The organism is Streptomyces sp. SID13031, assembly GCF_010548305.1.
In the GTDB taxonomy this organism is placed as follows: domain Bacteria; phylum Actinomycetota; class Actinomycetes; order Propionibacteriales; family Kribbellaceae; genus Kribbella.
Map to the genome: position 1 here is coordinate 860,814 of NZ_JAAGLV010000001.1, position 92,659 is coordinate 953,472.

The window sequence follows — 92,659 nt, forward strand, 5'->3', positions numbered from 1 at the left end:
CCGACAGCGTCTCCTCGAGCGGCACGTCGTCGGACCAGGTGTGGAGCTGCCAGAGGTCGATGTGATCGACGTTCAGCCGCCGTAGCGACCCCTCCAGATCGCGCAGCAACGCGCCGCGCGAGGTGTCCGTGATCCGCTCGCCGCGCCGGACGCTGAAGCCGGCCTTGGTCGCGATCACCAGGTCGTCGCGGTCGACCACGTCGCCGAGCAGCGACCCGATCAGCCGCTCGCTGTCGCCGTCGCCGTACGCCGCCGCGGTGTCGACCAGGGTGCCACCGGCGGCCACGAAAGCGGCCAACTGCTCCCGGGCCTCGTGCTCGTCGGTGTCGCGCCCCCAGGACATGGTGCCCAGGCCGAGCCTGCTCACCGTGAGGCCACTGTGACCGAGATAGCGCTGCTGCATGTGCCGAGCCTATTGCGGGTCACCGACAAGGGCTCGTTAGGCTCGCCTGTCATGCGACTCGGACTCAACATCGGCTTCGTCTTCGGTGGCGACGACCACCTCGATCATCTGAGGCTGGTGAAGGAGGCCGAGGCGCTCGGATTCTCGGTCACCTGGGCCGCGGAGGCGTACGGCTCGGACGCCGCCACGCTGCTCAGCTGGATCGCCGCCCAGACCTCGACCATCGACGTCGGGGCGGCGGTGTTCCAGATCCCGGCCCGGACCCCGGCGATGACGGCGATGACCGCGGCCACCCTCGACCGGCTGTCGAACGGCCGGTTCCGGCTAGGCCTCGGCGTTTCCGGGCCGCAGGTGTCGGAGGGCTGGCACGGCGTCCGGTTCGCCAAACCACTGACCCGCACCCGGGAGTACGTCGCGATCGTGAACTCGGCGATGCGCCGGGAGACGGTGGTGTTCGAGGGTGAACACTTCACCCTGCCGCTGCCCGACGGCCCCGGCAAACCGCTCAAGCTGTCCATCCGGCCGGTCCGCGACCACGTCCCGATCTACCTGGCCGCGGTCGGCCCGAAGAACCTCGAGCTGGCCGGCGAGATCGCCGACGGCTGGCTCGGCATCCTGAACGACCCCTCGTATCTGGGAGAGCAGTTGAACCACATCAAGGCGGGCCGCGCGGCCCGTCAGCCCGACCTGGGCCTTGACGGCTTCGACGTGGTGGCGTCGGTCCCGGTCGTGGTCGGGGACGACCTCGAGGCGGCCGCCGAGCCGATCCGCGGCTACACCGCCCTCTACATCGGCGGGATGGGCAGCCGGGAGAAGAACTTCTACAACGCCCTCGCGGTCCGGATGGGCTACGAGAAGGAGGCGAAGGACATCCAGGACCTGTACCTGGCCAAGAAGCACCGGGAGGCGATGGCCGCCGTCCCGCAGGGCTTCATCGACTCGATCTCGCTGCTCGGTGGCAAGGAGCGGATCGCCGAGAAGCTCACGGCGTACGCCGAAGCCGGTACGACGACGGTCGCGCTGACCCCGTTCGAGCCGACCGTCGAGCAGCGGATCGCCACGCTGCGCACGGTCGCCGAGGCCCTCGATCTCGCCGGGATCGGTGACTGAGCACCGATGACGATCTGGGACGCCATCATCCTCGGCATCGTCGAGGGTCTGACCGAATTCCTGCCCGTGTCCAGCACGGGCCACCTGACCATCGCCGCGAAGCTGCTCGGCCAGAAGATCGACGACCCGGCGGTCACCGCGTTCACCGCGGTGATCCAGTTCGGCGCGATCGCGGCCGTCGTGCTGTACATGTGGAAGGACATCAGCCGGTACGCCGTCGCCTGGTTCCGCGGGCTGCGCCACCCCGAGCACCGCGGTGAGTTCGACCACCGGATGGGCTGGTTCGTGATCGTCGGCTCGCTGCCGATCTGCATCATCGGGTTCCTGGCCAGGGACATCATCTCCGGCCCGCTGCGCAGCATGTGGTGGGTCGCGGGCTCGCTGATCGTCTGGTCGTTCTTCATGGTCGCGGCCGAGAAACTGGGCAGCAAAGCGCGGCCGCTGACCAGGATCACCCTGATCGACGCGATCGTGATGGGCCTGATCCAGTGCCTGGCGCTGGTTCCGGGCGTGTCCCGCTCCGGCGCGACCATCACGGCCGGCTTGTTCCGCGGCCTCGACCGGGTCGCCTCCACCCGGATGGCGTTCCTGCTCGGCATCCCGGCCCTCGTCGGCGCGGCCGTGTTCGAGCTGAAGGATGCGCTCAGCGGTCACATCGGCGTCGTACCGCTCCTGGTCGGCACGGTGGTCAGCTTCATCGTCGGCTACGCCTCGGTCGCCTGGCTGATCCGCTTCGTGGCCAAGCACTCGACCTCGATCTTCGCCTTCTACCGGGTCCTGCTCGGCGTCGTGATTCTGATCCTGCTGGCCACCAGCACGATCACCGCAACCTGAGCCCCGCACAACGCAGTACCCCGGCACAACGCAGTACCGGGCTCTCCTGGGGAGGAGAGCCCGGCGGCGGCGTCCTCGGCCGAGCCGGTACGGCGGAGCGCGTACCCCAGCAGGGCGCGGAAGTTGCCGTCGAAGATCTCACGGAACCGCAGCTCGTCGGGCGACACGGCACGGATCATCGGCCGGCTCGGCGTTGTCGTCATACCTGCCCCATGTCCGCCAGGATGGGGGTCGTTACAGGTCAACCACGATCAGAGCCAGCCCGCCTTGCGGAAGCCGCCGTACATGGCGGTGCAGGTGACGAGCATCAGGGCGAGGACGGCGAAGTAGCCGTAGTACCAGTGCAGTTCGGGCATGTTGTCGAAGTTCATCCCGTAGATGCCGGCGATCATCGTCGGGGCGACGGCGATCGCGACCCAGGCGGAGATCCGGCGCATGTCGTCGTTCTGCTGGACCGAGACGCGGGCCAGGTGCGCGTTCAGCGCCGAGCTGAGCAGGGTGTCGAGCGCCTCGGTCTGGTCGGCGACCCGGATCACGTGGTCGGCGACGTCGCGGAAGAATGGCGCCGCCTCGTGGCTGATCCCCGGTACGGCGCCGTGCGCGAACGCCTCGATCGGCTCCTTCAGCGGGCCGATCGCCCGGCGCATCTCCAGCACCTCGCGCTTCAGGGTGTAGATCCGGGCCGCGTCACTGGTGCGGCCGGACGAGAAGACCGAGGTCTCCACTTCGTCGACGTCCACCTCGACGGCCTCGGCGACCGTCTCGTAACCGTCCACGACAGAGTCGCAGATCGCCCAGAGGACCGCGGCCGGGCCGTGGCCGAGGACCGAGGCGCGCTGCTCGAGGTCCTGCCGGGCGGTGGTCAGTGGGACGCCCTCGCCGTGCCGGACGGTGACGACGTACCGCGGGCCGACGAAGATGCTGACCTGGCCGGTCTCGACGGCGTCCTCGGCGTCGACGTACCAGAGCGTGCGAAGGACCATCACGAACGCGTCGTCGTAGCGCTCGACCTTGGGGCGCTGGTGCGGTTCGAGCGCGTCCTCGACGGCGAGCGGGTGCAGGCCGAAGAGGCGCTGGACCCGGCCCAGCTCGGCCTCGGTCGGTTCGTACAGCCCGACCCAGCCGAACGCCTCGCCGTTGTCGTCGATCGCCTGCGCCACGGACTCCGGGTCCTTGGGCAGGTCGTGCCGCTCGCCCTCGGAATAGACCCCGCAATCCACGATCACGGTCACATCATGGCATCGGTGACTTGCCCGACCGGATAACGTGCGGTTTATGCCCACGGTGATTCTGGTCCGGCACGGACGCAGCAGTGCCAACACATCCGGCGTACTGGCCGGGCGGACGCCAGGGGTGAAGCTCGACGAGGCCGGCGTTCAGCAGGCCGCCGCGGTGGCCGAACGGCTCGCCGGCCTGCCGCTGGCCGCGATCATCACCTCGCCCCTGGACCGCTGCAAGCAGACCGCGGCGGCGATCGCGAAGCACCATCCAGCGTTGCGTCCGGCAACGGACCGGCGGCTGACCGAGTGCGGGTACGGCGACTGGACCGGGCAGAAGATCGCGACGCTGGCGAAGGACCCGCTCTGGGCGGTCGTCCAGCAGCACCCGTCGGGTGTCACGTTCCCGAGTGGCGAGTCGATGCGCGGGATGCAGCAGCGCGCGGTGGACGCGATCCGCGCCCACGACGCGGCGCTGGCCGTCTCGCACGGTGAGAACGCGGTCTGGGTGGCCGTGTCGCACGGTGACGTGATCAAGGCGATCGTGTCGGACGCGCTCGGCCAGCATCTGGACAGCTTCCAGCGGATCGTCGTCGACACCGCCTCGACCACGATCATCACCTACACCAGGACCCGGCCGTTCCTGGTCCGCCTGAACGACTCCGGCAGCGAGCTCACCTCGCTCGTCCCCAAGCCTCCGGAGAAGGCGAAGGGCCGCGCCAGGAAGTCCGCAGTGCAGTCCTCCGACGCCGTCGTCGGCGGACGGTAATAGGGTTTCGGTATGGCGCGCGTAGTGCATTCGTATGACGATCCGGACCGGTTCGTCGCCGGTACCGTCGGTGAACCCGGTGCCCGGACCTTTTTCCTGCAGGCCAGGGCGGGGATCCGGCTGACCTCGGTGGCCTGTGAGAAGGAACAGGTGATGGCGCTCGCGGAGCGGCTGGACGTGATGCTGGACGAGGTCGCGCGGCGGTTCGACCGGGAGCCGGCCGGGCCGGTCTCGGTCGACGACACCGACCCGCTGGAGCAGCCGATCGAGGAGGAGTTCCGGGCCGGCACGATGACGCTGGCCTGGGAGGCCGACGCCGAGAAGGTGGTGATCGAGGTCTTCGCGGTGGTGGCCGGCGAGCAGGTCGAGCTGGAGGAGACCGACCCGGTGGCGGCGGCGCTGGAGTCCGACGACGCCGAGGTGTTCGTCGTCCGGATCAGCGAGGAGCAGGCCCGCGCATTCGCGCGCCGGGCGGTCGCGCTGGTCTCGTCCGGCCGGCCGAGCTGCCCGTTCTGCGGCCGCCCGATCAATCCGGAGGGGCATATCTGCCCGCGCGCCAACGGCTACCGCAGGCACGTCCGCGAATGATCGACCCGGACCTGCTCGCGCGCGGCGAGCTGTCCCTGCTCGGCAGGCTGGTGGCTGCGTCCAACGGAACCTTCCAGGGCACCGTCAGCCTCGACGGCGAGTCGGCGACCGTCGTCTACAAGCCGGTCGAGGGCGAGCGCCCGCTGTGGGACTTCCCGGACGGCACGCTGGCCGAGCGTGAGTACGCGGCGTTCGTCGTGTCGGAGGCGCTCGGCTGGAGCGTCGTACCGCCGACGCTGCTCCGCGACGGGCCGCTCGGCATCGGCATGGTGCAGCTGTGGATCGACGAGGTCGAGCTGCCACCGGGCAAGACCGAGTTGGTCGACATCGTTCCGCAGGGCCGGGTGCCGAAGGGCTGGGTCGGCGTACTGGATGCGCTGGACGGCCGGCACAAGCCGGTGACACTGGTCCACGCGGACAATCTCCCGCTGCAGCGGATGGCCGTGTTCGATGCCGTGGTCAACAATGCCGACCGCAAGGGCGGGCACGTCCTCGACCCGGGCGACGGGCGGGTGTTCGGCGTCGACCACGGCGTCACCTTCAACGCCGACGACAAGCTCCGTACGGTCCTGTGGGGCTGGGCGGGCAAGCCGGTACCACCGGAGCTGCTCGAGGACGTGCGGAAGCTCGCCGACGGGCTGGCTGGTCAGCTCGGCGCGGAGCTGGCCGAGTTGATCACGGCCGTCGAGCTGACCACGACGCGTGAGCGCTGCGCGACGATGCTGAAGACGGGCAACTTCCCCCTGCCCAGCGACGACTGGCCCGCGATCCCCTGGCCGGCTTTCTAGCCCTCGACGGCCCTGCCCGGAGCCCGGGCCTGACCGGCTTGGCTAGACGGTTGCGGGTTGGCTCAGGTTGCTCGGGCTGACGCCGCGTTCGCGTTTGAAGGCGGCGCTGAAGCTGAAGGCGTCGGCGTACCCGATCCGGCGGGCGACGGCGCCGACCGAGGCACCCGGCTCGGCGAGCAGGTCGGCGGCCAGGGTCATCCGCAGGTCGGTGAGATAGCCGAGCGGGCTCTCGCCGGTGAGGTCGGTGAAGCGCCTGGCCAGCGTGGTCCGGGAGACGCTGGCGACCTCGGCGAGCGAGGCGAGCGTCCACGGGTCGGCGGGGGACCGGTGCATCGCCTGGAGCACCGGGCCGATCGTGGCGTCGCTGAGGGCGGCGTGCCAGCGGGGCGAGTTGAGGTCGAACCAGTCGCGCAGGGTGCAGACCATCAGCCAGTCCAGCAGCCGATCGAGGCTGACCTGCCGGCCGAGCTTGCCGGTCGCGAGGCTCGCCTCGATGTAGTCGCGCAGTGGGGTGCAGTCCTGGTCCTCGGCGACGACCATCACCGCGGGCAGCGCGTTGAGCAGGCGGCGGGGCATCTCTTGCCGGACGTAGTAGGCGCCGGCGAGCAGCACGGTACCGCCGGCTGACTCCGCCCCGATCGTCTCGGCCCCGATGGTGCCGTCGCAGCTGACGTCGATCGGCTCGGCGGCCGTACTGAGATCGGTGCTGAAGACGAAGGGGGCTGGACCACGGACGACCGCGGTCTCACCGGGCTTCACGGGTACGGCCTCACCGTCGACGGTGAGCCAGCCTTCGCCGCGCAGGGGTGCGCACAGGGTGAGGGCGGGCGCGTCGATGAAGCGCAGCGCCGAGCCCGCGGCCAGGGCCGGCGTACCGAGGACGGCGCCGTTCGCGCGGACGGCGTACAGGAGCTCGTCGAGGGGATCCATGTGCCCAAAGCTAGACGGTGGGACCAATGGACAGGTGGCCGGTGATCTCACACATGGTTTGCCGGCCTGCTGCGCGGTTGGGTTGTGGGTATGACGATTCTGGTGCTTGCAGCGACAGGGAAGACCGGCCGGCGGCTGGTCCAGCATTTACGGGCCGATGGCAACGAAGTACGGGCGGCCTCGCGGTCGGGGGAAGTACGGTTCGACTGGGACGAGCCGGCGACGTGGGCGGCGGTGCTGGCCGGAGTACGGGTGGTGTATCTCGTGGCGCCGGACGATCCGGCGCCGATCGAGGCGTTCGTGGAGCAGGCTGTGCGGGCCGGGGTGGAGCGGTTCGTCGTGCTGTCCGGGCGGAAGCTCGACCAGGCCGGCGGGCGGTTCGGGCACGGGATGCTGGCGGCCGAGCGGGTGGTGGCGGCGTCCGGGGTGGGGTGGACGATCCTGCGGTCGAACAACTTCAACCAGAACTTCGACGAGTACACGTGGCGTGAGCCGTTGCTGGCGGGGCGGCTGGCGTTGCCGATCGGGGCGATGGGGGAGCCGTTCATCGACGCTCAGGATGTCGTCGAGGTGGCTGCCGTCGCGCTGACCGGGGTCGGGCACTTCGGTCAGGTGTACGAACTGACCGGGCCGGATTCGCTCACCTTCGCCGAGGCTGTCCGGATGATGTCGGTGGCGAGCGGGCGGCCGATCGAGTATGTCGAGGTGCCCGCCACGGAGTACGAGGCGGGGTTGCTCGCCGAGGGCTATCCGGCCGAGGTCGCGGAGGAGCTGGGGGCGCTGTTCGAGGTGATGCGGGCGGGCCTCATCACCGAGCCCACCGACACCGTGGCGAAGCTGTTGAACCGGCCCGCGACCAGCTTCGCCGAGTACGTCGCACGAGCTTGGCAGCGGCCATAGCGCAGATCGGCCGGAATTGCGCGCCGGATCGGGGAGTGAGCCAGGTCGTGTCGCGAATTCGCTGACTAGATAGGCTCCGTCCTATGCAGGCGTGGACGAAACCAGAAATCCCGGTCGTACCCGGGCCGGCCCGGCGTCTTCGCCTCTACGACACCGCTTCGGCGGGGCCGGTGGAGGTGCCGCCGGACAGCGACGGGGTGGCGCGGATCTACGTGTGCGGGATCACGCCGTACGACGCGACCCATATGGGGCACGCTGCGACGTACGTCACATTCGACCTGATCAACCGGCTGTGGCGTGACGCCGGGTACGACGTGCACTACACGCAGAACATCACCGACGTGGACGACCCACTGCTCGAGCGTGCGACCGCGACCGGGGTCGACTGGACCGATCTGGCGCAGACCGAGATCCAGTTGTTCCGCGACGACATGACCGCGCTGCGGGTGATCCCGCCGCAGAACTACATCGGCGTGGTCGAGTCGATCGACCTGGTCACGAGCGCGATCGAGGACCTCCAGCGGGCCGGCGCGGTGTACTCCGTCGACGACGACCTGTACTTCGCTGTGAAGGCCGACCCGGCGTTCGGTGGCGTGTCCGGCTACACCGTCGAGACGATGCGCGCGCTGTTCGCGGAGCGTGGTGGCGACCCGGATCGAGAGGGCAAGCGCGACCCGCTGGACAGCCTGCTCTGGCGGGCCGAGCGGCCGGGCGAGCCGGCCTGGGAGTCGCCGTTCGGGCGGGGCCGGCCGGGCTGGCACGTGGAGTGCTCGGCGATCGCGCTGAAGCACCTCGGGATGACTTTCGACGTGCAGGGTGGCGGCAGCGACCTGATCTTCCCGCACCACGAGATGTCGGCCAGTGGCGCGCAGGTGGCGACCGGCGAGCACCCGTTCGCGCGGGCCTACGTGCACCAGGCGATGGTCGGGCTGGACGGCGAGAAGATGTCCAAGTCCAAGGGCAACCTGGTGCTCGTCTCCAAGGAGCGACTGGCCGGTACCGACCCGATGGCGATCCGGCTTGCGCTGTTGGCACATCACTACCGCACCGACTGGTTCTGGACCGACACCGACTTGTCGGCGGCGCAGGAGCGGCTGGACGTCTGGCGAGGCGCGATCGGCCGGGGGACTGGGCCCGATGGCGCCGCAGCGGTCGATGCGGTGCGCGCCGCTCTGACGAACGACCTGGACACGGCATCGGCACTCGCCGCAGTCGACCTCTGGGCCGAAACGAACGGCGACGACCCGGCGGCTTCTGCCCTGGTGGCCCAGGCCGTCGACGCACTACTCGGCATCCAGCTCTAGCCCGTACGCCCTACTGCCGCAGCAGCGCCGGGCAGGCCCAGATCTGGTGGGCTTGCCCCATGGTGGCGTGGGTCAGCCGGTGACCGGGTGGTGGGTTTTGACGGGGGTTGGGACCGGGGCGGCGGGGGCTTGGTCGGCGGGCGGGGCCGGCAGCGTGGTGGTCGGGCGGGTCGGCTTCGGGGTTGGCTTGGCTGCGGGTTTGGCGCAGGTTGCCGAGGCCAGGCGGATTACTTCGGTGCCGCCGCCGAGGTTGATCGTCAGGCCGGTGATGGTGAAGGAGCCGTCCGAGTGCTTGGCCTGCTCGTTGACGGTGATCGTCGCCAGGGGAGCGGCCGGGATCGTCGCACTCTTCTTCACGGTCGGTACTGCGATCCGCTGGCCCAGCAGGGTCAGTGCGCCGATGTCGACGCCGCCGGTGTCACCGGAGCACCAGACGTTGACGCCCTCGATGCCGAGCAGCGAACTCGGCGGTGTGAGCAGCAGCTTGCACAGGTCCGGCAGGTTCTTGACCGGCAGGTCGATCGTGCTGAGGTCCGGCAGCGGGATGCCGAGGTCGGGCAGCGGCAGCTTCGGGATCGGCAGGTCGTCGGCGCCGGTCGCGGGCAGCGTGTCGCAGCTCTTCTTCAGGTCAGGCGGCAGCTTGATCTGGCTGAGGATGTCCGGCCCGATGGTGATGTCGAACAGCTCGACCGAGGCGGCGTCGTTGCCCGCCGTCGCCGTCCCGGCGCGCACGGAGATCAGTGGGTTCTTCGGCAGTTCGAGCGCGGAGGTGCTGTGCCGCTTGCCGTCGAGGGACTCCGCGTACGGCGTCCTCGCGACCGGCACCTGTCCTTCGGCGCTGATCGCGTACGCCGAGGATGCCCGCGCGGCCGCGTTGCCCACCGGGGCACTGGCGACGAGCGTGAACGCCACGACACCGGTCACGGCCGCGAACGTCGTGATGGTCGGTACCAGCTGTCGTCGCATCGAGATCCCCACTTTCCGAAGGCGTCTACTTGCTGTCGATCAGGACGAGGGTCCCGAGCGGAACCTGCTGGAGCTTGCCGAGAGCGGTCTTCGGCACCCGGACGCAACCGGCGCTGATCGCCGCCCCGAACACGTCCGGGCTAGGCCAGCCGTGAATCGCGACCGTACCAGGACCGCCACCGAACGTGTCGAGAGTGGGACTGTGTGCACCCAACGGCAGCACGATCGGCGACGCGGACCGCTTGGTGTCGACGATGGAGCCGAGCAGGAAGGTGCGTCCGGGTGGCGTCGGCGTCTTCTTCGCGCCGACACCGGCCTTCCAGCTGCCCAGGCTCTTGCCTTGCTCGAACAGCTCGATCGTCCGCGATCCGGTGTGCACCCGGATCAGGTACGACGAGGACGCGCGATCCAGGTCCTCATCGCGCATCCAGCCCGTCGAGCGGTTCGGTTTCGACGGCAGCAGCACCCGCAGCCAGCCGTCGGATTGCTCGACGACGGGCAACCAGGTCGGCCCGAACTGGGTCGGTCCGATCTTGGCGAACGGTTCCGCATCCGGCGCGGAGTACAGGGCGGTCTGGGTGCGCGGGTGCACGACCAGACCGCCGGTCAGGGCGAACGGCTCGGGGTCGAGCGGCGCGGTGGTGATGGTGGTCTGCGTCGACGAGCCCTTCAGCGCGGTGAGGTCGACGGCGGCCTCGGCGTGCTTGCGGTTGCCGAGGATGCCGACGACCGCGACGGCGCCGAGTACCAGGAGCACGGCCAGTGCCCCGATCGACCCGCCACCGCGCTCGTCCGCGCGTACCTTGCGCATGCCAACTCCCCGTTTGCCAGCGTCCCGGACGACAATAGAACGCTTGAAGCGAAGAGGCTACTCCTCAGTACAGTCTCTTGAAGGCGCGGCTATTCGGGCCGGTCCGTGTTGCGCCGGCGCAGGTAGCGCTCGAACTCGGCGGCGATCGCGTCCCCACTGGCCTCGGGCAGGTCGGTGGTGTCGCGCTGCTCCTCGAGGGACGCGACGTACTCCGCGACCTCCGGATCCTCTTCGCTCAGCTCGTCCGCGCCGCGCTGCCAGGCGCGCGCCAGCTCGGGCAGGTCGCCCTCGGGGATCGGCAGGTCCAGCAACGCCTCGATCTTGCTGAGCAGGGCCAGCGACGCCTTCGGGCACGGCGTCCCCGCGATGTAGTGCGGGATCGCCGACCAGATCGACACGGCCGGTACGCCGAGGCTGGTGCACAGGTCGGCGAAGACGCCGGTGATACCGGTCGGGCCCTCGTAGCTCGACGGCTCGAGGCTCCACGACGCGGTCAGTTCGGGGTCGGACGACGACGCGGTGACCGGGATCGGCCGCGTGTGCGGCGAGTCGGCCAGCAGTGCGCCGAGAACGACGATCAGCTGCGCGTTCGACTCGTCGACCACTTCGAGTAGTTCGCGGCAGAAGCCGCGCCAGCGCATATTCGGCTCGATGCCGCGGATCAGCAGTACGTCGCGGCCGGTGTCGTCCGGACGCGCCAGGTAGATCCGGGTGGTCGGCCAGGTCAGCCGCCGGACGCCCTCGTCGTCGAACTCGACCTCGGGCCGCTTCACCTGGAAGTCGTAGTAGTCCTCGGGGTCGATCGCGAGGACGAGCTCGGCGTCCCACTCCTCGATCAGATGATCGACCGCTCCGGTGGCCGCCTCGGCCGCGTCGTTCCAGCCTTCGAACGCGGCGATCACGACCGGATCCCTCAGGTTCGCGAGATCTGCCACTCGCCATCCCCCGTCCTAGTCGTCTGTTGTGCCCTGCCGATGTGCCCTGCCGACTTCATCTGTTCTGCCCATCATGTGCCCGTGATGTGCGCAGCCGGACTGCCCAGCCTACGTGCAACGCGCGCCCGGCGGCGCGCGTTTCACAGCCAGCGGAAAGGGTGTCGGACGCGGTCCGTAGGATCAAGCCCATGACCCTCCAAGCGGTGCTCTGGGACATGGATGGCACGTTGGTCGACTCGGAGCCCGTCTGGGTGCGGGTCCAGATCGCCGTGCTCGCCGAGCTGGGTGCGACCTGGACGGCCGAGGACAGCATGACGCTGGTCGGCAGCGACCTCGCCGATGCGCTGAAGGTGTGGATGGCGCAACTGCCCGCCGGCACGATCGAGTCCGACGAGCTGGCCGAGCGGATCTACGGCGAGGTGGTCCGCACGCTGAAAGAAGGCGTCGTCCTTCGTCCCGGCGCGCTCGAGCTGCTGACCGGGCTGAAAGCGGCCGGCATTCCGTGCGCGCTCGTGTCGGCGTCGTACCGGCTGATGATCGAGACCGTGCTGTCGCACCTGCCGCCGGATCTGTTCGACGTGATCGTGGCCGGCGACGAGGTCCGCAACGGCAAACCGCATCCGGAGCCGTACCTGACGGCCGCCGCCGAGCTCGGTGTCGATCCCGCCGACTGCGTGGTGATCGAGGACTCGCCGGGCGGTACCCGCTCCGGTACCGCGGCGGGTGCTTTCGTGGTCGCCGTGCCGCAGTGGGTGACGATCCCGGAGGCGCCGCGCCGGCTGGTGCTGGAGTCACTGGAATCACTCAGCCCGGATGCGCTGCGCGACTTGCTCCGCTGAGGAGCTACCTTCTTCAAGTGCTGATGGGGGTGAGGTCGAGATGGTGACTGTGCTGAATCGTCGTGCCGTGTGGCTGGCGGCGGCCGGCCTGCTGGCGGGTTCGCTCGCCGCCTGCGGCAAGCCGAACGGCGACCACCCGAACCAAGGTGGCGCGACGCCGAAGGAAATGGTCATCAAGGTCGCGACGGCCGACTCGGTCAGCTCGCTCGACCCGGCCGGACCGTACGAGATCGGCTCCCGCACGCTGCAAGCCAACCTGTTCCAGACGCTGCTGACGATCCTGCCCGGCAAGCCGACGCCGGTGCCGGACGCCGCCGACTGCCAGTACGACGCGCCGACGACGTACACCTGCAGCCTGAAGAACGAGCTGACCTTCCCGAACGGGCACGAGCTCACCTCCTCGGACGTGAAGTTCAGCTTCGACCGGATGCTCCGGCTGAAAACGCCGGGTGGCCCGGCCGGCCTGTTCACGTCGCTGGCCTCGGTGACCACGCCGGACAAGCTGACTGCGGTCTTCACGCTGAAGAAGCCGGACGCGCGGCTGCCCTATCTGCTGACCACCACGGCCGCGTCGATCGTCGACGAGCAGTTCTATCCGGCGAACAAGCTGCTCAGTGACAACGCGATGGGCAGTGGGTCCTATCAGCTGAAGTCGTACCAGGCCGGATCGTCGGCGGTGCTCGGAAAGTTCAAGGGCTACCGCGGACCACGCGCGGCCCAGAACGACACCGTCGAGGTCAGCCTGCTGCCCGACGCGGCGTCGCTGACGCAGGCGCTGACCAGCGGCAAGGCCGACGTCGGGGTGCACGGGTTCGGGCCGGGGACGCTGGCCAAGCTGCGGGCCGGCGGCGAGCTGCAGGTGGTCGAGGGCGGTTCGGCCGAGATCCGGTTCTTCGCCTTCCACATGGGGTCGCTCGTCTCGCGCAAGCCCGCGGTGCGGCAGGCCGTGGCTCAGCTCATCGACCGGCCGGCCATCGCGAAGAAGGCGTACGACGATCACGTGACGCCGCTGTACTCCGTGGTGCCACCCGGGTTCTCCGGGCAGGTGGACGCGTTCCGGACGCAGTACAAGGATCCGAACAAGACGGCCGCGGCGGCGATCCTGCGCGCGGCCGGGATCATCACACCGGTGACGCTGAACGTCGGCTGGACGCCGGTCCAGTACGGTGCGGGCGCGAAGGCCGAGGTGCTGGAGCTGAAGCGGCAACTGGAGGCCTCGGGGCTGTTCAAGGTGGTTCTGCGCAGCGCGGACTGGCCGAAGTACCAGCAGTTGGCGGAGGCCGGGGCTTACGACCTCTACTACGCGGGTCTCTTCCCGGACTACCTGGACAGCGGTGACTATCTGCAGCCCTTCGTCCGCGATGGCGGTCTGTTCCAGAACGGCTGGCGCAACTCGGCGGCGAACCGGCTGATGGACACCGAGATCGCCGAGCAGAATCAGCTCGAACGCGAAGCGTCACTGACCGACCTGCAGAATCTGCTGGCCCAGGAGGCTCCGGTGATCCCCAGTTGGCAGGGCCGGCTGACGGTGGTCGCGGGCAAGGGGGTCGAGAACGTCGACAAGACGCTCGATCCGCTGTCTTTCATCTACTTCGCGCCGTTACGCAAGTAGCCCGGCGGCGAGGCGTGGGCTGGCCCGCCGGTGTCAGTGACAGTGTGTTGCCAAGAAGTCGCCCGCGACCCTCAGTAGGTGCATGCTGTACTGCGTGTTGTCCCACGATACGGGACGATTTCCTACTCATCACGATCGGGCAACGCAGCACTTTCGGCGTTTGACTCCGGCGAGTAATGACGGCAGGTTAAGGCGGCAGCCACCTGGATTCCGCGACTGGGATCCATTGACACAGGCAGGGGAACACGACGCGTGACGACACCACTCGAGGTCGAGCCCGGTTCGATGGCCGCAGATCCTGAGGCCGTCCTCAAGGGCGCCGGCAAGATCGAGGGGCGCTCGCTCGGCCAGATCGCCTGGACCCGGCTGAAGCGCGACAAGGTCGCGCTGGCCGGAGCCGTCGTGGTGATCCTGCTGATGCTGGTGGCGATCTTCGCGCCGCTGATCTGCAAGGCGATCGGTCAGTCGCCGAACCTGTACCACCAGGACCTGATCGACACCAAGGGCGGCACGCTGGCCCCGCTCGGCAAGTTCGGCGGTATCTCCTGGGAGCACCCGATGGGGATCGAGCCGGAGAAGGGCCGCGACATCTTCTCCCGGGTCGTCTACGGCGCCCGGGTGTCGCTGCTGATCGCGTTCCTGGCCACCCTGCTGTCGGTGGCGATCGGTACCACGATGGGCATCATCGCCGGCTTCTTCGGCGGCTGGGTGGATGCGCTGATCAGCCGGCTGATGGACATGTTCCTGGCCTTCCCGCTGATCGTCTTCGCGCTCGCGCTGGCCGGTGTGATGCCGGACGAGGCCTTCGGCCTGAAGGGCAACGCGCTGCGGATCGCCTTGCTGATCTTCCTGGTCGGCTTCTTCAACTGGCCGTACATCGGCCGGATCGTCCGCGGCCAGACGCTGTCGCTGCGCGAACGCGAGTTCGTCGACGCGGCCCGCAGCCTGGGCGCGCGCCGGCCGTACATCCTGTTCACCGAGCTGCTACCGAACCTGATCGGCCCGATCCTCGTCTACTCGACGCTGATCATCCCGACCAACATCTTGTTCGAGGCGGCGCTGTCGTTCCTCGGCGTCGGCGTGAACGCGCCGCTGGCCACCTGGGGCGGCATGCTGTCCGAGGCCGTGGCGTACTACACGATGCCGTTCTTCATGTTCTGGCCCGGGATGGCGATCTTCATCACCGTGCTGGCTTTCAACCTGTTCGGCGACGGGCTGCGCGACGCGCTCGACCCGCGCTCCCGCTGAACCAGACGCACCGACCGAACGACCAATTAGCTCCCGGCAGTCTCGCCGAGGCTGAGTAGAAGATGGAAGAAGGGGTGGATCGGAAACGATGAACACCAGACGACTGCGAACGGCGATCGCCGCGGCAGCAGTACTCGCCCTCGGCCTTTCGGCCTGTGGCGGCGGCTCCGACGACACCTCGAGCGGAGGAACCACTGGGGCCAAGGCGGAATTCAACGCCGGCCTGGAAAAGGTGTTCAACCCTTCTGACAAGAAGGGCGGCATCATCAAGATGGCCGACGAGAGCGTGCCGGACTCCATGGACCCGGCCGACACCTACTACGGCAGCAACTGGAACATGGTCCGGAACTACGTGCGGACGCTGACCATGTTCGAGATCGGTCCCGGTAAGACCAGCGACAACGTGGTCCCCGACCTGGCCGAGAGCCTGGGCAAGACCGAGGACCAGGGCAAGACCTGGACCTACAAGCTGCGCAAGGGTGTCAAGTTCGAGGACGGCACCGAGATCAAGGCGCAGGACGTCAAGTACGGTGTCGAGCGGTCGTTCGACAAGGAGATCTACCCCGACGGCCCGACCTACTTCAACGACATGTTGGACTGGCCGGCCGCCTACAAGGGTCCGTACAAGTCCAAGGGCATGAACGTCGACTCGGCGATCTCCACGCCGGACGACTACACGATCGTCTTCCACCTGAAGAAGGCGTTCTCCGGCTTCGACTACGTGCTGACCACGCCGCAGGGTGCTCCGGCCCCGGCTGCCAAGGACACCGGCGCGAAGTACAAGGAGCACGTGATCTCCTCGGGTCCGTACATGTTCTCCGACTACCAGGAGGGCAAGAGCTACACGCTCGTCCGCAACCCGAACTGGAGTGCGGACACCGACCCGAACCGCAAGGCGCTGCCGGACGGTTTCCAGGTCTCGATGAACGTCAACGCCGAGGACATCGACAACCGGATCACCTCCGGTGACCTCGACATCGCGATCACCGGTACCGGCGTCACCACCGCCAGCCAGAGCCGGGTACTGAGCAACCCGGACCTGAAGGCGCGGGCCGACAACCCGACCCTGGCGCGGACCTGGTACACCTCGATCAACCCGACGGTGAAGCCGTTCGACAACATCGAGTGCCGCAAGGCGGTCATGTACGGGATGGACAAGACGGCCTACCAGACCGCTTACGGCGGCGCGTTCGCCGGTGGCGACCTGGCCAGCAGCATGATGCCGCCGATCATTCCGGGCTACGCCGCGAGCGACGTGTTCCCGACGCCGGACGGCAAGGGCGACCTGGTCAAGGCCAAGGAAGCACTGGTCGCCTGTGGTCAGCCGAACGGCTTCTCGACCCAGATCTCCTACCGGATCGAGCGTCCGAAGGAGAAGGCGGCCGCCGAGGCGTTCCAGCAGCAGATGGCCAAGATCGGCATCAAGCTGACCCCGAAGGGCTACCCGCGCAAGGACTACTTCTCGACCTACGCCGGCAACCCGCCGTACGTGGTCAAGAACAACCTGGGTCTGGTCGTCAACGGCTGGGGCGCGGACTGGAACGACGGCTTCGGCTTCGAGTCGCAGATCTTCGACTCCCGCGTCATCCGTGACACCGGTGGCTCCTCGAACACCAGCGTCCGGATCCCCGAGGTCGACAAGTTGATCGACGCCGGGCAGAACGAGCTGGACAAGACCAAGCGCGAAGCCTACTGGGGCCAGATCGACAAGCTCGTGATGGAGCAGGCCGTCGTCTACCCGGGTGTGTGGGCCAAGAGCCTGCTGCTGCGCAGCAAGAACCTGACGAACGTCTTCGTCAACGCGCAGTACGGCATGTACGACTACGTGAACATCGGCAAGCCGTAAGTCAGCATCCAAACCTGTTAGGTAGGTGAAGGCAGAGGTGGCCGGCCCGGCGGAATCCGCCGGGCCGGCCACCGGCGCCATCGGTCGTGGTCACATACATCATCAGGCGCCTGATCGCCGCAGTCGGGCTGCTGTTCGTCATCAGCATCATCACGTTCGCCATCTTCTTCCTGGTGCCGCGGATCGCGGGCGCCGGGCCGGACACGATGGCCGCCCGGTACGTCGGGCGTACCGCCACGGCCGACACGGTGCACGCGACGGCGGTGCGGCTCGGGTTCACCGACCCGATCGCGGTGCAGTACGGGAACTGGGCGAAGGGCATCTTCGTCGGCGCGGACTACGACATGGGCACGTCGATCGACCACTGCCCGGCACCCTGCCTGGGGTACTCCTTCATCAACCGGGCGCCGGTCTGGCCCGACCTGCTGGATCGAATACCGGTCACCTTCTCACTGGCCATCGGTGCCGCGGTGCTGTGGCTGATCAGCGGTATCGGTACGGGTGTGCTGTCGGCCCTGAAGAGGGGCTCGATCTTCGACCGGGCGGCGATGACGGTCGCCCTCGCCGGTGTTTCGATGCCGATCTTCTGGACCGGCCTGATGGCGCTGGCGATCTTCGCCTACCAGTTGCAGATCTTCAAGGGTGGTGGGTCGTACGTCCCGCTCACCCAGAACCCGATCCAGTGGGTCCAGGGCCTGTTGCTGCCGTGGATCACGCTGGCGTTCCTGTTCTCCGCGCAGTACGCCCGGCTGACCCGCGCGGGCATGCTCGAGACGATGAACGAGGACTACATCCGGACCGCCCGGGCCAAGGGGCTGGCCGAGCGTGATGTCGTGGTCAAGCACGGGCTTCGCGGCGCGCTGACCCCGATCCTGACCATCTTCGGCCTGGACTTCGGCCTGCTGATCGGTGGCGCCATCCTGACCGAGAAGGTGTTCAGCATCAACGGTCTGGGCATGTACGCGGTCACCGCGATCAGTGACCAGGACATGCCGAAGGTGATGGGTGTGGTCTTGGTCGCGACCGTCTTCATCGTGTTCGCGAACCTGATCGTGGACCTCTTGTACGCCGTCATCGACCCGAGGGTGCGAGCCAAGTGACTACCGAACCGTTCCTGCAGGTGCGGGATCTCAAGGTGCATTTCCCGACCGACGACGGCCTGGTCAAGTCGGTCGACGGTCTGTCGTTCTCGGTCGACCGGGGCAAGACGCTCGGCATCGTGGGCGAGTCCGGCTCCGGCAAGAGCGTCACCAGCCTGTCGGTGATGGGGCTGCACAAGCGCGGTACGGCGCGGATCTCCGGTGAGATCGTGCTGGACGGGATGGAGCTGGTCAACGCCACTCCTGACGAGGTCCGGGCACTGCGTGGCAAGCGGATGGCGATGATCTTCCAGGACCCGCTGTCGGCGATGCACCCGTACTACACGGTCGGCCACCAGATCATCGAGGCCTACCGGGTGCACAACAAGGTCACCAAGGCCGTTGCGCGCAAGCACGCGATCGACATGCTCGACCGGGTCGGCATCCCGGAGCCGGACAAGCGCGTCGACGCCTACCCGCACCAGTTCTCCGGCGGTATGCGGCAGCGCGCGATGATCGCGATGGCGCTGTCGTGCGACCCCGACCTGCTGATCGCCGACGAGCCGACCACGGCGCTCGACGTCACCGTGCAGGCGCAGATCCTGGACCTGATCCGGGACCTGCAGCGCGAGTTCAACTCGGCCGTCATCATCATCACCCACGATCTCGGCGTGGTCGCCGAGCTCGCCGACGACATCCAGGTGATGTACGCCGGCCGCGCGATCGAGTACGGCACGGCCGAGGACATCTTCGACCGGCCGCAGCACCCCTACACCTGGGGTCTGCTCGGCTCGATGCCGCGGATCGACCGGGAGCGGACCGAGCGCCTCATCCCGATCAAGGGCTCGCCGCCCAGTCTCATCAACGTGCCGTCCGGGTGTGCGTTCAACCCGCGGTGCAACTACGCCGCCCTGAACGAGGGTGCAAGTGAGACCGATCGGCCGGAGCTTCTGGACATCGGCGCCGGGCACAAGGTGGCTTGCCACCTGACCCCGGCGAAGCGCCAGGAGATCTGGGACACCGAGATCAAGCCGAAGCTGTGACGGAGCGACCCACTGTGACTACTGCTGAAACCGAACCGGTCACGCCTGCCCTGGCAGATGGCGAGAACCTGCTCGAGGTGACGAATCTGACCAAGCACTTCCCGATCCGGCGCGGCCTGCTGCAGCGCCAGGTCGGCGCGGTACAGGCCGTCGACGGCCTCGACTTCACGGTCAAGAAGGGCGAGACGCTCTCGCTGGTGGGGGAGTCGGGCTGCGGCAAGACCACCACCGGCCGGCTGCTCACCCGGCTGCTCGAGCCGACCGCGGGCAAGATCGTCTTCGAGGGCCGCGACATCTCGCACATGTCCGAGGGCAAGATCCGGCCGCTGCGCAAAGACATCCAGATGATCTTCCAGGACCCGTACGGTTCGCTGAACCCGCGGCACACGGTCGGCAAGATCGTCGGCGCGCCGTTCCACCTGCAGAAGGTGAAGACGGAGGGCGGCACGAAGAAGGCCGTCCAGGAACTGCTCGAGCTGGTCGGCCTGAGCCCGGAGCACTACAACCGCTACCCGCACGAGTTCTCCGGCGGCCAGCGGCAGCGCATCGGTATCGCCCGCACGCTCGCCCTGCGACCGAAGCTGATCGTCGCCGACGAGCCGGTCTCCGCGCTCGACGTGTCGATCCAGGCCCAGGTGGTCAACCTGCTGGAGGACCTGCAGAACGAGTTCGACCTCACGTACGTGATGATCGCCCACGACCTGTCGGTGGTCCGGCACGTGTCGGACCGGGTGGCGGTCATGTACCTGGGCAAGATCGTCGAGATCGCCGACCGAATCAGCCTCTACGAGAAGCCGATGCACCCGTACACGGTGGCGCTCCTCTCGGCCGTACCGATCCCCGACACCAAGCGCAGAGGCAAGCAGGAACGCATCCGCCTCGAAGGCGACGTCCCCAGCCCGATCAACCCGCCACCGGCCTGCCGCTTCCACACCCGCTGCTGGAAAGCCCAGGACATCTGCAAAACAGTAGAACCACCGCTGCTCCAGCTGGCCCCCGGCCACCAAGCAGCCTGCCACTTCCCAGAAAACCAGTCCGGCGGCGAAGCCCCCAAGAAGGCCACAGCGGCCGCCAGCTAAGCACTCACCTGAAGCCCGGGATCCAACGGATCCCGGGTGTCAGTTTATGTATCCGATGAGCCTTTGCACGGCGGACAAGGGGCTGCTTCCCCTGTCATCCGGATCGATCCGGCGACCGGTCAGATACTCCTCAAGGAAGGGATTGCTTTCTGTGGGCCATGACTCGGCGACGTTCAAGACATCTTCCGGGTCGATACTCGCGAGGACCGACGACCCGAGGTCGTCGAACACGGCGGTTGTGTGTTCCGGCGTGTACCAGTGAGCAGGTCGGACCTTTCGTAGATAGGTCAGGAATTGAGGAGCGAAGTAGTTCTCCCGGAACCTGAGCCCCGGCTCGGCGGCCATCGCGGTGTCGACCGCTTCCAAGAGATCGGTCAGCAGGTCGCTTTCATGGCCTGAGTGCGCCGCCGCTGCAAGCCAGAAGAGAGCTACGACTGTCGTTCCGTCCGCCAGATTGACGTCTCTGATCGCTTCGCGAACCGCTGGGTTGTCCCGCAGGATCGACGGATGGGCGGCGGCCACCGCGGCCAGTTCAGGACCACGGTCGGCGTAGTACATCGAATGGACGGCGTTGAGGAGGGCTTCGACCACCTCGACCGGCAGGTACTGCGCGTCTCGCGACAGCAGCTTCAGGATGTGGACGGCCAGCGCGCCGTTGCTCGTACGCGCCTCCAGACACCTGGCCAGTTCGAGGTACCGGCCAAGGTCAACCGGTAGCAGTTGCCCCAGATAGGGCACTCCGGTATGAGCCGCGCCGATGCTCGCGATCATATTCACGGCGTGCAGGTCGTCCTCTGACCACTCCCCGACGTACGCTCCGGCTCGATGGGCGCTGAAGTAGAGGTCTGCCATCAGCCCGCGGTTTCCGAGCAGCTCAGCTTCGCCGAAGACCCCGCGGTGATCAGTGCTCCGTGCGCACAGCTGAAGGTCAGTCGTGACCGCGGCACCGATGGAGTCGATGACGCTCAACCAGGCCGGCTCATCCAGTCCGACGCGCCAGAGCCGGACATGGCTCTCCCAGTCAGCTCGCTGCCGACTCCCGATGACTGTCGCAGGTCTCACCGGCGTCATGTCGAGCAGCACGCGGAGGAGGGTGAGGTTGGCGGAGTAGGCGGCCCGATGGCGGATCGGGTCGTATGGCGACGGCCTGTAGAGGTCGTCGGGGACGTCCGGCCGCGTCCTCGCCGCCTGGATCAGCTCTGTAATCGTGGCGAGCAGGGTGGTACGACGGGGTTCGTCCAGCTCCCTCGTCAGCTCGACCAGGAAAGTGATGATCGGGCGTCTGCTGCTGAGTGGTTGATGTGAGAGCACCCGGCGCAGGAGCAGATCGTCGAGCTGGGTGGCGCCGAGGGTGAGCTCATCCGCCTCTAACGTCCGGTGGGCGTCGAGGCGCAGCAGCTGTTCGAAGGTCAGTTCGGCGACCAAGTACTCGCCGAAGGTCGCGTGCAAGAACTCGTAGGCGCCGCGTTGCTCCTGGTCGGCCTTGGCGTTGTGGACGAACATGAAAGCGCCGAGAACGCGGTGAGCCTGGCGGAGTGCTGCGGTTTCTGTTGCCTTGTTGGGCTGGGGGAGGAGGGCCGCCAGGTCGGCGTCGAGTTCAGTGTCGGTGAGGTGCTGGCGGCCGCGGTTGAACATGCCGATCGCGGCGAACTGCAACTGCTTGCGCTGCAGGGCTTCCAGGACCTTCTGCTGCCGGGGATCGAGGTCGGTGTCGCGCTTGTCGACGACCTGGCGGCTGATGAAGCGGTCGAGGATCTCCCGGTACAGCTCCGTCTGGGTGAGGACTCCGGCCTCGAGTAGGACCGGACCGACCTCGGCTAGGTAGATGGCGAGGACGAGGAGAAGAAGCGGCTGACAGGCGAGTACCGCGACACTTTCCGGTCTGGTGAGTACCTGGGCCTCCAACGGCTGGTACTCCGATACGTCGCGGTGGGCCGCGTTCCAGGCCGTCAACCAGTGCTCGATCCTGGGCTCGTCGAATTCGCAGAGCTTCAGGATCGGGGTGTTGCGGGGGATGTCGGCATGCTCGGCGACCACCGTCCGGGAGGTGATGATGACCGAGGTCGGTACTCCGAGCGTCCTGGCGCGTTTCTGGAACTCGACGATCTTGTTGAGGTAGCCGGACTGGGTGACGCCGGTGGCCTGGATCAGTTCGTCGAAGCCGTCGAGAAGGATGACCAGCCGGCACTGATGGGTGCAGACGGCTACCGTGGCCGCCCGGCAGTCAGGGCAGTCGCCGCACTCGGCTCGCAGTTCGGCGAGGTCCGCTTGCGGCCGCTGCAGAGTTCGCTGCAGCTCTTTGGTGATCTGTACGGCGAGCTCGTCGTCGGTGTTGACTCTGCGCAGCGGCACCCGGAGGACCGCAAAGGAGTCCGAGGGCAGCTGAGCGGCGAGCACTTCGGTCAGCAGCGACTTGCCGGCGCCGGGGTGGCCGAGAAGGAGAAGTGGAAGCTCAGTGCTGGATTCGTCGGCCAGGTAGCCGGCCAGGTAGTCAACGAGCGATTCTTGCGGGAGGAGGTATCTCCACCAGTCCTCATCAGCCGGCTTGGCCCCGGTATCGGCGACCGCGAGTTGGAAGGCGGGCTCGACGAAGCCCTGCTCGACGGTGGGCGACACCAGCCCGTACGTGCCGGAGCGGACCAGTGGCTCGGTGAGGACCTCTTGCGCCGCGAGGGCGAGTTGAGCGCGGTAGCTCTGGGCCGGCGCTGGGACGCCGCGCAGTACCAGCGGAAGTATCGCTCGCAGTTCACCCAAGGCGGATGCCTCTGCTGCCCGGACGGTCGCGCGGGTGGCGGCGTGCTCATTGAGGGTCACCCAGAGGGCGAACGCCGTCCCTGTGCTGAGGCTGAGCATGCGGCCGCGGTAGACGGTGGCGGCGCGGTCGGTGACGTCTCGGGACAGGGTCGCGGCATTGCCCACGCGGCGCCCGCGTCCACGCTCCCAGGCGTCGAGACCGGCAAAGAACTCGAAACAGGCGGTGGTCAGGCGGCGGTAGTACGGGACGATCCGCTGGTCGAGGTTCTCGAGTACCCCGAACTCGGTGGATGGCAGTGGGACCTCGGTGGCGACCAGGGCTTCGACGAAGGACCGGCCCCTGCCGCCGGTCTGCGGCACGCCGGCCAGGCGTTCCAGGTTCTGCTGGGTCAGCTGGAGGCTGGTGAATGATTCGCCGAGCACCTCACGTAGTGCGTCGAAGTAGGAGGAGAGCACGGTGATCGTGTGGGCCGCCACCACCAGGTCGTACTGGTCGTCCTGTCGGCCGCCCCTTATCCGGGTGATGACCTTGTCGACCAAGGGGCTGAGGAATCTGACCGCTTCGTTCTTCGGGTCGACCAGGCCGAGGAGGGTGGCGGCGGTCAGGCCGATCACCGGGACCGGCGCACCGGCGATCGCCAGGCTCGCTCCGCCCGCCAGGATTGCGCCGCCGAGGACCTTGTCGAGGCCGGCGAGTTTGTTTCGGTCGGGGTCGGCGAGGTCCAGGGCACCGGCGAAGGTGAAGGGCGAGCGGGCCATTCAGGGACTCCTCAGTGCACGGCGAACGGACTGGTCAACCTAGTGGCCGGGACCGTGGAGTTCAACGCCGCGCTGGGGTCAGCCGAAGAGCCAGCGGATGGGGGCGCCGATGGGAAGGGCGAACTGGGCGACGCGGGGTGGGGATTGGGTGAAGGTGAAGGGGGAGAAGGCGCGGACGGTGGTTTCGCAGGTGAGGGATTTGGTGGAGCAGGTGAGGAGGTCGACCGGGGAGTTCTCGGCGGTGGTGCGGAGGCCGACGGCGGTGAAGGTGTCGTCGGCGACCCACTGGCTGAAGATCAGTAGAGGGTGGCCGGCGTGGGTGAAGGTGAGTTCCTTGGCGGTGGCGGTTTGGAAGAGGCGCAGGACGGCGGGGGGTGGGGTGATCTTGTGTGGGTCACTTGTTGCGGTGAGCAAGTACTTTGCCGAGGGGGACAGATAGCCGTACCGGCCTGGGAGAGTGACGCCGCCGAAGGTGGAGAGTTGGTCCTTGACCGAGACTATGGTGCCGTCGTGGGGGTCGCTGACCGGGTTCTGGAGGAGGTACCGGCCGGAAGTGACGGTACTGATCGCGCTCGGCGCCGCGCCGGTGAGTTTCTGCTGCTGCCCGGTGGCCAGTTCCCAGCGGTAGACACCCTTGAAGGTGCCGAAGTAGGCGTAGCCGCCGTCGATGGCGACGATGCGTGGGGCCTCCACGGGGTCGAAGAGCGGGCCGCGGGCGTTGCCGAGGGGGGTGCGGACGATCTCCCGCCCTGCGGCCACGTCGTAGATCACCGACTCGCTGCGGTCGTTGAAGTCCTCCACCCAGCCGACAAGGTTGCCGTGGTTCGCGGCGGTCAGCGGGGTCAGCTCGCCGGGGTAGCCGGCGAGCTTGCGTACTTGTTTGCCGTCGGCAAGGAAGAGGCCTTCTTCGCCGGTGGCGGTGAAGACGAAGCCGGTGTCGGTCTGGACGAAGGCGTTGATCTTCTTCGGTGCGATCGAGATGACGTCCTTGCCGTAGTGGATCTCGCTGCCGGTCGCGTAAGTGGCGCGGCGTTGGGCGAAGGACGGGGTGGCCGGGGCTGGCTCGCGGCCGGACGGTTTGAACAGCGTGAGTCCACCGGCCAGGACGGCGAGCGTGACCATCGCAGTACCGGTGATCACCACCACCCGACGGCGGCGGATCCGGCGGTCGCCGGTGGTGATGATCGCGTCGAGGTCGAGGCCCGGCGGCTGGGCGCGGTCCGCGTGCTCGGTCAGGGTGTCCTTCAACAGGTCGGTCATTCCGTCATCCCCGCCTTGTCCATGATCTGATCCGCGTCGGCGCCGAGCCGGGCGCGGAGTTTCTTGAGGGCGTCGGAGACCTGGCTCTTCACCGTGCCGATCGAGCAGTCGAGAAGCTCGGCGGTCTGGGCCTCGGTGAGGTCCTCGTAGTACCGCAGCACGACCGCCGCGCGCTGGCGAGGCGGAAGCTTTCTGAGTTCGTCCCACAACCAGAGCCGGGCGGTGGCGTCCTCGGTGGCAGCCGCTTGCTCCGGTACGTCGTCACGCGGCCGCTCGGCGTGCCAGGCCTTGCGGCGCCACCAGGTGATCGCGACGTTGGTGATCGCCTTGCGGGTGTAAGCCTCCGCGTTGGCCGGATCCCGCAGTTTGTGCCAGGCGACATACGTCTTCGTGAGCGACTCCTGGACCAGATCGTCGGCCAGACCACGATCACCGGCCAGCAGGTAGGCGTACCGATACAGCGCCCCGTGCCGGGCGGTAGCGAACTCCACGAACGCACTGGAGTCCTTTCCGTCGGCCATCTTGTCTCCCTCACGCGCTGGTCGGTCTACTGCCCACCTTGACGCCCTGACGCCGTCAAACGGTTGGGTGTCCGCAACCGGAGTGTCGCAATCGTGTGGCAGGGTGGAGGCGTTCGACAATGTCGAACGAGTGGCGTTGTGCCGCCTCGCTAACGCTCCTACATTCCAGTTCTCCGTGGTCGTCACGGGGTGGAAGGGAGATCAAGCATGGCTACGACCGAGGCGGTCAAGGCGAAGACCCTTCTGGGGGAGTGCTCCGCCGAGCTCGCCGGTACGTTCATCCTGATCCTGTTCGGCTGTGGCGTGGTCGCGCAGGTGGTCGGGGGTGGGATCGGGGACCACGACTCCATCGCGTGGGCCTGGGGACTCGGTGTGACACTGGGTATCTACGTGGCGGGCCGGATGACCGGCGCGCACCTGAACCCGGCGGTGACGATCGCGCTGGCGGCGTTCCGCGGGTTCAGCTGGAAGAAGGTGCTGCCGTACTCGGTGGCACAGTTCCTCGGAGCGTTCCTGGCGGCGCTCGTAGTTCGCTGGAACTACACCGAGGCACTGCACAAGGTCGACCCGGGCCTGACGATCAAGACCCAGGGCGTCTTCTCGACGCTGCCCGGGAACGGCAGCATGGATCTCGGCGTCCACATGTGGGGCGGTTTCCGGGACCAGATCATCGGTACGGCGATCCTGATGATGGTCATCCTGGCCATCACCGACCTGCGCAACACCTCCCCGGCGGCCAACCTGGCCCCGCTCATCGTCGGCCTGCTGGTGGTCGCGATCGGGATGGCTTGGGGCACCAACGCCGGCTACGCGATCAACCCGGCGCGTGACTTCGGGCCCCGGCTGGCGTCCTTCTTCACCGGCTACGGGGGAGCGTTCAAGGATCAGTTCGGGGATATCTATTTCTGGGTGCCGATCGTGGCACCGATCATCGGCGCCCTGATCGGCGCGTTCCTGTACGACCTGCTGGTCGGCCGCAACCTGCCGATCGCGGACGAAGACGAGGAGCCCGGCCGCATCCCCGAGGGCGAGACCACCGCATGACCCTGCAGCGTGAGGAGAGGAAAATCCATGGCTGACTTCGTAGGTGCCGTCGACCAGGGCACCACGAGCACCCGCTTCATGATCTTCGACCACTCCGGCAACGAGGTGGGCAAGCACCAGTTGGAGCACTCGCAGATCCTGCCGCAGGCGGGCTGGGTCGAGCACAACCCGGTCGAGATCTGGGAGCGCACCAGCTCGGTGATCCGGACCGCGCTGAACGCGCAGGGGCTGCATGCGAGCGACCTGGCGGCGCTCGGCATCACCAACCAGCGCGAGACGGCCGTGGTCTGGAACCGCAAGACCGGCCGGCCGTACTACAACGCGATCGTCTGGCAGGACACCCGGACCGACCGGATCGCCTCCGCGCTGGAGCGCGAGGGCAAGGGCGACGTGATCCGGCAGAAGGCCGGTCTGCCGCCGGCGACGTACTTCTCGGCCGGCAAGGTGCAGTGGATCCTCGAGAACGTCGACGGGGTCCGGGAGGCCGCCGAGGCCGGTGACGCCGTCTTCGGCAACACCGACAGCTGGCTGCTGTGGCACCTCACCGGCGGGACGGAAGGCGGCGTTCACGTCACCGACGTCACCAACGCCAGCCGGACGATGCTGATGAACCTGGAGACGCTCGACTGGGACGACGAGCTGATCTCGTTCTTCAACATCCCCCGGCAGATGCTGCCGGAGATCCGTCCGTCGTCGGACCCGAACAAGTACGGCGAGACGCTGGTGAACGGTCCGCTCCAGGGCGTCGTGCCGCTCACAGGTGACCTCGGCGACCAGCAGGCCGCGACCGTCGGTCAGGTCTGTTTCAAGCCGGGCGAGGCCAAGAACACCTACGGCACGGGCAACTTCATGTTGCTGAACACCGGCACCGAGCTGGTCCGCTCGAAGGCGGGTCTGCTCAGCACGATGGCCTACAAGTTCGGCGACGAGGCTCCGGTCTACGCGCTGGAGGGATCGATCGCAGTCACGGGCTCGGCCGTCCAGTGGCTCCGGGATCAGCTCGGCATCATCTCCGGCGCGGCCGAGGTCGAGACACTCGCCCGGCAGGTCGCGGACAACGGCGGCGTGTACTTCGTACCGGCGTTCTCCGGCCTGTTCGCACCGTACTGGCGCTCCGACGCCCGCGGCGCGATCGTCGGGTTGTCGCGGTTCAACACCAACGCTCACCTGGCGCGAGCGACACTGGAGGCGATCTGCTACCAGAGCAAGGACGTCGCCGACGCGATGGAGAAGGACTCGGGCGTCAAGCTCGAGGTCCTCAAGGTCGACGGCGGGGTGACGGCGAACGAGCTCTGCATGCAGATGCAGGCCGACATCCTCGGCGTCCCGGTGAGCAAGCCGGTCGTCGCGGAGACGACCGCCCTCGGAGCGGCGTACGCGGCCGGCCTGGCGGTGGGGTTCTGGAACAACACCGACGAGCTGGTGCAGAACTGGAACGAGGACAAGCGCTGGAACCCGGAGTGGAACGACGAGCAGCGTGCCGAGGGGTACAAGGGCTGGGAGAAGGCCGTCCAGCGCACCCTCGACTGGGTTGACGTGGATTAAGGCAGTAGCGCTCCGCGTTGGGTAGTACGAGGGCATTAGGTAATACGAGGGAACGACGGAAGGAACAGAAGTGGGCGCAGTGGCACTGTCACCACAGGCAAGGACCGACGCCATCGAAGCGATGGCGGACGGCCGGGAGCTGGACATCCTGGTGATCGGTGGCGGGGTGGTCGGCAGCGGGTCGGCGCTCGACGCCGCGACCCGGGGGCTGACCACCGGACTGCTGGAGGCTCGTGACTTCGCGAGCGGTACCTCCAGCCGGTCCAGCAAGCTGGTGCACGGTGGCTTGCGCTACCTGGAGATGCTCGACTTCCGTCTCGTGCACGAGGCGTTGCAGGAGCGTGGGCTGCTCCTGCAACGCCTGGCACCGCACTTGGTGAAGCCGGTGCCGTTCCTCTACCCCCTGCAGCACCGGTGGTGGGAGCGGTTCTACGCCGGCGCCGGCGTCGCCCTGTACGACGCCATGGCGCTCAGCTCGGGCTACGGCGCGGGCCTGCCGATCCACAAGCACCTGACCCGGCGCGGAGCCATGCGGCTGGCCCCCAGCCTCAAGAAGTCGGCCCTGGTCGGCGCTCTCCAGTACTACGACGCGCAGGTCGACGACGCTCGCCACACGATGGAGCTAGCCCGTACTGCGGCGTCGTACGGCGCCCATGTCGCCAACCGGGTCAAGGTGACCGGCTTCCTGCGACAGGGCGAGCGCGTGACCGGCGTCCAGGCGAAGGACCTGGAGAGCGGGCGCGAGTTCGAGGTGCGGGCCAAGCAGGTCGTCAACGCGACCGGGGTCTGGACCGACGACACCCAGGCGATGGTCGGCGAGCGCGGGCAGTACCACGTGCGCGCGTCGAAGGGCATCCACCTGGTCGTACCGAAGGACCGGATCCAGTCCAGCACCGGGATGATCCTGCGGACCGAGAAGTCCGTGCTGTTCATCATCCCGTGGGGCCGGCACTGGCTGATCGGTACCACCGACACCGACTGGAACCTGGACAAGGCCCACCCGGCCGCGACCAGCAAGGACATCGACTACCTGCTCGACCACGTCAACTCGGTACTGGTGACGCCGTTGACGCGCGAAGACGTCGAGGGCGTGTACGCCGGGCTCCGACCCCTACTGGCGGGGGAGTCGGAGAGCACGTCGAAACTCTCGCGCGAGCACGTCGTCGCGCACGCCGCCCCCGGGCTCGTGGTGGTTGCCGGTGGCAAGTACACGACGTACCGGGTGATGGCGAAGGACGCGGTCGACGCGGCCGCGAACGCGCTCGACGGCCGGGTGCCGAAGTCGGTCACCAAGAACACACCGCTGGTCGGCGCCGACGGGTACCACGCGATGTGGAACCAGCGTCAGCTGATCGCGCAGCGCTCGGGGCTGCACGTGGCCCGGATCGAGCACCTGCTCAACCGGTACGGCGCACTCATCGACGAGGTGCTCGAGCTGGTCGCGAAGGACCCGTCGCTGGGCGAGCAGTTGCCCGGCACGCAGGATTACCTCAAGGCAGAGGTCGTCTACGGAGCCACGAACGAAGGCGCCCGGCACCTGGACGACGTACTGGCCCGCCGGACCCGGATCTCGATCGAGGCCTGGGACCGCGGCGTGGAGGCCGCCGACGCGGCGGCTCGCCTGATGGCCCCGATCCTCGGCTGGGATGAGAAGACGATCGAGCGGGAGGTCTCCTTCTACCAGCAACGAGTCCAGTCCGAACGCGACTCCCAGGACCAGCCCGACGACGAATCCGCCGACAAGGTCCGCCTGGAAGCCCCGGATATCGTCTCCCCGGCCTGACCCGCACTGCTCGAAGGAAGCCCCGAAGGCGAGCCCCTGGCCTTCGGGGCTTCCGCGGCTACCCATCTCCGGATCTCGGGCTACCCATTTCCGGGGCCGAGACCGTTGTCCTGGGCAAGTAGTGCTGCCGGCTCGCTACAGTGGCCGGTATGGATCTGGTGGAGCTGGCCGAGGTTGTCGAGGCCAATCTGATGTTCAAGATCACCGCGATCGAGCCGTCCTTGCTCGAGCGACTGGGGATCACCGGCCGCCGGTTCGGGCGGGGGATCGCGCTCTCGTTGCGCAACGACCCGTCGCAGTACTGGTCGAGGGTGCAGGGGCTCGGGCTCGACGGGCCGGTGACGGCGGAGCTGATCGGTGAGGTCGTCGACTTCCACCGCGCCGCTGGGACGCCCGCCGCCCACTTCCACCTGCCGCCGGCCGTGCTGCCGGCCGACTGGGATGACATCCGGGAGACGTACGGGCTCGAACCGGGTGGCACGATCGTGAAGCTGCTCCGGGACGATGCGCCGGTTGAGCCCGCCGAGTCATCACTGCGCATCGGTCCGGTCGACCCGGCTGACTCCGACGGCCACCGGGCGTGGGCCGACATCCAGATCCTCGCGTTCGAGATGCCGGATCCGGAGGGACTGCTGGCGGAGATGCTCGCGGCGCTCACCGTCGTACCGGGCTTCCAGGCGTACGGAGCCTGGGACGGCGACAAGTTGGTGGCGACCGGTGGCCTGTACGTCGAGGATGAGGTCGGCGAGTGCGTGAGCGCGTCGACCCTGCCGGAGTACCGCGGCCGCGGAGCCCAGTCGGCGCTGATCGCCCGGCGGGTGCAGGACGCGCTGGCTGCAGGCTGCAAGTGGGTCTCCACCGAGACGGGCAAACCGGCCGAGGGGGAGCAGAACCCGTCGCTGGACAACATGCAACGGGCCGGCTTCAAGCCCCTGTACGACCGCCAGTCCTGGGTCTGGAGGCCCTGAACCGGCTGGCTTCCCTGAACCGGAAGGGGCCGCTCACTGGTCTGGGCGGATCCAGCCGAAGGTGCGCTGGACTGCTGCCTGCCAGTTGGCGTACTCCGTGGCGCGTCGGTCGGGGTCCATGTGGGGGAGCCACTGACCGGCCCGGTGCCAGTTGCTCCGCAGGCCTTCCAGGTCGGGCCAGTAGCCGACCGCCAGGCCTGCGGCGTACGCAGCGCCGAGTGACACCGTCTCGGTGACCATCGGCCGGACCACCGGTACGTCGAGCAGGTCGGCGAGGAACTGCATCAGCAGGTTGTTCGCCGTCATGCCGCCGTCGACCTTGAGCGCCTTGAGCGCGATACCGGAGTCCGCGTTCATCGCGTCGACGACCTCGAGCGTCTGGAAGCCGGTCGCCTCGAGTACCGCCCGGGCCAGATGGCCTTTGGTGATGTACGAGGTGAGACCCGCGATCACCCCGCGCGCCTCGCTGCGCCAGTGCGGCGCGAACAGCCCGGAGAACGCGGGCACGATGTAGGCGCCGCCGTTGTCCTCGACCGTCCGGGCGAGCGTCTCGATCTCGGCGGCGGTGTGGATCAGCCCGAGCCCGTCGCGGAACCACTGCACCAGCGAGCCGGTGACCGCCATCGACCCTTCCAGCGCGTACGCCGCCGGCTCCGACCCGATCTGGTAGGCGACCGTGGTGAGCATGCCGTGGGTCGACCGGACGATCTCCTTGCCCGTGTGCAGCAACAGGAACGATCCGGTCCCATACGTGCACTTGGCCTCACCCGCGCTGAAGCAGGTCTGGCCGAACAGCGCGGCCTGCTGATCCCCCAGCGCAGCACCGATCCGTACTCCGGGGAGCACCTCGGTCGCGGTGGCGAAGACCCCCGAGGACGGGCGGATCTCCGGCAGCACGGTTCGTGGTACGTCGAACGCGGCCAGCAACTGGTCGTCCCACTGGAGCGTCTCGATGTTCATCAGCATCGTCCGGCTCGCGTTCGTCACGTCGGTGGCGTGCAGACCGCCCTCCGGGCCGCCGGTGAATTTCCAGATCAGCCAGCTCTCCATCGTGCCGAACAGCACCTCGCCCCGGTTGGCGCGGGCGCGCAGGCCGGGGGTGTGGTCGAGCATCCAGCGCAGTCGGGGCGCGGAGAAGTACGTCGTCAGCGGCAGGCCGCAGAGGTCGGCGAAGCGATCCGGGCCTTCGTCGCCGGCCAGTTCGGTGACGAGGCGGTCGGTGCGGGTGTCCTGCCAGACGACGGCATGACCGATCGGCTCGCCGGTCCGGCGATCCCAGAGCAGGCTGGTCTCCCGCTGGTTGGTGATGCCGATGGCAACGATCTGGGACGGCTCGGCGCCGATCTGCCGGATCGCGGCCGGTACCACCCGGGTGACGTTGCGCCAGATCTCCGCCGCGTCGTGCTCGACCCAGCCCGGCTTCGGAAAGTGCTGCTTGTGCTCCCGCTGCGCCACGGACACCAACCGGCCCCGCCGGTCGAACAGGATGCAGCGCGTCGAGTTGGTGCCCTGGTCGACCGCCGCCACGTATTGCTCGGCCATCAGAGTCCCCTCGCGTCGGCTGGCGGAGTGATGGGGGAGAAGGCCCGCTCGGCGCGCGTGATGGTCGACGAAGCGGAGGTCATCTGTCCTCGCGGAGGTCGCGGCCGATGGCTTCGGCGGTGGCGCGGACCATCGTGATGAGGTCGGTGCGATGACGCAGGCGGCTGTCGCAGATGCGTTCGATCCGGCCGGTGAGGCCGACCGCACCGACGACGAGTCCGCCCAACCCGCGGATGGGCGCGGCGATCCCGGCCAGCTCGACGGTGTGCTCCTCGAACTCCCCGGCCCACCCCTTCGCCCGTACCGCGGTCAGCTCCTCGGCAAGCCGGGCCGGTTCGACGATCGTCCGCGTCGTGTAAGCGTCGAGCTTGCCGGGCCGGGCGGCTCCGCTGGCATCGAACGCGAGCACCGCCTTGCCGAGAGCGCACGCGTGCGGCGGCAACGTAGTACCGACGTCCAGGTCCTGTTCGCTGTCGTCGGGGCGGAAGACGTGGTGCACGACGACCACCTTGCCCTCGACCAGGCGGCCGACGCGGACGACCTCGCCGCTACGGGAGGCCAATGAGTCGGCCCAGTTGATCGCCCGGCTGCGCAACTCGTTCGGATCGAGGTAGGTCTCGCCGAGCCGGCCGAACGCGTCACTGAGCCGGTAGTGCGCGCCGCTGTGGTCCTGCTCCACGAAGCCGACCTGGTGCAGCGTCTTGAGAATGCCGTGCACGGTCGCCTTGGCCAGCCCGAGCGCATTGCCGAGATCGGCGACGCCCAGCCCGTTCGGGGCGGCGGCGAGTAGTCGCAGCACGGCCGCAGCACGTTCGATCGACTGCACGCTGCCCGGCACACCGGCAGGCTACCTGCGATTACGCGTCGTGGCTGCCCTTCGCGGCGGTACCGCCACGCGTCACTCGGCCGCGATCGCCCGCAGCACGTCAAGCTTCGCTGCACGGCGTGACGGCCACACTGCAGCCAGTACGCCGACCACGCCGGCCACCAGTACTGCGATCAGCAACTGGATCACCGGGATGTCGAGCACGCTGAGGCCGTCGTCCCGCATCACGTACTGGACGGCCGCGCCGAACAAGATGCCGACCAGTAACCCCAGCAGGGCTCCGAGCAGGGCGATCGCGATCGCCTCGACCTGGAGCATCCGGCGCAACTGCCGGCCGTCCATCCCGATCGCGCGGAGCAGGCCGATCTCCCGGGTCCGCTCGATCACGCCGAGCGCGAGGGTGTTCACGATGCCGAGCACCGCGATCAGGATCGCGAGCGTGAGCAGCATCGCGATCACGCCGAGAACGATGTCGATCGGCTGCCGCTGGCTCTGCGCGAAGGCCTGCTGGTCGCGGACCTGGACGGCGGGGTAGTCGGTCAACTGGGTCGCGACGGCCCGCCGGACCGTCCCGAAATCGGTGCCGTCGGCAACATCGACGTACAGGGTGCTGTCGGTCGTGCCGCCGCCGGCCTGGGTGAAGGTGGGCTGGGCCAGGATGACGGCGTTGAGCTGGCGGTTCGGGGCGATGATGCCGGTCACCCGGAGCGTCTGCTTGCCGGTCGTCGTGGTCAGCTCGAACGATTTCCCGACGACCAGGTCGAGCTGTTTGGCCAGGTTGCGGGGGATCACCGCCTTGCCGTCCTTCAGGCCGTCCGCCGAACCGGAGTCGAAGCGGGTGGTGATCGGCCCGGCGATGGTGCCGTCGTCGACGCCGGCCACGGTGATCCGGTGACCGGCGATGTCGCCGGGCATCTGCCGGACGCGATGTACGGCGGCGACCCCGGGGACCTTGGCGACCTTGTCGCCGACCTGGCCGCTGAACGGCTCGTCGGCGTTGACCAGCAGTTCGGCGGTGCCGATCGCATCCTGGAGGTTCCGGTTGATTGAAGCCTTCGCCGAAGCGGCGATGACGACCAGCCCGCTGACCAGGGCGAGCGAGATCATCAGGGCCGACGCGGTCGCGGCGGTCCGGCGGGGATTGCGCTCGGCGTTGCGTCGGCCGAGGGTGATCGGGGCCTTGTGGCCGAATGGCGACAAGAGCCCGCGGACGGCGTACCGGCTGATCAAGGGGCTGGTCAGTACCACGCCGAGGAGCGCGATGCCGGCGGCCAGGCCGAGGAGGATCGCCGCGGCCAGGCCTTGCAGGGTGAAGGCGATTGCGACGAGCAGGGCGGTCATCAGCAGGAGGAAGCCGCCGACCGCCAGCCGGAGACGGAGCGAGCGTTCGGGGACGCTGACGTCATCGCGCATCGCCGCGACGGGTGGGAGCTTGCCGGCCCGGCGGGCTGACGGATAGGCCGCGAAGAGGGTGACGCCGATACCGACGACGTAGCAGGCGATCACTGTCGGGGCGCTGATCTGCAGGCTCGAGCCGGGGATTGCCAGGTCGAGGGACTGATAGACGGACTGCAGGGTGGCCGCGACACCTGTACCGAGCAGGAGGCCGAGGGTGGAACCGATCGCGCCGATGATGAGGGCCTCGATCAGGACTGTGCGGGTGACCTGCGCGCGGGAGGCGCCGATCGCGCGGAGCATCGCGAGCTCGCGGGAGCGCTGGGCGACGAGCATCGAGAAGGTGTTGACGATCAGGAAGGTGCCTACGAACAGCGCGATACCGGCGAACAGCAGCAGGATCGCGCTGAAGCCGCCGAAGCTGCTGTCGAGCGCGTTCTCGCCGTCGGCCGAGACCTGCGCGGCGGTCCGGACGCTGACGTCCTGGCCGACGACCTTGGCGATCGCCTGGCTGACTGCCTGCACGTCCTGGCCGGGTTGGACGGAGACGGTGATCGAGGTCCAGCCGGGCCGGCCGAGGAGGAGAAGTTGGGCGGTCGCCGGGTCGAAGGTGATCAGCGGGGCGCCTGCCGACTTGCCGGAGAGGTTGGGGGAGGTGACCGCGGTGAGGGTCGCGGTGATCGCCTTGGCCGGGGTGACGACCTTGACCTGGTCGCCGATCTCGTAGCCCTCGCGCTTGGCGGTCGGCTGGTCGAGGGCGAGTTGCTGCTGACCCCAGGGCGGTTTGCCGTCGATCAGCTGGAAGGTGGCGGTCCGCGGGTCGTGCGGCCAGCCACCGGCGTACGTCGGCAGGCCGAACGCGTCGGTCGGCTTGCCGTCGGTGCCGAGGACCTGGGCGCCCGGGATGAGGACCTGCGGGTCGGTGCCGGCGACGCCGGGGACTTGTGCGATCTGGCTTGCCAGATCCGAGGAGAGCGTTGCCGTGCGGGCGTTGGAGAGGCCGGGGTTGTTCTTGAGGCCGGCCACCGGCGTGACGGTGATGTCGGCGGGGCTACCGGCGAAGTTCTTCTTGAGGGCGGCCGACAGGGTGTCGGTGAAGATCAGCGCGCCGCCGACGAAGGCGACGCCGAGCAGGACGGCGACCGTGCACAGGACGAAACGGAGGGAATGCGCGAGCACCGACCGGAGGCCGAGTTTGAGCATCAGTGGGCCGCTTGGGTGTCGAGCTGCTTCATCTTGTCGAGGACAGAGTCCGCGGTCGGGTCGAGCAGCTCGGACTGGAGCCGGCCGTCGGCGAGGAAGACCACGCGATCGGCGTAGGAGGCCGCGGTCGGGTCGTGGGTCACCATCACGACGGTCTGGCCGAACTCGCGGACCGAGCGATGCAGGAAGTCGAGCACGTCGGCCGACGAGCGGGAGTCGAGGTTGCCGGTCGGCTCGTCGGCGAACACGACCTCGGGGCGGGAGACGAGCGCGCGGGCGCAGGCGACGCGCTGCTGCTGGCCGCCGGAGAGCTCGGAAGGCTTGTGTTTGAGGCGGTCCTGCAGGCCGATCGCGGAGATGACCTGGTCGAGCCACTCCTGGTCGGGCTTGCGGTTGGCGAGGTCGAGCGGGAGCGTGATGTTCTCCAGCGCCGTCAGCGTCGGGACCAGGTTGAACGCCTGGAACACGAAGCCGATCCGGTCGCGGCGCAAGTGGGTCAGCCGCTTCTCGTCGAGCCGCGTGAGCTCGACGTCCCCGAGCATCACCTGCCCGGTTGTCGGCCGGTCGAGGCCGGCCAGGCAGTGCAGCAACGTCGACTTGCCCGAACCCGACGGCCCCATGATCGCCGTGAACCTGCCCTTGCCGAACTCCAGCCCGACATCGGCCAGCGCCTCGACCCGGGTGTCCCCGGACCCGTAGCTCTTCCCGACCCCGACGGTCCGGATCGCCACGGCTTGCTTGACAGCTTTCCCAGTCACGACGCGAACGCTATCCCGCACCAGGTCCGCCCCCTCGGGCCGGTTGGGATCGAGGGGGCGGTGCGGTCTGTACGGGCTGTGCGGGCTGAAGGTCAGGCGTCGATGACGACGGGGATGATGACCGGGCGACGGCGCCAGTGGCGCCAGGTCCAGTTGCCTACCGCTCGCCCGACGAGCTCCTCGAGGGCGTTGGCGTCGCCGATGCTCTCGGAGGCCGCCTTGGCGAGGGTCTCCTCGATGACCGGGATGACGTCCTTGAAGGTGGTGTCGTCGTGCTTGAAGCCCCGGGCCAGGAAGTCCGGGGGCTCGGCCAGGTGACCCGTGTTGGCGTCGACGAGCATGACGACGGTGACGACGCCTTCTTCGGCCAGGGCCCGGCGGTCCTTCAGATTCGCCTCGGTCACGCCGCCGACGGTCATCGCGTCGACGTAGACGTAGCCCGCCTCGACCTTGCCGGTGATCTTCGCGCGGCCGTTGTCAAGGTCGACGACGACACCGTCCTCGGCGATGATCACGCGATCGGCCGGTACGCCGGTGCTGACCGCGAGCGCCGCGTTGGCCTTCAGATGCCGGAACTCGCCGTGCACCGGCATCACGTTGCGCGGCTTGACCAGGTTGTAGCAGTAGACGAGCTCGCCGGCGCTGGCGTGCCCGGAGACGTGCACCTTGGCGTTGCCCTTGTGCACGACGTTGGCGCCCCAGCGGATCAGCCCGTTGATCAGGCCGTAGATGGCGTTCTCGTTGCCCGGGATCAGCGAGCTGGCCATCAGTACGGTGTCGCCCTCGCCGATCCGGATCATGTGGTCGCGGTTAGCCATCCGGGCCAGGGCGGCCATCGGCTCGCCCTGCGAACCGGTGCAGATCAGCGTGACCTTGCGGTCGGGGAGCTTCTCCAGCTCCTTCAGGTCGACGATCAGGCCCTTGGGGATCTTCAGGTAGCCGAGGTCGCCGGCGATGCCCATGTTGCGCACCATCGAGCGGCCGACGAAGGCGACCTTGCGGCCGCCGGCCTTCGCCGCGTCCAGCACCTGCTGGATCCGGTGCACGTGGCTGGCGAAGCTGGACACGATGATCCGGCCGGGGGCGGTCCGGAAGACCGTGTCGATCGCCGGGCCGAGGTCCTTCTCGGCGGTGGTGAAGCCCGGCACGTCGGCGTTGGTCGAGTCGGTCAGGAACAGGTCCACGCCCTCTTCGCCGAGCTTGGCGAAACCGCGCAGGTCGGTCAGCCGCTTGTCGAGCGGGAACTGGTCCATCTTGAAGTCGCCGGTGTGCAGGACGGTGCCGGCCTTGGTCCGGATCGCGACCGCGAGACCGTCCGGGATCGAGTGGTTGACGGCGAAGAACTCGGTGTCGAACGGGCCGAGCTTGCGCCGGTCGCCTTCCTTGACCTCGATCGTCTTCGGCGTGATCCGGTGTTCCTTGAGCTTGGACGTGATGAACGCCAGCGTCAGCCGGGAGCCGACCACCGGGATGTCGGCGCGCTCCTTCAGCAGGTAGGGCACACCGCCGATGTGGTCCTCGTGACCGTGGGTGAGGACGATCGCCTCGATCTTGTCCAGCCGGTCCCGGATCCAGCCGAAGTCGGGCAGGATCACGTCGACGCCGGGCTGGTGCTCCTCGGGGAACAGCACGCCGCAGTCGACGACCAGCAACCGGCCGCGGTGCTCGAACACGGTCATGTTGCGGCCGATCTCACCGAGACCGCCCAGAGCGACCACGCGGAGTGCGTTGTCGGGGAGGCGGGGCGGCTGGCCGAGGTCGGGATGCGGATGACTCATAGTGCGGACCGTATCCGAGACCGGTGGTTGTCACCGGCATCGACCGGGTGTGAGCAGAAACTCAGGCGGATGCTAGCGGGCCCTGAGCGGCGCTCTGAAGTGCTGTTCGGCAGGCTGGATCGAGGCGCTGCGGGGGTGCTCATCCATCCGCTCCGACCAGGTCGACGCCCGCGGACTCCTGGGCGACCTCCTCCACCGAGCGGTTCGGGAGCGGCGGCGGCGTCCCGCCCCAGGCGGGACAGATCGCCTTGTGGTCGCACCAGTCGCACAGCGGGCCCTTGTTCGGCCGCCAGTCGCCTGACTCCAGGGCGCGGGTGATCGCGGTCCAGAGCGCGCCCACCTTGCGTTCGCAGGCGAGCAGGTCGGCCTCGTCAGGCACATAGCGGACGATCTCGCCGTTGCCGAGGTAGACCAGCTGCAGCATCGCCGGCACGACGCCACGCAGCCGCCACAGCACGAGTGCGTAGAACTTCATCTGGAACAGCGCCTTGGCCTCGAAATACTCCGACGGCGACCGGCCGGTCTTGTAGTCGACCACCCGGATCTCACCGGTCGGCGCGACGTCGAGACGGTCGACATACCCCCTGAGCGTGAGGCCTGACTCCAGCTCGGTCTCGACGTACAGCTCTCGCTCGGCCGGCTCCAGCTGGTTCGGGTCTTCGAGGGTGAAGTACTTGCCCAGCAGCGTGTGGGCCTCGGCGAGCCACTTGGCCAGGTCTTCGCCGTCCGCGTCCTCGGCGAACAGCTCCGCCACCTCGGGCTCGGCCTCGAGCAGTTTCTGCCATTGCGGCTCCAGCATCTCGGCAGCGTGCTCGAGGGTGCGCTGGCCGCGGGGCAGGTCGAAGAGGCGCTCCAGCACGGCGTGCACCACTGTGCCCCGGACCGCCGCCGACGAAGGCTTCTCCGGCAGCCGGTCGATCACCCGGAACCGGTACTTGAGCGGGCAGCTCATGAAGTCCGCCGCCCGGGACGGAGACAGCGCTCCGTTCGGGTGGCCGTGCCTGTCGACTGCTGCTGCAACGCTCATGCCGCCCAGGCTAGGCGAGACCACCGACAGTCGGGGCCTTCGGCGCACGGGTTGTGGATAACGGCCTCACAGCGAACTCCCAGCAGGCTTTCGGCAAACCATCGGTCCCGATCGGCATTCTGGATCCATCAGCAAGGAGAGGGAGACCGAGATGCATGACCACGACAGAGGCCTCGAGTACGACCTGGGCATGCTCCGCCGGCGCAACGTCCTGCGCCTGTTCGCCGGAGCAGGCCTGGCCGTGGTCGCCGGCTGCGCGGCCGGCAACAGCACATCGAGCGGCTCAACTCCGAGCACATCTGGTGCCACGAGCGGTGCATCCCCGAGTGCCACCAGTACAACGAGCAGTACGCCGTCGGCGACCGCATCGGCCGTCGACGTTGACGAGATCCCCGAGGAGACGGCCGGTCCCTATCCGGGCGATGGGTCCAACGGGCCGAACGTGCTCACCGAGTCGGGCATCGTGCGGAGCGACCTCACCAAGAGCTTCGGCAGCGCGACGGGCGTCGCCGCAGGCATCCCGCTCACGGTCGAACTCGTAGTACTGGATGCAGCCAAGGACACCGCGCTGCCCGGTGCCGCCGTCTACCTCTGGCACTGCGACGCGGAGGGCCGCTACTCGCTCTACGACGGGGAGATCAGCGGCGAGAACTACTGCCGCGGAGTCCAGGCTGCCGATGCGACCGGGAAGGTCACCTTCACCACGATCTTCCCCGCGGCGTACCAGGGGAGATGGCCGCACATCCACTTCGAGGTCTACTCGTCGCTGTCCGAGGCCACGGCGGCCGGGAAGATCAGTGCGACCTCACAATTGGCCCTGCCGGCCGAGGCGTGCAACGCGGTTTATGCCACCGCGGGGTACGACGGAAGCGCGCAGAACATGGCAAACACGTCGCTGCAGAACGACAATGTGTTCCGCGATGACGGCGCCGTACACCAGTTGGCGACGATGAGCGGCGACGTGAAGGCGGGGTACTCCGCGCGGCTTACGGTGGGTGTGTAGCGCGCTGTTACCACGGGACCAGTAGCGTTGCCTCGATGTCCGAGCCGCGTGATCCTCAGAGTCCCGCCCAGCCCGCCGGTCCGACCCCCGGTACCTGGGTGCTCGGTCGCGTCAGGGGAATCAAGCTGACCATGCGCTTCACCTGGCTGCCGGTGGCGATGCTGCTGGCACTGGGGTTCTCCAGCGTCATCGGCGCGCAGTTCCCGGAGCTGGGCGCCTGGCGGTACGTCGCGTCGTTCGCCTTCGTGGTCGCGTTCACCGCGTCGATCCTGGTCCACGAGCTGGCGCACGCGCTGGTGGCGCTGCGGTTCGGGATCAACGTGTCGGAGATCAACCTCGGGTTCTTCGCGGCCGGCACGCACATCGAGGGGGAGCGGAAGACCCCCTTCGAGGAGTTCGCCATCTCCGTGGTCGGCCCGCTGGCTTCGCTGCTGGTCGGCGGTCTGGCATACCTCGGCTCCCGCGTGGCGGACGAGGGCGTCGGGTACGTCGCACTGTTCGAGCTAGCCATAGCCAACCTGATCGTCGGCGTCACCAACCTGCTGCCGGGCCTGCCGCTGGACGGCGGCTGGGTACTGCGGGCCTTCGTGTGGAAGCTGACCGGCAACATGCACACCGGCACGATCGCGGCCGCCTGGGCGGGGCGCGTGATCGCCATCTCGGTCCTCGCGGCGCCGGTGATCCTGGAGCAGGTCTTCGACCGCCAGCCCACGATCATCGACTTCATCATCGCGCTGGCGGTCGGCTTCTTCCTCTGGATGGGGTCCACCGCGTCGCTCATGCAGGCCCGGCTTCGGCGCAAGCTGCCTGCCCTGCAGGTACGAGGGCTGGCTCGCCGCGCGATCGCAGTACACGCCAGTACGCCGATCTCGGAGGCAGTACGACTCGCGGCCGGTGCGCAAGCCGGTGCCGTCGTGGTCATCGACGGCGACGACAAGCCCCACGCGCTCGTCTCGGAGTCGGCCGTCAACGCGGTCGCCCAGAGCCAGCGCCCGTGGACCACGGTTGGCGAGGTCGCCACCAGGATCGGCGCCGGCCACATCATCGGCGTCAACGACACCGGCGAGGAGATCCTCGCCACCCTCCGCGAGAACCCCGCCTCGGAGTACCTCGTCCTCGACGCCGACGGCCAGATCTACGGAGTCCTCGCCACCGCCGACATCGAACAAGCCTTCCGCAACCGCTGATCCCGATCCTGGCCGATTGGGCTGGGGCTGGGCTGGCTGGTTGGGGGGCCCGCGCTAAGGGTGCTGTGGATCCGGGGTGCTGTGCCAGGGGTGCTGTGGATTGGGTCGCCGGGCTGCGAAATGGTCCTAGTCGCGGCGGCGCGCGTCAAGAGCGCTGCGCGTCCCTTCGGGATCGAACAAGTTCGACTCTTGACACGCACCGCCGCGACCAGGGAAGGACGCAGCTATCCCGGAGCCGCTGCAAAGACTGACCACGATGAATTGATGACCGTCGTCGTGAGGCTGGCCGCCATCCGGGTCCGTAGGCTCTCGCGATCGCCCGGCTAGCCGGCAGTTGGCCGCCGGGCGGTGAGTCGAGCTGGGCGAACGCCGTTCGTCGGCGGCTGACGCTCTACAGGTCGCCAGCGGCCGAACAACCCGCCAGCCGAGCCCGGAAACCGTCAAGGAAGGGCTTCGGTGGAAACAAACTTGCACCTGGCGACGAAAAGTTTCCCACTCAACCCTCCTCACCCCCACCCGACCCCGCAACCCGGCCGACTTCACCGTCATTTCCCCGCGACTCGGCCGGCGTGTCAGGCGGAGCGTCGGTCGCCGGGTTGGTTGCGGAGTGGGCGTCGGGGCATCGGTCGCATTCTGAGGTCGTTGGGGTGGCGAAGTAGGGTGAGCCTCTTATGTCTGATCTTCGTGATTTTCCTGATGCTTCGTTCTCCGGGGTGCACCACGGGCCGCTGCAGGCCGGTGAGTGGATCACCCTGTCCGACTCCAAACAACGCCGGCACTCGGTGTTCCTGGAGCGGGGGAAGGTCTTCCACACCACCAAGGGCGGGATCGAGCACGACGAGCTGATCGACGGCCCCGACGCGGTGGTGGTCCGCTCCAAGGGCGGCGTCGAGTACTTGGCGCTGCGCCCGCTGATGGCCGACTACTCGGTCTCGATGCCGCGCGGAGCGGCCGTGATCTACCCCAAGGACACCGCCCAGATCGTGACGATGGCCGATATCTTCCCGGGCGCGAAGGTGGTCGAGGCCGGGGCCGGCTCGGGCGCGCTGACCACCGCGCTGCTGCGCGCGGTCGGGATCCACGGGCAGGTGATCTCGTTCGAGCGCCGCGAGGACTTCGCCGAGGTCGCCCGCAAGAACGTGACCGGCTTCTTCGGCGCGGAGCACCCGGCCTGGCGGCTGCAGGTCGGTGACCTGGTCGAGTTGCTGGACGAGGAGGACGTCGACCGGATCGTGCTCGACATGCTGGCACCCTGGGAGTGCATCGACGCCGCCGCGGGCGCCCTGGTACCGGGCGGCGTGTTCTGCGCGTACGTCGCCACCACGACCCAGCTGAGCCGCGTTGTGGAGACGCTGCGGGCGCATGGCGAGTTCACCGAGCCGCGGGCCTGGGAGTCACTCGTGCGGGACTGGCATGTCGAAGGGCTGGCCGTCCGGCCTGGCCACCGGATGCAGGGCCACACCGCATTCCTGGTCACCGCGCGGCGGATGGCGCACGGCGTACAGGCGCCTCGGAAGAAGCGGCGGCCGGCGCCGGGTGCATACGGCGACGACTATTCCGGGCCCCGCAAGTCCGATACACCTTCCGACACGCCCGTGACAACCGATTCATCCGCAACCGACACGTGATGGGATTCAGCTTGCTCGGTGAGCTTTTCTGGGTAAGGTCCATAGGGTCGAGCCCCACATGGTGAGGTGATGATCGTGGCTGGAGACGAGAGTCCTACCGCGGCAGAGCTGCGTAACCAGGTCCGTTACCTGGAGGCCGAGGTCGCAGCGTTGCGGCGGAGGTTGTTGGAGCACCCGGCAGACAGCCGGTCGCTCGAGAGCAGACTGTCCGAAACCCAGGCGTCCTTGTCGAGTGTGACCGCCCAGAACGAACGGTTGGCGGACACACTGCGCGAGGCCCGTGAGAAGATCATCGCCCTGAAGGAGGAGGTCGACCGGCTGGCACAACCGCCATCCGGTTTCGGTACCTTCCTGGGCCGCAACGACGACGACACGCTGGACGTGTTCACCGGGGGCCGCAAGCTCCGCGTCGCGGCGAGCCCGTCAGTCGACCTGGACGGGCTACGGCTCGGCCAGGAACTGATGCTGAACGAGGCGCTGAATGTCGTCGAGGCCTGCGATTTCGAGGTCGTCGGCGACGTGGTGATGCTGAAGGAGCTGCTGGCCGACGGCGAGCGGGCACTGGTGATCGCGCAGGCCGACGAGGAACGCATCGTCCGGCTCGCCTCGCCGCTGCTCGACATCGCGCTGCGGACCGGCGACTCGCTGCTGCTGGAGCCCCGCTCCGGCTATGTCTACGAGAAGATCCCGAAGTCTGAGGTCGAGGAGCTGGTGCTCGAAGAGGTCCCGGACATCGACTACACCCAGATCGGTGGCCTGGCCGGCCAGATCGAGCAGATCCGGGACGCGGTAGAGATGCCGTACCTGCACAAGGACCTGTTCCTGGAGCACGAGCTGAAGCCGCCGAAGGGCGTCCTGCTCTACGGCCCGCCGGGCTGTGGCAAGACGCTGATCGCGAAGGCGGTGGCGAACTCACTGGCCAAGAAGGTCGCCGAGCGGACCGGGGTGGAGGGCGGCAAGTCCTTCTTCCTCAACATCAAGGGTCCGGAGCTGCTCAACAAGTACGTGGGTGAGACCGAGCGGCACATCCGCCTGGTCTTCCAGCGCGCCCGGGAGAAGGCTTCCGAGGGCATGCCGGTGATCGTGTTCTTCGACGAGATGGACTCGCTGTTCCGCACCCGCGGTTCCGGTGTCTCCTCCGACGTCGAGAACACCATCGTCCCGCAGTTGCTGAGCGAGATCGACGGCGTCGAAGGCCTCGAGAACGTGATCGTCATCGGCGCCTCCAACCGCGAGGACATGATCGACCCGGCGATCCTGCGGCCGGGCCGGCTGGACGTGAAGATCAAGATCGAGCGGCCGGACGCCGAGTCCGCCCGCGACATCTTCTCGAAGTACCTGACCACCAGTCTGCCGTTGCACCCCGAGGACGTGAGCGAGTTCGGTGGTGACCGGCGCGAGTGCGTGAACGGGATGATCCAGCGCACGGTCGAGCGGATGTACACCGAGGCCGACGAGAACCGCTTCCTCGAGGTCACCTACGCCAACGGTGACAAGGAGGTCCTGTACTTCAAGGACTTCAACTCGGGCGCGATGATCCAGAACATCGTCGACCGGGCCAAGAAGATGGCGATCAAGGCCTTCCTCGACGACGGCCAGAAGGGTCTGCGGGTGCAACACCTGCTGCAGGCCTGCGTCGACGAGTTCAAGGAGAACGAGGACCTGCCGAACACGACCAACCCGGACGACTGGGCCCGCATCTCCGGCAAGAAGGGCGAGCGGATCGTCTACATCCGTACGCTCATCTCCGGTAAGCAGGGCACCGAGCCGGGCCGGTCGATCGACACGGCCACGAACACCGGTCAGTACCTGTAACCAGCTCCACGACAGCCGCCCCGGTCCGGATTTCCCGGACGGGGGCGGCTGTTGCTTTGGCCGCCCGCTCATGTTTCCGTAGGCGACAAGGGGAAGGGCCTGGGGGAGGTTCTACAGGGGGTATCAGGATGCTGCAGTCGGTCCTGACGTTGATGGTCTTCGGGCGGCTGGTCGACGGGCAGATCGAGGTTGAGCACGTCCTCACTCTCGAGACCGCAGCTGCGCAGTGCGGCACGAATCTCCCCGGGACGCGGTTGGATCTGATCGACGACGTGGGGCGGATCGTTGCGACGGCGCCGGTGCAGGTGATCGAGACGGCGGTCTGCGGCGACGGGACTGGCGGCTGTGGCGGAGGCTGCGCGGCTGGCGGCCCGGTGACGTCCGGGGTGATCTGTGCGGTGATCCCGGAGCCGCCGCGGGGCACGACCCTGCGCATCGTGCGCGATGAGGAGGAGACCTGGATCCGCGAGCCTGCCGGTGCTCCGCCGCGCGTAGAGGGCATGCAGGGCTCTGTCGAGGGCGACTGGGTCCGCCTGACCTGGCAGGAGGAGGTGTACGTCGACAGGCCGCTCCGGTTGCTGCGCTGGTCGGCCGACGAGGGGGAGAGCTGGCAGGTACTCGCTGGTGCACTCGATGCGGGCGAAGCGACCGTGCCGGTGGCGCCTCTGCTGTCAGGGCCGGCCTTGATCCAGGTGATCATCTCGGACGGCTTCGATACAGCTGTGAGCGAGTGGTCGCGGCTCGACGTCCCCGTACCGCACCGCCGGGGCTGACCTTGGCTTGCTGTGGCAGAGGGGTGGGTCGGGGGTTTCCCCGATAGCCGAGGACCCGTCGCCGCCGTACCTTGCTGGTATGGCGACGGACGAGATTCGCAAGGACCTGCGCGCTGCGGTGGCGGCGCGGCAGGAGCTGGGGCCGGAGTACGAGTTCGAGGTGATCGAGGGGTTCCTGGCGAAGCTCGACGCGCACACGGCCCAGCACCTGGCCACGCCGCCGGTACAGGCTCCGAAGCCGAGTCGCGAGGGCGACCCGGGTGGGCTCGCCCTAGCGATCGTCTCGGTCACCGCGGGCATCCCGATCACGGCAATCGCTGCGGCTCAGGAAGGTGCCGCCGTCATCTTCATCTGCTGGGGCGGCCTGGTCGGCATCAACCTGGCCCGCTCGATCTCCCGCTTCATCGGCCGGAACTAGTTTTTGACCGGCACCGGACGGCCCTGCTTGTCGAAGGCGCGGACCTGCAGCTTGTAATCGACGGTCAGGATCATCACCTCGTTGGCGCGACTGTCGACGTAGGCGAACCCGCCGGCGACGACACCGGTGGTCCAGGGGCCGCTGCCACCCTTCCAGACCATCCGCGACTGCACGCGGGCGATCTCGGGCCGGACGCGGTAGAAGCCCCAGTTCTGGACCGAGGCGTACTTGTCGTTCTTGGCCGCAGCGAACGGGTTGCCGGCCAGCATGATTACGCCTTGGGCACGGGTGGGTGACTTCGCCCAGGTGGCGTCCCAGACAGGGGCGGTCAGGTTGGTCGTCACGCAGACGGCCACACCCTTGCTGAACCTCGCGTCAGGCCCTGCAGGCCCCTTCAGCAGCAGGACCACACTCTTGTCCGCCGGATCCGGACCCTTGACCTTGCGTGACCACAGCACCTCGGGCTGCCCGGTCACAGCGCAGTCGGACAGCCCCTCCGTCTGCTCAGCGGGGGAGACACGGCCGAGATCGATGTCCTTCAGCAGCGGGAGAGGAGGTTGTGTGTTACCAACGGTGAAGGTGGGTGTGGAGCCAGCGATCGGCGGCAGGCTCTCGTGCTTGCCGTTCGTCACGGCGATTGTGCCGGTCAGCGGGCCGGGTGGGTTGCGCTGGAAGCGTCGCCAGGTGCTCAGGAACGTCGTCTGCACGACGTCCTCGGCGGTGTTCCAGGAGGCGGTCCGCCGGAACGCGAACGCGTGCACGTCGTTCGCATAGCGATCGAACAGCTCGCCCAGCGCCAGCTGGTCACCTTGCCGCAGCCGCTCCCAGACCTCGTGGTCCGGGCCCGGGTCAGGGCCAGGCGAGCTCCCGGGGCCTGCGGATCCGGTGGCCATGGCGGGCTCCGTCTCGTCGGTCAGGATGATCTTCACACCGGGTAGTGACCGGCCATCCTGCCGATGGTTGCATCCGTTGTTTGATTACAGCCGGTCCGAGATCTCCGCGAGACCGCTCTCCACGTCCGCCGGCAGGTTGATCAGGAGCCCGCGGTGCACTCTGTACCAGGGTGCTAGCCGGTGCCAGTCGAGCGCCCGCTGCCGCAGTACCGGCGTGATTTCGTAGGTCTCGGCCAGGCCGGTCACGATCCCGGCCGGAGCGTCGTTGAGCAGCCAGGAGAGGTCGAGGGCGGGGTCGCCGATCTCCGCGTCGGTCCAGTCGATCACGCCGCCGATGCGGCCGTCCCGGACTAGTACGTGCTCGGAGCCGAGGTCGGCGTGGACCAGCGCCGTACGGGTGCTGGCTACGCGCGCGAGGAGTTCGATAGCGGTCCGGCGCAAGCCCTCTGGCAGCAGGGGGATGACCTGGGCCCGGCACTCGTCGAGGAATAGCGAGTTGTCCGCTGCGGCCGTCTCTGCGTCAACAGCGCCACGCGCTACCGCCTCGGCTGCGTCTACGGCGTGGAGAGCTCGTAGGAACTCGCCGAGCTCGCGGCCGAGCGCAGTACTGCCGACTTCGAGTGGCTCACCGATCAGGACTCGGTGGCGTACGCCGTACTCGGTCGGCTCGGGCACTGGTACCGGTACTGGCAGTTGCGGGGCCAGCCAAGGCATGAGGCGGGTCTCGGCGAGTAGTCGCGGGCGGACCTCCTCGCGGCGGGGCTCGCGGTTGAGCCAGTCGCCGTCCAGCCAGGCGTGGCTGTCCCAGCCGTTGTCGGTGATCGTCACTGGGTGTAGGCCCGGACCAGTGGGCCGAGGAGGGCGACGGTGTCGGGCATGAAGGGCCACTCGTCGAACTTGGCGACCAGGTCGGACGGGGACATCCAGGCGCCCCACTCGACCTCCTCCGGCTGGTGCTTCACCGGGCCGTCCCAGACGCAGGTGTAGAGGTAGGCACGGTAGGTGGTGTGCTCGTCGGCGTAGTCGCCCTCCGGCAGCCGGGTCAGCTCGACACCGGTGATGCCCAGCTCCTCATCCAGCTCGCGCACGACCGCGTCGTACGGGTCCTCACCGGCGGAGACGACACCACCGGCGGCGAAGTCGTAGCGATGCGGGTAGACGTCCTTGGTGGGCGTCCTGCGGTGCACGTAGATCTCACCGGCACTGTTCCGGACCAGTACGCCGGTAGCGCCGTGGCGCAGGTTGTCGCGCCGCATCACGGAGCGTGGTGCTGACCCGCAGACCGCTCCGTCTTCATCGACCAGTGCCACCAGCTCTTCCATGTCCGCAGTCTCACACGACGCCGGTGTAGTGCACCTCCTGTTTCCAGTCGGCCCGCAGCTGCTGGTGCAGAGCCCAGTACTGCTCGGCGATGGCGTCCGGGTCGAACGCAGTACCGGGCGCGACGGCGCCGTAGACAGTCACTGTGGCGGCGTGCAGACCGTCTGCGCCGTACGTCTGGTCCAGCAGGCCCACCAGCGCCCTGACACCGGCCTTGCCGAGCGAGAGGCTCACGTAGTCCGGCTTGGTCTCCGGCATCCCACCGGTGATCAGGAAGGAGCCACCACCGTTCGCGACCATCGCTGGAGCGAGTTGGCCGGCCGCGGTGATCGCACCGCCGACGTTCACCGCCCAGGCATCCAGCTGCTCGCGCAAAGACAGCTCACCGATCCGGTCGGCCGCGATCTTCGCAGCGTTGTAGACGACGACATCTGGCGTCCCCAACTCGGCAACGACCTGGTCCAGGGCGGCCCGCAGCGCCAACTCGTCCGTACTGTCCGCAGCCAGCGTCAGCGCAGCTCCTGCAGCCTCCGGACGCCGCCGCGCGATCAACGCGACCGGTAGCCCCTCCCGCTCGAACCTGTGTCCCACCGCCTGCCCGATCCCGGGCCCGGCCCCGATCACCACAACTCCCGGCATGTCTGCTCCTCCTGAGGTGTTGTTATTGGTGGTCGGAACCGTAGGCCGTGACATCGGTGTGAAGGTCAAGAACGTGAGGAGCGAGCATTTGCTGATCGGAGAGTTGTCGACCCGAACCGGTGTGAGCAGAAGGCTGCTCCGGTACTACGAGCAGCAGGGCCTGCTCGAGCCCAAGCGTCAGACCAACGGCTACCGCGAGTACTGCGAGCGCGCACCGGCCGTCGTCGGACACATCCGCAACCTGCTCGCAGCCGGACTGCCGACGACGATGATCGTCCGCCTGATCGACTGTGTGCACGGCGATCCGGAGCGGCCGGTGCTGTCCGGATGCCCGGGCATGGTCGACGGACTGGCCGCCGAGCAGGCCCGGGTCGCCGAGGAGATCGAGCGGCTCAGGCAGTCCCAGCAGGCGCTCGGCGTACTGCTCGCGGCGGCGGCGCACGGACCGCGGTGACGCCGGGATCGAGACGAACACCCGCTTTGGTCGGTTCGACCGCGTAGGCTCGTGAGCATGAGTGTTCGGCGGATCATGGGGACCGAGACCGAGTTCGGCATCTCGGTTCCTGGCCAGCCCGGGGCCAACCCGATGCTGACTTCGAGCCAGGTGGTGAACGGCTATGCCCAGACGCAGCCCCTGGCGCGCAAAACCCGGTGGGACTTCGACGAGGAGCACCCGCTGCGGGACGCGCGTGGCTTCGACCTGAGCCGGGAGGTGGCCGACTCCAGCCAGCTCACCGACGAGGAGACCGGGCTGGCGAACGTCATCCTCACCAACGGCGCCCGGCTGTACGTCGACCACGCCCACCCGGAGTACTCCGCGCCCGAGTGCACCAACCCGCGCGACGTGGTGGTCTGGGACAAGGCCGGCGAGCTGGTGATCATGGAGGGCGCGCGGCAGGCCCGGCAGATCCCCGGTGCGCCGCCGCTGAACCTGTACAAGAACAACACCGACAACAAGGGCGCGTCGTACGGGTCGCACGAGAACTACCTGATGCGCCGGTCCACGCCGTTCGCGTCGATCGTGCGGCACCTGACGCCGTTCTTCGTCAGCCGCCAGGTGGTCACCGGCGCCGGCCGGGTCGGGATCGGCCAGGACGGCAGCACCAACGGCTTCCAGATCAGCCAGCGGGCCGACTACTTCGAGGTCGAGGTCGGCCTGGAGACGACGCTGAAGCGGCCGATCATCAACACCCGCGACGAGCCGCACGCCAACCCCGACCGGTACCGCCGGCTGCACGTGATCATCGGCGACGCGAACCTGTCCGAGATCTCGACGTACCTGAAGGTCGGCACCACGTCGCTGGTGCTGGCGATGATCGAGGACGGCTGGCTGACCGCCGACCTGTCCGTCGACCGCCCGGTCAGCGCGCTGCACGAGATCAGCCACGACCCGACCTGTACGCACCTGATGACGCTCAAGGACGGCCGCAAGATCACCGCCGTCCAGCTCCAGGTGGAGTATCTGGAGCAGGCCCGCAAGTACGTCGAGGACAAGTACGGCGACGACGCCGACCGGCAGACCAAGGATGTCCTGCAACGCTGGGAAAGCGTTCTCGACCAGCTCGCGACGGACCCGATGCAGCTGTCCGACCAGCTCGACTGGGTGGCGAAGTACAAGCTGCTGCAGTCCTACCGCGACCGCGACGGGCTGGAGTGGGACGACTCGAAGCTGCACCTGGTCGACCTGCAGTACGCCGATCTCCGCCCGGACAAGGGGCTGTACTACAAGCTGGTGAAGTCCGGCCGGATGCAGCGTCTCGTCACCGACGAGGAGATCCGGATGGCCGTCTCGCACCCGCCGACCGACACCCGCGCGTACTTCCGCGGCCGCTGCATGCAGCAGTACGCCGGTCAGGTCGCCGCCGCGTCCTGGGATTCGGTGATCTTCGACCTGCCGGGGCGTGAATCGCTTCAACGGATCCCGACCCTCGACCCGTTGCGTGGCACGAAAGCGCACGTCGGAGCGTTACTGGACCAATGCGACACCGCGAGTGACCTGGTTCGCACCATCACTGGGGGTGCCGCCGGGTAGGGTCTGCCGTAGAAGAAAAACACTGCGAGAGCCGGTTGGGTGGCCGTCGCAGACGGCTGTTCTAGGAGGTGTGTGCCATGGCGAAAGACGGCGGACAGCAGCACAAGCAGCCGAAGCGCTCGTCGACCGAGGAAGAGGTCACCGAGGTCAAGTCCGGCGAGGACGTGGCCGAGCGCAAGGAACGGCTCGACGACGATGTGGACTCGATCCTCGACGAGATCGACGAGGTGCTCGAGGAGAACGCGGAAGAGTTCGTCCGCGGCTTCGTGCAAAAGGGTGGGGAGTGAACCGCTAGATGACATTCGATGCCTCCGGCCGGTTGCCGGAAGCCTTCCTGACCCCAGGTGGCTCGTCCTTCATGGACTTCCTGGCCGGGCACGCGCCCGACCTGTTGCCCGGACGGCGCGACCTGGGGACGGGTGATTTCGGCAAGGACGTCCCGCACGGTACGACGATCGTCGCCGCCACCTTCCCCGGTGGCGTCGTGATGGCCGGCGACCGGCGCGCCACGATGGGCAACATCATCGCCCAGCGCGATATCGAGAAGGTCTTCCCGGCCGACGAGTACTCGTGCGTCGCGTTCGCCGGGACGGCGGGCCTCGGGATCGAGATGGTGCGGCTGTTCCAGGTCGAGCTGGAGCACTACGAGAAGCTCGAGGGCACCACGCTCAGCCTCGACGGCAAGGCCAGCCGGCTGACCGCGCTGATCCGCGGCAACCTGCCGATGGCGATGCAGGGCCTGACCGTGGTTCCGCTGTTCGCGGGCTACGACCCCGACATCAAGGGCGGCCGGATCTTCTCCTACGACCCGACCGGCGGCCGGTACGAGGAGCGCGCTTTCCACAGCGTCGGCTCGGGCTCGCTGTTCGCGCGGGGCGCGCTGAAGAAGCTCTACCGCGAAGATCTGTCCGAGACCGAGATCGTGACGGTGGCCATCCAGGCCCTCGTCGACGCGGCCGACGACGACTCGGCGACGGGTGGTCCGGACATGCTGCGGCGGATCTTCCCGGTGATCGGCGTGGTCACCGCCGACGGCTACCGGCGGCTGCCGGCCGAAGAGGTCGGCGGGCTCGTCGACACGGTCATGGCGGCCCGGCAAGAGCGCCCGGACGGCCCGGCCGCGCCCATCACCTGACCACCATCGACTGATAGAGGACGACCCCTAGATGAGTACGCCGTTCTACGTCTCGCCCGAACAGTTGATGCGGGACCGGGCCGACTTCGCGCGCAAGGGCATCGCCAAGGGCCGCAGTGCGATCGCGCTGCAGTACGCCGATGGCATCTTGTTCGTGGCCGAGAACCGATCCCCGGCGCTGCACAAGGTGGCCGAGATCTACGACCGACTGGCCTTCGCCGCCGTCGGCCGGTACAACGAGTTCGAGAACCTGCGGATCGCCGGCGTGCGGCTGGCCGACATGCGCGGGTACTCCTACGACCGCCGCGACGTGACCGGACGGGCCCTGGCCAACGCCTATGCCCAGACGCTCGGCGCGATCTTCTCCTCCGGAGGTGAGAAGCCGCTCGAGGTGGAGATCCTGGTCGCCGAGGTCGGCGCGACCGCGGCCGAGGACACGATCTACCGGCTCACCTACGACGGCTCGATCGCGGACGTCCGCGGTTACGCCGTGATGGGTGGCCCGGCCGAGCAGGTCGCGGAGTACGTCGGTGAGCACTACTCCGAGGGCATCTCACTGGCGGGGGCACTACGCCTCGCGGTGGATGCGCTCGGCCACGAGGGCACCGACGTGCGGCAGCTCGAGCCGGACCAGATCGAGGTCGCCATCCTCGACCGGAGCCGCACCCAGGTGCGCAAGTTCAAGCGGATCAACGACGAGACGCTGGCCCGGATCCTGGCCGAGTCCCGTCCGGACACGTCCCCGGTGGAGCCGGTCGCGCACGCCGAGTCGGCCGAGACGGTCAACGGCGGCAGCTACGAGAGCAAGACGGCGAGCGACAAGAGGGACGACGCCCCGGTGGCGCCGCCCGCCGACGACGCTCCGATCGCCCCGCCGGCAGACCCGGATACCGACCGCCCGCTGTGACGGACTCTTCGCCGTCCGCCCCAGGCTCCACGCCGGGGGCGGACGGCGTACGTCCAGGCGACCCCGAGCCGTGGGTGTTGCTGGGGGAGGAGCCTGGGTACGACGGGTTTCTGACCGTACGCAGGCGCCGGTACAGGTTAGCCGACGGCCGGGAAGCCGACTGGGACGTCTTCGGTCCGGCGCTCAGCGCGGGAGTGATGGGTGGCGTCGCGGTGCTCCCGCTGACGCCGGACGGGCGGATCGTCACCGTGCGGATGTTCCGGGCCGGCCCCGACCAAGTGGTCACGAACCTGCCCGGCGGGTTGATCGACCCGGGCGAGGATCCGGTGGATGCCGGCCGGCGTGAGCTGGAGGAAGAGACCGGCTACACCTGCGAATCGATCGAGGTGGTGGGCTGGATGTGGTCCGGTTCCTCCTCGGTTTACCGCAAGTACGTCGCGATTGCGCGCGGCTGCCGCCCGGACGGCAAACAATCCCTCGACGACTTCGAGGACTGCGTACCGGTCGAGCTCACGCCCGCCGAGTTCCGGACCGAGCTGCGCACCCCGGGAGCGATGACCGGCACCGACGCCGCCTATGTGGCGCTCGACCACGCAGGCCTTCTCTAACCCCGCAAACCAGTTGCCCGAGGTCTGGCGGCGGCCCGAGTATTGCCACGTGCTGACTGACCACTGGCCACTGCGCCGGCTCTGCCTCACCACCGACCGTCTCGTCCTCCGGCAACCGACCGAGGAGGAGCTGGCACTCGTGGCCGACCTCGCCGCGAGCGGCGTCCATCTGCCCGGCGAGCGCCCGTTCCTCACGCCCTGGACGGATCTCGCGCCGGCTGAGCGCGCACTATGGGTGATGCAGCAGCATTGGGCGAGCCGGGGCAGCTGGGCGCCGGACGACTGGTCGCTGGGTCTAGCCGTCTTCCGTGACGAGATCCCGGTCGGGCAGGTCTACCTGGGAGCGCGCCAATTCGCGGTACTTCGGGAGGTACGGACCTCGTCGTGGCTCGGCCTGGCCCACCACGGGCAGGGGTACGGGACCGAGGCCCGGACGGCGCTGCTGCACCTCGCCTTCGCGGAACTCGGCGCGGAGGCGGCCTTGTCGGAGGTCTTCCAGGACAACCACGGATCCCAGGCGGTCTCCCGCAAGCTCGGTTACCGGCCGGACGGCATCTCGCGCGACGTGCTGCATGGCGAGCCGGTGATCTCGGACCGGCTGCGGCTCACGCGCGCCGATTGGCAAGGTCACGCCGTACAGGTCGAGGGGCTGGAGCAGTGCAGGAGCTTCTTCGGCGGGCAGTAAACTTCTCCACGGACCGCGACTGGCGTTGAGGTGGATGACCACCGGGGAACGGTCTGCCGACCGGTGTCGGCTGGAGCCGCGCGCCTGGGCATACGAGTTTTTCGTCGATGCCTGGAGGAACGTGCTGTGACGGCCAAGTTGATGGTTGGGACCGATCTTGCTGCCGAGCTGGTGGTGAGGGCGGGGGAGCGGGCCAGGAAGCTGCAGGACGAGACCGGCGTGCAGGCGTGTCTGGCGGCTGTGCTGGTGGGGGACGACCCGGCGTCGGCGACCTACGTGCGGATGAAGCAGAACCGGAGCAAGAAGGCCGGCATCGGGTCGCGGAGCGTGGTGTTGCCCGCGGCGACGACCACCGAGGAGTTGGTGGCCGAGCTGCGGAAGCTTTCGGATGACCCGGCGGTGCACGGCATTCTGTTGCAGCACCCGGTGCCGGCGCAGATCGACGAGCGGGCCGCGTTCGAGGCGATTGCTCCGGGCAAGGATGTCGACGGCGTCACCATGCACGGGTTCGCCGCGATGGCGTTCGGTGAGCCCGGCTTCGTCTCCTGTACGCCCGGTGGCATCCTGCGCTTGCTGCAGGCGTACGATGTGCCGCTGGAAGGGGCGCACGCCGTCGTCATCGGCCGCAGCCCGATCCTCGGCAAGCCGATGGGAATGTTGCTGCTGGCATCGAATGCGACCGTCACCTACACGCACTCGAAGACCCGCGACCTGGCCGGCATCGTCCGTACCGCGGACATCGTGGTCGCCGCGGTCGGCCGGGCGAACTTCGTCCGGGGCGACTGGCTGAAGCCCGGTGCGGTCGTGATCGATGCCGGATACAACGAAGGCAACGTCGGCGACGTCCACTTCGACGAGGCCGCCGAGGTGGCGAGCCTGATCACCCCGGTCCCCGGCGGGATCGGACCGATGACCATCGCACTGCTGCTGGAGCAGACCGTCGACGCCGCCGAGGCGCAGAATCCGAGACGGTGACGCACTGGCTGGACGTTCTGTCCTAGGGTTGAGACCAATCACGCATCACCGATCTAGGAGGCAGACGCTGTGGCGGTACGGGCGATCCGCGGAGCCACCCAGCTCGAGGTGGACGAGCGCGAGCATCTGCTCGAGCGGTCCGCCGAGCTGGTCAGGGCCGTGCTGGAGGCCAACGACCTGGAGTCCGAGGACCTGATCAGCATCCTGTTCACCGTCACGCCGGACCTGCACTCGGAGTTCCCGGCGGTGGCCGGCCGGCAGATCGGGCTGACCGACGTACCGCTGATGTGCATGCAGGAGATCGACGTACCGCACGCGTTGCCGCGGGTGGTCCGGATGATGGTGCACGCCGAGTCGGCGCGGTCACGGGACAAGGTCCAGCACGTCTACCTGCATGGAGCCGTCAGCCTGCGCCCCGACCTGACCGGCGCCCAGTGACAGAGCTGCGCGGCCCCGTCCGGATCGTCGGAACCGGCCTGATCGGTACGTCGATCGGCCTGGCCCTCGGGCGACTCGGCGTCGTCGTGGAGCTCATCGACGCCCACCCGGACAACGCTTTGATGGCCGAGCGGATCGGGGCCGGCTCGCGGCTGGTCCAGATCGAGCCTCAATTGGTAGTGGTCGCAGTCCCGCCGGACCACGTCGGCGCGGTCGTCGCCGAGCAGCTCCAGCAGACCGACGCGATCGTCACCGACGCCGCCAGCGTCAAGTCGAAGCCACTCAACGACGCCCGCGCCCTGGTCGCCAAGCCCGAAGACCTCTCCCGGTACGTCGGCAGCCACCCGATGGCCGGTTCCGAGCGGAGCGGCCCGCTGGCCGGCCGGGCGGACCTCTTCGACGGCGCGACCTGGGCGATCACCCCGCACGAGACCAGCGACCCCGCCGCGGTCGAACTGGTACGACGCCTCGCCGAGGCCGCTGGAGCCCGCACGGTGGAGCTGTCCGTCGCCGACCACGATCTCGCCGTGGCTCGCGTCTCGCACCTCCCGCAGCTGATGTCCTCGCTGGCCGCCGGCACATTGGTCGACGCGCCCGCCGCGCACCTCGAGCTGTCCGGGCAAGGTGTTCGCGACGTTACCCGGATCGCGGCCGGCGACCCCGGGCTGTGGACGCAGATCGTCTCAGCGAACTCGCCCGCTCTCAGTGGCCTGCTGGAGCAGATTCGCGACGAGCTCGACCGGCTGCTGATTGCTCTGGGCAAGGAAGAGTCGACGGACGAGGTGACCGCGGTACTGAACCGTGGAGTCTCCGGCGCGATCCGGGTTCCCGGCAAGCACGGCTCCCCGCACATCGAGCTGGTACCGGTCCTCGTCACCATTCCCGACCGGCCCGGTCAGCTGGCCCGGTTGTTTGCGGATGCGGCCGAGTCCGGCGCCAACGTCGAGGATCTGCGGATCGACCACAGTCCGGGCCGCCCGATCGGTGAGGTCGAGCTTTCGGTCAAACCGGCGTCGGTGGATCAGCTGGTCCGGGTACTGACCGAGCGGGGCTGGGCCGTCCACCGGTAATCTTCAGGCCATGATCATCGCAGTCGACGGCCCGAGCGGGTCCGGTAAGTCGAGCACGGCCCGTGGAGTCGCCACCCGGCTCGGTCTGCAGTACCTGGACACCGGCGCGATGTACCGGGCGGTGACCTGGTCGGCGCTCGAGTACGGGCTCGACCTGGACGACCTCGCGGCGGTCGCCGAGCGCGCCCGCGCAGTAGTGCTGTCGATCAGCACCGATCCACAGCGGGCCCGGTTCGCTGCTGACGGGGTGGACGTGACCGAGGCGATCCGCGATCCCCGGATCAGCGCCAGCGTCAGCAAGATCGCCACCAACCTCGACGTACGGGCCGAGCTGATCCGCCGCCAGCGTGAGCTGATCGACGCGGCTCAGCCGACCGGTGGCGCGGTGGTCGAGGGGCGCGACATCGCGACGGTGGTGGCGCCGCAGTCTGAGCTGAAGGTGCTGCTGACCGCGGACCAGGACGCCCGGATGGCCCGCCGCAAGGCCGAGCTGGCCGACGGCTCGGTGACCGCCGAGCAGCTGCGGGACCAGATCGTCCGGCGCGACGCCGACGACTCGACCGTCTCGCAGTTCCAGGTGGCCTCCGACGGCGCGGTGGAAATCGATTCGACCCACCTGACGTTGGAAGAGGTCATCGACGTGATTTGCCGACTCGCGAAGGAGGCTGAGGCCGTGCCGAGCGACCGAACTTCATGACTGCTGACGAACTGACCGGGCAGCAAGACCTGCCCCGGACCGATGACCTGCCGGCCATACCGTACCGGTTGGGCAGTGTCGTACGTCACTTGGTCGAGCCGTACATCCGGTGGCGCTACGAGTTGACCATCCACCACGAGGAGCGTTTCCCGGCGAGCGGCCCGGTCCTGGTCGCGCCGAACCACCTGGGCCTGCTCGACGGGCCGTTACTGGGGGCCACGGCGCCCAGAATGATGCACCAGCTGGGCAAGGTCGAGGCCTTCCACGGGCTGCAGGGGTTCCTTCTGCATCGCGCTGGGCAGATTGCCGTCGACCGTTCGGAGTACGACATCCGGGCGATCCGCCGGGCGATCCAGATCCTGCGCGGGGGCCGGGTGCTGAGCGTGTATCCCGAAGGGACCCGCGGTCCCGGCGACTTCCGCCAGGTGCGCGGCGGAGTGGCGTACCTGGCGATGGTCACGGGTGCGCCGATCCTGCCGGTGGCACTGCTCGGGACTCGCCGGCCAGGTGGCGATATCGAGGTCTATCCGCCCAAGGGCAGCCGGGTCGACGTGGTGTATGGCGAGACCTTCACGGTTGACCGCGTATCATTTCCCCGGAGGCATGTCGACGTACGCGCGGTTGCCGACCAGATCGGCGACGTGTTGCGGGCTCATGTGCAGGCGGCCGTCGAAGCCACCGGCCACCCGCTACCGGGCAAGCCAGACCATAAGGATCCTGATGAGTGACCTGCCCACCGGCTACGAGTTCGACGCGGAGCCGACCCACGACCGCGAGGACCTGGGCCCGCTGCCCGTGGTGGCGATCGTCGGCCGGCCGAACGTCGGCAAGTCGACGCTGGTGAACCGGATCATCGGCCGCCGCGAGGCTGTGGTCGAGGACACCCCGGGCGTTACTCGCGACCGCGTCTCGTACGACGCCAACTGGGCCGGCCGCGGCTTCACGCTGGTCGACACCGGCGGCTGGGATCCGGACGCCGTCGGCTTCGCCGCGCTCGTCGCCGCCCAGGCCGAGGTCGCGATCAACGCCGCGGACGCGGTGCTGTTCGTGGTCGACGCGACGGTCGGCATCACCGACTCCGACGAGGCCGTCGTCCGGGTGCTGCGCAAGGCGGGCAAACCGGTCGTACTGGCCGCCAACAAGGTCGACGACGCCCGCGTCGAGGCCGAGGCGATGAACCTGTGGAGCCTGGGCATCGGGGAGCCGTTCCCGATCTCCGCGATGCACGGCCGCGGGACAGGCGACATGCTGGACGCAGTGCTGGCCGCGTTGCCGGAGGCACCGGCCGAGCGGGACGCTCAGCTCGGTGGCCCGCGCCGGGTCGCGATCGTCGGCAAGCCGAACGTGGGCAAGTCCTCGCTGCTGAACAAGGTGGCGAAGGAAGACCGCGTCGTCGTCAGCGAGGTCTCCGGTACCACCGTCGACCCGGTCGACGAGGAGATCACCCTCGGCGGCAAGCAGTGGCGCTTCATCGACACCGCCGGCATCCGGCGCAAGGTCAAGAACGTGCAGGGGCACGAGTACTACGCCAGCCTCCGCACCAACAGCGCGATCGAGCGGGCCGAGGTCGTCGTCGTCGTGATCGACGCGTCCGAGCCGATGACCGAGCAGGACCTGCGGATCATGAACACCGTCGAGGAAGCCGGTAAGGCCCTCGTCATCGCCTACAACAAGTGGGACCTGGTCGACGAGGACCGGCGCTACTACCTCGAGCGCGAGATCGACCGCGACCTGGTCCAGTTCCGCTGGGCGCCGCGGGTCAACATCAGCGCGATGACCGGCCGCCACATGGAGAAGCTCGTACCGGCCATCGAGGCCGCTCTGGACGGCTGGCAGACGCGCGTCCCGACCGGCCAGCTGAACGCGTTCCTGGGCCGTCTGGTCGCCGCCCACCCGCACCCGGTGCGCAGCGGCAAGCAACCGAAGATCCTCTTCGGCACCCAGGCGACAACGATGCCCCCGACCTTTGCGATCTTCACCTCGGGCGCCTTCGAGCCGTCGTACCAGCGCTTCATCGAACGCCGCCTCCGCGAGGACTTCGGCTTCGTCGGCAGCCCCGTCCACGTCCAGATCCGCCCCCGCGTGAAGAAGCTGAAACACTAGGACCGCTGGTCAAAACTGCTCTCCGAATGGGGTAAGGTTTACCCCGGTCGTCCTCCCGGGGACGACCGTTCGGGCTGTAGCGCAGCTTGGTAGCGCATCTGGCTGGGGGCCAGAGGGTCGCAGGTTCAAATCCTGTCAGCCCGACCATAAAGAGGGGCACCGATCTGTCGGTGCCCCTCTTTATGGTCTCCGTATGAACACGATTGGGGACAAGCGCAGTTGGAGCGATGCCCAACTGCGTAAGGCGGTTGAGGACAACAGGTCTTGGCGGGCGGTTGCCCGCGCTCTGGGTCTGAAGGACACCTCCGCGGGTGTGATTCGCACCATCAAGCGGCATGCGCTCAGGCTTGAGTTGGACAGCGAACACTTCACCGGGCAGCGCCGATGGACAGATGGTCAGCTTCGTGAAGCTCTGCTTGGATCGACCTGCTGGAGCGAGGTCTTCGTCAGCCTTGGAATCTCCGACAGCGGTCAGGACCGAGTCCGGATCAAGGGGCATGCCGTCCGGCTCGATCTCGACTGCAGCCACTTGAAGACGCCACACCGTGCGTCGATGACGGGCGAGGTGTTCGACCAGCCGGTTCAGCCGGAAATGCTCAGTGCTGCGGCACCAGGCATTGCCATGGCGTGGTTCGCCATGCGTGGTTGCGCGGTCGCGTTGCCTGTCGAACCGCAGTTGTATGACCTCTTGGTGACCACTAAGGATGGTATCCAGCGGGTGCAGATCAAGACGGGTGTCCGCGCAAACGGTCGGGGCCGCTGGAGCGTCGGTGTGGGGCGGCGCCCGTACCTGCTCGACAAGTCGGCCGGCAAGATGCCCTACGATCCGGATTCTCTCGACCTGTTCTTCATCGTCCTCGGTGACGGCAGCATCTACGTGATCCCGAGTTCCGTCCTCGCCGGGCGAGTCGGGATCTATGTCGACACCTACCTGCCGTATCGCGTAGGTGATGCCTCCGGCGTCGTGAGCTGAGGGGGAGAAGCCGTCACCACACTCGCCGACTTGATTGCGGAGTAATGATGTAAGCAGGAGGCGGCGAGATGATGGATGACGATGTGTTGGATGCGTACTCCCGGGTGGTGTCGGGGGTGGCGGAGCGGTTGATTCCGCGGGTGGCGAGTCTGCGGGTGCAGGGGCGGCGGGGTGACTCGTCCGGGTCGGCTGTGGTGCTGACCGGTGACGGGCATCTGCTGACGAACGCGCATGTTGTCGGTGATGGCAGCAGCGCGACGGCGGAGTTCGCGGACGGTACGGCGGCGCAGGCGCGGGTTATCGGGGTGGACCGGCTGTCCGATCTCGCGGTACTGCGGGCTGACCGGGAGATCCCCGACCCGCCGGAGTACGGCGACGCGGACAAGCTCAAGGTCGGCAATCTCGTGGTTGCCGTGGGCAACCCGCTGGGCCTGGCCGGGAGCGTGACGGCCGGGGTGGTGAGCGCTCTCGGGCGATCGCTGCCGGTCCGGTCGGGGACGGCGAGCCGGATCATCGAGGACGTGATCCAGACCGACGCGGCGCTCAACCCGGGCAACTCCGGCGGAGCGCTTGCCGATGGCAACGGTCGCGTGATCGGCATCAACACGGCGGTCGCGGGCATCGGTCTCGGCCTGGCCGTGCCGATGAACCCGACCACCCGCAGGATCATCTACGCGTTGCTGCATGACGGCAGAGTCCGCCGCGCCTACTTGGGCTTGGTCACCACCCCGGCCCCGCTACGCCCGCAGTTGGCGGAGCGCTTCGGTCAACGGAGCGCGCTGCGCGTGGTCGAGGTGATTTCCGGCAGTCCGGCCGCGGAAGCCGGCTTGCGCCAAGGCGACCTGGTCCTCGCGGTAGACGGCACTCCGCTGCGAGACGCCCAATCCCTCCAACGCCAGCTCTTCGCCGACGCGATCGGGCGTCGTACTGAGATCACCGCAGTCCGCAATGACGCCCTGGTCGACGTCGTCGCCGAGCCGGCCGAGCTCACCGACTGAGCGGAGCCTTGAGTAGTACGCCGGTGCCTGGCTTGAGTGGGGAGTTGGGGAAGGTGAAGTTGCGGGTGACTTCGGTGAAACCCAACCTCTGGTGGAGGTCGAGGGTTGCGTTGTTGGCGAGGTTCGCGAAGTAGTGGATCTCGTCGGCGCGTTCGGCCGTCCAGCGCATTCGGTCGAGGGTGAGCAGCTCGCCGATCCCGTACCGCCGCCAGGTCGGCGCGACGATCAGGCCGACCAGGTAGTAGCCGGTTGGGGCCGTTGGATACTCGGGGGTGAGTTCGTAGTGAAATACGCCGCCGTAGCCGATCACTTCGGATTCTGCGCAGGCGACCGCGACGTACCGGTCGGCCTGCTCGAGATCGGTGAGCAACCGCTCTCTGCGGTCCTCGGCGGATCCGCCAGTGCGGGTGACGATCAACTCGGCGCAGACAGCGAGATCCGCGGCGACGGCCGGTCGTACCGAGATCGCGCTCTCTGTAGGCCGGCGGGTCGAGTCGGGGTCGTAGGGCGCGAAACCGTTCATGAACGCCGAGCCTAGGGCGCAAGCGCGATCGAAGGCTTCGGTGCCCGCAGGTTCGGGCCGTTGCCGAGGTGGGCAACTACTTTCGGTGTGACTAGAGTCGCGGTGAGCAATCTACCGGACCGCCCTCTGGAGACCGTCATGCGTCGTCGTACCTTGCTGGGCTCGATCGTTGCCGCTCCGTTGGGGGCGGCGGTGCTTGGCCAGACGAAGCCCAGCTGGAAGAGGCTCGCGGCATCCTCTGACGCTCACCCGCTGCACGCCCAACGGCGCGAGCGGCCACCGTCGACGGGCCCGCCAGCTGCAGACGTACCAGTTGCGGATCTACCAGCCGCGGGTGCGCCACTCTCCGAGGGATGGGCGTTCGGTGCCGAGGGTGGTGTCGGCGCCGTGGCCTGGGTAGACCCAGGTCTCGTCGGGGAGGCGGGCGAAGAGTTTGGTCTCGACGTCGTTCAGCAAGGACTCGAAGTTCGCCTTGTTGCCGCGGGTGTTGCCGACGCCGCCGGGGAACAGGGAGTCGCCGGTGAAGAGGTGCGGCGGGCCCGTCGGGTCGTCGTACAGGAGGGCGATCGAGCCGGGGGTATGGCCGACCAGCTGGATCACTTCGAGGCTGAGCTCGCCGAAGTGGATCCGGTCGCCGTCGCCGACGGGCTCGTCCGTGTGGACCGGGATGCCTTCGGCGTCGTCGCGACCGGCGACGGTCGCGGCGCTCGTCCGGGCGACCACCTCGGCGAGTGCCTGCCAGTGGTCCGGGTGCTGGTGGGTGGTGATGACGCGGCTGATCCCGCCCTCGCCGATCACCTTGAGCAGCGTGCCGGCCTCGTCGGCGGCGTCGATCAGCACCTGCTCGTCGGTGATCCGGCTGCGTAGCAGGTAGGCGTTGTTGTTCGTCGGGCCCACGGCGACCTTGGTGATCATCAGCTTGGCCAGCTCGTGCGTCTGCGCCGGCCCGCCGACGTGGACGTTGCCGTGATACTCCGTCATGCGTTCTCCCTAAGTCAGGTCATCCCCATGGCGGCGGCTCCGGCAGGGCGCCACCCGGCTCCCTGCCCAGCTCGCTGCCGTCGCTCCGGCCGAGCACCCAGCTCAGCAGAGCGGCACTGCCGCCAGTGACGATCCTTGCACCGGCGGGACGAACGGGTGACGACCAGGTGGTGTCAGAGCTCTCCAGTACTACGGGAAACCCGCTGGGCCAGCGACTGGTCGTGTAGGTGAGCAGCGCATCGCGCGACCCGGCCGGTACGTCGTCGAACGTGTACCCGAGACCCAGGTCGACGTGGTGCACCTCCAACTCGTTCAGCCGGGCGGTGACCACCTGGCTCGCAGTACGGACGGCTCCGCTCGGCCAGCTCACCTCGACGGCCCACGCATCGGCCGGGAGGTTCTCGAAACGCTCCAGCAGTCGTGCCTCGGAGTCGGCGATGTCCTTGAGTTGTTCCGGGAGCGGCCGGGCGGCGCCGTCGGCGATATCGGCCTCCCGGGCCTCCATCGACACGTACATCGGCTTGCGGACGCCGGTACGAGCCCAGTCGCACAGGTTGACCAGGGCGTCGGCGTTGCGGGCGATGTGGCTCAGCACGTGGCCCACGGTCCAGCCGGGCAGCAGCGACGGGCGCAGTACTGAATCGTCCGATAGTTGGGTGACGGTGTCGAGCAGCCGTCGGTTCGCGGACGGTAACTCGGCGATGAGGCGGCTCGTTGGCTCCGGTGCGACCATGTCTGGACTCTATCGAATATGCTTTCGAAAGACCTCCTGGATCCGGGCCGCCGACCGGCTGGGAAGTTTTTGTCGGTGGGCCCCGTTAGCATCACGGATTGCCCGAGAAATCCCTCGAGAACGGCTGAGAGTAGAGCTTGTGTCTGACCGTCTGATCGTGCGTGGAGCGCGTGAGCACAACCTGAAGGACGTCTCGCTCGATCTGCCGCGCGACGCCATGATCGTCTTCACCGGGCTGTCCGGGTCCGGCAAGTCCAGCCTGGCCTTCGACACGATCTTCGCCGAGGGCCAGCGGCGCTACGTCGAGTCGCTGTCCGCTTACGCGCGGCAGTTCCTCGGCCAGATGGACAAACCCGACGTGGACTTCATCGAGGGCCTGTCACCGGCCGTCTCGATCGACCAGAAGTCGACCTCGAAGAACCCGCGCTCGACCGTCGGCACGATCACCGAGGTCTACGACTACCTGCGGCTGCTGTTCGCCCGGGCCGGCCGGCCGCACTGTCCCGAGTGCGGTGAGGCGATCGCGAAGCAGACCCCGCAGCAGATCGTCGACCGGGTGCTGGAGCTCGACGAGGGCACCCGCTTCCAGGTGCTCGCGCCGGTCATCCGCGGCCGCAAGGGGGAGTATCTCGACCTCTTCCGCCAGCTCACCGGCCAGGGCTTCTCCCGCGCCCGGGTGGACGGCGAGACGATCCAGCTGACCGAGCCGCCGAAGCTCGACAAGCAGAAGAAGCACACCATCGACGTGGTGGTCGACCGGCTCGCGGTCAAGGGCAGCGCGAAGCAGCGGCTGACCGACTCGGTCGAGACCGCGCTCGGGCTGTCCGGCGGCATCGTCACGCTCGACTTCGTCGACCTGCCGGAGAAGGATCCGGGCCGCGAGCGCCGGTTCTCCGAGAAGCTCGCCTGCCCGAACGACCACCCGCTGGCGATCGACGAGCTGGAGCCGCGCTCGTTCTCGTTCAACTCCCCGTACGGCGCCTGCCCGGTCTGCTCCGGGCTCGGCACCCGGATGGAGGTCGACCCCGAGCTGCTCGTCCCGGATCCGTCGAAGTCCCTCGACGAGGGCGCGATCCAGCCGTGGGCCGGGGCGAACGTCACGCAGTACTTCGAGCGCCTGCTCGGCGCGCTGGCCACCGATCTCGGTTTCAAGACGAGTACGCCGTTCGCGGAGCTGCCGGCCAAGGCGAAGAGCTCGCTGCTGACCGGCCACGAGACCCAGGTGCACGTCTCGTACAAGAACCGTTACGGGCGCGAGCGCTCGTACAACACGACCTTCGAAGGCGTCATCCCGTACGTCGAGCGCCGGCACGCGGAGGCGTCCAGCGACACCAGCCGGGACCGCTTCGAGGGGTACATGCGCGAGGTGCCGTGCCTGGCCTGCAACGGCGCCCGGCTGAAGCCGATCTCGCTCGCGGTCACGATGGGCGGCAAGAACATCGCCGAGATCGGCGCGATGTCGATCGACGAGGTGCACGACTTCCTCGCCGGTATGGTGCTGTCGCCGCGGGAGAAGCAGATCGCCGAGCGGGTGGTGAAGGAGATCGGCGAGCGGCTGCAGTTCCTGCTCGACGTCGGCTTGGACTACCTGGCGCTGAACCGGCCGGCCGGCTCGCTGTCCGGTGGCGAGGCGCAGCGGATCCGGCTCGCGACCCAGATCGGCTCCGGCCTGGTCGGCGTGCTCTACGTGCTGGACGAGCCGTCGATCGGCCTGCACCAGCGCGACAACCGGCGGCTGATCGACACCCTGGTCCGGCTGAAGAACCTGGGCAACACGCTGATCGTCGTCGAGCACGACGAGGACACCATCGACCACGCCGACTGGGTGGTCGACATCGGCCCGGGCGCGGGCGAGCACGGCGGCCAGGTGGTCGTGTCCGGCACCGTCGAGGAGCTGCGCAACCACCCGGACTCGATCACTGGCGCCTACCTCTCGGGCCGTCGCGAGATCCCGATCCCGGCGGTTCGCCGGCCGCTGACCGAGGGCCGCGAGCTGAAGGTGTTCGGCGCGCGCGAGCACAACCTCCAGGACATCGACGTGGCGATCCCGCTCGGGGTCTTCGTCGCAGTCACCGGGGTGTCCGGCTCGGGCAAGTCGACGCTGGTCAACGACATCCTCTACACGTCGCTGGCGCGGCAGATCTACGGCGCCAGAACGATCCCCGGCCGGCACACCAAGATCTCCGGGCTCGAGCTGGTCGACAAGGTGATCCATGTCGACCAGTCGCCGATCGGGCGCACCCCGCGCTCCAACGCGGCGACGTACACGGGGGTCTGGGACCACGTCCGCAAGCTGTTCGCGGAGACGCCGGAGGCGAAGGTCCGCGGGTACCAGCAGGGCCGGTTCTCGTTCAACGTCAAGGGCGGCCGCTGTGAGGCCTGCTCGGGTGACGGCACGCTGAAGATCGAGATGAACTTCCTGCCCGACGTCTACGTCCCGTGCGAGGTGTGTCACGGCTCCCGGTACAACCGGGAGACGCTGGAGGTGCACTACAAGGGCAAGACGGTCGCCGACATCCTGGACATGCCGATCGAGGAGGCGGCCGAGTTCTTCGCCGCGATCCCGGCGATCGCCCGGCACCTGACCACGCTGAACGAGGTCGGTCTGGGGTACGTCCGGCTCGGCCAGCCGGCGCCGACGCTGTCCGGTGGTGAGGCGCAACGGGTGAAGCTCGCCTCCGAGCTGCAGAAGCGTTCCACCGGGCGGACCGTCTACGTGCTGGACGAGCCGACCACGGGTCTGCACTTCGAGGACATCCGCAAACTGCTCGGGGTGCTCGGCAGTCTCGTCGACAAGGGCAACTCGGTGCTGGTGATCGAGCACAACCTCGACGTGATCAAGACGGCCGACTGGATCGTCGACCTCGGCCCGGACGGCGGCCGCCGTGGTGGCACGCTGGTCGCGGAAGGGACGCCGGAAGACGTCGCGGCGAACCCGGCGTCGTACACGGGGGAGTTCCTGGCCGAGATCCTCCGCGGTCGGGCGGCCAAGCCGAGCGCGAAGAAGGCCGCGGCCGAGCCGGCGCCGAAACGAGCGGCGGTGACGGCCAGGAAGACCGCTGCCAAGAAGGCCCCCGCGACGAAGGCCGTAGCGACGAAGGCCGCAGCGACCAAGGCTGTGGCGACCAAGACGGCCGCGAAGAAGCTCGCAGTGAAGAGCACGGCTGGGAAGGCGCCGGCCAAGAAGGTTGCGGCTCGCAAGCGCGTCAGCTGACCCGCAGTACCGAATCAGGACCCCTGTCACGGTTGACGTGGCAGGGGTCCTGTTCTGTCTGAGGCTGCCCGGAATCCGGAGTCGTCCGGCGAGCCGCCGGACGACTCCGGAGCCGGCTGCCAGGGTGGTCGAGCGCGCTACTCGGTAAAGATCCACCGGACGTTGAACCATCCGGGCGACTGGCCCGTGTAGGGAAGATATCGGCGCCTCACCGCACGGGATTTGGTGTCGTCGGCTACAACAGCAAGAAGCGGAACGTTCAACTACTTTTGCCAACAAGCTCTTGGAGGTCCAGATTCATGAGCAACGACAGAACGGCAGAACTCGCCCGGGCGATCGACACTCTGCGTGACCGGCGGGCGGTGCTCCGAGGCGCCGCAGTGGCCGGCCTCGCCGGTGTCAGCGTCCCGTTGCTCGCCGCATGCGGTGGCGGCGACGACGCGAGCAGCACGCCATCCAGCGGGGGCACCACCTCCGCACCCACCTCGGCGCCGACGTCGGCCCCGAGCTCAGCGGCGTCATCCTCCAGTACGCCGTCCAGCGGCGGCGGGGGAGCGGTCCTCGGTCCGGTCAGCGATGTCCCGGTGGGTGGCGGCAAGATCTACGACAAGATCGTGGTGACCCAGCCGGCCGCGGGCGAGTTCAAGGCCTTCACGGCCGTCTGCACGCACGCGGGCTGCATCGTCCGGACGGTCGAGAACGGCACCATCAACTGCCCCTGCCACGGCAGCAAGTTCAGCGCCACTGACGGCAGCGTGCAGGGCGGCCCGGCACCGGCGCCGCTCGCGGCGGTCCAGGTGACCGTCTCAGGTGGCAACATCCTCGGCCCCGCCTAAGCATCGCCCTCCATTTCGGCGGTTAACCGCCCAGCTGGTGGGTTGGCACCTCGGATTCAGGGGTGACAACCCACCAGTTCAGCGGTTAACCGCCGAACTGCGGAGCGGGTGGGGAGGTGGTGGCGGTCGGGTCGGCGGCGCCTACGAAGAGGAGTTTGTTCGGCGAGTCGGTGCCCGGGTCGCTGACCTTGTCCAGGGTCGTCGTGCCGAGCAGTGCGGTGGTGACCTCGGCCGGCTTCGCATCCGGGTGCGCGCTCAGGTACAGGGCGATGGCGCCGGCGACGTGCGGGCACGCCATCGACGTACCGCTCATCTTCGTGGTCGAGTCCGGTGCGGTGATGGCGACCGACTCGATGTCGACGCCCGGTGCGAACAAGTCGACGCACTTGCCCCAGTTGGAGAAGTTCGCCTTCACGTCCTTGTCGTCGGTCGCGCCGACCGTGATCGCCACCGGCGCGTTGGCCGGCGACCCGTTGCAGGCGTCCGACGAGTCGTTGCCAGCAGCAACGGCATAGCTGATACCGGCGTCGACCGAGGCCTTCACGGCCGCATCGAGGGCAGCGTCGGCGCCGCCGCCGAGGCTCATGTTCGCGACCGCGGGCTTCTTCGCGTTCGCTGTCACCCAGTCGATCCCGGCCACGACGGTCTCGGTCGAGCCCGAGCCGCTGCAGTCGAGGACCCGGACGCCGAAGATCTTCGCGCCCTTGGCCAGCCCGAAGTTCGTCCCGGCGATGGTGCCCGCGACGTGGCTGCCGTGGCCCATGCAGTCGACGCCGTTCTGCCCGTCGCCGACGGTGTCGGTGCCGACCGAGGCCCGGCCGCCGAAGTCCTTGTGGGCGGCGTAGATGCCGGTGTCGATCACGTAGACGCTGACGTTCTCGGCCGTTGCCGACGGCTCGTACTTCTTGTCCAGCGGCAGGTCGCGCTGGTCGGCGCGGTCCAGACCCCAGGGCGGGTTGTCCTGGGTCGCGTCGAACCTCTGGTTCTGCTGGACGAACGCGACCCGCGAGTCGGCGGCCATCTTCTGTGCCTGCTCCGGCGACATACTCGCGGAGAAGCCCTTGATCGAGGCGATGAACTGTTTGCGCACCTTGGCGTCGTACGACTTCGCCAGGCTCTGCGTGGTGACCCGGGTCTCCGCGGGTGAGCGCGACCCGGACAAGACGACGACATAGCTGCCGGGGATCGCGGTGGGGCTGCCGACTCCGCGGACCGTGACGGCTGTCTTGTCCGGTGCGATCACACCAGCCTGGCTCGCGGGCGCGGTGGCGACCAGACCGGTCACCGCGAGCGCGGCGGCCGCTGACGCACCGACGGCAGCCCTCAATCGACGGGATGGTGTCACTGGGGACATGGGCGGAGCTCCCTCGAGTTTGCGTGGGCCCGGTTGCCTCACGCTCGGATCCTGCACGTCAACCCTGAGTGACAAGTTACGGATCCCGCCCATCCCAACCGGGGATCAAACGAGCGGTATGGGACAACCCGCAACACGATCTCCGTCCGACCGTGAGGTGCGGCGAGACTTGTCCGTGGCGCGAACTAGGCTGGGTCGGTGGCTGATCCCTCCTCCTACCGTCCCGCTCCCGGGTCGATACCCGACTCGCCTGGTGTGTACCGCTTCAGCGACTCCACCGGGCGGGTGATCTACGTCGGCAAGGCGAAGAACCTGCGGTCCCGGCTCTCGTCGTATTTCCAGGACCTGGTCAACCTGCACCCGCGGACCCAGACGATGGTGACGACCGCGGCCAAGGTCGACTGGACGGTGGTGGCCAACGAGGTCGAGTCGCTGCAGCTGGAGTACTCCTGGATCAAGGAGTACGACCCGCGCTTCAACGTCAAGTACCGCGATGACAAGTCCTACCCCTGGCTCGCCATCACGCTGAACGAGGAGTACCCGCGGGTGATGGTTGGCCGCGGCCCGAAGAAGAAAGGCGTCCGGTACTTCGGTCCGTACAGTCACGCCTGGGCGATCCGGGAGACCGTCGACCTGCTGCTCCGGGTCTTCCCGATGCGCTCGTGCAGCAAGGGCGTCTTCAACCGGCACCGCCAGATCGGCCGGCCCTGCCTGCTCGGCTACATCGGCAAGTGCGCCGCACCCTGCACCGGCCAGGTGACCCAGGAAGAGCACAGCAAGATCGTCGAGGACTTCTCCGCGTTCCTTTCCGGCCAGACCGCGACGTACGTGCGCCGGCTGGAGAAGGAGATGAAGGCAGCGGCGGCCGAGTTGGAGTACGAGCGGGCCGCGAAGATCCGCGACGACCTGAGCGCGCTCGACAAGGCGCTCGCGAAGAACGCGGTCGTGCTCGGCGACGGCACGGACACGGACGTGATCGCGCTGTCGGAGGATCCGCTGGAGGTCGCAGTACAGATCTTCTACGTCCGCGGCGGCCGGATCCGCGGTCAGCGCGGCTGGATCGCGGACAAGGCCGACGGAGACGCGACGACCGCTGACCTGGTCGAGCGGTTCATCCAGCAGACGTATGCGGGGGAGGGCGCCGACGCGATCCCGCGGGAGATCCTGGTGCCGACCGTGCCCGCGGGGGAGGAGGCGCTGGTCGAGTGGCTGTCAGAGTTCCGCGGCTCGCGGGTCGCGATCCGGGTGCCGCAACGCGGTGACAAGAAGGACCTGATGGCGACCGTCGAGCGCAACGCGCTGCAGACGCTGACCATGCACAAGACCAAGCGGGCCAGCGATCTGACCACTCGCAACCTCGCCCTCGAGGAGATCCAGACGGCACTCGAGCTGCCCGAGGTGCCGCTGCGGATGGAGTGTTACGACGTCTCGAACCTGCAGGGCACCGAGGTGGTCGCCTCGATGGTGGTCTTCGAGGACGGGCTGCCCCGCAAGAGCGAGTACCGCAGGTTCGTGATCAAGGGCGTCGAGGGGCAGAACGACGTCGCCTCGATCGCCGAAGTACTGACCCGGCGGTTCAAGCGGATGCTGGAGGACCGGGCCGGTATCCCCGAGGGGGAGGACCCGACGGCGTATCTGATCGATCCGGAGACCGGCCGGGCGAAGAAGTTCGCCTACACGCCGAGCCTGGTCGTCGTCGACGGTGGCCCGCCACAGGTCGCGGCCGCCCGCCAGGCGATGGACGAGCTGGGCCTGGGTGACATCCCGGTCTGCGGCCTGGCCAAGCGGCTCGAGGAGGTCTGGCTGCCCGACGACGAGGACCCGGTCATCTTCTCCCGCACTTCGGAAGGCCTGTACCTACTGCAGCGCCTTCGCGACGAGGCCCACCGGTTCGCGATCACCCATCACCGCAACCGGCGCTCCAAGTCGATGGTCGAGAGCGTGCTGGACGAGGTCACCGGGCTGGGCGAAGTGCGCCGCAAGACGCTGCTGAAGCATTTCGGGTCGCTGAAGAAGCTGCGCCAGGCGAGTATCGACGAGGTCGCCGAGCTGCCCGGTTTCGGCCGCCGGACGGCCGAGTCCGTCGTACTGGCGGTGAACTCCGCAGCAACGAAGGCCGACACTTCCCGCGCACCGTCGGTCAACACCGCGACGGGCGAGATACTGGACGATGACGTGCCGGAGCTTTCCGGTGCGCCCGACGGGGATCGAACGGGGAGAACTGAGAGCTGATGGACGAGTCGAGCGGAAACCTCATCATCGTGTCCGGGATGTCCGGCGCGGGCCGGAGCTCGGTCGCGGACGTACTGGAGGACCTCGGCTGGTTCGTGGTCGACAACCTGCCCCCGATGTTCTTGACCACGATCGTCGAGCAGGTCGTCGGCACCGGCGCCTCGCCCCGGCTGGCGATCGTCGTGGACGTCCGGACCGGGATGTTCTTCGACGAGCTCGGAGCGGCGATCCAGGACCTGAAGACCAAGGGCTACCGGCCGGTGACGCTGTTCCTGGAGGCCTCCGACGACGTGATCGTGCGCCGGCAGGAGAGCGTCCGGCGGCCGCACCCGCTGCAGGGTGAGGGCCGGCTGCTGACCGGGATCCAGCGCGAACGCGAGCTGCTCGGCGATATCCGGGCCGGCGCCGACATGGTGATCGACACCTCGAACCTGAACATCCACCAGCTCGCCGCGAAGATCGTGAACGGCTTCGGCGATGAGGAGAACGCCGAGCTGCGGGCGACCGTGGTGTCGTTCGGCTTCAAGTACGGCATCCCGGTGGACGCCGACGTGGTGGCCGACATGCGGTTCGTGCCGAACCCGTACTGGCAGCCCGACCTGCGCCCGATGACGGGCCAGGACAAGCCTGTGTCAGACTTCGTGCTCGGTCATCCGCTGGCCCAGCAGTTCCTGCAGAACTATGTGGACGTGCTGGACACGCTGCGGACCGGCTATCTGAACGAGGGTAAGCGGTTCGTCACGGTCGCGATCGGCTGCACCGGTGGAAAACACCGGAGCGTCGCGATGGCCGAGGAGATCGGGAAACGGTTGCGCGAGAAAGGCTCACCGACGTTGGTAGTGCACCGGGATCTGGGGCGGGAGTGACACGAGCTCCACGAGTCGTCGCACTGGGCGGCGGGCACGGCCTGGCCGCCTCGCTGTCCGCGCTGCGCCAGGTCACCGACCAGCTGACCGCCGTCGTCACCGTCGCCGACAACGGCGGTTCGTCGGGCCGGCTCCGCAAGGAGCTCGGCGTACTGCCGCCCGGCGACCTGCGGATGGCGCTGGCCGCGTTGTGCCGCGACGACGAGTGGGGCCGCACCTGGGCCGACGTCCTGCAGCACCGCTTCCACAGCGACGGTGAGCTGCACGACCACGCGGTCGGCAATCTGCTGATCGTCGCGCTGTGGGAGCTGCTGGGCGAGACCGTCGACGGTCTCGACTGGGTGGCTCGCCTGCTCGGCGCTCAAGGACGGGTACTACCGATGTCGGCCGTGCCGCTCGACATCACCGCACGAGTGCTCGGTCTCGACCCCGAGCACCCCGAGCGGATCACCGAGATCCGCGGCCAGGCCGAGGTCGCGACGACCGAAGGCCACGTGGTCGACGTAGCCCTCGACCCGGCCGACCCGCCGGCCTGCCCCGAGGCGCTGGTCGCGATCGCAGAGGCCGACTGGGTCGTGATCGGCCCGGGTTCGTGGTTCACCTCGGTCATCCCGAACCTGCTGGTTCCCGCGCTGTCCCGCGGTCTCCAGGAGACCAGCGCCCGACGCCTGCTCACCCTGAACCTCGGCGAGCAGAAGGGCGAGACCGACGGTTTCTCCCCAGAAACCCACCTCGAGGTCCTGGCCGCCCACGCCCCCGACCTGCGCATCGACGTGGTACTCGCTGACGAAGGTCACGTCCCCGACCCCGGTTCGCTGGCGCGGACGGCAGAATCCCTCGGCGCCATCCTGGTCGTCGCCGACATCGCCGACGACGACCGCCACCTCCACCACGCCCCGGACAAGCTGGCAAAGGTCTACCGGGAGCTCCTCGTCTAACGGCCACTGGCATCGGCGTCGACGTCATGTTTGGCGTCGTACACCTTCTTGCCCTGCGCGTCGTACCCGCGGACCCGGACCTTCTTGATGTCGGAGTTCCCGCCGGTCAGACCCCAGATGAAGTAGCCGTTCGAGATCAGTGCCTTGACCGAACCGGTCTTCGGCAGGTCCACGATGATCTGCGCGACCCCGTCCGGGACCTGCCCCCACTCCATGCCGATCCCGAACTTGCCGGTGGCCGGGACACCCGAGCGGCCGTAGTCGTAGGAGTCGACCTTGTCGTACATGTGGCACCAGGCGAGGACGTTGTCGCCGGGGGAGACAAGCAACGCAGTGAAGTCGATGCCGGTCCCGGTCTTCAGGACCACCTTCCAGTCGGGCGTGATCTTCCCGGCATCGATCGTCCGCTGATCATCGGCCTTGCCGTTGGTGTCCTTGAAATAGGAGTCGTCCGGCTTCTTGCACCTGGTCCGGATCTGGTCGTCGCTCACCGGGCTGACCGGCGGCGTCGCCGCGAGCGGCTTGCCGGTCTCCGGGTCCTTGGTCAGCTCGACGTCGAGGATGATCGGCGGCTGGACCTTGATCTTCACGTCGGCCGGGATCGGGGTCGGCGTCGGACGTACGGGCTTCTTGTACTTCCAGTCGTACACGCGTTTGCCGGCGGCGTCGTACGCCCGGACCCGCTGCACGGCCGGCTGCCAGTCCTCCGGGGACGCGTTAGGCGACGGCGGGTAAAAATCCCTCCAGGTGGGATATCCGAGCGTGAAGAAGCCTTCGGGACCGACCAGGGCCAGCCGCGGCGTGGGCTCGCCGATCAGGTTCACCAGCACCTGGGCGGCGCCGGTGACGGGGACCCGGACATGCGCCTGCACGGCCTGTGGCCGTTGGTCGTCCTGACCGTTGGGTACTTTGAAGCCCTCTGTCGTGCTGTAGCGGCCGTTGGTCTTCGGTCGCTCCGGGCCCTCCATCGTGCAGCTGGAGACGATCGACTTGTCCGGTGCGAGGAAGAGCGCCTGCAGGCGCGACCGGTCGCCGCTCTTGACGAGCACCGTCCAGCGGGCGTTGATCGTGCCGGCCTTGTCGAAGGTGTTGGAACCACGTTCCCGGTTGGACTCGACGTACTCGTTGTCGTACTGCTTGCAACGCTTCAGCACCTCGGCGTCGGACAACGGACTCACCGGCGGCGGCGCTTGGGCCGTCGTACCGGACTCGTTGTCGACGACGCGGCCGGTCTTGGCGTCGACCGTGATGGTCTGGTTCTCCGGCGTTCCGGCCAGGCCGTCGCTCTGGTTCAAGGTGGTCGACCAGGCGGTGATGCCGCCGACAACCGCGACCGTGGTGAGGACCGAGGTGGTGACGATCCCGATCCGGCGGCGGCGCACGGAGCGGCGGCCCTGCGCGACGATCTCCTCGACGGAGTGCTGCGGCGGGCGGTGGGTGTCGTCCGCGGCGGCTGCCAGCAGGTCTTCGATATCGGTCATGATGCTGCCCTTTCGCCGAGAAGCGCGCGGAGTTGAACGAGCCCTTTGGAGGTCTGGCTCTTGACGGTGCCGGTGGTGATACCGAGCACTTGGGCCGTCTCCTCGATGCTGAGGTCGGCGTAGTGGCGCAGGACGACGCAGGCTCGTTGGCCGGGCGGGATGCCTTCCAGGGCAGCGATCACCAGGTGCCGGTCGTCGATCGTCATGGCCGGGTCGGGGCGGGGGAGCTCGTCGGGTTCGGCGGTCGAGTGCTCGCGGCGCCAAGGGCGTTTGGACTGGTCGAGCACGACCGAGACAACGGCCTTGTGGGCGTACGTGTTCAGGCCGTGCTGCCGGTTGAGCTTGTCCCAGCGCCGGTAGATCCGGACCAGCGCGTCCTGCGCGGCGTCCTCGGCCCGGTGCCAGTCACCGCACATCAGGTACGCCGTCCGCCGCAGCCGGCCGATGGCCGCAGCAGCGAACTCGGTGAAGTCCGCTTCGTCGCGTCTTCGCATCCCCACGCTCCTCTCGTCAGAGCAGTAACGAGGCCGGTACGACGAAAGGTTGCCGAGGCCGGTGACATGAAAGGTTGCGGAGATCCGTAACACCAGCCACTCCTGACAGTTGGACACCAGGTGAGGCGAGGGTCTTTGACAGCGGTGGGAGGATTCACTTCATGGCGATGACAGCACAGGTGAAGTCCGAGTTGACCAGTATCCAGGTCACGAAACCCTGTTGCCGCAAGGCTGAGGTGTCCTCCGTGCTGCGGTTCGCGGGCGGTCTGCACATCGTGTCCGGCCGGATCGTGGTGGAGGCGGAGCTCGACAGCGGGGCCGCCGCCCGGCGGTTGCGCAAGGACATCGCCGAGATCTTCGGGCACCCGTCGGACGTCGTGGTGATCTCACCGTCGGGGATCCGCAAGCAGACGAAGTACGTCGTCCGCGTGGTCCGTGACGGCGACGCGCTGGCACGGCAGACAGGCCTGGTGGACAACCGTGGCCGCCCGGTCCGGGGTCTCCCCCCTGCGGTGGTCTCCGGGGCGTCCTGTGACGCCGTGGCGGCCTGGCGAGGTGCCTTCCTCGCGCACGGCTCGCTGACCGAGCCCGGCCGGTCCTCCTCGCTCGAGGTGACCTGCCCCGGCCCGGAGGCCGCGTTGGCGCTGGTCGGTGCCGCTCGACGGCTCGGAATCGGTTCGAAGGCGCGTGAGGTCCGCAACGTCGACCGCGTGGTGATCCGCGACGGTGACGCGATCGGCGCCCTGCTGACCCGGCTCGGCGCGCACGAGTCGGTGCTGGCCTGGGAGGAGCGGCGGATGCGGCGCGAGGTCCGCGCCACCGCGAACCGGCTGGCCAACTTCGACGACGCGAACCTGCGGCGTTCCGCGCGAGCGGCCGTCGCGGCCGGCGCACGCGTCGATCGGGCGCTGGAGATCCTCGGCGACGACGTACCGGACCACCTGCAGGTGGCGGGCAAGCTGCGGCTGGAGCACAAGCAGGCAAGCCTGGAGGAGCTCGGCCAGCTGCACGAGCCGGCCCTCACCAAGGACGCGGTCGCCGGCCGGATCCGCCGCCTCCTGGCCATGGCCGACAAGCGCGCCTCCGACCTCGGCATCCCCAACACCGAGGCCAATCTGACGCCCGACATGCTCGACCCGGCGTGATCGTTTCCTGACCGTGTTCTGACCCGGGTTGACCGGGAGATCTGCGCTGCTTGGATTGCCGTACGGGGAACTTCCATCCGACGACAAGCTGAGGACAGATGGGCACCCAGGGAGAAGAAGCGGCGGCACGGGCCGAGCTGGAACGAGTCCGGACCGAGAACGCGATCAAGGCGATGCAGCGCGAAGAGGAGATGCGCAGACTCCGCGACCAGCAGCAGAACAAGATGGTCGCGACCGACCCGCAGGCATCCGGCCAGGGCTGGCCGGACAACGAGGTCAGAACGGCGCCAGGACGACTGGATTCAGTGGCCGGTGTGCTCGGTGTCGGTAAGGCTGGGGATGCTGCTTTCGCCAAGCGGCTGCTCGAGTCCGGACAGGCGCCGGCGGGTAGCGGCAAGGCTGCGTCAGGCGCGCAGGCCGGCGCTGATGCACCGGGCAATGGGGCCAAGGCGCGGATCGCCGGCGCCTTCAAAGTCCAGGGCGCGACGCCTGCTGTGGAGCGCTGAACGACCGCTCCGAACCGAACCGACCGAGCTGCGGACCCCGGGTGAACTCCCGGGGTCCGTGGCATGTCCGGGTGGTCTGATCCAGTGGCTACTGGCGAGTCACGGTGGTCTGATGTGGACGGTACCAGTGGGCCGAGTGGGCTATTGGGCTAGTGTTTCGGGCGTAGCGGCAGTGCTCAAAAGCTAGTTCTGAGGAGACGTAGTCCCGTGACCGTACGCGTAGGTATCAACGGCTTCGGCCGCATCGGCCGTAACTTCTTCCGCGCCGTGCAGGCGTCCGGTGCCGACATCGAGGTCGTCGCCGTCAACGACTTGACCGACAACCAGACTCTGGCCCACCTGCTCAAGTACGACTCGATCCTGGGCCGTTTCCCCGGTGACGTGTCCGCCACCGACACCGACATCTCCGTCGGTGACCACAGCTTCAAGGCGTTCGCCGAGCGTGACCCCGCGAACCTGAAGTGGTCTGATGTGGGCGCCGACGTCGTGATCGAGTCGACCGGCTTCTTCACCGACGCCACCAAGGCCAAGACGCACGCCGACAACGGCGCCAAGAAGGTCATCATCTCCGCCCCGGCGAAGAACGAGGACCTGACCGTCGTGATGGGCGTCAACCACCACCTGTACGACGCCGACAAGCACACCGTCATCTCGAACGCGTCCTGTACGACGAACTGCCTCGCCCCGATGGCCAAGGCCATCCACGACGAGTTCGTCATCCAGCAGGGCCTGATGACCACGATCCACGCCTACACCCAGGACCAGAACCTGCAGGACGGTCCGCACTCCGACCTGCGTCGCGCCCGCGCCGCGGCGATCAACATCGTGCCGACCTCGACCGGTGCCGCCAAGGCGATCGGCCTGGTCCTGCCCGAGCTCAAGGGCAAGCTCGACGGCTACGCGCTGCGCGTTCCGGTGCCGACAGGCTCCGCCACCGACCTGACCATCACCGTCGGTCGTGAGACCTCGGTCGAAGAGGTCAACGCCGCCGTCAAGGCTGCTGCCGAGGGTGCGCTCAAGGGCTACCTGCGGTACACCGAGGACCCGATCGTGTCGAGCGACATCGTCACCGACCCGGCCTCCTGCATCTTCGACGCCGGCCTGACCAAGGTGCTCGGCAACCAGGTGAAGGTCGTCGGCTGGTACGACAACGAGTGGGGCTACTCCAACCGCCTCGTCGACCTGGTCAACTACGTCGGCGCCTCGCTCTGACGTTCTTTTTCCACAGCTTGCGTCCGAAGGTGACCCTGGTGTCCTCCTTCGGGCGCAAGCCTGTTTCGAGACAGGACCCTGAACTGTGAAGACGATCGAAGATCTCGGGGACGTAGCCGGCCTTCGGGTGCTGGTGCGCTCCGACCTGAACGTGCCGATCAAGGGTGACCAGATCGGCGACGACGGCCGCATCCGGGCCAGCGTGCCGACCCTGCTGAAGCTGGCCAAGGCCGGCGCCAAGGTGATCGTGACCGCCCACCTCGGCCGGCCCAAGGGCAAGCCGAACCCCGAGTTCACGCTGGCGCCGGTCGCCAAGCGGCTCGGTGAGCTGCTGCAGCCCGAGGGCGTCAAGGTGCACTTCGCCACCGACGTCACCGGCGAGAGCGCGCAGGCGGCCGTCCAGGAGCTCGACGAGGGCGAAGTACTGCTGCTCGAGAACGTCCGGTACGACCCGCGCGAGGAGAGCAAGGACGAGGCGGAGCGCGGCGCGCTGGCCGAGGAGCTCGCCGGGCTGGCCGACGTGTTCGTCAGCGACGGCTTCGGTGTCGTGCACCGCAAGCAGGCCAGCGTGTACGACGTGGCCGGCAAGCTCCCGCACGTGGCCGGTGGCCTGGTGCTCGCCGAGGTCGAGGTACTGAAGAAGCTGACCGAGGAGCCGGCCCGCCCGTACGTCGTAGTACTGGGCGGCGCGAAGGTCTCGGACAAGCTCGCCGTGATCGACAACCTGCTGGCCAAGGCCGACAAGCTGCTGATCGGCGGTGGCATGGTCTTCACGTTCCTGAAGGCGCAGGGCCACGAGGTCGGCAAGAGCCTGCTCGAGGAAGACCAGCTGGACGCGGTCAGGGGCTACCTGGAGACCGCGAAGGCCAAGGGCGTCGAGATCGTGCTGCCGACCGACATCGTGGTCGCGCCCGAGTTCAAGGCCGACAGCCCGGCCACGGTCGTCGCCGCGGACGCGATCCCGGCCGACCAACTCGGGCTCGACATCGGACCGGACTCTGCCAAGGCGTTCGCCGCTGAGGTCGCCGCGGCCAAGACGGTGTTCTGGAACGGCCCGATGGGTGTCTTCGAGATGGAGGCGTTCGCCGGTGGAACCAAGGCTGTCGCGCAGGCGTTGACCGAGGTGGATGGGCTGAGTGTGGTCGGTGGCGGTGACTCGGCGGCCGCGGTACGGCAGCTGGGTTTCGCCGACGACCAGTTCGGTCACATCTCGACCGGTGGCGGCGCGTCGCTGGAATACCTGGAGGGCAAGGAGCTCCCGGGTCTCGCTGTTCTGGAAGAGGAGTAACAAGGAATGGCTGGCTCTGAGGTTTCGGCCGCCCGTACGCCGTTGATGGCGGGCAACTGGAAGATGAACGTCAACCACGTCGAGGCCGTGCACCTGCTGCAGAAGCTGAGCTGGACGCTGCAGGACAAGAAGCACGACTTCGAGCGGGTCGAGGTGGCGGTACTACCGCCGTTCACCGACATCCGCAGCGTCCAGACGCTCGTCGACGGCGACCGGATGAAGATCGTCTACGGCGCGCAGGACATCTCCGTGAACGACGATGGCGCGTACACGGGCGAAATCTCGGCGGCGATGCTGACGAAGCTCGGCTGCAGCTACGTGCTGGCCGGCCACTCCGAGCGCCGGCAGTACCACGGCGAGGACGACGCGACCGTGAACGCCAAGGCCACCAAGGCGCTCGCGGCCGGGATCACCCCGATCGTCTGCGTCGGCGAGGGGCTCGAGATCCGCAAGGCCGAGGGGCACGTCGAGCACTGCCTCGGCCAGATCGAGGGCGCGATCGCCGGGCTGAAGCCGGACGACGTCCGCAAGATCGTGATCGCCTACGAACCGGTCTGGGCGATCGGTACCGGCGAGGTCGCCACCCCCGAGGACGCGCAGGAGGTCTGTGCGGCGATCCGGGGCCGGCTGGAGGAGATTTCACCGGCAGTGGCCGACTCGGTACGGATTCTTTATGGGGGGTCGGTGAAGATGGCCAGTGCAGGTGGCATCATGGCCCAGCCGGATGTCGACGGCTGCCTGGTGGGCGGAGCTAGCCTCAAGGTGGACGAGTTCGCCGGTATCTGCCGTTACCTGGACCTTCAGTTAGGCTACTCCTCGTGATTCTCGCTTTCTCGATCGTCGTCATCATCTGCAGCCTGATCCTCACGGCGCTCGTGCTGCTGCACAAAGGCCGCGGTGGCGGCCTTTCCGACCTGTTCGGAGGCGGTGTCTCGTCCAGCCTGGGCGGGTCATCGGTAGCCGAGCGGAACCTGGACCGCATCACGATCGGCATCGGCCTGATCTGGTTCGCGGCCATCGTCGGGCTCGGCCTGCTGTACAAGCTCGGCTGAGAGGGAGTAGATCCCGTGGCTGGTGGTGGCAGTGCTATTCGTGGCAGCCGGGTAGGTGCCGGACCGATGGGTGAGGCGGAGCGCGGCGACACCGCGCCCCGCCAGCGGGTCGTCTTCTTCTGTGCCAACGGGCACGAGACCGCGACGGTGTTCGCGGTGGAGGCGGCCGTCCCGGCGGCCTGGGACTGTCCGAGGTGCGGTCTGCCGACCAGCACCGACGTCAACAACCCGCCGCCCCCCACCAAGATCGAGCCGTACAAGACGCACCTCGCGTACGTGAAGGAGCGCCGCAGCGAGCAAGAGGCCGCGGAGATCCTCGACGAGGCCCTGCAGAAGCTCCGCGCCCGCCGCGCCCGCGGCGAGATCATCTTCTGACTCTGGTACCCCAGCAGCGCCCGGTTGTCGAAGACAGCCCGGGCGCTGCCTCGGTTCTCCCACAAGATCTGAAAAACTGACCTGTCAGGCGGATTCTCCGGCTGACGTGTGCTGGGCGAACAAGTTGTTGAGTTCGGCCTGGGGGATCTGGTGGGTGGCGAAGGTCATCGTGCCGGTGGTCTGGAGTTCCTGGGCGGCTGCGCGGATGAAGCCGAGGGCTGCTCTGGCGATGCTGCCGCCGAGGCTGATTCGGGTGACGCCGGCGGCCAGGAGGTCGTGGGTGGTGAGGGTGCTGGCGCCCAGGCCGATCACGACGTTGAGGGGGCCGCTGATCTCCTTGACCAGGGTGGCGATCGTGTCGAGGTCGTTGACGCCGGGGATGTAGAGGCAGTCGGCGCCGGCTTCGCGGTAGAGGTTGGCGCGGCGGATCGAGTCCGCGAGGCTGGTTGGCGTCTTGAGTAGCTGGCCGTCGGTACGGGCGGTCAGGACGAAGTCGGGGCCGGCTGCTGCGCGGGCCGCGGCGATGCGCTCGACGGACAGCGACTCGGCGTACAGGGTCCGTCCGTCGTAGTCCTCGATGTTGCCGCCGGCCAGGCCTGCTTCGCGCGCGAGGGTGATCGTCTCGGCGACCCGCTCGGGGCTTGCGCCGTACCCGTCCTCGAGATCGCCGTTCACCAGTACGCCGGAAGCCTCGGTGAGCTGCTGGATGCGCTCGAACATCTGCTCGCGGGAGACCGACGGCGCCCCATCGGGCAGTGTGTGGTCGCCCTTGGCGAGCGAGAAGGCGATCCCGGCGCTGGTGGTCGCGATCGCGGCGAAGCCGGCCTCGGCCAGCAGGACCGCGCTGCCCGCGTCCCAGGCGTTCGGCATCACGAATCCGGTGGTCGCGCTGTGCAGCTCTCGGAAGGTCGTCATAGCGGCCATCGTGCCACCCGGACCGTTCGGCGGCCGTCGAACAGTCCCCCGGTGAGAGGCGGGTGAGATGGCCCTGAAACGGCCCGCGGGCGACGATCAGCGGGTGAAGAAGCTAAGCGGGGGAAAGCACATGATCAAAGTTTTCGCGACCACGACGTTGCTGGCGTTCGCGCTGGCCGGCTGCACGGCGGCCCACACCGAGGTGACGACCCAGGCCACACCGACCGATCAACCGACGAACCAACCGACGAATGAGGCGAGCAAGCACGCGGGGGAGCAGGGCGGCGGTAAGTTCCCGGACCCCTGCAAGCTGATCACCAAGGAGGACGCCGCGAAGACCCTCGGCGAGCCGACGGAGGAGGGCGTGTTCGACTCCTTCGGCGCCGAGCCCGACAAGGGCGGCCACTGCGAGTTCGACGCGACGGCCGGCAACGGCAACAACGTGATGATCACCGTCGGTCCCGAGGAGTTGATCCGGCCGTCGATCGGCGAAGGCGGCGAGCCGGTGGCGGAGCTCGGCGACGAGGCGAGGGCGGCCAACGGCATCCTCTTCTTCCGCAAGGGTGACGTCGAGTTCCTGATCACCGAGGTGAAGAACCGCCACGACGGCTCACTGCTGCCCGGCACCCTCTTCGTCCCACTCGCCAAGATCGCCCTAGGAAACTTGTGAGGCAGCAGCTTCGTCGATGATCCAGAGGGTCCGGTCCAGGCCCTTCGGGATCGCGGCCGGGAGGTCGCTGGTGCCGGACAGGGCATCGGCGACCGCCTCCGCCTTGTCCTCGCCGGATACGACGAACCAGGTCTCCCGCGAGTTCGCCAGCGCCGGGAAGGTCAGCGACACCCGGGTCGGCGGCGGCTTGGGGGAGTCGAAGACCGCCACCGTCGAGGTCTCCACGACAACCCGCGCCGGGTTCTCGGGGAACAGCGACGCCACGTGCCCATCCGGCCCGACACCCAGCATCAGTACGTCGAACGCCGGTACGCCGTCGCCGTCGTCCGGTCCGGCCGTCGCCGCCAGGGTCACGGCGTACGCCTCAGCGGCCGCCTCGGCGCCCTGGCCGGTGTCGGCGGGCATCGAGTGCACCAATGCCGGATCGACGTCAACGTGGGACAGCAACGCGTCCCACGCTTGGGTGTCGTTGCGCTCCGGATCGCCCTCGGGCAGGAAACGCTCGTCACCCCACCAGAACTCGACCCGGCGCCAGTCGATCGCACTCCGGGCCGGGGACTCCGCCACGGCCCGGTAGATGACCGCAGCGACGCGGCCGCCGGTCAGTACGACCTGCGCGACCCCGCCGTTGCTCTGGACGTCGATCAGCTTGGTGATGAGCCTGGCCGCGACGGCGTGGGCCAGGCCCTCGGCGTCGCGGTTGATCAGGATCGACCGGGGCGGTGGGGTGGGAATTGTATTCAACGCAGTCTCACTCATGACCGGCCGGCCACCCTCTTGCTCGTGCTCTTCTTCGATACCGTCTTCTTCGCGGCAGCCTTCGTCGCCGGCGCGGACTTCTTGGCCGCCACCGCCTTCTTGACGGCCACCGACTTGCGCGCCGACTTCGCCGCCGCACTCGCCTTCTTGGCCGCGGGCGCCTTCGACGAGGCCTTCTTCGCCGCCGGCTTCTTGGCTGCTGCCTTGCGGCCGGCCCCGGCTGCCTTCGCCTCGAGCGCCGGCGAAGCCGCCTTGCCCGAGACGCTCGCAGTACGGTGTGCTGCCTTCTCGGCGGCGCTCTGCGCGGAGCGCCGGTCGGCCTCGCTGACGATCTTCGCCGACTCGGGCATCTTCTCCCGCTTGACCATGCACGCCAGCGTCTGCGCGTACACATCGTCCGGGTCGAGGCGCCGCAGCTCCTCGCTGAGCAGCTCGGACGTGTTCCGCCGCTTCAGCGCCACCGGCCGGTCAGGCTGACCGGGGATGCTGAACGTCGCCACCGCGCCGTCCGGCCGCGTCAACGCGATCGGACCGGCCGGTGTGAACATCCGTACTGCGGTGATGCCAGGCCCGCGCGAATTGCGCTGCTCCACCGGTACGCCCAGCCGGCACTGCAGCCAGGCGGCCATCAGATCCGCACTCGCGTTGCCCTTGACGGACACCACCTCGGCGCCGCTGACATTCGTCGGGTACTGGTCGAGCGCAGCGGCCATCAGGGCCCGCCACGGGGTCAACCGCGACCATGCGAAGTCCGTGTCGCCCGGCGCATAGCCCTCGGCGCGCGCAGGGAAGTCGACGACGGCTCGGCGGGTCGCGGCCGCATCGGTCACCCGGCGGCGGCCCAGTGCTCCCAGCGGGTCCTCGTGCGGCACCTTTGGCCCGCCACCCGGCCACCAGACGATGACGGGGGAGTCGGGCAGCAGCAGGGGCGTGATGACGGATTCGGGCACCTTGGCGAGCTCGCCGTGCAGTCGCAGCAGCACCGCCTCGCCAGGGATCCCTTCACCGACCCGTACTTCGGCGTCGAGGCCGCCCGGGCCCCGGCCGGGACGCAGGATCGCCACGAGCACCCGCGAGGGGTGTTCGCGACCGGCCTCGTTCGCCGCCTTCATCGCGTCGTGGTGCGACGACTCGTCGACGACCACGACGATCGTGCCGACCATGCCCATCGCCGGCGAACCGGCGTTGCGGCGGGCCTTCAGCAGCGCCGACGCGATCTCGCTCGACGTCGTACCGGTGAGGTCGATGATCATGGCCGCCTCCAGGCGCGTCCGTCGCGGGCGAGCATCTCGTGGGCCGACGACGGGCCCCAGGCGCCCGAGTCGTACTGCTCCGGCTTGCCTTGCGCGGCCCAGTAGTTGATCACCGGGTCGAGGATCTTCCAGCCCAGCTCCACCTCGGTGTGCTGCGGGAACAACGGCGGGTCGCCGAGCAGGACGTCCAGGATCAGCCGCTCGTAGGCCTCCGGCGACGACTCGGTGAACGAGCCGCCGTACGCGAAGTCCATGTTCACGTCCCGGATCTCCATCATCGTGCCGGGCACCTTGGCGCCGAACCGCATCGTGATGCCCTCGTCGGGCTGGATCCGCATCACCAGGGCGTTCTGGCCGAGCTCCTCGGTCTCCGTCTTGGTGAACGGCAGGTGCGGCGCGCGCTTGAACATCACGGCCACCTCGGTGACGCGACGGCCGAGCCGCTTGCCGGTCCGCAGGTAGAACGGGACGCCGGCCCAGCGGCGGGTGTCCACGTCGACGCGCAGGGCGGCGAAGGTCTCCGTCGCGGAGTCCTTCGGAATGCCGTCCTCCTGCAGGTAACCCTTGACCTTCGTACCGCCTGCCCAGCCGGCCGCGTACTGACCGCGGGCGGTGTGCAGGTCGAGGCGCTCAGGCAGCCTGACGGCCGCCAGCACCTTCTTCTTCTCCTGCCGCAGTGACCACGCGTCGAAGCTGACCGGCTCCTCCATCGCGATCAGGGCGAGGAGCTGGAGCAGGTGGTTCTGGATCACGTCGCGGGCGGCGCCGATACCGTCGTAGTACCCGGCGCGGCCGCCGATGCCGATGTCCTCGGCCATCGTGATCTGCACGTGGTCGACGTAGTGGCTGTTCCAGACCGGCTCGAACATGGCGTTGGCGAACCGCAGCGCCAGCATGTTCTGGACGGTCTCCTTGCCCAGGTAGTGGTCGATCCGGAAGACCGCCTCGGGCGGGAAGACCGACTCGACCACGTGGTTCAGCTCACGAGCGCTCTTCAGATCGTGCCCGAACGGCTTCTCGATCACCACCCGGCGCCACGAGCCCGGGTTCTCCTTGGTCAGCCCGTGCTCGCTCAGCTGCTGCACGACCTGCGGGAACAGCCCCGGCGGGATGGACAGGTAGAACGCGTGGTTGCCACCGGTACCGCGGTTGACGTCCAGCTCGTCCACCGTTTCGCGCAGTCGCTCGAACGCGGCGTCGTCGGTCAGGTCACCCGGCACGAACCGGAAGCCCTCGGCCAGTTGCTGCCAGACCTCCTCGCGGAACGGCGTCCGGGCGTGCTCCTTCACCGAGTCGTGCACGATCTGGGCGAAGTCCTGGTTGGTGAAGTCGCGCCGGGCGAAGCCGACCAGGGCGAAGCCGGGCGGCAACAGGCCCCGGTTCGCCAGGTCGTACACCGCGGGCATCAGCTTCTTGCGGGCCAGGTCACCGGTGACGCCGAAGATCACCAGGCTGCAGGGCCCGGCGATCCTCGGGAGCCGGCGATCCTGGGGATCCCGCAGCGGGTTCACCGGGCCGGTCGACTCCTCGTCGAGCTCTGCGGTCATGCGCCGCCGTCCTCCGCTTTATCAGATGCATCGAGTAGGGAGATCAACTGCGCGACACCGGTGGCGGGGCCGGTGAGGTGCAGCCGTAGTACCGGGCGGCCACGCTCGGCCAGGACTCCGGCGTCACCCGCGGCCTGCGCCGAGATAAGCGTGCCGAAGCTGAACGGACGGTCCGGGATCTCCACATCGGAAGACTCCGACGTGGTGATCTGCAGGAAGACGCCCTGCGGGTGGCCACCCTTGTGGTACTGGCCGGTCGAGTGCAGGAAGCGCGGACCCCAGCCGAAGGTGACCGGACGCTGCGTACGGCTCGCCAGGGCGGGCCGGATCGCGACGAGCTTCTCGTCGCGCGCGGAGTCGAGGTAGGCCATCACGGCGACGTAGCCGTCGTCGGCCAACTGGCCGAGTAGGGAGTTGAGCGCACCCTGGACGGTATCGACACCGTCCAGCAGACCGTCGGTCCCACGGACCTCGATCGCGCCATCGGTGAAGGCAGCCGCCTCGGGCTCGGGCTGTGCGTCCAGCAGACCGCGGGCGGCGTTCTTGGCGCTCTCGACATCCGGCTGGTCGAACGGGTTGATCCCGAGCAGGTAGCCGGCCACCGCGGTCGCCGTCTCCCACAGCAGGAACTGCCCGCCGAGCGAACCCGACGTCAGAGCGGTTGGCACGCCGCTGGTCGCCTTGTCAGCCAGCAGCGTGTGGACGATGTCCGACCAGTCGCTGTTCAGCTCGGGAGCGTGGACACCCTTCACGGCGACGGGCAGGACGCCCTTGCCGTTCTTGCCCGTGCTCTCGGCGATCAGCTGCTCGGCCCAGTCCGGGAACCCGACGATGTCGGAGCCGTCCGCGGCCACGATCGCCTTGTCCCGGCCCGCGCTGGCAGCCAGTACTGCGCCCAGCACGAGCGCCGGGTTGTCGGCAGAGTCGGCCTGAAGCGCGGGAGCCGCCTCGGCGGCCTGGTCCAGGAGCTCAGCCACGTCGGCCCCGGCCAGAGCCGAAGGGACGAGCCCGAAAGCGGTCAGCGCGCTGTAGCGGCCGCCGACGTTCGGGTCAGCGAAGAAGGTTTTGCGGTACCCCTCGTCGGCCGCCAACTTCTCGAACGGCGAACCCGGGTCGGTGACGACGACGACCCGCGTGGCCGCGTCGATCCCGGCGTCGGTGAACGCCTTGACGAACACGCGCCGCTGGCTGTCGGTCTCGACAGTCCCGCCGGACTTGCTCGACACCACGATCACGGTGCGCTGCAGGTCGCCGGCCAGCGCCCGGGCGATCACGCTCGGGTTGGTCGAGTCGAGTACGACGAGCTCGACGCCCGCCGTACGGGTGATGACCTCGGGGGCCAGTGACGAGCCGCCCATACCGGCCAGCACGATCCGGTCCAGGCCCTCGGCTCGCAGATCGGCCTGCAATGCCTCGATCTCGGCCAGCAGCGGTCGCGAGGTGTCGTGCAGGTCGACCCAGTTCAGCCGGATCGCCGACTCGGCCTCGGCGTCCGGACCCCAGATGGTGGCGTCCTTCGCGGCGATCCGGGAGGCGATCTTCTCCGACACCAGCCGGTCGATCGTCTCGGCCCACTCGCCGTTCGCGGTGGAGACAGCGGGTGTGGTCACTTGGCGGCCGCCTTCAGCGCCGCCGTGACGGTGTTCTGCAGCTCGGTCCAGGACACCTCGAACTTGCTGACGCCCTCGTCCTCGAGCACCTGGACGACCTCGTCGTAGGAGATGCCGAGCGCCTCGAGGTCCGCGATCACCTTGCGGTCACCGTCGTAGTCGGCGCGGACGGTGTCGCCGGGGACGTCACCGTGCTCGGCGAACGCGTCGATCGTTGCCTGCGGCATCGTGTTGACGACCCCGCTGGTGATCAGCTCCTCGACGTACATGGTGTTCTTGTACGCCGGGTCCTTCACACCCGTCGATGCCCACAGCGGGCGCTGCGGCTTGGCGCCGACGGTTTCGATCTCGCGCCAGCGGTCGGAGGAGAAGATCTCCTCGTACGCCTCGAAGGCGAGCCGCGCGTTCGCGATCGCGGCCTTGCCCTTCAACGCCTTCGCCTCATCGGTGCCGATGGCATCGAGTCGCTTGTCCACCTCGGAGTCGACCCGGCTGACGAAGAAGGACGCCACGCTGCCCAGCTTGGTCACGTCGTGACCGTTGTCGATCGCCTTCTCGACACCGGTCAGGAACGCGTCGACGACGGCCTTGTAGCGGTCCAGCGAGAAGATCAGCGTCACGTTCACACTGATGCCCGCGGCAAGCGTCTCGGCGATCGCCGGGATGCCTTCCTTGGTCGCCGGGATCTTGACGTAGACGTTCTCCCGGCCGACGGTCGCCCATAGCTCCTTGGCCTGGGCGATCGTCTTCTCGGTCTCCCGGGCCAGGCCCGGCTCGACCTCGATCGAGACCCGGCCGTCGACACCCTCGGTGTCGTCGTACACGGGCTTGAACAGGTCGGCGGCGGCGCGGACGTCGTCGGTGGTGATCACCCGGATCGCCTGGTCGGTCGAGACGCCCTCGGCGCCGAGCCGCTGGACCTGCTCGGCGTACGCGTCGGCGTCGGAGATGGCCTTGGCGAAGATCGTCGGGTTGGTGGTCACCCCGCTGATGTGCTGGTCGTGGATCAGGTTCTGCAGGCTGCCGCTGGTCAGCCGCTGCCGGGACAGGTCGTCGAGCCAGATGGAAACGCCGGCATCGGCGAGGTCTTTCAAACGATCGGTCATGTCCGAAGCCCTCCGAATGTTCTGCTGTGGTTGCTTAGTTGGTGGCGTTGGAGTCGGCCGGTCCAACCGGTCCGGCCGCGGCACGTCCTGCCGCTACACCGCTGCCACCGAGCTCGGCCGCCGCGGCGATGCTGTCCTTCGCGGCCTGCACGACGGCGTCGCCGGTGATGCCGAACTCCGTGTACAGCCGCTGGTAGTCGGCCGAAGCACCGTAGTGCTCCAGGCTCACACTGCGCCCGGCGTCGCCGACCAGCTCGCGCCAGCCGAGCTTGATACCGGCCTCGACCGAGACGCGGGCCCGCACGCCGACCGGGATGACGGAGTTGCGGTAGTCGTCGTCCTGCTCGTCGAACCACTCGCGCGACACCAGCGAGACGACGCGGGCCTTGATGCCCTCGGCTGCCAGCGTCTTGCTCGCCTCGACGGCCAGCTGCAGCTCCGAGCCGGTACCGATCAGGATCACGTCGGGCGTGCCGTCGGTGTCGAGCAGCGTGTACCCGCCCTTGTGCACGTTCTCCGTGGTGGCGTAGCCGTCCGTACCGCGCGGATAGGTCGGAACGTTCTGCCGGGTCAGCACCAGGCCGGCCGGGCGGTCGGTGTGCTCGAGGATCGTCGCCCAGGCGGCGGCTGTCTCGTTCGCGTCGGCCGGGCGGACCACGTCCAGTCCCGGGATCGCCCGCAGGGAGGCCAGGTGCTCCACCGGCTGGTGGGTCGGGCCGTCCTCGCCGAGACCGATCGAGTCGTGCGTCCAGACATAGGTCACAGGCAGCTTCATCAGCGCGGCCAGCCGGACCGACGGGCGCATGTAGTCGCTGAAGACCAGGAAAGTACCGCCGTATGGCCGGGTGCCGCCGTGCAGGGCGATGCCGTTCAGCACCGAGCCCATGCCGTGCTCGCGGATTCCGAAGTGCAGGACGCGGCCGTACTCGTTGCCCTGGAACTCCTTCGTGGCGTGCTCAGCCGGGATGAACGACGGCTGGCCCTTGGGAGTCGTGTTGTTCGAACCGGCCAGGTCGGCCGAACCGCCCCAGAGCTCGGGCAGCTCCGGCGCGATCTTGGTGAGCACCTCGCCGGAGGCGGAGCGGGTGGCGACACCCTTGGCGTCTGCCTCCCAGCTCGGCAGCACGTCCTTCCAGCCGGCCGGCAGCTCACGCTTGGCGAGGCGGTCGAACAGCCCGGCCTGCTCGGCGGAGGCCTGGCGCCACCCGTCGTACTTGATCGTCCACTCGTCCTGGAGCGACTTGCCCCGGTCGAGCGCGCCGCGGGTGTGGGCGATCACGTCAGCGGCGACGTCGAAGGCCTTCGCCGGGTCGAGGCCGAGGATCGTCTTGGTCGCGGCGACCTCGTCGGCGCCGGCGGCCGAGCCGTGGATCTTGCCGGTGTTCTGCTTCGTCGGGGCCGGCCAGCCGATGATCGTATGCAGCCGGATGAAGGTCGGCTTGTCGGTGACCGCGTGGCCCGCCTCGATCGCGTCGTACAGGGCCTGCACGTCTTCTTCGTAGCCCGAGCCGCCGTTGGTCCAGTCGACGTCGTGGACGTCCCAGCCGTACGCCGCGTAGCGGGCGGCGACGTCCTCGGAGAACGCGATGTTGGTGTCGTCCTCGATCGAGATCTTGTTGTCGTCGTAGATCAGCGTCAGGTTGCCGAGCTGCTGGTGACCGGCCAGCGAGGAGGCCTCGGAGGAGACGCCCTCCTCCAGGTCGCCGTCGGAGGCGATCACGTAGATGTTGTGGTCGAACAGGCTTTCGCCCTTGGCCGTCTCCGGATCGAACAGGCCGCGCTCGCGGCGGGCCGCCATCGCCATCCCGACCGCGTTGCCGACGCCCTGGCCCAGCGGACCGGTGGTGGTCTCGACGCCGGGGGTGTGGCTGTACTCCGGGTGGCCCGGGGTCGCGCTGCCCCAGGTGCGCAACGACTTCAGGTCGTCCAGCTCGAGGCCGAAGCCGGCCAGGTACAGCTGGATGTAGAGCGTCAGGCTGGAGTGCCCGGCCGACAGTACGAAGCGGTCACGGCCGGCCCAGTGGGGATCGGCCGGGTTGTGCCGCATCACCTTCTGGAACAGCAGGTACGCGGCGGGGGCGAGGCTCATCGCAGTACCGGGGTGGCCGTTGCCGACCTTCTCCACGGCGTCCAGCGCGAGGACCCGCACGGTGTCGACCGCGCGCTTGTCGAGCTCGGTCCAGTCAAGCTTGGGGCTGGTCTTCTCCGTCACGCCGGCGGCGCTCCTCTCGATGGCTGCTGACACTGCAGTTACTGACGCCCGAGGGTCCGGCCGGACGGTAGCGTCCGACGCCGTCGCGCCCCCGCGCGTCACCGTGAGCGAGCCTACTCGCCCGGGCGTCCCGAGCCCTTCATACCTCCGCAACCGGAACCGGCCTGTCGTTGTTCCCCAGCTGCTCCGGGCGTCTGTCAGATCACATCCGACACCCCGGTATGGGTGGGTGTCGGCGACTCCTACGGGGCGTCGTAGACTGTCGAACCGTCAGCGCCGGTCCCCGGCGTCAACCCACTGTTTTCGAGGTGTTCGTGACGGCCGTCGATCCGCGTCCAGCCGCGACGACGGCGTACCCGGCGCCGCTGCCGATGGACCCAGCCCTCGAGGTTGCCGCTCCTTCGGTGCGCGACGTGATCAAGGCGTACGTCGGTCTGACCAAGCCGCGCATCATCGAGCTCCTGCTGATCACCACCGTGCCGGTGATGTTCCTGGCCGCCGGGGGAGTCCCCGGGCTCGGCGTCGTCTCCGCCACCCTGGTCGGCGGGATCCTCGCTGCCGGTAGCGCGAACACGATCAACTGCGTGCTCGACCGCGACATCGACCAGCAGATGCGCCGGACCCGCCGCCGCCCGCTGCCCCGGCACGCGGTCAGCCCGCGCTCGGCGACCGTCTTCGGCATCGTGCTGGGCATCCTGGCGACGATCGAGCTCGGCCTGCTGGTCAACTGGCTGTCGTCCCTGCTGGCGCTCGCCGCGAACGCGTTCTACGTGTTCGGTTACACGATGGTGCTGAAGCGCCGGACCGTACAGAACATCGTCTGGGGTGGGATCGCGGGTTGTTTCCCGACCCTGATCGGCTGGACCTCGGTCACCAACTCGCTGGCCTGGACCCCGCTGGTGCTCTTCGGCGTCGTCTTCTTCTGGACCCCGCCGCACACCTGGGCGCTGGCGATGCGCTACCGCGAGGACTACGCCTCGGTAGACGTCCCGATGCTCCCCGTAGTCGCCACCGCCGTCCAGACGGCCCGCCAGATCCTGGCCTACTCGATCCTCATGGTCGTCACCTCGATGGCCCTCTGGCCCGTGGGCGGCACCGGCTGGGTCTACCCCCTGGCGGCAGTGATCCTCGGCGTCGTCTTCCTCCGCGAAGCCTTCGCCCTCCTGGCCCGAGCCAACACCGGCGCTGACGGCCCTGCCCTCCGCCCGATGCGCCTGTTCCACTTCTCCAACATCTACCTGGCCCTGCTCTTCATCGCCGCAGCCATCGACCCACTGCTCCGCTAGTACCACCGGGTCGCCCTTCTACGTCGCCGCACTACCGCCACCCGCCCGAGCCCGCCGCTCTTGCGTCGCGCATGAGCGATCGCCGATCGGCCGCTCCTGTGGCAAGCCGTCTGAGGGGTCAACCCCTCAGACGGTGGGTTGCCTGGCCAGAATCTCGCGGGGCAACCCACCGTCTTGGGGGCTAACCCCTCAGACAGGGCGCTCGGGTGCGAGCCGGCCGCCTCTGGGGCTGTTGGAGGTGTCGGGTCGGCGACTTTGTGCACCACCTGAGTGGATTGCCGGCCCCGAAACGCTCAGGTCGTGCACAAGG

86 protein-coding genes, 1 tRNA gene and 1 riboswitch (1 of these 88 running past the window's edge) are annotated in these 92,659 nt (G+C 68.3%); of the genes, 54 read left to right on the forward strand and 33 right to left on the reverse strand.

Translation table 11 applies throughout. The features are described from left to right. On the reverse strand, nt 1-403 hold the 5' end (the start) of the coding sequence (locus tag G3I17_RS03685) for an aldo/keto reductase (RefSeq protein WP_164593899.1). It extends 539 nt beyond the left edge of the window; 403 of the gene's 942 nt are visible here — the first part of the coding sequence; the start codon lies at nt 401-403; its stop codon lies off the left edge, out of view. Between the two features lie 51 nt (nt 404-454). Between G3I17_RS03685 and G3I17_RS03690 the strand changes: the two genes are divergently transcribed. Both G3I17_RS03690 and G3I17_RS03695 read left to right on the forward strand, forming a co-directional pair. Beyond that, nucleotides 455-1,513 (forward strand): LLM class F420-dependent oxidoreductase, encoded by a 1,059-nt coding sequence (locus G3I17_RS03690; protein ID WP_164593901.1) that lies wholly within the window; start codon nt 455-457, stop codon nt 1,511-1,513. A gap of 6 nt (nt 1,514-1,519) precedes the next feature. After that, a complete protein-coding gene (locus tag G3I17_RS03695; RefSeq protein ID WP_164593903.1) occupies nt 1,520-2,347 on the forward strand; it encodes an undecaprenyl-diphosphate phosphatase in 828 nt (275 codons plus the stop codon). Here the strand turns inward: G3I17_RS03695 and G3I17_RS39655 are convergent. Beyond that, nucleotides 2,281-2,550, reverse strand: coding sequence for a hypothetical protein (locus G3I17_RS39655; RefSeq protein ID WP_203589649.1), 270 nt, complete (start codon nt 2,548-2,550; stop codon nt 2,281-2,283). The two genes, G3I17_RS03695 and G3I17_RS39655, sit on opposite strands and share 67 nt — an antisense overlap. A gap of 48 nt (nt 2,551-2,598) precedes the next feature. Further along, a complete protein-coding gene (corA, locus tag G3I17_RS03705; protein ID WP_343238190.1) occupies nt 2,599-3,573 on the reverse strand; it encodes a magnesium/cobalt transporter CorA in 975 nt (324 codons plus the stop codon). A 49-nt stretch (nt 3,574-3,622) separates the two neighbouring features. On the opposite strand from corA, the gene G3I17_RS03710 reads away from it, so the two are divergent. The 3 genes from G3I17_RS03710 to G3I17_RS03720 are packed head-to-tail and all read left to right on the forward strand — an operon-like array spanning nt 3,623 to nt 5,709. Continuing rightward, complete coding sequence (locus G3I17_RS03710) at nt 3,623-4,333, forward strand: MSMEG_4193 family putative phosphomutase (RefSeq protein ID WP_164593907.1); 711 nt, start codon at nt 3,623-3,625, stop codon at nt 4,331-4,333. Between the two features lie 12 nt (nt 4,334-4,345). Further along, a complete protein-coding gene (locus G3I17_RS03715) occupies nt 4,346-4,921 on the forward strand; it encodes a DUF3090 domain-containing protein (RefSeq protein WP_164593910.1) in 576 nt (191 codons plus the stop codon). After that, nucleotides 4,918-5,709 carry an SCO1664 family protein gene (locus tag G3I17_RS03720; protein WP_164593912.1) on the forward strand — a complete coding sequence of 264 codons (792 nt, stop codon included), beginning with the start codon at nt 4,918-4,920 and terminating at the stop codon, nt 5,707-5,709. The genes G3I17_RS03715 and G3I17_RS03720 overlap by 4 nt, the downstream gene beginning before the upstream one ends. A 42-nt stretch (nt 5,710-5,751) precedes the next feature. Here G3I17_RS03720 and G3I17_RS03725 read toward each other — a convergent pair whose 3' ends face one another. Next, complete coding sequence (locus G3I17_RS03725) at nt 5,752-6,639, reverse strand: AraC family transcriptional regulator (protein WP_164593915.1); 888 nt, start codon at nt 6,637-6,639, stop codon at nt 5,752-5,754. A 90-nt stretch (nt 6,640-6,729) separates the two neighbouring features. On the opposite strand from G3I17_RS03725, the gene G3I17_RS03730 reads away from it, so the two are divergent. Together G3I17_RS03730 and mshC are read left to right on the forward strand one after the other, a co-directional pair. Continuing rightward, nucleotides 6,730-7,539, forward strand: a complete 810-nt coding sequence (locus G3I17_RS03730) for an NAD(P)H-binding protein (RefSeq protein WP_164593918.1) — start codon at nt 6,730-6,732, stop codon at nt 7,537-7,539. An 83-nt stretch (nt 7,540-7,622) separates the two neighbouring features. Continuing rightward, entirely contained in the window at nt 7,623-8,843 is a 1,221-nt protein-coding gene (mshC, locus tag G3I17_RS03735) for a cysteine--1-D-myo-inosityl 2-amino-2-deoxy-alpha-D-glucopyranoside ligase (RefSeq protein ID WP_164593920.1), read from the forward strand. Between the two features lie 72 nt (nt 8,844-8,915). Here the strand turns inward: mshC and G3I17_RS03740 are convergent, their stop codons facing one another. The 3 genes from G3I17_RS03740 to G3I17_RS03750 all read right to left on the reverse strand — a co-directional run bounded on the left by G3I17_RS03740 (nt 8,916) and on the right by G3I17_RS03750 (nt 11,555). Continuing rightward, on the reverse strand, nt 8,916-9,809 hold the full coding sequence (locus tag G3I17_RS03740) for a hypothetical protein (RefSeq protein ID WP_164593923.1): 894 nt from the start codon (nt 9,807-9,809) through the stop codon (nt 8,916-8,918). 25 nt (nt 9,810-9,834) lie between these two features. Next, a complete protein-coding gene (locus tag G3I17_RS03745; protein WP_164593926.1) occupies nt 9,835-10,620 on the reverse strand; it encodes a L,D-transpeptidase in 786 nt (261 codons plus the stop codon). Nucleotides 10,621-10,709: 89 nt separating this feature from the next. After that, nucleotides 10,710-11,555: a PAC2 family protein gene (locus G3I17_RS03750; protein WP_164593928.1), complete on the reverse strand. Its 846-nt coding sequence runs from the start codon at nt 11,553-11,555 to the stop codon at nt 10,710-10,712. Between the two features lie 188 nt (nt 11,556-11,743). Here G3I17_RS03750 and G3I17_RS03755 point away from each other — a divergent pair, with 188 nt between their 5' ends. From G3I17_RS03755 to G3I17_RS03785, 7 genes are all read left to right on the forward strand, one after another. After that, nucleotides 11,744-12,394, forward strand: coding sequence for an HAD family phosphatase (locus G3I17_RS03755; RefSeq protein WP_164593930.1), 651 nt, complete (start codon nt 11,744-11,746; stop codon nt 12,392-12,394). A gap of 40 nt (nt 12,395-12,434) precedes the next feature. Then, nucleotides 12,435-14,006, forward strand: a complete 1,572-nt coding sequence (locus G3I17_RS03760) for an ABC transporter substrate-binding protein (RefSeq protein ID WP_164593933.1) — start codon at nt 12,435-12,437, stop codon at nt 14,004-14,006. 285 nt (nt 14,007-14,291) lie between these two features. Continuing rightward, nucleotides 14,292-15,254, forward strand: a complete 963-nt coding sequence (locus G3I17_RS03765; RefSeq protein ID WP_164594221.1) for an ABC transporter permease — start codon at nt 14,292-14,294, stop codon at nt 15,252-15,254. Between the two features lie 88 nt (nt 15,255-15,342). Beyond that, nucleotides 15,343-17,100: an ABC transporter substrate-binding protein gene (locus G3I17_RS03770; protein ID WP_164593935.1), complete on the forward strand. Its 1,758-nt coding sequence runs from the start codon at nt 15,343-15,345 to the stop codon at nt 17,098-17,100. Between the two features lie 86 nt (nt 17,101-17,186). Next, entirely contained in the window at nt 17,187-18,200 is a 1,014-nt protein-coding gene (locus G3I17_RS03775) for an ABC transporter permease (protein ID WP_164593938.1), read from the forward strand. Further along, entirely contained in the window at nt 18,197-19,222 is a 1,026-nt protein-coding gene (locus G3I17_RS03780) for an ABC transporter ATP-binding protein (protein ID WP_164593940.1), read from the forward strand. The genes G3I17_RS03775 and G3I17_RS03780 overlap by 4 nt, the downstream gene beginning before the upstream one ends. Nucleotides 19,223-19,236: 14 nt before the next feature. Continuing rightward, nucleotides 19,237-20,301: a dipeptide ABC transporter ATP-binding protein gene (locus G3I17_RS03785; RefSeq protein WP_164593942.1), complete on the forward strand. Its 1,065-nt coding sequence runs from the start codon at nt 19,237-19,239 to the stop codon at nt 20,299-20,301. Nucleotides 20,302-20,340: 39 nt separating this feature from the next. Here G3I17_RS03785 and G3I17_RS03790 read toward each other — a convergent pair whose 3' ends face one another. The 3 genes from G3I17_RS03790 to G3I17_RS03800 form a co-directional block, all read right to left on the reverse strand. Beyond that, the gene (locus tag G3I17_RS03790; protein ID WP_164593944.1) at nt 20,341-23,814 is read right to left on the reverse strand and encodes a hypothetical protein; all 3,474 of its coding nucleotides are present in this window, start codon (nt 23,812-23,814) and stop codon (nt 20,341-20,343) included. Between the two features lie 78 nt (nt 23,815-23,892). Then, nucleotides 23,893-25,074 (reverse strand): hypothetical protein, encoded by a 1,182-nt coding sequence (locus G3I17_RS03795; RefSeq protein ID WP_164593946.1) that lies wholly within the window; start codon nt 25,072-25,074, stop codon nt 23,893-23,895. Next, complete coding sequence (locus G3I17_RS03800) at nt 25,071-25,595, reverse strand: SigE family RNA polymerase sigma factor (RefSeq protein WP_164593949.1); 525 nt, start codon at nt 25,593-25,595, stop codon at nt 25,071-25,073. Before G3I17_RS03800 ends, G3I17_RS03795 begins: the two co-directional genes overlap by 4 nt. 207 nt (nt 25,596-25,802) lie before the next feature. Here G3I17_RS03800 and G3I17_RS03805 point away from each other — a divergent pair, with 207 nt between their 5' ends. The 4 genes from G3I17_RS03805 (at nt 25,803) to G3I17_RS03820 (ending at nt 30,935) form a co-directional block, all read left to right on the forward strand. Then, entirely contained in the window at nt 25,803-26,639 is an 837-nt protein-coding gene (locus G3I17_RS03805) for an MIP/aquaporin family protein (protein ID WP_164593951.1), read from the forward strand. Nucleotides 26,640-26,666: 27 nt separating this feature from the next. Next, the gene (glpK, locus tag G3I17_RS03810; RefSeq protein WP_164593953.1) at nt 26,667-28,184 is read left to right on the forward strand and encodes a glycerol kinase GlpK; all 1,518 of its coding nucleotides are present in this window, start codon (nt 26,667-26,669) and stop codon (nt 28,182-28,184) included. 121 nt (nt 28,185-28,305) lie between these two features. Next, nucleotides 28,306-29,967, forward strand: coding sequence for a glycerol-3-phosphate dehydrogenase/oxidase (locus G3I17_RS03815; protein ID WP_164594223.1), 1,662 nt, complete (start codon nt 28,306-28,308; stop codon nt 29,965-29,967). A gap of 149 nt (nt 29,968-30,116) precedes the next feature. Next, nucleotides 30,117-30,935: a GNAT family N-acetyltransferase gene (locus G3I17_RS03820; RefSeq protein ID WP_164593955.1), complete on the forward strand. Its 819-nt coding sequence runs from the start codon at nt 30,117-30,119 to the stop codon at nt 30,933-30,935. Between the two features lie 33 nt (nt 30,936-30,968). Here G3I17_RS03820 and glpK (G3I17_RS03825) read toward each other — a convergent pair whose 3' ends face one another. The 6 genes from glpK (G3I17_RS03825) to G3I17_RS03850 all read right to left on the reverse strand — a co-directional run bounded on the left by glpK (G3I17_RS03825) (nt 30,969) and on the right by G3I17_RS03850 (nt 39,464). Continuing rightward, the gene (glpK, locus tag G3I17_RS03825; protein ID WP_164593958.1) at nt 30,969-32,477 is read right to left on the reverse strand and encodes a glycerol kinase GlpK; all 1,509 of its coding nucleotides are present in this window, start codon (nt 32,475-32,477) and stop codon (nt 30,969-30,971) included. A gap of 79 nt (nt 32,478-32,556) precedes the next feature. Then, nucleotides 32,557-33,315, reverse strand: a complete 759-nt coding sequence (locus tag G3I17_RS03830; protein WP_164593961.1) for an IclR family transcriptional regulator — start codon at nt 33,313-33,315, stop codon at nt 32,557-32,559. A gap of 60 nt (nt 33,316-33,375) precedes the next feature. Beyond that, complete coding sequence (locus G3I17_RS03835; RefSeq protein ID WP_164593963.1) at nt 33,376-35,901, reverse strand: FtsX-like permease family protein; 2,526 nt, start codon at nt 35,899-35,901, stop codon at nt 33,376-33,378. After that, nucleotides 35,901-36,659: an ABC transporter ATP-binding protein gene (locus G3I17_RS03840; protein ID WP_164593965.1), complete on the reverse strand. Its 759-nt coding sequence runs from the start codon at nt 36,657-36,659 to the stop codon at nt 35,901-35,903. The genes G3I17_RS03835 and G3I17_RS03840 overlap by 1 nt, the downstream gene beginning before the upstream one ends. 92 nt (nt 36,660-36,751) lie before the next feature. Then, a complete protein-coding gene (locus tag G3I17_RS03845; RefSeq protein ID WP_164593967.1) occupies nt 36,752-38,437 on the reverse strand; it encodes a ribonuclease J in 1,686 nt (561 codons plus the stop codon). A 139-nt stretch (nt 38,438-38,576) separates the two neighbouring features. Further along, nucleotides 38,577-39,464: a PD-(D/E)XK nuclease family protein gene (locus G3I17_RS03850; RefSeq protein ID WP_164593970.1), complete on the reverse strand. Its 888-nt coding sequence runs from the start codon at nt 39,462-39,464 to the stop codon at nt 38,577-38,579. A 151-nt stretch (nt 39,465-39,615) separates the two neighbouring features. On the opposite strand from G3I17_RS03850, the gene G3I17_RS03855 reads away from it, so the two are divergent. The 6 genes from G3I17_RS03855 to G3I17_RS03880 all read left to right on the forward strand — a co-directional run bounded on the left by G3I17_RS03855 (nt 39,616) and on the right by G3I17_RS03880 (nt 46,288). Beyond that, entirely contained in the window at nt 39,616-40,467 is an 852-nt protein-coding gene (locus tag G3I17_RS03855; protein ID WP_164593973.1) for an intradiol ring-cleavage dioxygenase, read from the forward strand. A gap of 35 nt (nt 40,468-40,502) precedes the next feature. Further along, the gene (locus G3I17_RS03860) at nt 40,503-41,654 is read left to right on the forward strand and encodes a site-2 protease family protein (RefSeq protein WP_203589650.1); all 1,152 of its coding nucleotides are present in this window, start codon (nt 40,503-40,505) and stop codon (nt 41,652-41,654) included. Between the two features lie 671 nt (nt 41,655-42,325). Then, nucleotides 42,326-43,282 (forward strand): tRNA (adenine-N1)-methyltransferase, encoded by a 957-nt coding sequence (locus G3I17_RS03865; protein WP_164593975.1) that lies wholly within the window; start codon nt 42,326-42,328, stop codon nt 43,280-43,282. A gap of 75 nt (nt 43,283-43,357) precedes the next feature. Continuing rightward, nucleotides 43,358-45,097 carry a proteasome ATPase gene (gene arc / locus G3I17_RS03870; RefSeq protein ID WP_343238191.1) on the forward strand — a complete coding sequence of 580 codons (1,740 nt, stop codon included), beginning with the start codon at nt 43,358-43,360 and terminating at the stop codon, nt 45,095-45,097. 128 nt (nt 45,098-45,225) lie between these two features. Further along, nucleotides 45,226-45,870: a hypothetical protein gene (locus tag G3I17_RS03875; protein ID WP_164593980.1), complete on the forward strand. Its 645-nt coding sequence runs from the start codon at nt 45,226-45,228 to the stop codon at nt 45,868-45,870. Between the two features lie 79 nt (nt 45,871-45,949). After that, on the forward strand, nt 45,950-46,288 hold the full coding sequence (locus G3I17_RS03880; RefSeq protein ID WP_164593983.1) for a hypothetical protein: 339 nt from the start codon (nt 45,950-45,952) through the stop codon (nt 46,286-46,288). Here G3I17_RS03880 and G3I17_RS39660 read toward each other — a convergent pair. From G3I17_RS39660 to G3I17_RS03900, 4 genes are read right to left on the reverse strand one after another with little or no spacing between them, the layout of a single operon-like run. Next, nucleotides 46,285-47,217, reverse strand: a complete 933-nt coding sequence (locus G3I17_RS39660) for a sigma factor (protein WP_203589651.1) — start codon at nt 47,215-47,217, stop codon at nt 46,285-46,287. The two genes, G3I17_RS03880 and G3I17_RS39660, sit on opposite strands and share 4 nt — an antisense overlap. Nucleotides 47,218-47,265: 48 nt before the next feature. Beyond that, a complete protein-coding gene (locus tag G3I17_RS03890) occupies nt 47,266-48,009 on the reverse strand; it encodes an aminoglycoside phosphotransferase family protein (protein ID WP_164593985.1) in 744 nt (247 codons plus the stop codon). Further along, entirely contained in the window at nt 48,006-48,503 is a 498-nt protein-coding gene (locus G3I17_RS03895) for an NUDIX domain-containing protein (RefSeq protein ID WP_164593989.1), read from the reverse strand. Before G3I17_RS03895 ends, G3I17_RS03890 begins: the two co-directional genes overlap by 4 nt. Before the next feature lie 10 nt (nt 48,504-48,513). Then, the gene (locus G3I17_RS03900; RefSeq protein ID WP_203589652.1) at nt 48,514-49,140 is read right to left on the reverse strand and encodes an SDR family NAD(P)-dependent oxidoreductase; all 627 of its coding nucleotides are present in this window, start codon (nt 49,138-49,140) and stop codon (nt 48,514-48,516) included. A gap of 73 nt (nt 49,141-49,213) precedes the next feature. On the opposite strand from G3I17_RS03900, the gene G3I17_RS03905 reads away from it, so the two are divergent. The 16 genes from G3I17_RS03905 (at nt 49,214) to G3I17_RS03980 (ending at nt 61,761) form a co-directional block, all read left to right on the forward strand. Next, on the forward strand, nt 49,214-49,594 hold the full coding sequence (locus G3I17_RS03905) for a MerR family transcriptional regulator (protein ID WP_343238192.1): 381 nt from the start codon (nt 49,214-49,216) through the stop codon (nt 49,592-49,594). Nucleotides 49,595-49,651: 57 nt separating this feature from the next. Next, entirely contained in the window at nt 49,652-51,172 is a 1,521-nt protein-coding gene (gene dop / locus G3I17_RS03910; protein ID WP_164593991.1) for a depupylase/deamidase Dop, read from the forward strand. A 77-nt stretch (nt 51,173-51,249) separates the two neighbouring features. Beyond that, nucleotides 51,250-51,459 carry a ubiquitin-like protein Pup gene (locus tag G3I17_RS03915; protein ID WP_164593993.1) on the forward strand — a complete coding sequence of 70 codons (210 nt, stop codon included), beginning with the start codon at nt 51,250-51,252 and terminating at the stop codon, nt 51,457-51,459. Between the two features lie 8 nt (nt 51,460-51,467). Continuing rightward, nucleotides 51,468-52,307, forward strand: a complete 840-nt coding sequence (gene prcB / locus G3I17_RS03920; RefSeq protein WP_164593995.1) for a proteasome subunit beta — start codon at nt 51,468-51,470, stop codon at nt 52,305-52,307. 31 nt (nt 52,308-52,338) lie between these two features. Continuing rightward, nucleotides 52,339-53,214: a proteasome subunit alpha gene (gene prcA, locus G3I17_RS03925; RefSeq protein ID WP_164593997.1), complete on the forward strand. Its 876-nt coding sequence runs from the start codon at nt 52,339-52,341 to the stop codon at nt 53,212-53,214. Then, nucleotides 53,211-53,822 (forward strand): NUDIX hydrolase, encoded by a 612-nt coding sequence (locus G3I17_RS40370; RefSeq protein WP_164593999.1) that lies wholly within the window; start codon nt 53,211-53,213, stop codon nt 53,820-53,822. The genes prcA and G3I17_RS40370 overlap by 4 nt, the downstream gene beginning before the upstream one ends. A gap of 49 nt (nt 53,823-53,871) precedes the next feature. Continuing rightward, nucleotides 53,872-54,507: a GNAT family protein gene (locus G3I17_RS03935; protein ID WP_164594001.1), complete on the forward strand. Its 636-nt coding sequence runs from the start codon at nt 53,872-53,874 to the stop codon at nt 54,505-54,507. A 5-nt stretch (nt 54,508-54,512) separates the two neighbouring features. After that, nucleotides 54,513-54,604, forward strand: a riboswitch (ZMP/ZTP riboswitch). Between the two features lie 44 nt (nt 54,605-54,648). Further along, a complete protein-coding gene (locus tag G3I17_RS03940) occupies nt 54,649-55,482 on the forward strand; it encodes a bifunctional 5,10-methylenetetrahydrofolate dehydrogenase/5,10-methenyltetrahydrofolate cyclohydrolase (RefSeq protein WP_164594231.1) in 834 nt (277 codons plus the stop codon). A 69-nt stretch (nt 55,483-55,551) separates the two neighbouring features. After that, entirely contained in the window at nt 55,552-55,920 is a 369-nt protein-coding gene (gene aroH / locus G3I17_RS03945; protein ID WP_164594003.1) for a chorismate mutase, read from the forward strand. After that, on the forward strand, nt 55,917-56,990 hold the full coding sequence (locus G3I17_RS03950; RefSeq protein ID WP_164594005.1) for a prephenate dehydrogenase: 1,074 nt from the start codon (nt 55,917-55,919) through the stop codon (nt 56,988-56,990). The genes aroH and G3I17_RS03950 overlap by 4 nt, the downstream gene beginning before the upstream one ends. A gap of 10 nt (nt 56,991-57,000) precedes the next feature. Further along, on the forward strand, nt 57,001-57,687 hold the full coding sequence (gene cmk / locus G3I17_RS03955) for a (d)CMP kinase (protein ID WP_164594008.1): 687 nt from the start codon (nt 57,001-57,003) through the stop codon (nt 57,685-57,687). Further along, nucleotides 57,684-58,415, forward strand: coding sequence for a lysophospholipid acyltransferase family protein (locus G3I17_RS03960; protein ID WP_164594011.1), 732 nt, complete (start codon nt 57,684-57,686; stop codon nt 58,413-58,415). The genes cmk and G3I17_RS03960 overlap by 4 nt, the downstream gene beginning before the upstream one ends. After that, nucleotides 58,408-59,790 (forward strand): ribosome biogenesis GTPase Der, encoded by a 1,383-nt coding sequence (der, locus tag G3I17_RS03965; protein WP_164594013.1) that lies wholly within the window; start codon nt 58,408-58,410, stop codon nt 59,788-59,790. Before G3I17_RS03960 ends, der begins: the two co-directional genes overlap by 8 nt. A gap of 70 nt (nt 59,791-59,860) precedes the next feature. Beyond that, nucleotides 59,861-59,937, forward strand: a tRNA-Pro gene (locus tag G3I17_RS03970). 46 nt (nt 59,938-59,983) lie between these two features. After that, nucleotides 59,984-60,763: a hypothetical protein gene (locus G3I17_RS03975; protein WP_164594017.1), complete on the forward strand. Its 780-nt coding sequence runs from the start codon at nt 59,984-59,986 to the stop codon at nt 60,761-60,763. Nucleotides 60,764-60,831: 68 nt separating this feature from the next. Then, nucleotides 60,832-61,761: a trypsin-like peptidase domain-containing protein gene (locus G3I17_RS03980; RefSeq protein ID WP_164594020.1), complete on the forward strand. Its 930-nt coding sequence runs from the start codon at nt 60,832-60,834 to the stop codon at nt 61,759-61,761. Here G3I17_RS03980 and G3I17_RS03985 read toward each other — a convergent pair. The 3 genes from G3I17_RS03985 to G3I17_RS03995 all read right to left on the reverse strand — a co-directional run bounded on the left by G3I17_RS03985 (nt 61,751) and on the right by G3I17_RS03995 (nt 63,998). Next, nucleotides 61,751-62,284: a GNAT family N-acetyltransferase gene (locus G3I17_RS03985; RefSeq protein WP_164594023.1), complete on the reverse strand. Its 534-nt coding sequence runs from the start codon at nt 62,282-62,284 to the stop codon at nt 61,751-61,753. The two genes, G3I17_RS03980 and G3I17_RS03985, sit on opposite strands and share 11 nt — an antisense overlap. Nucleotides 62,285-62,605: 321 nt before the next feature. After that, entirely contained in the window at nt 62,606-63,265 is a 660-nt protein-coding gene (locus tag G3I17_RS03990; RefSeq protein WP_164594026.1) for an MBL fold metallo-hydrolase, read from the reverse strand. A gap of 19 nt (nt 63,266-63,284) precedes the next feature. Beyond that, the gene (locus tag G3I17_RS03995) at nt 63,285-63,998 is read right to left on the reverse strand and encodes a maleylpyruvate isomerase family mycothiol-dependent enzyme (RefSeq protein WP_164594029.1); all 714 of its coding nucleotides are present in this window, start codon (nt 63,996-63,998) and stop codon (nt 63,285-63,287) included. A 139-nt stretch (nt 63,999-64,137) separates the two neighbouring features. On the opposite strand from G3I17_RS03995, the gene uvrA reads away from it, so the two are divergent. Next, nucleotides 64,138-67,212, forward strand: a complete 3,075-nt coding sequence (gene uvrA / locus G3I17_RS04000) for an excinuclease ABC subunit UvrA (RefSeq protein WP_164594032.1) — start codon at nt 64,138-64,140, stop codon at nt 67,210-67,212. A gap of 299 nt (nt 67,213-67,511) precedes the next feature. Further along, nucleotides 67,512-68,048, forward strand: a complete 537-nt coding sequence (locus tag G3I17_RS04005; protein ID WP_164594034.1) for a Rieske (2Fe-2S) protein — start codon at nt 67,512-67,514, stop codon at nt 68,046-68,048. A gap of 85 nt (nt 68,049-68,133) precedes the next feature. Here G3I17_RS04005 and G3I17_RS04010 read toward each other — a convergent pair whose 3' ends face one another. Beyond that, nucleotides 68,134-69,375, reverse strand: coding sequence for a S8 family peptidase (locus G3I17_RS04010; RefSeq protein ID WP_239062099.1), 1,242 nt, complete (start codon nt 69,373-69,375; stop codon nt 68,134-68,136). Nucleotides 69,376-69,600: 225 nt separating this feature from the next. Between G3I17_RS04010 and uvrC the strand changes: the two genes are divergently transcribed. The 3 genes from uvrC to yvcK are packed head-to-tail and all read left to right on the forward strand — an operon-like array spanning nt 69,601 to nt 73,438. Beyond that, nucleotides 69,601-71,634, forward strand: coding sequence for an excinuclease ABC subunit UvrC (uvrC, locus tag G3I17_RS04015; protein ID WP_164594040.1), 2,034 nt, complete (start codon nt 69,601-69,603; stop codon nt 71,632-71,634). Beyond that, nucleotides 71,634-72,500 (forward strand): RNase adapter RapZ, encoded by an 867-nt coding sequence (gene rapZ / locus G3I17_RS04020; RefSeq protein WP_164594043.1) that lies wholly within the window; start codon nt 71,634-71,636, stop codon nt 72,498-72,500. Before uvrC ends, rapZ begins: the two co-directional genes overlap by 1 nt. Further along, complete coding sequence (gene yvcK / locus G3I17_RS04025) at nt 72,497-73,438, forward strand: uridine diphosphate-N-acetylglucosamine-binding protein YvcK (RefSeq protein ID WP_164594046.1); 942 nt, start codon at nt 72,497-72,499, stop codon at nt 73,436-73,438. Before rapZ ends, yvcK begins: the two co-directional genes overlap by 4 nt. On the opposite strand, the gene G3I17_RS04030 is transcribed toward yvcK, so the two are convergent. Together G3I17_RS04030 and G3I17_RS04035 are read right to left on the reverse strand one after the other, a co-directional pair. Further along, a complete protein-coding gene (locus tag G3I17_RS04030; protein ID WP_164594048.1) occupies nt 73,435-74,919 on the reverse strand; it encodes a hypothetical protein in 1,485 nt (494 codons plus the stop codon). The genes yvcK and G3I17_RS04030 overlap by 4 nt on opposite strands. After that, nucleotides 74,916-75,413: a SigE family RNA polymerase sigma factor gene (locus G3I17_RS04035; RefSeq protein ID WP_164594050.1), complete on the reverse strand. Its 498-nt coding sequence runs from the start codon at nt 75,411-75,413 to the stop codon at nt 74,916-74,918. The genes G3I17_RS04030 and G3I17_RS04035 overlap by 4 nt, the downstream gene beginning before the upstream one ends. Nucleotides 75,414-75,574: 161 nt before the next feature. Here G3I17_RS04035 and whiA point away from each other — a divergent pair, with 161 nt between their 5' ends. From whiA to G3I17_RS04070, 7 genes are all read left to right on the forward strand, one after another. Next, entirely contained in the window at nt 75,575-76,558 is a 984-nt protein-coding gene (gene whiA, locus G3I17_RS04040; RefSeq protein WP_164594052.1) for a DNA-binding protein WhiA, read from the forward strand. Nucleotides 76,559-76,656: 98 nt separating this feature from the next. Continuing rightward, nucleotides 76,657-77,064 (forward strand): hypothetical protein, encoded by a 408-nt coding sequence (locus G3I17_RS04045; protein ID WP_164594055.1) that lies wholly within the window; start codon nt 76,657-76,659, stop codon nt 77,062-77,064. Nucleotides 77,065-77,271: 207 nt separating this feature from the next. Further along, entirely contained in the window at nt 77,272-78,276 is a 1,005-nt protein-coding gene (gene gap, locus G3I17_RS04050) for a type I glyceraldehyde-3-phosphate dehydrogenase (RefSeq protein ID WP_164594056.1), read from the forward strand. A gap of 85 nt (nt 78,277-78,361) precedes the next feature. Then, a complete protein-coding gene (locus G3I17_RS04055) occupies nt 78,362-79,564 on the forward strand; it encodes a phosphoglycerate kinase (protein ID WP_164594059.1) in 1,203 nt (400 codons plus the stop codon). A 6-nt stretch (nt 79,565-79,570) separates the two neighbouring features. Further along, complete coding sequence (gene tpiA, locus G3I17_RS04060) at nt 79,571-80,386, forward strand: triose-phosphate isomerase (RefSeq protein WP_164594061.1); 816 nt, start codon at nt 79,571-79,573, stop codon at nt 80,384-80,386. After that, the gene (gene secG / locus G3I17_RS04065; RefSeq protein ID WP_164594063.1) at nt 80,383-80,616 is read left to right on the forward strand and encodes a preprotein translocase subunit SecG; all 234 of its coding nucleotides are present in this window, start codon (nt 80,383-80,385) and stop codon (nt 80,614-80,616) included. The genes tpiA and secG overlap by 4 nt, the downstream gene beginning before the upstream one ends. Before the next feature lie 15 nt (nt 80,617-80,631). Further along, on the forward strand, nt 80,632-80,991 hold the full coding sequence (locus G3I17_RS04070) for an RNA polymerase-binding protein RbpA (RefSeq protein WP_164594065.1): 360 nt from the start codon (nt 80,632-80,634) through the stop codon (nt 80,989-80,991). An 84-nt stretch (nt 80,992-81,075) separates the two neighbouring features. Here G3I17_RS04070 and G3I17_RS04075 read toward each other — a convergent pair whose 3' ends face one another. After that, nucleotides 81,076-81,906 (reverse strand): isocitrate lyase/phosphoenolpyruvate mutase family protein, encoded by an 831-nt coding sequence (locus G3I17_RS04075; RefSeq protein WP_164594067.1) that lies wholly within the window; start codon nt 81,904-81,906, stop codon nt 81,076-81,078. A gap of 130 nt (nt 81,907-82,036) precedes the next feature. Between G3I17_RS04075 and G3I17_RS04080 the strand changes: the two genes are divergently transcribed. After that, complete coding sequence (locus tag G3I17_RS04080; RefSeq protein ID WP_164594069.1) at nt 82,037-82,576, forward strand: DUF3558 family protein; 540 nt, start codon at nt 82,037-82,039, stop codon at nt 82,574-82,576. On the opposite strand, the gene pgl is transcribed toward G3I17_RS04080, so the two are convergent. Genes pgl through tkt form a run of 6 tightly spaced genes read right to left on the reverse strand, consistent with a single transcriptional unit; the run spans nt 82,562 to nt 91,063 of the window. Continuing rightward, nucleotides 82,562-83,335: a 6-phosphogluconolactonase gene (pgl, locus tag G3I17_RS04085; RefSeq protein ID WP_164594071.1), complete on the reverse strand. Its 774-nt coding sequence runs from the start codon at nt 83,333-83,335 to the stop codon at nt 82,562-82,564. The two genes, G3I17_RS04080 and pgl, sit on opposite strands and share 15 nt — an antisense overlap. Beyond that, on the reverse strand, nt 83,332-84,588 hold the full coding sequence (locus tag G3I17_RS04090) for a glucose-6-phosphate dehydrogenase assembly protein OpcA (RefSeq protein ID WP_164594073.1): 1,257 nt from the start codon (nt 84,586-84,588) through the stop codon (nt 83,332-83,334). Before G3I17_RS04090 ends, pgl begins: the two co-directional genes overlap by 4 nt. Beyond that, nucleotides 84,585-86,135 carry a glucose-6-phosphate dehydrogenase gene (gene zwf, locus G3I17_RS04095; protein WP_164594075.1) on the reverse strand — a complete coding sequence of 517 codons (1,551 nt, stop codon included), beginning with the start codon at nt 86,133-86,135 and terminating at the stop codon, nt 84,585-84,587. The genes G3I17_RS04090 and zwf overlap by 4 nt, the downstream gene beginning before the upstream one ends. Continuing rightward, the gene (locus tag G3I17_RS04100) at nt 86,132-87,745 is read right to left on the reverse strand and encodes a glucose-6-phosphate isomerase (RefSeq protein ID WP_164594078.1); all 1,614 of its coding nucleotides are present in this window, start codon (nt 87,743-87,745) and stop codon (nt 86,132-86,134) included. Before G3I17_RS04100 ends, zwf begins: the two co-directional genes overlap by 4 nt. Further along, nucleotides 87,742-88,851, reverse strand: coding sequence for a transaldolase (tal, locus tag G3I17_RS04105; protein ID WP_164594080.1), 1,110 nt, complete (start codon nt 88,849-88,851; stop codon nt 87,742-87,744). Before tal ends, G3I17_RS04100 begins: the two co-directional genes overlap by 4 nt. A gap of 34 nt (nt 88,852-88,885) precedes the next feature. Further along, nucleotides 88,886-91,063 carry a transketolase gene (tkt, locus tag G3I17_RS04110; protein WP_164594082.1) on the reverse strand — a complete coding sequence of 726 codons (2,178 nt, stop codon included), beginning with the start codon at nt 91,061-91,063 and terminating at the stop codon, nt 88,886-88,888. A 371-nt stretch (nt 91,064-91,434) separates the two neighbouring features. Here tkt and G3I17_RS04115 point away from each other — a divergent pair, with 371 nt between their 5' ends. Next, entirely contained in the window at nt 91,435-92,349 is a 915-nt protein-coding gene (locus tag G3I17_RS04115) for a heme o synthase (RefSeq protein WP_203589741.1), read from the forward strand. Nucleotides 92,350-92,659: the final 310 nt, after the last annotated feature.

Excerpts from the sequence above, each read along its gene's own strand:
- G3I17_RS03690 (WP_164593901.1), top strand. The coding sequence starts at position 455 with ATGCGACTCGGACTCAACATCGGCTTCGTCTTCGGTGGCGACGACCAC.
- G3I17_RS03760 (WP_164593933.1), top strand. The coding sequence starts at position 12,435 with ATGGTGACTGTGCTGAATCGTCGTGCCGTGTGGCTGGCGGCGGCCGGC.
- G3I17_RS03900 (WP_203589652.1), bottom strand. The coding sequence starts at position 49,140 with ATGCCGGGAGTTGTGGTGATCGGGGCCGGGCCCGGGATCGGGCAGGCG.
- G3I17_RS03995 (WP_164594029.1), bottom strand. The coding sequence starts at position 63,998 with ATGGTCGCACCGGAGCCAACGAGCCGCCTCATCGCCGAGTTACCGTCC.
- zwf (WP_164594075.1), bottom strand. The coding sequence starts at position 86,135 with ATGACCGCAGAGCTCGACGAGGAGTCGACCGGCCCGGTGAACCCGCTG.
- G3I17_RS03770 (WP_164593935.1), top strand. The coding sequence starts at position 15,343 with ATGAACACCAGACGACTGCGAACGGCGATCGCCGCGGCAGCAGTACTC.
- G3I17_RS03865 (WP_164593975.1), top strand. The coding sequence starts at position 42,326 with ATGTCTGATCTTCGTGATTTTCCTGATGCTTCGTTCTCCGGGGTGCAC.
- G3I17_RS04075 (WP_164594067.1), bottom strand. The coding sequence starts at position 81,906 with ATGACGACCTTCCGAGAGCTGCACAGCGCGACCACCGGATTCGTGATG.
- G3I17_RS04080 (WP_164594069.1), top strand. The coding sequence starts at position 82,037 with ATGATCAAAGTTTTCGCGACCACGACGTTGCTGGCGTTCGCGCTGGCC.
- G3I17_RS03820 (WP_164593955.1), top strand. The coding sequence starts at position 30,117 with ATGGATCTGGTGGAGCTGGCCGAGGTTGTCGAGGCCAATCTGATGTTC.
- G3I17_RS03795 (WP_164593946.1), bottom strand. The coding sequence starts at position 25,074 with ATGACCGACCTGTTGAAGGACACCCTGACCGAGCACGCGGACCGCGCC.
- G3I17_RS03975 (WP_164594017.1), top strand. The coding sequence starts at position 59,984 with ATGAACACGATTGGGGACAAGCGCAGTTGGAGCGATGCCCAACTGCGT.
- pgl (WP_164594071.1), bottom strand. The coding sequence starts at position 83,335 with ATGAGTGAGACTGCGTTGAATACAATTCCCACCCCACCGCCCCGGTCG.
- G3I17_RS03790 (WP_164593944.1), bottom strand. The coding sequence starts at position 23,814 with ATGGCCCGCTCGCCCTTCACCTTCGCCGGTGCCCTGGACCTCGCCGAC.
- tpiA (WP_164594061.1), top strand. The coding sequence starts at position 79,571 with ATGGCTGGCTCTGAGGTTTCGGCCGCCCGTACGCCGTTGATGGCGGGC.
- G3I17_RS04090 (WP_164594073.1), bottom strand. The coding sequence starts at position 84,588 with ATGATCATCGACCTCACCGGTACGACGTCGAGCGAGATCGCGTCGGCG.
- G3I17_RS03740 (WP_164593923.1), bottom strand. The coding sequence starts at position 9,809 with ATGCGACGACAGCTGGTACCGACCATCACGACGTTCGCGGCCGTGACC.
- G3I17_RS03695 (WP_164593903.1), top strand. The coding sequence starts at position 1,520 with ATGACGATCTGGGACGCCATCATCCTCGGCATCGTCGAGGGTCTGACC.
- rapZ (WP_164594043.1), top strand. The coding sequence starts at position 71,634 with ATGGACGAGTCGAGCGGAAACCTCATCATCGTGTCCGGGATGTCCGGC.
- G3I17_RS04035 (WP_164594050.1), bottom strand. The coding sequence starts at position 75,413 with ATGCGAAGACGCGACGAAGCGGACTTCACCGAGTTCGCTGCTGCGGCC.
- mshC (WP_164593920.1), top strand. The coding sequence starts at position 7,623 with ATGCAGGCGTGGACGAAACCAGAAATCCCGGTCGTACCCGGGCCGGCC.
- G3I17_RS03985 (WP_164594023.1), bottom strand. The coding sequence starts at position 62,284 with ATGAACGGTTTCGCGCCCTACGACCCCGACTCGACCCGCCGGCCTACA.
- G3I17_RS03915 (WP_164593993.1), top strand. The coding sequence starts at position 51,250 with ATGGCGAAAGACGGCGGACAGCAGCACAAGCAGCCGAAGCGCTCGTCG.
- G3I17_RS39655 (WP_203589649.1), bottom strand. The coding sequence starts at position 2,550 with ATGACGACAACGCCGAGCCGGCCGATGATCCGTGCCGTGTCGCCCGAC.
- G3I17_RS03990 (WP_164594026.1), bottom strand. The coding sequence starts at position 63,265 with ATGACGGAGTATCACGGCAACGTCCACGTCGGCGGGCCGGCGCAGACG.
- G3I17_RS03875 (WP_164593980.1), top strand. The coding sequence starts at position 45,226 with ATGCTGCAGTCGGTCCTGACGTTGATGGTCTTCGGGCGGCTGGTCGAC.
- glpK (WP_164593953.1), top strand. The coding sequence starts at position 26,667 with ATGGCTGACTTCGTAGGTGCCGTCGACCAGGGCACCACGAGCACCCGC.
- glpK (WP_164593958.1), bottom strand. The coding sequence starts at position 32,477 with ATGGCCGAGCAATACGTGGCGGCGGTCGACCAGGGCACCAACTCGACG.
- G3I17_RS04030 (WP_164594048.1), bottom strand. The coding sequence starts at position 74,919 with ATGACCGATATCGAAGACCTGCTGGCAGCCGCCGCGGACGACACCCAC.
- prcB (WP_164593995.1), top strand. The coding sequence starts at position 51,468 with ATGACATTCGATGCCTCCGGCCGGTTGCCGGAAGCCTTCCTGACCCCA.
- tal (WP_164594080.1), bottom strand. The coding sequence starts at position 88,851 with ATGACCGATCGTTTGAAAGACCTCGCCGATGCCGGCGTTTCCATCTGG.
- prcA (WP_164593997.1), top strand. The coding sequence starts at position 52,339 with ATGAGTACGCCGTTCTACGTCTCGCCCGAACAGTTGATGCGGGACCGG.
- G3I17_RS03805 (WP_164593951.1), top strand. The coding sequence starts at position 25,803 with ATGGCTACGACCGAGGCGGTCAAGGCGAAGACCCTTCTGGGGGAGTGC.
- G3I17_RS04005 (WP_164594034.1), top strand. The coding sequence starts at position 67,512 with ATGAGCAACGACAGAACGGCAGAACTCGCCCGGGCGATCGACACTCTG.
- G3I17_RS03860 (WP_203589650.1), top strand. The coding sequence starts at position 40,503 with ATGTCCGAGCCGCGTGATCCTCAGAGTCCCGCCCAGCCCGCCGGTCCG.
- G3I17_RS03940 (WP_164594231.1), top strand. The coding sequence starts at position 54,649 with ATGGTTGGGACCGATCTTGCTGCCGAGCTGGTGGTGAGGGCGGGGGAG.
- G3I17_RS03960 (WP_164594011.1), top strand. The coding sequence starts at position 57,684 with ATGACTGCTGACGAACTGACCGGGCAGCAAGACCTGCCCCGGACCGAT.
- cmk (WP_164594008.1), top strand. The coding sequence starts at position 57,001 with ATGATCATCGCAGTCGACGGCCCGAGCGGGTCCGGTAAGTCGAGCACG.
- der (WP_164594013.1), top strand. The coding sequence starts at position 58,408 with ATGAGTGACCTGCCCACCGGCTACGAGTTCGACGCGGAGCCGACCCAC.
- G3I17_RS03980 (WP_164594020.1), top strand. The coding sequence starts at position 60,832 with ATGATGGATGACGATGTGTTGGATGCGTACTCCCGGGTGGTGTCGGGG.
- G3I17_RS03725 (WP_164593915.1), bottom strand. The coding sequence starts at position 6,639 with ATGGATCCCCTCGACGAGCTCCTGTACGCCGTCCGCGCGAACGGCGCC.
- dop (WP_164593991.1), top strand. The coding sequence starts at position 49,652 with ATGAGTGTTCGGCGGATCATGGGGACCGAGACCGAGTTCGGCATCTCG.
- G3I17_RS04115 (WP_203589741.1), top strand. The coding sequence starts at position 91,435 with ATGGACCCAGCCCTCGAGGTTGCCGCTCCTTCGGTGCGCGACGTGATC.
- G3I17_RS03880 (WP_164593983.1), top strand. The coding sequence starts at position 45,950 with ATGGCGACGGACGAGATTCGCAAGGACCTGCGCGCTGCGGTGGCGGCG.
- G3I17_RS03745 (WP_164593926.1), bottom strand. The coding sequence starts at position 10,620 with ATGCGCAAGGTACGCGCGGACGAGCGCGGTGGCGGGTCGATCGGGGCA.
- G3I17_RS03800 (WP_164593949.1), bottom strand. The coding sequence starts at position 25,595 with ATGGCCGACGGAAAGGACTCCAGTGCGTTCGTGGAGTTCGCTACCGCC.
- G3I17_RS03845 (WP_164593967.1), bottom strand. The coding sequence starts at position 38,437 with ATGAGTCATCCGCATCCCGACCTCGGCCAGCCGCCCCGCCTCCCCGAC.
- G3I17_RS04045 (WP_164594055.1), top strand. The coding sequence starts at position 76,657 with ATGGGCACCCAGGGAGAAGAAGCGGCGGCACGGGCCGAGCTGGAACGA.
- G3I17_RS03730 (WP_164593918.1), top strand. The coding sequence starts at position 6,730 with ATGACGATTCTGGTGCTTGCAGCGACAGGGAAGACCGGCCGGCGGCTG.
- G3I17_RS03895 (WP_164593989.1), bottom strand. The coding sequence starts at position 48,503 with ATGGAAGAGCTGGTGGCACTGGTCGATGAAGACGGAGCGGTCTGCGGG.
- G3I17_RS03850 (WP_164593970.1), bottom strand. The coding sequence starts at position 39,464 with ATGAGCGTTGCAGCAGCAGTCGACAGGCACGGCCACCCGAACGGAGCG.
- G3I17_RS03715 (WP_164593910.1), top strand. The coding sequence starts at position 4,346 with ATGGCGCGCGTAGTGCATTCGTATGACGATCCGGACCGGTTCGTCGCC.
- G3I17_RS03710 (WP_164593907.1), top strand. The coding sequence starts at position 3,623 with ATGCCCACGGTGATTCTGGTCCGGCACGGACGCAGCAGTGCCAACACA.
- G3I17_RS03815 (WP_164594223.1), top strand. The coding sequence starts at position 28,306 with ATGGCGGACGGCCGGGAGCTGGACATCCTGGTGATCGGTGGCGGGGTG.
- G3I17_RS03720 (WP_164593912.1), top strand. The coding sequence starts at position 4,918 with ATGATCGACCCGGACCTGCTCGCGCGCGGCGAGCTGTCCCTGCTCGGC.
- whiA (WP_164594052.1), top strand. The coding sequence starts at position 75,575 with ATGGCGATGACAGCACAGGTGAAGTCCGAGTTGACCAGTATCCAGGTC.
- G3I17_RS03755 (WP_164593930.1), top strand. The coding sequence starts at position 11,744 with ATGACCCTCCAAGCGGTGCTCTGGGACATGGATGGCACGTTGGTCGAC.
- G3I17_RS03835 (WP_164593963.1), bottom strand. The coding sequence starts at position 35,901 with ATGCTCAAACTCGGCCTCCGGTCGGTGCTCGCGCATTCCCTCCGTTTC.
- G3I17_RS03765 (WP_164594221.1), top strand. The coding sequence starts at position 14,292 with ATGGCCGCAGATCCTGAGGCCGTCCTCAAGGGCGCCGGCAAGATCGAG.
- G3I17_RS03855 (WP_164593973.1), top strand. The coding sequence starts at position 39,616 with ATGCATGACCACGACAGAGGCCTCGAGTACGACCTGGGCATGCTCCGC.